The organism is Arthrobacter sp. ISL-30, from assembly GCF_018613855.1.
GTDB lineage: Bacteria > Actinomycetota > Actinomycetes > Actinomycetales > Micrococcaceae > Arthrobacter.
This window is the reverse complement of sequence record NZ_JAGGPK010000009.1, coordinates 1-112,412: the sequence shown is the minus strand read 5'-3', so window position 1 is coordinate 112,412 and position 112,412 is coordinate 1. Positions and strand designations below refer to the sequence as shown.

The 112,412-nt window shown below is 63.5% G+C and carries 109 protein-coding genes, 1 pseudogene and 1 riboswitch; of the genes and pseudogenes, 56 read left to right on the top strand and 54 right to left on the bottom strand.

Features of this window, described 5'->3' with window-relative positions; all coding sequences use genetic code 11:
* The 7 genes from J7E82_RS20505 to J7E82_RS03325 all read left to right on the top strand — a co-directional run.
* On the top strand, positions 1–760 hold a 760-nt coding region (locus J7E82_RS20505), incomplete at its 5' end, for an HNH endonuclease signature motif containing protein (protein WP_251041377.1).
* Between the two features lie 478 nt (positions 761–1,238).
* On the top strand, positions 1,239–2,063 hold the full coding sequence (locus J7E82_RS03350; RefSeq protein WP_214860363.1) for an LssY C-terminal domain-containing protein: 825 nt from the start codon (positions 1,239–1,241) through the stop codon (positions 2,061–2,063).
* 162 nt (positions 2,064–2,225) lie between these two features.
* Positions 2,226–2,747: an OsmC family protein gene (locus tag J7E82_RS03345; RefSeq protein WP_214860362.1), complete on the top strand. Its 522-nt coding sequence runs from the start codon at positions 2,226–2,228 to the stop codon at positions 2,745–2,747.
* 58 nt (positions 2,748–2,805) lie between these two features.
* Entirely contained in the window at positions 2,806–3,102 is a 297-nt protein-coding gene (locus J7E82_RS03340; protein ID WP_214860361.1) for a hypothetical protein, read from the top strand.
* A 291-nt stretch (positions 3,103–3,393) separates the two neighbouring features.
* Positions 3,394–3,540 (top strand): hypothetical protein, encoded by a 147-nt coding sequence (locus tag J7E82_RS03335; RefSeq protein ID WP_214860360.1) that lies wholly within the window; start codon positions 3,394–3,396, stop codon positions 3,538–3,540.
* Between the two features lie 370 nt (positions 3,541–3,910).
* A riboswitch (cyclic di-AMP (ydaO/yuaA leader) is annotated at positions 3,911–4,120 on the top strand.
* A 2-nt stretch (positions 4,121–4,122) separates the two neighbouring features.
* Positions 4,123–4,950 carry a LysM peptidoglycan-binding domain-containing protein gene (locus tag J7E82_RS03330; protein WP_214860359.1) on the top strand — a complete coding sequence of 276 codons (828 nt, stop codon included), beginning with the start codon at positions 4,123–4,125 and terminating at the stop codon, positions 4,948–4,950.
* Between the two features lie 311 nt (positions 4,951–5,261).
* Positions 5,262–5,657, top strand: coding sequence for a cupin domain-containing protein (locus tag J7E82_RS03325; protein WP_214860357.1), 396 nt, complete (start codon positions 5,262–5,264; stop codon positions 5,655–5,657).
* Here J7E82_RS03325 and J7E82_RS03320 read toward each other — a convergent pair.
* Complete coding sequence (locus J7E82_RS03320) at positions 5,616–8,291, bottom strand: Tat pathway signal sequence domain protein (protein ID WP_214860355.1); 2,676 nt, start codon at positions 8,289–8,291, stop codon at positions 5,616–5,618. The genes J7E82_RS03325 and J7E82_RS03320 overlap by 42 nt on opposite strands.
* A 427-nt stretch (positions 8,292–8,718) precedes the next feature.
* Between J7E82_RS03320 and J7E82_RS03315 the strand changes: the two genes are divergently transcribed.
* Complete coding sequence (locus J7E82_RS03315) at positions 8,719–10,719, top strand: rhamnogalacturonan lyase (protein ID WP_285289692.1); 2,001 nt, start codon at positions 8,719–8,721, stop codon at positions 10,717–10,719.
* Between the two features lie 150 nt (positions 10,720–10,869).
* Here J7E82_RS03315 and J7E82_RS03310 read toward each other — a convergent pair whose 3' ends face one another.
* From J7E82_RS03310 to J7E82_RS03275, 9 genes are all read right to left on the bottom strand, one after another.
* Positions 10,870–13,821 carry a discoidin domain-containing protein gene (locus tag J7E82_RS03310; RefSeq protein ID WP_374223581.1) on the bottom strand — a complete coding sequence of 984 codons (2,952 nt, stop codon included), beginning with the start codon at positions 13,819–13,821 and terminating at the stop codon, positions 10,870–10,872.
* Positions 13,822–13,885: 64 nt separating this feature from the next.
* The gene (locus J7E82_RS20500) at positions 13,886–14,431 is read right to left on the bottom strand and encodes a hypothetical protein (RefSeq protein WP_251041374.1); all 546 of its coding nucleotides are present in this window, start codon (positions 14,429–14,431) and stop codon (positions 13,886–13,888) included.
* A gap of 149 nt (positions 14,432–14,580) precedes the next feature.
* On the bottom strand, positions 14,581–16,062 hold the full coding sequence (locus J7E82_RS03305; protein WP_214860351.1) for an aromatic amino acid lyase: 1,482 nt from the start codon (positions 16,060–16,062) through the stop codon (positions 14,581–14,583).
* Between the two features lie 46 nt (positions 16,063–16,108).
* Entirely contained in the window at positions 16,109–17,830 is a 1,722-nt protein-coding gene (locus J7E82_RS03300) for a urocanate hydratase (RefSeq protein ID WP_214860349.1), read from the bottom strand.
* A 30-nt stretch (positions 17,831–17,860) separates the two neighbouring features.
* Positions 17,861–18,772, bottom strand: coding sequence for an ABC transporter substrate-binding protein (locus tag J7E82_RS03295; protein WP_214860347.1), 912 nt, complete (start codon positions 18,770–18,772; stop codon positions 17,861–17,863).
* A gap of 92 nt (positions 18,773–18,864) precedes the next feature.
* On the bottom strand, positions 18,865–19,596 hold the full coding sequence (locus tag J7E82_RS03290; protein WP_308113587.1) for an ABC transporter permease subunit: 732 nt from the start codon (positions 19,594–19,596) through the stop codon (positions 18,865–18,867).
* Positions 19,593–20,243, bottom strand: coding sequence for an ABC transporter permease (locus J7E82_RS03285; RefSeq protein ID WP_214860343.1), 651 nt, complete (start codon positions 20,241–20,243; stop codon positions 19,593–19,595). The genes J7E82_RS03290 and J7E82_RS03285 overlap by 4 nt, the downstream gene beginning before the upstream one ends.
* Positions 20,240–21,346: an ATP-binding cassette domain-containing protein gene (locus J7E82_RS03280; protein ID WP_214860341.1), complete on the bottom strand. Its 1,107-nt coding sequence runs from the start codon at positions 21,344–21,346 to the stop codon at positions 20,240–20,242. The genes J7E82_RS03285 and J7E82_RS03280 overlap by 4 nt, the downstream gene beginning before the upstream one ends.
* Complete coding sequence (locus J7E82_RS03275) at positions 21,343–22,074, bottom strand: IclR family transcriptional regulator (protein WP_214860339.1); 732 nt, start codon at positions 22,072–22,074, stop codon at positions 21,343–21,345. Before J7E82_RS03275 ends, J7E82_RS03280 begins: the two co-directional genes overlap by 4 nt.
* A 214-nt stretch (positions 22,075–22,288) precedes the next feature.
* On the opposite strand from J7E82_RS03275, the gene J7E82_RS03270 reads away from it, so the two are divergent.
* The 3 genes from J7E82_RS03270 to J7E82_RS03260 all read left to right on the top strand — a co-directional run bounded on the left by J7E82_RS03270 (position 22,289) and on the right by J7E82_RS03260 (position 25,178).
* On the top strand, positions 22,289–23,488 hold the full coding sequence (locus J7E82_RS03270; RefSeq protein ID WP_214860337.1) for an allantoate amidohydrolase: 1,200 nt from the start codon (positions 22,289–22,291) through the stop codon (positions 23,486–23,488).
* Positions 23,485–24,831, top strand: coding sequence for a formimidoylglutamate deiminase (locus J7E82_RS03265; RefSeq protein ID WP_214860335.1), 1,347 nt, complete (start codon positions 23,485–23,487; stop codon positions 24,829–24,831). Before J7E82_RS03270 ends, J7E82_RS03265 begins: the two co-directional genes overlap by 4 nt.
* 83 nt (positions 24,832–24,914) lie before the next feature.
* A complete protein-coding gene (locus J7E82_RS03260) occupies positions 24,915–25,178 on the top strand; it encodes a hypothetical protein (protein WP_214860333.1) in 264 nt (87 codons plus the stop codon).
* Positions 25,179–25,235: 57 nt separating this feature from the next.
* On the opposite strand, the gene J7E82_RS03255 is transcribed toward J7E82_RS03260, so the two are convergent.
* Positions 25,236–25,442, bottom strand: coding sequence for an ArsR family transcriptional regulator (locus J7E82_RS03255; protein ID WP_214860517.1), 207 nt, complete (start codon positions 25,440–25,442; stop codon positions 25,236–25,238).
* A 170-nt stretch (positions 25,443–25,612) separates the two neighbouring features.
* Here J7E82_RS03255 and J7E82_RS03250 point away from each other — a divergent pair, with 170 nt between their 5' ends.
* Together J7E82_RS03250 and J7E82_RS03245 are read left to right on the top strand one after the other, a co-directional pair.
* On the top strand, positions 25,613–27,361 hold the full coding sequence (locus J7E82_RS03250) for an ABC transporter ATP-binding protein (RefSeq protein WP_214860332.1): 1,749 nt from the start codon (positions 25,613–25,615) through the stop codon (positions 27,359–27,361).
* Positions 27,358–29,340 carry an ABC transporter ATP-binding protein gene (locus tag J7E82_RS03245; protein ID WP_285289691.1) on the top strand — a complete coding sequence of 661 codons (1,983 nt, stop codon included), beginning with the start codon at positions 27,358–27,360 and terminating at the stop codon, positions 29,338–29,340. The genes J7E82_RS03250 and J7E82_RS03245 overlap by 4 nt, the downstream gene beginning before the upstream one ends.
* An 81-nt stretch (positions 29,341–29,421) precedes the next feature.
* On the opposite strand, the gene J7E82_RS03240 is transcribed toward J7E82_RS03245, so the two are convergent.
* On the bottom strand, positions 29,422–29,637 hold the full coding sequence (locus J7E82_RS03240; protein WP_214860331.1) for a hypothetical protein: 216 nt from the start codon (positions 29,635–29,637) through the stop codon (positions 29,422–29,424).
* 364 nt (positions 29,638–30,001) lie between these two features.
* Here J7E82_RS03240 and J7E82_RS03235 point away from each other — a divergent pair, with 364 nt between their 5' ends.
* Entirely contained in the window at positions 30,002–30,343 is a 342-nt protein-coding gene (locus J7E82_RS03235) for a helix-turn-helix transcriptional regulator (RefSeq protein ID WP_214860330.1), read from the top strand.
* A gap of 18 nt (positions 30,344–30,361) precedes the next feature.
* A complete protein-coding gene (locus J7E82_RS03230; RefSeq protein WP_214860323.1) occupies positions 30,362–30,859 on the top strand; it encodes an SRPBCC domain-containing protein in 498 nt (165 codons plus the stop codon).
* A 115-nt stretch (positions 30,860–30,974) separates the two neighbouring features.
* Here the strand turns inward: J7E82_RS03230 and J7E82_RS03225 are convergent, their stop codons facing one another.
* Positions 30,975–31,823: a matrixin family metalloprotease gene (locus J7E82_RS03225; protein ID WP_214860321.1), complete on the bottom strand. Its 849-nt coding sequence runs from the start codon at positions 31,821–31,823 to the stop codon at positions 30,975–30,977.
* Positions 31,824–32,179: 356 nt separating this feature from the next.
* Between J7E82_RS03225 and J7E82_RS20960 the strand changes: the two genes are divergently transcribed.
* Complete coding sequence (locus J7E82_RS20960; protein WP_214860319.1) at positions 32,180–32,530, top strand: thermonuclease family protein; 351 nt, start codon at positions 32,180–32,182, stop codon at positions 32,528–32,530.
* Positions 32,531–32,638: 108 nt separating this feature from the next.
* Here J7E82_RS20960 and J7E82_RS03215 read toward each other — a convergent pair whose 3' ends face one another.
* Both J7E82_RS03215 and J7E82_RS03210 read right to left on the bottom strand, forming a co-directional pair.
* Positions 32,639–33,031, bottom strand: coding sequence for a GntR family transcriptional regulator (locus J7E82_RS03215; RefSeq protein WP_214860317.1), 393 nt, complete (start codon positions 33,029–33,031; stop codon positions 32,639–32,641).
* A gap of 47 nt (positions 33,032–33,078) precedes the next feature.
* Positions 33,079–33,780: an NADPH-dependent F420 reductase gene (locus J7E82_RS03210; RefSeq protein WP_374223580.1), complete on the bottom strand. Its 702-nt coding sequence runs from the start codon at positions 33,778–33,780 to the stop codon at positions 33,079–33,081.
* Between the two features lie 19 nt (positions 33,781–33,799).
* Between J7E82_RS03210 and J7E82_RS03205 the strand changes: the two genes are divergently transcribed.
* Together J7E82_RS03205 and J7E82_RS03200 are read left to right on the top strand one after the other, a co-directional pair.
* Positions 33,800–34,123 (top strand): putative quinol monooxygenase, encoded by a 324-nt coding sequence (locus tag J7E82_RS03205; RefSeq protein ID WP_214860313.1) that lies wholly within the window; start codon positions 33,800–33,802, stop codon positions 34,121–34,123.
* Between the two features lie 51 nt (positions 34,124–34,174).
* A complete protein-coding gene (locus J7E82_RS03200; RefSeq protein WP_214860311.1) occupies positions 34,175–34,414 on the top strand; it encodes a hypothetical protein in 240 nt (79 codons plus the stop codon).
* A 3-nt stretch (positions 34,415–34,417) separates the two neighbouring features.
* Here the strand turns inward: J7E82_RS03200 and J7E82_RS03195 are convergent, their stop codons facing one another.
* From J7E82_RS03195 to J7E82_RS03175, 5 genes are all read right to left on the bottom strand, one after another.
* Entirely contained in the window at positions 34,418–35,767 is a 1,350-nt protein-coding gene (locus J7E82_RS03195) for an ammonium transporter (RefSeq protein ID WP_214860310.1), read from the bottom strand.
* Positions 35,768–36,056: 289 nt separating this feature from the next.
* A complete protein-coding gene (locus tag J7E82_RS03190) occupies positions 36,057–36,455 on the bottom strand; it encodes a hypothetical protein (RefSeq protein WP_214860302.1) in 399 nt (132 codons plus the stop codon).
* 197 nt (positions 36,456–36,652) lie between these two features.
* On the bottom strand, positions 36,653–36,871 hold the full coding sequence (locus tag J7E82_RS03185) for a hypothetical protein (protein WP_214860300.1): 219 nt from the start codon (positions 36,869–36,871) through the stop codon (positions 36,653–36,655).
* Between the two features lie 125 nt (positions 36,872–36,996).
* On the bottom strand, positions 36,997–38,937 hold the full coding sequence (locus tag J7E82_RS03180; protein WP_214860298.1) for a hypothetical protein: 1,941 nt from the start codon (positions 38,935–38,937) through the stop codon (positions 36,997–36,999).
* A 416-nt stretch (positions 38,938–39,353) separates the two neighbouring features.
* The gene (locus J7E82_RS03175) at positions 39,354–41,534 is read right to left on the bottom strand and encodes a transglycosylase domain-containing protein (protein WP_214860296.1); all 2,181 of its coding nucleotides are present in this window, start codon (positions 41,532–41,534) and stop codon (positions 39,354–39,356) included.
* Positions 41,535–41,673: 139 nt separating this feature from the next.
* Here J7E82_RS03175 and J7E82_RS03170 point away from each other — a divergent pair, with 139 nt between their 5' ends.
* Both J7E82_RS03170 and J7E82_RS03165 read left to right on the top strand, forming a co-directional pair.
* On the top strand, positions 41,674–42,546 hold the full coding sequence (locus J7E82_RS03170) for a hypothetical protein (protein WP_214860294.1): 873 nt from the start codon (positions 41,674–41,676) through the stop codon (positions 42,544–42,546).
* Positions 42,547–42,566: 20 nt separating this feature from the next.
* A complete protein-coding gene (locus tag J7E82_RS03165) occupies positions 42,567–43,295 on the top strand; it encodes a glutamine amidotransferase (RefSeq protein WP_214860292.1) in 729 nt (242 codons plus the stop codon).
* Positions 43,296–43,331: 36 nt separating this feature from the next.
* Here J7E82_RS03165 and J7E82_RS03160 read toward each other — a convergent pair whose 3' ends face one another.
* Both J7E82_RS03160 and J7E82_RS03155 read right to left on the bottom strand, forming a co-directional pair.
* Positions 43,332–43,940 (bottom strand): DUF305 domain-containing protein, encoded by a 609-nt coding sequence (locus J7E82_RS03160; protein ID WP_251041371.1) that lies wholly within the window; start codon positions 43,938–43,940, stop codon positions 43,332–43,334.
* A 68-nt stretch (positions 43,941–44,008) separates the two neighbouring features.
* Entirely contained in the window at positions 44,009–46,147 is a 2,139-nt protein-coding gene (locus J7E82_RS03155) for a copper-translocating P-type ATPase (RefSeq protein WP_214860288.1), read from the bottom strand.
* A gap of 276 nt (positions 46,148–46,423) precedes the next feature.
* Here J7E82_RS03155 and J7E82_RS03150 point away from each other — a divergent pair, with 276 nt between their 5' ends.
* On the top strand, positions 46,424–47,368 hold the full coding sequence (locus J7E82_RS03150) for a hypothetical protein (RefSeq protein ID WP_251041370.1): 945 nt from the start codon (positions 46,424–46,426) through the stop codon (positions 47,366–47,368).
* Between the two features lie 42 nt (positions 47,369–47,410).
* Here J7E82_RS03150 and J7E82_RS03145 read toward each other — a convergent pair whose 3' ends face one another.
* Positions 47,411–47,554, bottom strand: coding sequence for a hypothetical protein (locus J7E82_RS03145; RefSeq protein ID WP_214860287.1), 144 nt, complete (start codon positions 47,552–47,554; stop codon positions 47,411–47,413).
* Positions 47,555–47,867: 313 nt separating this feature from the next.
* Between J7E82_RS03145 and J7E82_RS03140 the strand changes: the two genes are divergently transcribed.
* Positions 47,868–48,143, top strand: a complete 276-nt coding sequence (locus J7E82_RS03140) for a helix-turn-helix domain-containing protein (protein ID WP_251041369.1) — start codon at positions 47,868–47,870, stop codon at positions 48,141–48,143.
* Positions 48,144–48,150: 7 nt separating this feature from the next.
* On the opposite strand, the gene J7E82_RS03135 is transcribed toward J7E82_RS03140, so the two are convergent.
* Entirely contained in the window at positions 48,151–48,624 is a 474-nt protein-coding gene (locus J7E82_RS03135; RefSeq protein ID WP_214860285.1) for a sensor histidine kinase, read from the bottom strand.
* A 179-nt stretch (positions 48,625–48,803) separates the two neighbouring features.
* Between J7E82_RS03135 and J7E82_RS03130 the strand changes: the two genes are divergently transcribed.
* The 3 genes from J7E82_RS03130 to J7E82_RS03120 all read left to right on the top strand — a co-directional run bounded on the left by J7E82_RS03130 (position 48,804) and on the right by J7E82_RS03120 (position 50,585).
* On the top strand, positions 48,804–49,244 hold the full coding sequence (locus tag J7E82_RS03130; protein ID WP_214860283.1) for a helix-turn-helix transcriptional regulator: 441 nt from the start codon (positions 48,804–48,806) through the stop codon (positions 49,242–49,244).
* Between the two features lie 10 nt (positions 49,245–49,254).
* Positions 49,255–49,659 carry a VOC family protein gene (locus J7E82_RS03125; RefSeq protein ID WP_214860281.1) on the top strand — a complete coding sequence of 135 codons (405 nt, stop codon included), beginning with the start codon at positions 49,255–49,257 and terminating at the stop codon, positions 49,657–49,659.
* A 161-nt stretch (positions 49,660–49,820) separates the two neighbouring features.
* Positions 49,821–50,585, top strand: a complete 765-nt coding sequence (locus tag J7E82_RS03120; protein WP_214860279.1) for a GAF and ANTAR domain-containing protein — start codon at positions 49,821–49,823, stop codon at positions 50,583–50,585.
* A gap of 41 nt (positions 50,586–50,626) precedes the next feature.
* Here the strand turns inward: J7E82_RS03120 and J7E82_RS03115 are convergent, their stop codons facing one another.
* Both J7E82_RS03115 and J7E82_RS03110 read right to left on the bottom strand, forming a co-directional pair.
* Positions 50,627–51,067 carry a DapH/DapD/GlmU-related protein gene (locus J7E82_RS03115; protein WP_214860278.1) on the bottom strand — a complete coding sequence of 147 codons (441 nt, stop codon included), beginning with the start codon at positions 51,065–51,067 and terminating at the stop codon, positions 50,627–50,629.
* Positions 51,068–51,269: 202 nt separating this feature from the next.
* Entirely contained in the window at positions 51,270–51,854 is a 585-nt protein-coding gene (locus tag J7E82_RS03110; RefSeq protein ID WP_214860277.1) for an SRPBCC family protein, read from the bottom strand.
* Between the two features lie 189 nt (positions 51,855–52,043).
* On the opposite strand from J7E82_RS03110, the gene J7E82_RS03105 reads away from it, so the two are divergent.
* Positions 52,044–53,021: a phosphotransferase gene (locus tag J7E82_RS03105; protein ID WP_308113583.1), complete on the top strand. Its 978-nt coding sequence runs from the start codon at positions 52,044–52,046 to the stop codon at positions 53,019–53,021.
* Here the strand turns inward: J7E82_RS03105 and J7E82_RS03100 are convergent.
* Entirely contained in the window at positions 52,993–53,979 is a 987-nt protein-coding gene (locus J7E82_RS03100; RefSeq protein WP_214860275.1) for an aldo/keto reductase, read from the bottom strand. The genes J7E82_RS03105 and J7E82_RS03100 overlap by 29 nt on opposite strands.
* 15 nt (positions 53,980–53,994) lie before the next feature.
* Positions 53,995–55,035 (bottom strand): LacI family DNA-binding transcriptional regulator, encoded by a 1,041-nt coding sequence (locus tag J7E82_RS03095; RefSeq protein ID WP_251041367.1) that lies wholly within the window; start codon positions 55,033–55,035, stop codon positions 53,995–53,997.
* 248 nt (positions 55,036–55,283) lie between these two features.
* On the opposite strand from J7E82_RS03095, the gene J7E82_RS03090 reads away from it, so the two are divergent.
* From J7E82_RS03090 to J7E82_RS03055, 8 genes are all read left to right on the top strand, one after another.
* Entirely contained in the window at positions 55,284–56,603 is a 1,320-nt protein-coding gene (locus J7E82_RS03090) for an extracellular solute-binding protein (RefSeq protein WP_214860272.1), read from the top strand.
* A complete protein-coding gene (locus J7E82_RS03085) occupies positions 56,604–57,521 on the top strand; it encodes a carbohydrate ABC transporter permease (RefSeq protein ID WP_214860270.1) in 918 nt (305 codons plus the stop codon). It begins immediately after the preceding gene.
* Complete coding sequence (locus tag J7E82_RS03080; RefSeq protein ID WP_214860268.1) at positions 57,521–58,420, top strand: carbohydrate ABC transporter permease; 900 nt, start codon at positions 57,521–57,523, stop codon at positions 58,418–58,420. Before J7E82_RS03085 ends, J7E82_RS03080 begins: the two co-directional genes overlap by 1 nt.
* A gap of 26 nt (positions 58,421–58,446) precedes the next feature.
* Positions 58,447–59,667, top strand: coding sequence for a Gfo/Idh/MocA family protein (locus J7E82_RS03075; protein WP_214860264.1), 1,221 nt, complete (start codon positions 58,447–58,449; stop codon positions 59,665–59,667).
* A gap of 16 nt (positions 59,668–59,683) precedes the next feature.
* Complete coding sequence (locus tag J7E82_RS03070; protein WP_214860262.1) at positions 59,684–60,385, top strand: ThuA domain-containing protein; 702 nt, start codon at positions 59,684–59,686, stop codon at positions 60,383–60,385.
* Positions 60,370–61,500: a Gfo/Idh/MocA family protein gene (locus J7E82_RS03065; RefSeq protein WP_214860255.1), complete on the top strand. Its 1,131-nt coding sequence runs from the start codon at positions 60,370–60,372 to the stop codon at positions 61,498–61,500. Before J7E82_RS03070 ends, J7E82_RS03065 begins: the two co-directional genes overlap by 16 nt.
* A gap of 86 nt (positions 61,501–61,586) precedes the next feature.
* Positions 61,587–62,855 (top strand): D-arabinono-1,4-lactone oxidase, encoded by a 1,269-nt coding sequence (locus tag J7E82_RS03060; RefSeq protein WP_214860506.1) that lies wholly within the window; start codon positions 61,587–61,589, stop codon positions 62,853–62,855.
* 141 nt (positions 62,856–62,996) lie between these two features.
* Positions 62,997–63,245 carry a hypothetical protein gene (locus tag J7E82_RS03055; protein ID WP_214860253.1) on the top strand — a complete coding sequence of 83 codons (249 nt, stop codon included), beginning with the start codon at positions 62,997–62,999 and terminating at the stop codon, positions 63,243–63,245.
* A 44-nt stretch (positions 63,246–63,289) separates the two neighbouring features.
* Here the strand turns inward: J7E82_RS03055 and J7E82_RS03050 are convergent, their stop codons facing one another.
* The 4 genes and pseudogenes from J7E82_RS03050 to J7E82_RS03035 form a co-directional block, all read right to left on the bottom strand.
* Positions 63,290–63,766: an SRPBCC family protein gene (locus J7E82_RS03050; RefSeq protein ID WP_214860251.1), complete on the bottom strand. Its 477-nt coding sequence runs from the start codon at positions 63,764–63,766 to the stop codon at positions 63,290–63,292.
* Positions 63,753–64,103, bottom strand: a complete 351-nt coding sequence (locus J7E82_RS03045) for a helix-turn-helix transcriptional regulator (RefSeq protein ID WP_214860249.1) — start codon at positions 64,101–64,103, stop codon at positions 63,753–63,755. Before J7E82_RS03045 ends, J7E82_RS03050 begins: the two co-directional genes overlap by 14 nt.
* Before the next feature lie 83 nt (positions 64,104–64,186).
* Positions 64,187–64,684: pseudogene (locus J7E82_RS03040) on the bottom strand (aldehyde dehydrogenase family protein); the annotation flags it as partial.
* A gap of 193 nt (positions 64,685–64,877) precedes the next feature.
* Entirely contained in the window at positions 64,878–66,470 is a 1,593-nt protein-coding gene (locus tag J7E82_RS03035) for an HNH endonuclease signature motif containing protein (protein WP_214860247.1), read from the bottom strand.
* Positions 66,471–66,895: 425 nt separating this feature from the next.
* On the opposite strand from J7E82_RS03035, the gene J7E82_RS03030 reads away from it, so the two are divergent.
* Entirely contained in the window at positions 66,896–67,132 is a 237-nt protein-coding gene (locus tag J7E82_RS03030) for a hypothetical protein (RefSeq protein WP_214860245.1), read from the top strand.
* Between the two features lie 242 nt (positions 67,133–67,374).
* The gene (locus J7E82_RS03025; RefSeq protein ID WP_214860243.1) at positions 67,375–68,874 is read left to right on the top strand and encodes a S8 family serine peptidase; all 1,500 of its coding nucleotides are present in this window, start codon (positions 67,375–67,377) and stop codon (positions 68,872–68,874) included.
* Between the two features lie 82 nt (positions 68,875–68,956).
* On the opposite strand, the gene J7E82_RS03020 is transcribed toward J7E82_RS03025, so the two are convergent.
* Positions 68,957–69,793 (bottom strand): alpha/beta fold hydrolase, encoded by an 837-nt coding sequence (locus tag J7E82_RS03020; RefSeq protein WP_214860241.1) that lies wholly within the window; start codon positions 69,791–69,793, stop codon positions 68,957–68,959.
* A gap of 74 nt (positions 69,794–69,867) precedes the next feature.
* Between J7E82_RS03020 and J7E82_RS03015 the strand changes: the two genes are divergently transcribed.
* Positions 69,868–70,800 carry a threonine/serine dehydratase gene (locus tag J7E82_RS03015; protein ID WP_214860239.1) on the top strand — a complete coding sequence of 311 codons (933 nt, stop codon included), beginning with the start codon at positions 69,868–69,870 and terminating at the stop codon, positions 70,798–70,800.
* A 342-nt stretch (positions 70,801–71,142) separates the two neighbouring features.
* Positions 71,143–71,616: a carboxymuconolactone decarboxylase family protein gene (locus J7E82_RS03010; protein ID WP_214860238.1), complete on the top strand. Its 474-nt coding sequence runs from the start codon at positions 71,143–71,145 to the stop codon at positions 71,614–71,616.
* On the opposite strand, the gene J7E82_RS03005 is transcribed toward J7E82_RS03010, so the two are convergent.
* A complete protein-coding gene (locus J7E82_RS03005) occupies positions 71,613–73,190 on the bottom strand; it encodes an alkaline phosphatase (protein ID WP_214860237.1) in 1,578 nt (525 codons plus the stop codon). The two genes, J7E82_RS03010 and J7E82_RS03005, sit on opposite strands and share 4 nt — an antisense overlap.
* 91 nt (positions 73,191–73,281) lie before the next feature.
* Positions 73,282–74,406, bottom strand: coding sequence for a DNA alkylation repair protein (locus tag J7E82_RS03000; protein WP_214860236.1), 1,125 nt, complete (start codon positions 74,404–74,406; stop codon positions 73,282–73,284).
* A gap of 150 nt (positions 74,407–74,556) precedes the next feature.
* Between J7E82_RS03000 and J7E82_RS02995 the strand changes: the two genes are divergently transcribed.
* The 5 genes from J7E82_RS02995 to J7E82_RS02975 all read left to right on the top strand — a co-directional run bounded on the left by J7E82_RS02995 (position 74,557) and on the right by J7E82_RS02975 (position 77,832).
* Positions 74,557–74,982 (top strand): Hsp20/alpha crystallin family protein, encoded by a 426-nt coding sequence (locus J7E82_RS02995; protein ID WP_214860504.1) that lies wholly within the window; start codon positions 74,557–74,559, stop codon positions 74,980–74,982.
* 93 nt (positions 74,983–75,075) lie between these two features.
* Positions 75,076–75,498: a J domain-containing protein gene (locus J7E82_RS02990; protein ID WP_214860235.1), complete on the top strand. Its 423-nt coding sequence runs from the start codon at positions 75,076–75,078 to the stop codon at positions 75,496–75,498.
* Entirely contained in the window at positions 75,495–75,884 is a 390-nt protein-coding gene (locus J7E82_RS02985; RefSeq protein WP_214860234.1) for a hypothetical protein, read from the top strand. The genes J7E82_RS02990 and J7E82_RS02985 overlap by 4 nt, the downstream gene beginning before the upstream one ends.
* Positions 75,885–75,986: 102 nt before the next feature.
* Positions 75,987–76,889 carry an IS982 family transposase gene (locus J7E82_RS02980; protein ID WP_214860232.1) on the top strand — a complete coding sequence of 301 codons (903 nt, stop codon included), beginning with the start codon at positions 75,987–75,989 and terminating at the stop codon, positions 76,887–76,889.
* 70 nt (positions 76,890–76,959) lie between these two features.
* Positions 76,960–77,832 (top strand): NAD(P)-dependent oxidoreductase, encoded by an 873-nt coding sequence (locus tag J7E82_RS02975; RefSeq protein ID WP_214860230.1) that lies wholly within the window; start codon positions 76,960–76,962, stop codon positions 77,830–77,832.
* A gap of 67 nt (positions 77,833–77,899) precedes the next feature.
* Here the strand turns inward: J7E82_RS02975 and J7E82_RS02970 are convergent, their stop codons facing one another.
* Entirely contained in the window at positions 77,900–78,643 is a 744-nt protein-coding gene (locus tag J7E82_RS02970) for a GAF and ANTAR domain-containing protein (RefSeq protein WP_214860229.1), read from the bottom strand.
* Positions 78,644–78,856: 213 nt separating this feature from the next.
* On the opposite strand from J7E82_RS02970, the gene J7E82_RS02965 reads away from it, so the two are divergent.
* A complete protein-coding gene (locus J7E82_RS02965; RefSeq protein ID WP_214860228.1) occupies positions 78,857–79,087 on the top strand; it encodes a hypothetical protein in 231 nt (76 codons plus the stop codon).
* Positions 79,088–79,100: 13 nt separating this feature from the next.
* On the opposite strand, the gene J7E82_RS02960 is transcribed toward J7E82_RS02965, so the two are convergent.
* From J7E82_RS02960 to J7E82_RS02940, 5 genes are all read right to left on the bottom strand, one after another.
* On the bottom strand, positions 79,101–80,159 hold the full coding sequence (locus J7E82_RS02960) for an App1 family protein (RefSeq protein WP_251041366.1): 1,059 nt from the start codon (positions 80,157–80,159) through the stop codon (positions 79,101–79,103).
* Positions 80,160–80,197: 38 nt separating this feature from the next.
* Positions 80,198–80,929, bottom strand: coding sequence for a DUF72 domain-containing protein (locus J7E82_RS02955; RefSeq protein WP_214860501.1), 732 nt, complete (start codon positions 80,927–80,929; stop codon positions 80,198–80,200).
* Entirely contained in the window at positions 80,926–81,735 is an 810-nt protein-coding gene (locus J7E82_RS02950; RefSeq protein WP_214860226.1) for an SDR family oxidoreductase, read from the bottom strand. Before J7E82_RS02950 ends, J7E82_RS02955 begins: the two co-directional genes overlap by 4 nt.
* A complete protein-coding gene (locus J7E82_RS02945) occupies positions 81,732–81,971 on the bottom strand; it encodes a hypothetical protein (protein WP_214860224.1) in 240 nt (79 codons plus the stop codon). The genes J7E82_RS02950 and J7E82_RS02945 overlap by 4 nt, the downstream gene beginning before the upstream one ends.
* A gap of 110 nt (positions 81,972–82,081) precedes the next feature.
* On the bottom strand, positions 82,082–83,074 hold the full coding sequence (locus tag J7E82_RS02940) for a CHAD domain-containing protein (protein ID WP_214860222.1): 993 nt from the start codon (positions 83,072–83,074) through the stop codon (positions 82,082–82,084).
* A gap of 166 nt (positions 83,075–83,240) precedes the next feature.
* Between J7E82_RS02940 and J7E82_RS20495 the strand changes: the two genes are divergently transcribed.
* Positions 83,241–83,552, top strand: a complete 312-nt coding sequence (locus tag J7E82_RS20495) for a hypothetical protein (RefSeq protein WP_251041365.1) — start codon at positions 83,241–83,243, stop codon at positions 83,550–83,552.
* A 107-nt stretch (positions 83,553–83,659) separates the two neighbouring features.
* On the opposite strand, the gene J7E82_RS02930 is transcribed toward J7E82_RS20495, so the two are convergent.
* The 4 genes from J7E82_RS02930 to J7E82_RS02915 are packed head-to-tail and all read right to left on the bottom strand — an operon-like array spanning position 83,660 to position 88,796.
* On the bottom strand, positions 83,660–84,472 hold the full coding sequence (locus J7E82_RS02930) for a bifunctional allantoicase/(S)-ureidoglycine aminohydrolase (RefSeq protein WP_214860220.1): 813 nt from the start codon (positions 84,470–84,472) through the stop codon (positions 83,660–83,662).
* Between the two features lie 10 nt (positions 84,473–84,482).
* Positions 84,483–85,769, bottom strand: coding sequence for an aldolase (locus tag J7E82_RS02925; RefSeq protein WP_214860219.1), 1,287 nt, complete (start codon positions 85,767–85,769; stop codon positions 84,483–84,485).
* A 3-nt stretch (positions 85,770–85,772) separates the two neighbouring features.
* On the bottom strand, positions 85,773–87,371 hold the full coding sequence (gene aceB, locus J7E82_RS02920; RefSeq protein WP_214860217.1) for a malate synthase A: 1,599 nt from the start codon (positions 87,369–87,371) through the stop codon (positions 85,773–85,775).
* Between the two features lie 27 nt (positions 87,372–87,398).
* A complete protein-coding gene (locus tag J7E82_RS02915) occupies positions 87,399–88,796 on the bottom strand; it encodes an NAD-dependent malic enzyme (protein ID WP_214860215.1) in 1,398 nt (465 codons plus the stop codon).
* A gap of 212 nt (positions 88,797–89,008) precedes the next feature.
* On the opposite strand from J7E82_RS02915, the gene J7E82_RS02910 reads away from it, so the two are divergent.
* Positions 89,009–89,764: an IclR family transcriptional regulator gene (locus tag J7E82_RS02910; RefSeq protein WP_214860213.1), complete on the top strand. Its 756-nt coding sequence runs from the start codon at positions 89,009–89,011 to the stop codon at positions 89,762–89,764.
* Here J7E82_RS02910 and J7E82_RS02905 read toward each other — a convergent pair.
* On the bottom strand, positions 89,761–91,308 hold the full coding sequence (locus tag J7E82_RS02905; protein WP_214860211.1) for an NCS1 family nucleobase:cation symporter-1: 1,548 nt from the start codon (positions 91,306–91,308) through the stop codon (positions 89,761–89,763). The genes J7E82_RS02910 and J7E82_RS02905 overlap by 4 nt on opposite strands.
* 134 nt (positions 91,309–91,442) lie before the next feature.
* A complete protein-coding gene (locus J7E82_RS02900; protein ID WP_214860209.1) occupies positions 91,443–92,267 on the bottom strand; it encodes a MurR/RpiR family transcriptional regulator in 825 nt (274 codons plus the stop codon).
* A 16-nt stretch (positions 92,268–92,283) separates the two neighbouring features.
* Between J7E82_RS02900 and J7E82_RS02895 the strand changes: the two genes are divergently transcribed.
* The gene (locus J7E82_RS02895; RefSeq protein WP_214860202.1) at positions 92,284–92,661 is read left to right on the top strand and encodes an SCO4226 family nickel-binding protein; all 378 of its coding nucleotides are present in this window, start codon (positions 92,284–92,286) and stop codon (positions 92,659–92,661) included.
* Positions 92,662–92,722: 61 nt separating this feature from the next.
* Here the strand turns inward: J7E82_RS02895 and J7E82_RS02890 are convergent, their stop codons facing one another.
* From J7E82_RS02890 to J7E82_RS02880, 3 genes are all read right to left on the bottom strand, one after another.
* The gene (locus J7E82_RS02890) at positions 92,723–94,225 is read right to left on the bottom strand and encodes a nucleobase:cation symporter-2 family protein (protein ID WP_214860200.1); all 1,503 of its coding nucleotides are present in this window, start codon (positions 94,223–94,225) and stop codon (positions 92,723–92,725) included.
* Positions 94,226–94,391: 166 nt separating this feature from the next.
* A complete protein-coding gene (gene pucL / locus J7E82_RS02885; protein ID WP_214860198.1) occupies positions 94,392–95,306 on the bottom strand; it encodes a factor-independent urate hydroxylase in 915 nt (304 codons plus the stop codon).
* Positions 95,307–95,538: 232 nt separating this feature from the next.
* Entirely contained in the window at positions 95,539–96,921 is a 1,383-nt protein-coding gene (locus J7E82_RS02880; protein ID WP_214860196.1) for a cation:dicarboxylate symporter family transporter, read from the bottom strand.
* A gap of 258 nt (positions 96,922–97,179) precedes the next feature.
* On the opposite strand from J7E82_RS02880, the gene J7E82_RS02875 reads away from it, so the two are divergent.
* Positions 97,180–97,356 (top strand): hypothetical protein, encoded by a 177-nt coding sequence (locus J7E82_RS02875; protein WP_214860194.1) that lies wholly within the window; start codon positions 97,180–97,182, stop codon positions 97,354–97,356.
* Positions 97,357–97,376: 20 nt separating this feature from the next.
* Here J7E82_RS02875 and ligD read toward each other — a convergent pair whose 3' ends face one another.
* Complete coding sequence (gene ligD / locus J7E82_RS02870) at positions 97,377–98,621, bottom strand: non-homologous end-joining DNA ligase (RefSeq protein WP_214860192.1); 1,245 nt, start codon at positions 98,619–98,621, stop codon at positions 97,377–97,379.
* Positions 98,622–98,676: 55 nt separating this feature from the next.
* Positions 98,677–100,050 (bottom strand): 8-oxoguanine deaminase, encoded by a 1,374-nt coding sequence (locus tag J7E82_RS02865; protein ID WP_214860190.1) that lies wholly within the window; start codon positions 100,048–100,050, stop codon positions 98,677–98,679.
* Between the two features lie 413 nt (positions 100,051–100,463).
* On the opposite strand from J7E82_RS02865, the gene J7E82_RS02860 reads away from it, so the two are divergent.
* The 5 genes from J7E82_RS02860 to J7E82_RS02840 all read left to right on the top strand — a co-directional run bounded on the left by J7E82_RS02860 (position 100,464) and on the right by J7E82_RS02840 (position 107,841).
* The gene (locus J7E82_RS02860; protein ID WP_214860188.1) at positions 100,464–100,958 is read left to right on the top strand and encodes a nucleoside deaminase; all 495 of its coding nucleotides are present in this window, start codon (positions 100,464–100,466) and stop codon (positions 100,956–100,958) included.
* 15 nt (positions 100,959–100,973) lie between these two features.
* Complete coding sequence (locus tag J7E82_RS02855) at positions 100,974–102,497, top strand: NCS2 family permease (protein ID WP_214860500.1); 1,524 nt, start codon at positions 100,974–100,976, stop codon at positions 102,495–102,497.
* 369 nt (positions 102,498–102,866) lie between these two features.
* Positions 102,867–104,111 carry an XdhC family protein gene (locus tag J7E82_RS02850; protein ID WP_214860186.1) on the top strand — a complete coding sequence of 415 codons (1,245 nt, stop codon included), beginning with the start codon at positions 102,867–102,869 and terminating at the stop codon, positions 104,109–104,111.
* Complete coding sequence (locus tag J7E82_RS02845; protein ID WP_214860184.1) at positions 104,102–105,034, top strand: xanthine dehydrogenase family protein subunit M; 933 nt, start codon at positions 104,102–104,104, stop codon at positions 105,032–105,034. The genes J7E82_RS02850 and J7E82_RS02845 overlap by 10 nt, the downstream gene beginning before the upstream one ends.
* Before the next feature lie 2 nt (positions 105,035–105,036).
* Positions 105,037–107,841, top strand: a complete 2,805-nt coding sequence (locus J7E82_RS02840) for a molybdopterin cofactor-binding domain-containing protein (RefSeq protein ID WP_214860182.1) — start codon at positions 105,037–105,039, stop codon at positions 107,839–107,841.
* A gap of 30 nt (positions 107,842–107,871) precedes the next feature.
* On the opposite strand, the gene J7E82_RS02835 is transcribed toward J7E82_RS02840, so the two are convergent.
* A complete protein-coding gene (locus tag J7E82_RS02835) occupies positions 107,872–108,771 on the bottom strand; it encodes a helix-turn-helix transcriptional regulator (protein ID WP_214860179.1) in 900 nt (299 codons plus the stop codon).
* Between the two features lie 144 nt (positions 108,772–108,915).
* On the opposite strand from J7E82_RS02835, the gene J7E82_RS02830 reads away from it, so the two are divergent.
* Both J7E82_RS02830 and J7E82_RS02825 read left to right on the top strand, forming a co-directional pair.
* Positions 108,916–109,932, top strand: coding sequence for a zinc-dependent alcohol dehydrogenase family protein (locus J7E82_RS02830; protein WP_214860177.1), 1,017 nt, complete (start codon positions 108,916–108,918; stop codon positions 109,930–109,932).
* 29 nt (positions 109,933–109,961) lie between these two features.
* Positions 109,962–111,176, top strand: a complete 1,215-nt coding sequence (locus tag J7E82_RS02825) for a multidrug effflux MFS transporter (protein ID WP_308113576.1) — start codon at positions 109,962–109,964, stop codon at positions 111,174–111,176.
* Here J7E82_RS02825 and nboR read toward each other — a convergent pair.
* Positions 111,154–111,804, bottom strand: a complete 651-nt coding sequence (nboR, locus tag J7E82_RS02820; protein WP_214860168.1) for a nicotine blue oxidoreductase — start codon at positions 111,802–111,804, stop codon at positions 111,154–111,156. The two genes, J7E82_RS02825 and nboR, sit on opposite strands and share 23 nt — an antisense overlap.
* A 186-nt stretch (positions 111,805–111,990) precedes the next feature.
* On the opposite strand from nboR, the gene J7E82_RS02815 reads away from it, so the two are divergent.
* Positions 111,991–112,185 carry a YegP family protein gene (locus tag J7E82_RS02815; protein WP_214860167.1) on the top strand — a complete coding sequence of 65 codons (195 nt, stop codon included), beginning with the start codon at positions 111,991–111,993 and terminating at the stop codon, positions 112,183–112,185.
* Positions 112,186–112,412: the final 227 nt, after the last annotated feature.

Sequence of the window (112,412 nt, the reverse complement as noted above, 5' to 3'; positions counted from 1 at the left end):
AGCGTCGCTGGACCGGCGCACGCGCGCCCAGCGGATGCTTGATGGCATCATCGGCGCCTGCAAGATCGCCCTCTCCAGCGGAACCCTGCCCGCCGCCGGAGGCCTCCGACCACAAATCCTGGTCACCATCGGCTACAAAGAACTCCTCGCTGACCTCAACAACACCACCACCGACGCCAACGGCATGACGGGCACAAGCAAGAGCAACACCTGGACCAGCGGCAGCAGCACATGCGTCAACGACATCGCGAGCATCGATATCAACCGCGCAGGCAGCGGCACCGGGACCAGCGGCATCGCGGGTGCAGGCATCGCGGGCGCCGGCATCAACCGAGCCGGTAGCGGCAGCGGGGTCTTCGCCTTCACCGGTCCCGTGTCGGCCGCGGTGATCCGGAAGATGGCCTGCGACGCCGAACTCCTCCCCGTCGTGATGGGGACCGAAGGCCAGATCCTGGACATCGGGCGGGCCTCCCGGGTCTTCCCGCCGCACATCCGCAAAGCCATCACCGCCCGCGACCTCGGCTGCGCCTTCCCCGGCTGCACCATGCCCGCACCCTGGTGCGAAGCCCACCACATCACCTACTGGTCACACGGCGGAACCACCAGCACCAGCAACGGAACCCTGCTCTGCTCCCACCACCACCTCATCCACAAAGAACACTGGCAAATCCAGGTCCAAAACGACATCCCCTGGTTCATCCCGCCACCCCACATCGACCCCCAACGAAAACCCAGACGAAACCACTACTTCCGGCAATGATGAACCTGGGTGCCGGCATGCTGTCGACTTTTCGACAAGCTCAATCACCGTACGGTTTACCCACTTGGCTCCACCGGCAGCTAGTCACCGCGCCTGCAGTGGACCTGCGCCTGTCCCTGCAAGCATTCAGGTTTCTCCACCTTCGAGGTGAGGGTGACAGACGGCGGGAAGGTGACGACGGCGGGAAGGTGACCTCCGCCGTCGTCGTCTGAACCTTCCCCGGGTTCTTGACTACGACAGCAACCGGTAGGCGGTGGGCCAGTATCCACCCGCAAACGGGGTCCGGCTGCCCAAGCTGCGAATTAGGATAGCTGCAAGCCGCTTGCGGCGGCTGGAAGCAGGGACCGGAAGTCAGGGGGAAGCATTGGAAGCGGCAGGAACACCGGGCCAACCTCCGGCAGAACCGGACGCACAAAAAGTCCCCGAACCCGACCATGCCCGGCCAGCCAGTGCGAAGGCGAGGTGGCGAACCCGCTGGGTGACCGTCGTCGCCGTCGCACAGCGCTTGTTCTATGTGCTGGTCACCATAGCGGTGGGCTGGGCCGTGTACTACTTCCTGCTCGCCCGTCTTGCCAGGGGTCCTGAGCAGGCGTGGGTGTTCCTTCCCGCATGGTTGATTGCCGCTTACGCACTCCTGCCTCGCATCCACAAGATCCTGAGCAGCCTCTACATTCCGGATTACTTCATCGGACGCGCCAGAACTGGTGACGGTGTGCTGGGGGACCCCGTCAACCTCGCCGTCATTGGTCCCGAGGAGGAGTTGCGTGCCGCCATGCTCGCAGCCGGATGGATCGAAGCCGACCCCATTACACCGAAGACGGCCTGGCGCACACTGACCTCCACGCTGCTAGGAAGGAGCTACCCCGAGGCTCCGGTCAGTTCCTTGTATGTCTTTGGAAAAAAGCAGGACATGGCATTCCAGCGGGAAATCGATGGGAATCCGCGCAAGCGCCACCATGTGAGGTTCTGGAAGTGCCCCGACGGTTGGCTGCTCCCAGGCGGGCTTGCCGTGGACTGGGTGGGCGCCGGAACCTACGACAAGAGCGTGGGCCTGTCGCTTTTCACTTTCCAGATCACGCACAAAATTGCTGACGGCACTGACGAGGAGCGCGACTTCATCATCGACACTCTGCGCCGAGCAAAGGCCGTGGAGTCTGTACACATCATCCTGAATTACTCCACCGGCTACCATCATCGAAACGGGGGAGGAGATGCCATCCGCACTGATGGTCATCTCCCCATCATCGACCTCCTCCATCCGGAGCCAGCCGGCGGGCCGGCAAGCCTCGAACTCCCTACCTGAAGCTTTCATCGCCGGAGCCGCGTCGTCTGGCGTTGCCGGTTCCGGCCTCTTGTCTTCAACACGCAAACGCTCCAGCATTGGATCAGCACCGGCAGATTGTCGCGGCCAAACGTGGGCGAGCCTGTCCTTGACGACGGCGCCCACTGAATAAGGAGAGCTCACATGGGTAGCCAACAGGAGATTGCGATCGCCATCGACAAGGCGCGGGACTATTTGGCTGAGCACCCGGATGAAACCCGGTACCAGGATTCGCCAGCTGTAGCCGTCGTCGAGGGGGGACTGCGGGTCCTCGTGACCGGCCCCAGCGGCGAATCTTTTGTCACGGATATGGTGAAGGGGGTGGGCGGGGCCGCCTCAGCGCCCTCGCCGGGCTGGATGTTCCGCGCGGCCAGGGCGTCCTGTGCCGCCACGCTCATCTCCATGCGAGCGGCGGAGAAAGGAATTCCGCTTTCGCGGCTGGAGGTAGTGGTGGAGAGCGAGTCGGATGACCGTGGACTGCTGGGGGTCGACGACGGCGTCCCTTCCGGCCCGTTGTCCACTCGCCTTGTGGTGCGGGTGGCCTCGGAGAACGCCAGCGAGCAGGAGCTCCGGGACATCGCGGAGTGGGGTGTCGAGCACAGCCCCGTTGACGACGCCGTCCGCCGTGCCATCCCGGTTGACGTTGTGGTTGAGACCGGTTCGTGACTCAATCGATGCCTTGCAAGGCTAGGCTCGAAAACCCGTTAGGAAGTACGCTTACTAAATGGGAATCCAGGACGATCCTCATCTAGTGCCCGATCCGCTCTTGGATGCGGATGCCCGCTTGGAAGCCCAAATGGCCAGGGCGCCGCGCATGGCCAAGCGGTATCCCAAGGACCAGCGGCCCCTCGTGCGGATTCGGGATGTTTATGGCCGGGCGATTGCCTATACGCCACGCCAGGTGCTGGTGGAAATTCTTTACCGGCACGGGGGCTACGTACTTCGCTGGGAGCCGTTCGAGCACGTGCATTACATCGCCGGCCGGGACTGGAAGGGGACCACGTTCCCGCCAAGGGACTAGATTCGGGCAACCGCCCCTACCCCTCGCCTAATAAGCAGTCTTACTATTAACGAGCGTCACGGAGCCTTCTGGGGGGATCTTCGGCAGTGGGGCGCCCCCCTTCTTATGGAGTCCCTGAACGCGCGTTCGACGGCGGTCCGCTGGGTCTCAAGCGGGTCGCCGTCGGCCTTTGCATCGAGTGGCGCTGTGTGAGAGGCGCTCCGGGATGACGGGGCATTTCCATTTGCACGAAGGGACTGGATCCATGGGTCCAGTCCCTCACAAGACCGAAAGGCCTATCAGATACTTCCCATGAAGGGGATTAGTGACACCCGAGACATCAACGGCCGTTCCCAGGACTGCAATGGGGCCAACCTTCACGCCAACACCGCAAATTTGCGCTGCTACCTGTGCATGCAGGCTCCGGCTTTCCTCATCATGCGCGTGGTGATCTCCTAGTTCGGTTTCTTCAGATCCCCCAGTCATTCCAAGCTATTACTAAGCATGCTTACGATCAACCAAATTCCCTAGTAATCTCTCTTGTTTTTTATCCTTATCAGGACGACAATGCGCCTGGCGCCCGGAGTCGCCTGACCCCCGCCGTTACCTGACTGCTACATGCGAACAATCGTCAGCGCCGCACTGTACCGACGTCGGGGCACCCAGCAGAGGCGTCCTCCCCTGTAAAACAAGGCGAAGTGCTTACCCTAAACCGCAACCGAGAGTTCAGTGTTACGTTGCGTGTCGTTCTTTTCGTTACCAAACAGTGACAATTTGCAGGAGCAGAAGTTAGCCTCTACCGGTGCCCCTGGTTAGATCGGGGGCATTCCCGCGCAGAATGCCGAGCCCTGCCACTGCCCGGGACCCGTTCGCAATTCTCAGATGGCAGGGACGGGGGAACCAAAGATTCCACGCGGGCCTTTCAAGAAGGTCCTTGGGGTTAAGCCGCTCTGCGCCATCGAGTCATGGTGCTAACCGGCCGGGTGATACTCCCATCCGAACCCGACAGCTCACCCCGCAGGCATGGGAGAGGCAATCACCATGTCACGTAAGTCCATTTCGGCGCGCCATCGTGCCACCCCTGCACGTTCCTTCCTTCAGCAGGCTTTGTCTACTTCTGCTAAAGCCAACGCCGCTGCACTGGGTCGTCCGGCCCTCATTATTGCCGCAGCCTCGGGTCTCGTTTTCGGCGTCGGAACTCCTGCCCACGCCGGCGCCCAGGCCCCAGACAGCTCCGGGGGGACTGTGCAGGCACAGTCCGCCGCGCCCGTCGCTGCTCCCGCTCCTGCGGCAGCGGCTAAAGTCCACACTGTCGTATCGGGAGACACCCTCGGCGCCATCGCCGCACGTTACGGTGTTGGCTTGAATGCCCTCCTATCCACCAACGGCCTGTCGATGACGACGATCATCTACCCGGGCAACCAGATCCAGATCCCAGGCGGGGGAGCGGCAGCACCTGCAGCCTCAGCCCAGCCTGCTTCCACTGTCTACCTGGCCTCGACGGCGATTAAGCCGGCTCCTGCGCCCGCACCCGCACCGGCGCCCGCACCCGCCGCCAGCGGTGTTGGCGGCGCCATTTTGGCTGCAGCCTACTCGCAGATCGGTGCGACCCAGGACTGCACCATCCTGGTGGAGCGCGCGCTGCGTTCCATTGGCAAGAGCGTGGGCGACCTTGGTCCCACCCAGTTCTTCCAGTACGGAACCAGGGTGGCTACCCCGGCACCGGGTGACCTTGTTATTACCTCCGGACACGTCGGCATCTACGCCGGAAACGGACAGGTTGTCAGCAGCGGCATGAACTACGTGAACGAAACCATCGTGCACCCGCTGTCCTGGCTCTCCGGCTACTCCTTCGTTCGGGTGGCTTAGTCCGCACGGACTCGGTGACAGCCAGGCTCCTGAAGAGCTGGACAAGGGGCCGGCTTACTGCCAAGAAGGCAGTAAGCCGGCCCTTCGTCGTCGAAAAATGGTCCGTGAAATTTGCCCATTGACTTCGGGTGCAGTGCGACTACCGTAGAACTACGTCGTCAGCAATGACCTGTTGAACGCGTGCGCGCCGACCCCAGAACGGCACACATAGCGGGCTGTTTACATACCCCGGCCCAGGCCGACATCCCGCCACGCCAGTTGCTTGGTTCCCATGGCCAGGCGCCCGCAGAACAACTCCAAACGGTGTCCCAATGTCCGCAAATTTTGTTAGAGCGTTGGCAGTCAAGTCCTTCGATGTGCCTGATAGGAAGCGGCATCCGGAGAAGGCTGAGGTGGATCTCGTCACGGTGGACGACTTCTCCGTGGCCAGGCTGATCCTTGAACCGGGCTGGCGCTGGTCTGAGTCCGCGAAGCCGATGGAGAAGACGGACACCTGCCAGCACAACCATCTGGGCTACTGCATCTCAGGCACCCTCGAGGTGGAAACCGCCGACGGCGTGCGTTCCACCATCCACGCCAACGACACCTACACCCTCCCGCCAGGGCACGACGAGTGGGTGGTGGGTTCGGAGCCGTTTATAGCCGTCGAATTCCTCGGCGCTGCCTCATTTGGTCGACCCAGTCACGGCCTCCACGCTCGCATATGAATTCAGCCCCAGGTGTTGGTCGATTAGGGCCAGGTTCTGGATGACGGCCAGGCCGAACTGTGACGCATCGTTCGTGGAGACAGTGGGTGCTTCATCCACGGGCACAAGGACCTGCGGCGGCATGATCTTCCGCAATGTGAACGCCGACTCGTGGTTCAGGTGCTGCCCGCCTTCCGCGAAGCTGGCCCAGGCCCGGACCGCTAGCTCATCGTCACCAGTTCGCGCTGCCGCGTAGGCGCTGAGCCGACTGTGGGCCTGCGTCAGGTAGACGCCTGACAGGGGCTGCCCCACCTCGCGGACCTGTTCCTCCTCTGATGCCAGGAAGAGCCGGCAGTACTGTAGCCACGCGCGCTCGAACCCGGGGTCCGGCACCAGGCTGATCAGCTCGCTGCAGATCTCGACCAGCCCAAACACGGCACTAAGGTGCGAGACCCTGATGAGTTCGCGTCCGGCGTCGAACCTTCCGGTGTCCAGGTTGTACAGTGCCTCTCCGGTGAGGAAGCCGTACTTGAGGGCGCCGATGTCCGCCATGGTGCCCAGCAGCCGGTCCCGGGACCGCGGGTTGCCCGTGCGCTCCCAGTCCGTCAGCCAAGTGGCGGCCAGCGAGCCCCAGTCCGTGCCGAGCCCTACTGCCAGGGCGCTACGGTCCGGCCGGTATGTGGCGCTGTCCGGCCTGACTTTTCGCACCGGGTCCAGGCCGAGGAAGTTCCGGTCGCTGTCCACAAGCTCGGTGAGAAGGTCGCCGGTGCGTTCGTCGGCAGTGAGGTAGTAGTAGAACCGGCGATAGGCGGGGTTGCTGATGCGCAACTGTTTGGCGCTGCAGCCCCAGTGCTGCACATTGTGCCGCGATCCCAGGCCGCGCCAAGGACCCAGGTGGTAAACGTCCACCTCGCCTGTGTGTCGGGTCATCGTTTCGGCAAACCGGAAGACGTCCGAACGGCCGGAACGCAGGTACATGTACCAGAGCCAGAGGTCCGGCGAGAGTTCCGAGTTGTCCCAGGCATAGCCGCCGACGTCGTAGCGCCAGGTGTGACGGTCGACGTCGTACGTGTGCATGACGTCGCCGTAATTCCAGAAGCCGTACCAGCGGCGCTGCTCCACCTGACCCGTATAGAAGTGGAATAGGAAGTCCAGCTTGTCTTCCAGTTTCGCCTTTTCCGGCGTGCTGCGATCCACCGGCGCCCAGTCACCGAACAGCTGCACCGAATGCAGGTACTCCGGAGTTGCCTGAAGGAGTGCAGGTTTCGCGGCTTCCGCTGCATCCATGGCGAGGGAGGAAATGTCCGGGGTGGCATCGTAGGCGAACAGGGTGAGCTCGTGGGTTCGGGCGATCCCGTGAGGGTTTCCGAAGCCCGGCTCGTAGTCTTCATAAGTGATCTCCAGGCCTTCCAACTGCTCATCGAAGGTGTCCTGGCCCAGGCCGTCGTGATAAAAGCGAAGGTCCATGGGTTGCGCCTCGGGCGAGTAAAGCCAGGCGGTCATCGAGGCCTGCTCCGTTGCGGCATCACGGATGTCCAGCTGGCCGGGATGGGACTGCCAGAAGTCCCGGATTCCGACGCCGAAACCGCCGCGCAGATCACTGAGCGAACAGAAGCCCGTCGACCGGGTGCCACCGGAAATCCCTACCCACCCGCGATCCCAGCCGGTGCGCTTGCGCAGCTCGAAGCCGTCAGCGGTGAGCTGGGTCAGGGTGTAGTCGTTCCAGGCCGGGACCAAATGAAGGCGCTTGGAAACCAGCTCGCTCCATTCCTCCAGCGGGCGAGTGGGCTGACCTGCGATCTGCGCCTTGCGGACGTCTTCGCCCGGATCACGCCGGAGGCCGGTGAGGCCTCGCACCGCCTCGATCAGGAAACCGCCGTCGGCTCCCGCGATCCGCACATGCCGGTCATGAAGATCGCTCGCCAACGGCACGGTGAACCGCACGCCGAGGCCGGCGAGGAAGTCCTGGTCGGCATCGCCGTCCCAGATGAAGGAGTGGACCATTCGAATGCTCCGCGCACCTGCGTAGAAATAGAGACGAACCGTGAACGGCAGCCAAGCCCGCGGATCCGCCTGTGAGTCGTCCAGACGGTGCTTTCCCTCCAAGCGGACGACGGCGCGAACGGGACCGTTTTGTTCGACTGTTACTGCCGTGACTTCACCGCTGAAGCCTTCACGGGTGATATCTCCGGGGCCCTCCGCGATGCTGTGCTGAAGCAGGCTCACAAGCGTTGCGTCCTTCGCCACCTCAACGCCTCCGCGAGACAGGGAGCGGAACAGGGTTGAACCTGATCGCTCAATGACCATCTCGAGTCGGCCCGTTGAGATTCGAACCTCCGCAGCGGTCTCGGTGACTGAGAGCTCCGCCGGCAGTTTTGGTGGGACGCCTTGATGGGCCGACGCCGAGACGCGGTAGTGCGTGGATGGAGCGTCCGTCACAGGCAGGGCAACTCCCGCCCATTTCAACGAGCCATCCGGCCAGGTCGCCAACGGCCATGCCTGGGAGGGCACGGTCAGGCCGGCATCATTCGATACCGAAATAGCATCGGCGGCTGCCACCGCTCCTCGTGGGAAGGGCATTCCCCAAGTGGTGCCGCCGCTAAGGCGTGCGGGAGGCTCGCCGTCGAGCCATCTGATGAGTGCCGGCTCCGTCATCTTTTCCTCCTCGTTTGGCTGCTCTGCGTCGCTGCGAATTCATCCAACCGCCCAAAAATACACACAAAAAGGAACACAACGGAGTCCGTTGTGGGTACGTTGTGCGGCGGGAAACCGCTTTCTTGGTCAGAAAGCAATCTAATCCGCCTTGCACAAAAGCGCAACTATCACACAAATGCCTTGACAATGCAGCTGACATGGGGCATTGGTAGATTTTGTTCGTTTGCTTGACCTCTGCCTGCAGCGACTGATAGACCTTTTGGGTGTAAACGGTTCATGCTCGTCGAGACCCGGGCCAGTGAATCTTCAAGCCAATCCTGCCCAATTGCCACGGGTGGGATTGGCACTCTCAATGAATCGTTCCAATCGGGAGCAGGTTCAAGTTCAAAGCAAGTTTAGGTTCCATGTGGCGCTCCGCCGCATCGGCATGCATCAAAGGAGATGTTCTTTGAGTTCCTTCACCAAACGAAAAAAGACCCGAGAGTGGTTCCGGACAGGATCAAGAGCAGCGGCTGCTTCACTTGCAGCGGCGGGCATAGCCATGTCCGGAATGTCCTTGGCCCATGCCGAGGTCATACAACCTCCGTTACCTGAGCAGTCGGAAAACGGCCTGCTGAAGCGGCAGATGGAGAAGCTGGACCGGGCGCCCGTCGCTGTCCTCACGGACCAAGGCGTCAGCCTCAGCTGGAGGATGCTGGGCCTGGATCTGGAGGGCGCAAGCTTCCACGTCATCCGCGACGGCGTACAGCTCACCGTGGAACCGATCCGCGACAGCACCACCTACGTCGATCGCACCGGGACTGCATCGTCCAAGTACGTGATTAAGACCGTGGGCAATGGAGTCGGGGAGTTCACCGAAGAGTTCAGCCCAATGGCCCAGAACTACCTTGCCATCAAGCTGGACAAGCCTGCGGACGGCGTAACGCCGGACGGCAAGCCCTACACCTATTCCGCCAACGATGCCAGCGTGGCGGACCTGGACGGCGACGGTAAGTATGAAGTCATCCAGATGTGGAACCCGAGCAACGCCCAGGACAACTCCCGGCCCGGCTACACCGGCAATGTGTATGTGGACGCCTACAAGATGGACGGCACCAAGCTGTGGCGGATCGACCTCGGCCGCAACATCCGCGCCGGAGCCCATTACACCCAGCTGCTGGCCTACGATTTTGACGGCGACGGCAAAGCCGAGGTCTCCATGAAGACCGCGGATGGAACCACGGATGACGCCGGGACCGTGATCGGCGATCCCAACGCTGACCACCGCAATACAGCAGGCTACATTCTGACCGGCCCCGAATTCCTTACGGTCTTCGAAGGAGCCACGGGCAAGATCGTGGACACGGTCAACTACGATCCGCCGCGCGGCTCAGTTTCGGCATGGGGCGATGGCTACGGCAACCGTGTGGACCGCTTCCTGGCGGCAGTGGCCTACCTCGACGGCGAACGTCCCTCCCTGATGTTCAGCCGCGGCTACTACACCCGCACCGTCCTGGTCACCTACGACTTCGTGGAGGGCAAGCTCGTTAAGCGCTGGACCTTCGATTCAGACATCGCGGGCGCAGAATACAAGGGCCAGGGCAACCACAACATGTCCGTGGCGGACGTGGACTCTGACGGCAAGGACGAGTTCGTCTTTGGCTCCATGACCATCGACGACAACGGCAAGCCGCTCTACAACACAAAGCTCGGCCATGGCGACGCGATCCACACCAGCGACCTCGACCCCTCCCGGCCAGGGCTGGAGACTTTTGCCGTGCATGAGAGCATGAGTGCCAGCGGTAACCGCGGTGCCACGTTCCGTGACTCCGCCACAGGGGAGGTTCTCTGGAGCATCCCGGCTGTCCGCGACACCGGCCGGGGTGCTGCCGGCGATATCGATCCGCGCTATGCCGGCGCCGAAGGTTGGGCCGTCGGCGGAACCGCGGCCTGGAACTCCACAGTGGGCCAGATGCGCTCGGCCAAGGGCGAGCTACTCTCCGAGAAGATCCCGGCCGCGAACTTCCTTGCCTGGTGGGACGGTGACCTGCTGCGCGAGATCGTCGACCACGACTTCGACGAGGGGACGCAGACAGGCGTGCCCACCATCGCCAAGTGGAACTGGGAGACCCAGGCCAGCGACAAGCTGCTGATCGCGGAGGATGCCAAGACCAACAACGGCACCAAGGGAAACCCGGCCATCCAGGCGGACATCATGGGCGACTGGCGCGAGGAACTGGTGTGGCCGTCGTCGGACAGCAATGAACTCCGCATCTACACCACCACTGCCCCCACTAAGGTTCGCCTGCGCACCCTGATGCATGACTCCGACTATCGTCTCGGCGTGGCCCGCGAGAACGTCTCCTACAACCAGCCTCCGCACCCGAGCTTCTTCATCGGTGAAGGCATGAAGACTCCGGCGATGCCGAAGATCACCTACACCCGCTAAGCGGACTATCTGGGGTGGTCGAGCCTGTCCAAATCGGGTCCGGACAGGTTCGACCACCGGAAAAGTGCCGCCTCCTCCGAAACGGAGGAGGCGGCACTTTCCTTTTCACGGCCGTGGCCTCGGCCCGACAGCCCTCGGCCCGACGGCGGTTTAACCTTGCGCGGCGAAGTAGCTCACGCATTCCCCTTCACTCTGGAACCCTGGCTCGACGTTCCTGGACCAGCCGTTATCGATGCATTCCTGCTTCCCGGTGACGAAGGAAACCCGGTGTTCTTTCAAAATGCCGTTCGGCGCCGTCACGATGACCACCGCCGTCGGGTTCTCCTCAGTCGCCTGCGCAATGGAAACCTTGGCGTTCGTGTCCAGCGCGTAGCCGGCCAAGGTGGGCACCGCCGTCGACTCTGTCAGTACCTCATACTGTGCGACTCCCGGGGCGAAGCCGACCACGGATTTCTGGTCGACCAGCAGCCGGCCGAGCTCCGCCACGCCGGCATCTGCCAGTTTGGATCCGGAGATGGCAACCTCGGCGACCTTGGTGTACGAGCCCGGATGCGTGAGGGAGATTCGGATGCCGCGGGTGATGACGGGCTCGAAGGTCACCGTAACCGGGGCCGTGGTGGTCAGGCCGGTGATGGTGCCGGCGGATGTGTCCTTCCATGCTCCCGAAGCGTCCCGGTACTGGACTTTCAGGCTCTGGGCCGCCTTCTCAGCCAGGGTTACCTTAACGGAATTCACGGTGTAGTCGCGGGTGAAGGCGTAGTCCAGGCTGTCGCCGTTGCGTCCCCCGCTGACCCAGTTGGACCAGCGAGTGGAGGTGTTTCCGTCGCAGGTGTTCTTGGGGGCGTAGGAGGGCTCGGTGTAGCTGGCTGTGACTGTGGTGGCGGGATCATCCTTGCAGACGTTGCTGCTGGACACCCGGTCCACGACAATCACGGTGAGGACGGCGTCGAGCGCCTTGTCACCTGCGACGCCGGTGGCGGCTTTCCCGCGGACGGTGGCCGTACCGGGGGCCTGAAGCGCCGCGGCATCCAAGGTGCTCCAGTCCCACGTCACGGCGAGGCTGTTCCTGGCCGTGCCGGCCCCGATCTGGCCGGGAACCGCGGCGGGCGCCGCGGCCTGAACGTCGGCGAGGGAGGTACCGACGCCGACAGTCACCGACGCCGGGTCGGTCGCCACATACTTGCCAACGGTCACCACAACTTCTGCATCGGTGAAGGACTGGCCGTAAGGATCGGTGCCTGATCCGTGCAGCGTGACCGTGCCGCGCTTGTTCCAGACGGACGGGTCCACGGCTTCCCACTGAACGGCCACAGGACGTCCCGGACCCTTTTCATAGAGAGGCACCACGGTCTTCGGGAGGGACGGCGCAACTCCGATGGGCGTGCTGAGTTCCGTGGACTTCGCTCCCAGCAGCACCAGGTCCGCGAGGTCCGTGAACGCCCACGCCTGGTGGGCGTTGCTGGTGGCCGTGGTCGTGGAACCGGCCGATGAGGCGAGTGCGACGGCGGTGCCGGCGGCTGTCTGCCCGCCCGATACCTGGAGGGCTATCGCGGCGCCGGCGTTGACCAGGGTCCACTGTTTGCCGTTTTCCGTGGTCACGATCCACTGCGCCGACGGGTTGGTCTTGGCCTCGTCCAGGCTGATCGCGGAAAGGCTCGCGGCGCCTGATTGTGCGCGATTGAGCAGGCCGCCGTTTCCCGTGAGCACCCTGCCGTCCCTATTGGTGAGGACCCAGCGGCGGTCATGGGAGAACTCGTCGTCGGTGTTTACCGCGTTGAAGGTCCACAGCTGGGAAGCAACTACGGCGGCGTTCGCGCCCAATTCCTCGATGCCTGCGGAGGCATCGGCGCGGGCAGTGAGGTACTTGCCGCTGGCCTCGCCGGTCAGGTGGTAGCTGTGGCCGTCGACGACGGGTGCGGCCTCCTCGGCCACGCCACTGACGCCGTCCACCAGGAAGGTGACAACCGAGGCGGGCGGGACCTGCAGCGTGGCCCTCTTGGCCGTACGATCCACGGCAACCGGGGCGCCCTTCACCAAGGCATTCCGCTCGATGTCATCCACCGGGGACTTGGTGGTGACCACCGGGGTGACGGTGGCGCCGTCGGTAATGCTGGCGAACTTGGACAGATCGATGGTGACGGTCTCCGGCGTCGGAGTGTCATTGAAGTGCACCAGCGTGGCTCCCGTGCCATCGGCGCGAAGGGCGCTCGCGGTCTTTGGATCCTCGTTCTGGATGAGGAAATCGCCTGGGCGGATGTAATGCGTGAAGTTCCGCGTGGTGTTGTACTTCTGGTTGGTCAGGACGCGGCACTTGGCGTCGTCGGGGGAGGCGCCGTCGTTGAGCCTGCGGTTGGAGAAGCCTTCCCGGCCGTCGTAGTTACAGTCGAAGTCGACGTAAATGGAGCCCCAGCCCTTGTCGCCCTTTTCCTGCTTGTAGGTGTCTTCCACCGGCTGCCAGAATACCCAGGCGTCCGGTTCCAATTCGCGGAGGTCATTGACCATGCGGCTGGCGATGCCCAGGCCGTTGGTGATGTTGGAGCGGTCCCAACCGCTGGTGGAGTCACCGAGGGCGGGGTTGCCCGGCCAGAAGCCGCCCACTTCGCTCATCCACAGCGGCTTGTTAGCCGACTTGGCCAGGTCCCGGACCCGACGCCGGTCATTGGTGCCGTAGGTGTGGACGTTCAGCTGCCCGACGGCGTCCTTGGCCTCCTGGCTGTAGGCGTTCCAGTTGGTCATGAACTTGCTGGGATCCGTCTCGTCCATGGCCGAGATGATTGCCTCCGTGGAGGTGCCGTCCTTGGCGAGTTCGGCGGCGAGCAGCTTGGTGACCCGGTCTTGGGCCGCCGGGTAGATGAGGGCGCCTTCCTGCTTCTGGGTAAACGAGGTAGGCGGCTTGCCCGTTGCGCTGTCGATCGCCGTGCCCCAATAGCCCGAGTTGGGCTCGTTGAATGGATCGATGGTGTCCACGCTGATGCCGCTTCCCTTTTCGAGAAGCTCGACGGCGTGCTTCATGTAGGCGGCGAACTTCTGTTCGCCCTGGGGCAGCAGGTTCTCGCCCTTGGCGGTGTTGACCTGCCCGGAGACGTAGCCGCTCCTGGTCATGAACCAGGGCGGAGAGTTACTGAAGGCCTCCCAATGGGAGATCTGTTGTTCGGCGGCGAGCCGCTCAACCCACCAACGCTGCGTCTTGTCGGGCGTCGGGGTTGTAGGAAGCAGGATTCTCGGGGTCCCACTGCTCCAGGAACGCCAGCTTGTTCGCCTGCGCGGGATCCACAGAGCCGTCCGGGTTGTAGAGGTTCGAGAGGAGCGGGGTCTCAGCGCTGGATTCGGTGACGGGCTTCCACCAGCCTTCGACGGCGCTTCCATCGTTAAGGTAGTTCGCCACATCGGAGGCGCTGCCGCCGCCCACGTTATAACGGGCGATGTTCAGGTTCAGGCCGTCCTTGCCAAAGACCTTTTGGTAGAGCTCTTCGCGAATACTGTCCGGATAGCCTCCCGTGGCATTCGCGAACCAGACCAGGCTTGTGCCCCAGCCCCTGAACGCCTCGCCCTTGCTGGCCGGGTTGGGAGTGATGGTGACCGGAGTGGGTGCGGTTTCCGCCGCTGCTGCTGTTTCGGTGGCGGTGGGGAAAGCCGCCAGTCCGGCGGCCGCGGTGGCGGCCAGGACGGCCATGGTCGCCGACCTTCGCATTCCGCCCTCAAAGATCGTCATAATGGGCCCTTCATCGTTGGAGAGTTTGCGGGTGATGTGCGGACCAGGCGCGTTACTTCATGCCTGATCTGCTCCCCGACGACGCTATGTGAGCGATTACTCCACGACAACGGATTCGAACAATAAGGAACAGAGTTGATCAAAAGTGATCAGTGCTGGGTGGGTGGTTGAGCTCGAAATCCTGGAAGAAGCGCCATGCCGGTTGCGGTGTCGACATCCTCGCGGAGGTCCCGGTCCTGGACGTCGGCCGGCAGGGAGAGTCCGGCGTCGAAAACCGTGCGGAGCCGCACGCTGCGGAACTCCTCCGATTTCCTGCCCTGCAAGCGAAGAGCCCTTGCGGCGCAGACCAATTCGACGCCGATGACCGTCGCTAGCGCTCGGACTGTGGAATCCAGCGCCGACGTGCCGACGCTCGCAAAACTGGCATCCTCTTCGGCACCGAGCGATAGGACCGCCGTCTGAAGGCTTACCGGCTGCACATTGGCACGAATGCGTCCGACGGCGGCGGCCGCCACGTATTCCAGCATCATGACGCCCGACTGACCTGCGTTGTCAGCGGCCAGGAATCGGTTGAGGCCCGTGTAGGTGGGGTCGCACAGGAGACTGATCCTGCGGAGGATCGTCGCACACGCTGAGCTGAGGGCGAGCTGGAGTGTGTCGACGCGCCGGGCGAGGTTGGTCATTTGGAACAGGCCGTGATGGGCGACGCCGTTGCTGCCGTCCTCAGCGGCCCCGAACACCAGCGGGTTCTCATTGCCCGCCACCAAGAGGCGCTGCAGGAGGAGTTTGAGGGCGTCCAGTTCCTCGACGATGGACCCCAGGACCTGGGGCAGGGTGCGCAGGCAGTACGGGTCCTGGATGCGTGCGGGATCTCCGCTGCCGTCCACGAGTCCGCGCAGCAGCTCCGCCATTCCAGTGACTGCCGGCGAATCCGCAGCACGGCCCACTTCAGGACTGAAGGCCTCGGCATTCCCGGACATCGCGATGAAGGAAAGCGCGCTGATTGAGGTCAGGTTTTCCAGCAGCGTCGACAATTTTTGATGGGCCACAACGGCCTGCGCGATGGTGAGAGCGTTGGAGCTGATGAACGGCAGGGCATCCTCCGTGGCCCACTCGTCCAAGGTCGCCGGGACCTTCTGCCCGTCCATAGTTGGCCGCTCGCCCAACAGGGTAAGAGCGGTACCTGACAGAGCAGGCAGGTCGGCAGTTCCGATCCCGCCGAATTCCCTCACTTCCGGGAGGGCATCGGCGTCGATCATTGCCACTAAAGCTTCAGCCACAGTGGGGTTGATTCCCGAGGAACCGGCGGCGAGCTGGGAGAGCCTGATGATGAGCATGGCCCGAACGGTTTCGCGGTCCAGGGGCCGCCCGGCGTCGACGGCATGGCTCCGCAGCAGGTTGAGACCGTGACTGTCCGCTCCCGCGACCCCTTGTTCCAAGGAGACGGAGCGGTTCGCGCCCACGCCAGTGGAGCGACCATAGACCGGGCGGGTCCGCGCAGTTGCCTGCGCGGACCGCTGCGATGCGGCCATCCGCTCAAGGGCCGACGGCGCCAATCTAACCTGGCTGCCCCCTGCGGCGGCCGCAGCAAGTACAGCCAAGTCCAGCCGGCGTCCGTCGATCTCGATCATGAACTGATCCTTCCTGAAGTTCGGGTGGTTGGGCCTACCGCGAGGGTTATTCGGTCATGGGGATGCGGACGCCGCGTTCTTTGGCGACTTCGATGGCGTGGGGGTAGCCGGCGTCGACGTGGCGGATGACGCCCATGCCGGGGTCGTTGGTGAGGAGGCGTTCGAGTTTCTGCGCGGCGAGGTCGGTGCCGTCGGCTACGGAGACCTGGCCGGCGTGCAGGGACCGGCCGATGCCCACGCCGCCGCCGTGGTGGATCGAGACCCAGGTGGCGCCGGAGGAGGTGTTGAGCAGCGCGTTCAGCAGCGGCCAGTCGGCGATCGCGTCCGAGCCGTCGGCCATGGCTTCGGTTTCCCGGTAGGGGGAGGCCACGGAGCCGGAGTCCAGGTGGTCCCGGCCGATCACGATCGGGGCCTTGACCTTGCCCTCGGCGACGAGCCGGTTGAACAGCAGCCCGGCCTTGGCGCGTTCGCCGTAGCCCAGCCAGCAGATCCTCGCGGGCAGGCCCTCGAACTCGACACGGTCCGCGGCGGCGTCCAGCCATTTGTGCAGGTGGGTGTTCTCCGGGAACAGTTCCTTGATCGCGGCGTCGGTGACCGCGATGTCTTCCGGGTCCCCGGACAGCGCGACCCAGCGGAACGGGCCCAGCCCTTCGCAGAACAGCGGCCGGATGTAGGCCGGCACGAAGCCGGGGAACTCGAACGCCCGGGCGTAGCCGCCCTTGCGGGCCTCATCCCGGATCGAGTTGCCGTAATCGAACACCTCGGCCCCGGCATCCTGGAACTCCACCATCGCCTGGACATGCCTGGCCATCGAGGCCTGGGCCTTCTTGGTGAACCCCTCCGGGTCCGCGGCGGCCTCGGTGTGCCATTCGGCCACGCTGATGCCCTCAGGAAGGTAGGACAACGGATCATGCGCGGAGGTCTGGTCCGTCACCACATCAACCGTGAGCTCCCCGGCCACGTGGCGGGCCAGGATGTCCGGGAACACCTCGGCGGCGTTGCCCACATACCCGACCGACCAGCCGCGGCGCTCCTCCTTGGCCTTGGTCACCTTGGCGATCGCGGCGTCCAGGTCGGTCTCGACCTCGTCCAGGTACCGCTTGCCGGCCCGGCGCCGCAGCCGGCTCTCGTCAACATCGACAATCAGGCACGCCCCGTCGTTCAAGGTGACAGCCAGCGGCTGCGCCCCGCCCATGCCCCCGCACCCGCCGGTCAGCGTCAGCGTCCCGGCCAGCGGGCCCTCAGCGGAACCCTCGGCGGCCGGGGCCGGATGCCGGCCCGTTTCAGTGAGTTTGCGGCCGACGGCGGCGAACGTCTCGTAGGTGCCCTGCAGGATGCCCTGGGTGCCGATGTAGATCCAGGACCCCGCGGTCATCTGCCCGTACATCATCAGGCCCTCGGCCTCCAGCCGGCGGAACTCCGGCCACGTGGCCCAGTCCCCCACCAGGTTGGAGTTGGCCAGCAGCACCCGCGGAGCCCACTCATGCGTGCGAAACACGCCAACCGGCTTGCCCGACTGCACCAGCAGCGTCTCGTCCTTCTCCATGGTTTCCAGCATCCGGGTGATCGCATCAAACGCCGCCCAGGACCGCACCGCACGCCCCGTACCGCCATACACCACCAAATCATCAGGGCGCTCGGCAACCTCCGGATCCAGATTGTTCATCAACATGCGCAACGGCGCCTCGGTCTGCCAGGACTTCGCAGTCAACTCCGTACCCCGGGCAGCCTTGACCGGACGGGCACCAGTAGTGAAATCGGCCTTCAACGTATTGCTCCTCGCTCAGTTCTGTTCGACTCAGGCCAGGTTCTTGGACTTGAGCCAGTCGTTGGCGATGTCCCCGAGGTCTTCAAACTTGGCTGCGCGGCCGTTCATCTCGATCAGGTCCTCGGTAGTCAGGGCTGCGGAAACCTTGTTCAACACGTCCTTGACGTTCTCGGTTGACTTCTTTTGGTTGATCACGGGGACGATGTTTTCGGAGAGGAACAGGTTCTTGTCGTCGTCGAGGGCAACGAGGTCGTTCTCAGCCAGGGCGGGATCGGTGCTGAAGAGGTCTGCAACCTGGACCTGACCTGAAAGGAGGGCGTTCAGCGTAAGGGGGCCTCCGGCGTCGAGCGCTGAGAATTCCTTGAACTCAAGGTTGTAGACCGACTTCAGGCCGGCAACGCCATTCAGGCGGGTCTTCCACTCCGGCGGGCCGCCGAGGACGAGTTCCTTGGCGACGGGCTGGAGGTCGCTGATGGTCTTGAGGTTGTACTTCTCGGCGGTTTCCTTCTTGACGGTCAAAACGTCCTTGTCCTCGGCTTCGGAGGGGGTCAGCATGGTCAGGCCGGAGGGAATCTTGGTGGCCAGGTCCTTGGCGACATCCTCCGAGGAGACAGCCTTGGTTTGCGGGTCAAGGTACTGCAGGAGGGCGCCGCCGTATTCAGGCATAAGGTCGATAGAACCGTCCTTGAGCGCCGGGATGGTGACTTCGCGGCTGCCGATGCTCGGCTTTTCGGTGACCTGGACGCCCTTGGCCTTGAGGGCCTCGGCATAGATCTTTGCGATCAGCTGGCTTTCCGTGAAGTCCGCGGAGCCGACGATGATGCTGTCGCCCGCTGCCGCCTGGGTGTTGTTCGACGTGCTCATCGGGTCGCCGCCGCCGCAGGCGCTAAGGGTTATGGCCGCGACCGCGGCGAGGGTGAAGCCGGTCAGGTACTTTTTCATGTTGGTTGCTTTCTGGGTATGGCCGGCGTTAGGCATGCAGCGGCCAGGTGGGGCGGAACATGGAGGTAAATGTTGGGAATTATCGAAGGGAGTCAGACCGTGACGGGAGTCTTCACGGCGTCGGCGGTAGCCGGCGTCGTAACGCGTGCCTTGACGTCGCGCCGGGTCAATCCTGGTGAGACAACCCTGCGGGTGATAAAGGCGAGCAGCTGGTCGAAGAACAGCGCGAGGAGCGCCACCAGCACGGCGCCGGCAACCATCTGGCTGTAGTCGTTCTGCGCTTTGCCGTCGATCAGGAGACGCCCGAGTCCACCGAGCGAAATGTACGCCGCGATGGTCGCCGTAGAAATGATCTGGAGCAGTGCGCTGCGGACGCCGGACAGCATGAGGGGGAGCGAGCAGGGCAGCTGCACGTCCGTGAGGATCTTCATGGTGCGGAAACCCATGCCTCTGGCGGCGTCGACGGCGGCTGCGTCCACCGCGCGAACGCCGGCGTAGGTGTTGGTCAGGATGGGCGGGACCGCGAGCAGCACCAGGACGATGAGGCTTGGCAGGATGTAGCCCATCTTGGACGGGAAGGCAGGGGAAATCAGCAGCACCAGCAGAATCAGCAGGCCCACGCTCGGTAGCGCGCGAAGGGCGTTGGCCAGGCCTGCGATCATGAAGACGCCTTTGCCTGTCACCCCGATGTAGATGCCCAGCGGCACGGCGATAACGGCCGCGATGCCGAGCGCGATGAGCGAGTACAGCAGGTGTTCGCCGATCAGGGTGGGGATGCCGTCTGCGCCGGTCCAATGCGCGGGGTCGAACAAGTAGTTGATCACGATGCCACCACCTTGGGGGTCCACGGTGTGAGCCACCGATTGAGAAGGATGATCAGTCCGTCAAGGATCATGGCCAGGACCACACAGAGGATGATGCCGGCGATGATCGGCGTGAAGAACCGGAGCTGGAAGCCCTGGGTGAAGAGCGAGCCGAGCTGCGGGATGCCGAGCAGGGCGGCCACGGACACCAGGCTTACATTGGACACTGCCGCTACGCGCAGGCCTGCGCTGATCACGGGGACGCCCACCGGGAGCTCCACCTTCACCAGGCTCTGGTAGCCGCGGTAGCCCATGGCCTTCGCTGCCTGGACGGTTTCTTCGGGCACGGAGTCCAGGGCATCGGCTACCACCCGGACCAGGAGGGCCACGGTGTAGATGGTCAGGGCGGCCACGATGTTGAGGGGGTCCAGGATCTTGGTGCCCAGGACCAGCGGCAACAGCACGAACAGGGCCAGCGAAGGAACGGTGTACAGCAGTCCGGCAGCGCCTACCAGCAGTGGGTAGATCCGCCGGCTGCGGTGTGCCCACCAACCGAGCGGCAGCGCGATCAGCAGCCCCAACACAAGGGGAGCGACGGCCAGCAGGACGTGCCAGCCAAAGAGGAAAACGATGTTGTCGAACTGGCGGCCCAGCCATTCAACGTTCATCGGACCGTCTCCAAGTGGGGTTCTTCCTCGATTGCCTTGACGATGTCAGTGGCCGTGACGGTGCCGATGAGCTCACCGTGTTCATTGACGACGACGCCGCGCCGGCTCGGCGAGGAGAGGGCGGCGTCGAGCAGTTGCCGCATCGTTCCGTTGGACGTTGCGGAGGTGCCGCTGAGGTTCAGGTGCTCCCTCTTGACTTCGCCCCTGATCAGCTCGGTCTGCGCCCAGCCCAGCGGCTTGCGTCCGCCGTCGACAACCAGGACCCAGGCTCCGGAGGCCTTGGCCTGGGCCTCGGCAGCGGAAGCACCCAATTGCACTACCGGCTCCTCAGTGATGGTCACTGTGCCGGCGGCGTTGCTGAAGCCGAGGGAACGGTAGCCACGGTCGCGGCCCACGAAATCGGCCACGAATTCGTCTGCGGGGGAGGTGAGTAGCTCCGACGGCGAAGCCATCTGCGCAAGCTTTCCGCCGACGCGCATGACGGCAACCTGGTCTCCGAGCTTGAGTGCCTCATCGATGTCGTGGGTGACCATGATGATGGTTTTGCCGATTTCGCGCTGCAGCCGCAGGAACTCGTCCTGGAGCTGTGCCCGGACCACGGGGTCGACGGCGCTGAACGGTTCGTCCATGAGCATGAAGGCAGGGTCCGAGGCCAGGGCACGGGCAACTCCCACACGCTGTTGCTGGCCGCCGGAAAGCTGCCACGGGTAGCGCTTGGCAAAGCTGGCGGGAAGCCCCACACGCTCCATCAGTTCAAGGGCCTTCATGCGGGCCTTCTGCCGGCTCTCGCCAAGCAACACCGGCATGGTTGCCACGTTGTCTACGATGGTGCGGTGCGGAAACAGGCCGGCGTGCTGGATGACATAGCCGATCCGGCGGCGGAGCAACGCTGCATCCATGCCGGATGTGGGTTGGTCGTCCAGGTAGATGGTTCCGCTGGTGGGTTCGATGAGGCGGTTGATCATCCGCAGGGACGTGGTCTTGCCGCAGCCGGAGGGACCAACGAGGATGGTCAGCTTCCCTGTGGGGGCTTCGAGGTTCAGCCCGTCGACGGCCACCGTTCCGTCCGGATAGGCCTTACTGACGTTTTCAAACTTGATCATTTATCTTCCATGCTTTCCTGGGGCACTTCATGGTTTTCGGAGGGCTCGGTCAGGATGTTGTTGGCCACCCTCACCAGCTCCTCGCCAAATTTCCGGGCCTTGGCCTCATCCAAGCGATAGCTCGGTGCGACGATGCTCAATGCGGCGACGGTTCGGCCACCGATCACAATGGGTGCAGCGACGGCCGTGATGTCGTCTTCCACCCCGCTCCGCACAATGGCGAAGCCGCGCTCATTCTGTCCTCCGGTCAGCACCTTGCCGGCTGCTGAACCGTCCAGCGGAATGCTCCTGCCCACCCAGCTGGTGTGGCGCACCGAGTGCGTTCCTTCGACGATGGCAATGTAGATGCCGGTGCCGCCGGGACCGGGAATGCTGAGGTAGCAGGACTCGCCCGTGTGGGCGACGAGCCTTTTCATGTGCGGCGTGCACAGTGAAACCAGGGATTCGTGGCTCAACGCGAGAGCTCCCAACTGGATGACACTCGCACCGGGCCGGAAGTTGCCTCCCGGCTCACGGGAAACGAAACCGCTGCCTTCCAAGGTCCTGAGGAGGCGAAGCGCTGTGCTGGCGGACAGGTCCACTACACGTGCTGCGTCGCTCAGGCTGATGGAGCCGTCAGTGCAGACCGCACTGAGCAGGGCGAGGGCCCTTTCGACTGTCCGGGTGGAAGAATCTGCCGCCACTTTCCGACCTGCTTTCAAGTGGTCCGAATCACTATCTCTTGCCACTAAGTAAAAACCAACTTTCAACCTATGGCAAGGGCGGGATGGAAGATGACGCACATTCTTAGCTGATCGGTAACAGGGGAGCATGTCATGAAAACTGGCTGTTTCTACCTCGGTTTCCACCGTGTTAACTGTGTCTTGGGGAGCTTGGGGAGCCTTGTCATGCAATGAAATGTGGTTTTTACTTGGTGGCAGTCGTCATCAATCGGAGGTCCATGTGGAAACCGTCACCCAGCTGCTTCACTCAATCCAGGACGTCGGCAGCGACGTCGTTCGCGGAGGCTATTCCCGTCCCGTCTACTCCACCGCTGAACTGGACCTGAGGAGTTGGTTCATTGACCAGGCACGTCAGCGGGGCCTCGACGTCGAAACCGACCGCAACGGGATCATCTGGGCCTGGTGGGGAAAGCCCCAGGACGGCGCGCTGGTCACGGGAAGCCATCTCGATTCCGTCCCTGGGGGAGGGGCTTTCGATGGTCCCCTTGGCGTCGCTTCCGCACTGGCCGCCGTCGACCTCCTTAAGGCCCGCGGGACTGTTCCCGGGCGTTCCCTGGCAATCACCGTATTTCCCGAGGAGGAAGGTTCCCGTTTCGGTGTGGCCTGCCTGGGATCACGGCTCCTCACCGGCGCCATTGAGGTCAATAAGGCATTGAACCTGCACGACGCCGACGGCAACACCTTTGCCGACGTGGCCCGCTCCAACGGCCTCGACCCCCGCCATGTCGGCCCGGACCAGGAGGCGCTGGCGCGGATCGGGGAGTTCGTGGAATTGCATGTGGAGCAAGGAAAGGGGCTCGGGGCGGACGGCCCGGCCATCGCGGTGGGCAGTTCCATCCTGGGTCACGGCCGATGGAAGCTGAGCATCCACGGTCAGGGCAACCACGCAGGAACCACACTCATGGCTGACCGTGCTGACCCTATGGTTGCTGCCGCCCAGATTATTGTGGCCGTTCGCGACGCCGCCGCTCGGGAGCCGGACGCACGCGCCACCGTGGGCCGCCTGATCCCCGTCCCCGGCGGCACCAATGTCATTGCTTCCCGCGTAGACCTCTGGCTTGATGCCCGCCACCCCGACGACGCCGTAACAGCCCGGCTGATCGAGGCAATCTATGCGGCCGCCCGGGAGATCGCGACGAGGGAAGGATGCTCGGTGTCCCTGACAGAGGAGTCTTACAGCGACACCGTGCATTTTGATCCCGACCTGAGTCGACGGATCAGCGGGATCCTGCCGGGCGCGCCCGTGCTGGCCACCGGTGCCGGCCACGATGCCGGAGTCCTGGCAGGCTACGTGCCTTCCGCCATGCTGTTCGTCCGCAATCCGAGCGGAATCTCGCATTCTCCCGAAGAGTATGTGGCCGATGAGGACGCCGACGCCGGTGCCGTTGCCCTCGCTGACGTCCTGGAGGGCCTGCTGTGAGCGGCATCTGGTGCGAGGCAGCATGGGTAGAGGCCGACGGCATTCCCACGGTCGCCAGCGGAGTGAGGCTGGCCCTTCAGGAAGGACGGATTGTCGGCGTTTCTTCCGGCGTCAGTCCCGAACCGGGCGACGAGATGCTGAATGGTGTTGTTTTCCCCGCAGCCGCCAACGCCCACTCCCATGCCTTCCACCGGATCCTGCGCGGCCGCACCCACGACGGGCGCGGCGACTTCTGGGTGTGGCGGGAGCAGATGTATCGGAGCGCCGGCGAACTGACGCCGGAAAAATACGAAAAGCTGGCCACCGCGGTCTTTGCGGAAATGGTGGTGGCCGGCTTCAGCAGCGTGGCCGAATTCCACTATGTCCACCACCAGCTGGACGGCACGCCTTATCCGGAACCGCATGCGATGGAACTGGCGCTCGCCCGTGCGGCAATGTCCGCCGGCATCAGGCTGACCCTCCTCGACACCCTGTACCTGGCTGGCGGCATCGGGGCGCCCCTCAGCCCGGAACAGGCGAGGTTCGGCGACGCCGACGCGCAGGCCTGGCTGGACAGGCTGAGCTCGCTTCGGGCCGAGATAGCCCGGGCTTTTCCCCCGGAGTTGATCAGTGTGGGAGCAGCGTTGCATTCCGTCCGAGGCGTTCCCGAACCGGATCTCAAAACCGTCGCCGAACAGTTGCCCACGGACATTCCCCTTCATATCCATCTGAGCGAGCAGCCTGCCGAAAACGAGGCCTGCCTTCAGGTGTACGGCGTCACTCCGGCCGCGCTGCTGGAGCGGCACGGCTTGCTGACCCGGCGCCTTTCTGCGGTCCATGCCACGCACCTCACGCCCGACGACATTCGGCTGCTGGGGGAGGCGGAGTCGACGGTGGTGATGTGCCCGAGCACTGAGGCGGACCTCGCCGACGGGATTGGCCCGGCCCGGGCATTGTCCGACGCCGGTGCGACCATTGCGCTGGGCACGGACCAGCACGCCGTGATCGATCCCTGGATCGAGATGCGCACTTTGGAACATGGCGAGCGGCTGGGGTCCGGCCAGCGGGGAAGATTCTCCCCGCTGGAACTGCTGGCCGCTGCGACAACCGGCGCCACCGCTGCCATGGGGACACCGATCCCGCCGGGGGCCCTCCGTCCGGGGGCGGTCTGCGACCTCATGGCCGTCGCCCCGGATTCCGCCCGCACGGCCGGGTCCCTGCCCCAGCAGTTCGCGTTCAGCGCGACGGCAAGCGACGTGACCGCCGTCGTCATTGCAGGTGAACTAGTGGCGTCCGACGGCGTCCACCGGCGCCTTGGGGCGCCGGGCAGCCTTCTCACGAACGCACTGAAAGAGTTTTCCTAGGGTCGGACCCTGGCGTCGAGGAGTGAGATCTCGGCCTTTCATCACGCCAATACGCCGAGATCCCACTTCCTCGCCGTGCCTCAATGTTCGTCGTAGTGGCCTTGGTGCGCGGCGTGGCGATGCCCATCGTGCAGGTAGTCCAGGTGATCGCCGTGCTGGACTGTCTCATGCGTGCAGTCGGGACCGCCGTGTTGGTGCTCCAGCAGGGTGTGCTCAGCGGGGTCGTCATGTTCGTCGTAGTGGCCGTCATGCTCGGCGTGGCGGTGGCCATCATGGAGGTAGTCCAGGTGGTCGCCGTGCTGGACTGTGTCATGGGTACAGTCGGGACCGCCGTGTTGGTGCTCTGAGAGGCTGTGCTCGGCATGAATTTCGTGGGTGGTCATTTCGTCTCCCTGAGGGGCTGATCAGGCAGGAGCCGCGGGCTTGGGCTCCTCCTGCGTGTGGGATATCGCATCGCAGATAACGTGGTGGGTGAGGATCAACGGCCGGGACAATCCGGTGAATGCCACCAGGTTGCTCACCCTCGACGGCCCGCCGGACAGAACACTTAGGATCCGCAAGCGGGAGGGAGCTGGCAGCGCAGAGAACAACTCCCAGGCATTCCGGAGCATGCTGCCATCGACAATCACGTCAAAATTCAAGCACGTATGCCTGCGTCTGGGTAGCAGATCTCACACCTCGGCACGGGCGGGCACGTCCACTTGACAGGGAATCTCCCCTAGTTGCCTCCAGCAACGGGTCGTAAACTGGCCTTCGGATCTTCGCCCGAGTGGGAGTCCTCATGCTTTGGAAGCTGCTCGTCCAATACTTGCGTCCGCACCGGCGGCTGCTGGTCGCCGTCGTGATTTTCCAGCTGGCACAGTCCATCGCTTCGCTCTACCTGCCAACCCTCAACGCCGACATCATCGACGAAGGCGTGGCGAAGGGCGACACCGGCTATATCCTGGGCCTCGGCAGCATCATGCTGATCATCACGCTGGTGCAAATCGCCTGCGCGGTCACAGCCGTGTATTTCGGCGCGAAGGCGGCCATGGGTACAGGCCGGGACCTGCGCGAAGCGATCTTCACGCATGTGGGCGAGTTCTCGGAGCAGGAAGTCACGCGCTTCGGCGCGCCGTCGCTGATCACCCGCTCCACGAATGACGTCCAGCAGGTCCAGCAACTGGTCCTGATGGGCTGCACCATGATGGTCGCCGCCCCCATGCTCAGCATCGGCGGCGTGGTCATGGCCATCCAGCAGGACGTCCAGCTGTCCTGGCTGATTGCGGTCTGCGTCCCCGTGCTGCTGGTCGGCGTCGGGCTGATCGTCACCCGGATGGTGCCCCTGTTCCGCCTGATGCAGACCCGCATTGACGCCGTCAACCGGGTGCTGCGCGAACAGCTCACCGGCATCCGCGTCGTTCGGGCGTTCGTCCGCGAGGATCTGGAAACGGCTAGATTCAGGACGGCGAACGACGACGTCACGGACACCGCGCTGCGCGCCGGACGCCTCATGGCGCTCATGTTCCCGGTGGTCATGCTGGTGCTCAACGGCTCCAGCGTGGCCGTCATCTGGTTCGGCGCCTTCCGCATCCAGGACGGCTCCATGCAGGTGGGCACGCTGATCGCCTTCCTCAGCTACCTCATGCAGATCCTGATGGCGGTCATGATGGCCACGTTCATGGCTGTGATGATCCCGCGCGCTTCCGTGTCCGCCGACCGGATCGGCGAGGTCCTGGAGACTGAATCCAGCGTGCGGCCGCCGTCGCATGCTGTCATGCGGGCCACCGGCAGGGCGAACGGCAGGCGGGGTGAACTGGAATTGCGCGACGTCGGATTCGCCTACCCGGGTGCGGAGCAGCCCGTCCTGAGCGGCATCAGCTTCACGGCGAGGCCGGGGCAAACGACGGCGATCGTCGGCAGCACGGGCTCAGGCAAGACGACCCTGGTGAACCTTCTGCCAAGGCTCTTCGACGCCACAACCGGCTCGGTGAGGATCGACGACGTCGACGTCAGGGAACTCCACCCGGACCTGCTGTGGGGGCACATCGGGCTGGTCCCGCAGAAGCCCTACCTGTTTTCCGGGACAGTGCGCAGCAACCTGCTCTACGGAAAGCCGGACGCCACGGAGGGAGAGCTGTGGCGGGCCCTGGCCACGGCGCAGGCGCGGGACTTCGTGGAGGAAATGGAGGGCGGACTGGATGCGCCCATTTCGCAGGGCGGGACCAACGTCTCGGGCGGCCAACGGCAGCGGCTGGCCATCGCCCGGGCCCTGGTGAAACGGCCCGAGCTCTATATCTTCGACGATTCCTTCTCCTCCCTGGACACGGCAACCGATGCCCGGCTGCGTCGCGCCCTCAAGCGCGACACCGCCGGCGCTACCCTCATCATCATCGCCCAGCGGGTGTCCAGCATCGCCGACGCCGACCAGATCCTGGTGCTTGAGGACGGACGCATCGCAGCCAGCGGCACGCACGACGAGCTGCTGGAGTCCTCCGAGACGTACCAGGAGATCGTGTCATCGCAACTGGCGGCGGAGGAGGCGGTATGAGCGGCAGTGGTCCAGGGACCGCCACAGCGATGAACCGGCCGCCCAGGCCGCCAATGGGACCCGGCCGCGGAGGGCCGTTTGCCGGGATGAACATTCCTGCCGAAAAGGCGACGAACTTCAGCGCTTCCGCCCGGAGGCTGCTGGGCACCCTGCACCCGGAGCGGCTGTGGCTCACGCTGGTGGTCGCGCTCGCCATCGCCAGCGTGGCGCTGAACGTGCTCGGACCAAGGCTCCTGGGCGAAGGCACCAACCTGATCTTCGCCGGCGTCGTATCCCAGGATCTCCCGGCCGGGGCGAGCAAGGCCGACGTGATCGAGCAGCTCCGTGCGTCCGGCGAGACGGCCAGGGCGGACATGCTCAGCGCGATGAACCTGACCCCAGGGCAGGGGATCGACTTCGCCGCACTGTCCTCCGTTCTGCTGTGGGTCCTGGTGCTGTACGTCCTGGCCTCAGCGTTCGGCTGGGCGCAGGCGTACGTGCTCAACGCCGTCGTGCAGCGCACCGTACACCGGCTGCGCGAGCGGATCGAAGCGAAAATCCATCGCCTCCCGCTGCGCTACTTCGACTCCATCCAGCGCGGTGAGCTGCTCAGCCGGGTAACGAACGACGTGGACAACATCTCGCAGAGCCTGCAGCAGTCCATTAGCCAGGTGGTGTCCTCACTGCTGACGGTCATCGGCGTCATCATCATGATGTTCTTCCTCTCGCCCGTGCTTGCCCTGATCACCCTGGTCACTGTGCCGCTGACGCTGGTGACTACCGTGCTGATCGCCAAGCGCTCGCAGAAACTCTTCGTTGCGCAGTGGAAGCACACCGGCGAACTGAACGGCCAGATCGAGGAAACCTACACGGGGCATGCCCTGGTGAAGGTCTTCGGACGCCAGCAGGAAGTGGGCCAGCGCTTCCGGGAGAAGAACGCCGAGCTCTTCAACGCGAGTTTCGGGGCGCAGTTCATCAGCGGCCTCATCATGCCCGCCATGACGTTCATCGGGAACCTCGTTTATGTGGGGATCGCCGTCGTGGGCGGACTGCAGGTGGCCTCCGGGGCGATGCAGCTGGGCGACGTCCAGGCCTTCATCCAGTACTCGCGGCAGTTCACCATGCCGCTGGCCCAGCTGGGATCAATGGCCAACATGCTGCAATCCGGAGTCGCCTCCGCCGAGCGGGTGTTCGCACTCCTGGACACCGAGGAGGAAAGCCCCGAGCCCGAGCCTGCCGAATCTCCCGAAGAGGTGCGGGGGCGGCTGGTGTTCGAGGACATTTCCTTCCGCTACTCGCCGGACAAGCCACTCATTTCGGATTTGAGCCTCGTCGCAGAGCCGGGCCAGACCGTGGCGATTGTGGGTCCCACCGGCGCCGGGAAGACCACGCTCGTGAACCTCATGATGCGCTTCTATGAGCTGGATAAGGGACGGATAACGCTCGACGGCGTTGACGTCGCCTCCATGACGCGGCGGGAGCTGCGCTCGCGGATGGGCATGGTCCTGCAGGATACGTGGCTGTTCGGCGGGACAATCCGGGACAACATCGCCTACGGCCGGCCCGATGCTTCCGAGGAGGAAATCCAGGAGGCGGCGCGCGCCACGTATGTGGACCGGTTCGTGCGTTCCCTCCCGGAGGGCTACGACACAGTGCTCGACGACGAAGGCGGGAACGTCAGCGCGGGGGAGAAACAGCTGCTCACCATCGCCAGGGCATTCCTGTCCCGGCCTTCAGTCCTGATCCTGGATGAGGCGACGAGCTCCGTGGATACCCGGACTGAGGTGCTGGTGCAGAAGGCAATGAGCGCCCTCCGCTCGGATCGGACCAGCTTCGTGATCGCGCACCGGCTCTCCACCATCCGCGACGCCGACCTCATCCTGGTGATGGAATCCGGCCGCATCGTGGAGCAGGGGACGCATGCAGAGTTGCTGGCAGGTGGCGGGGCGTATGCGGCACTGTACGAGGCGCAGTTTGCGGCGCCGGCGGCGGAGGCTTAGCTGCGGAGGCTTAACTGGGGACGAGGCTTAACGACGGACGACGGCGGGAGGAGTGCCTCCCGCCGCCGTCCCCTGCCGTTTCTAGTTCCGGGTAGCTTCCTCGAAGGTCGGAGCCTTCTGGGCCGCGGGATTCAGGCTGACGGTAAAGGTGTTGGGTCCGCTGCAGGTGACCGCGATGCTGCTCTTGGAGGTGTTGTGGCGTGCTGAAAGGTCGTTCACCAGCGCTTCTAGCGTATGGTCCCTGGTGGAGCGGTCCCATAGTTTCAGCGTTACGGAGTCGGCAGTTTCAAACGTCATTGTTCAGTGCTTCCATTCATGAATTCGTGGAGCAGCTTCGCACCGATGCGGAGCCACGGTATGAGCAATCCATGAACGCCTGAGGCCTTGGGCAGCTCGGCGAGCTCACCGGTTTGGCCTCATTGCGTCCACCAGGATGGGTTTTCAGGGTTGCATCGCTGGGAACTCGCGTTCCCAACCTGCCTTTCCATACTGCACATCGCAAATCTGCAGCCACAAGCGGATTGCCGCATTATGGCCAGTGAGTCTCATCACAACCCTGAAGGGGCTGCGTTTAAAGGGTGCGATCTGCATCACGTTGTCCAGGAAAAAGGCCGCGAGCGCCCATTGACTCGTTTAGGCGTCAGGATTATCCTACAACCAAATGGTTGTAGATCAGTTTAGCGATGCCGAGCTTGATCGCCTGTTCCAGGCGCTCGCCGATGCCACCCGCCGGGACATTGTCCATCGGGTGACCGTCGGTGAGTATTCGGTATCGGGTCTTGCGGCCCTCTACGCCATGAGTTTCGCCGCCGTTCAGAAGCACGTGGCGGTATTGGAACGCGCCTTGCTCGTCACGAAGGAGAAGCGCGGAAGGGAGCAGATCGTGCGGGGAAATCATGAAGGGCTCCAGAAAGCCCGGCGTCTGCTCGAAGAGTACGAGGAGATCTGGCGGCAGCGTGCCGATCGGATCGCCGACATTCTGGCTGAAGAAAATTCTGACTGAAGTAGGAAAGGTATTGCCATGACGGTTGTCAGCACGGTCAAGAACCTTGAGGCGCTGAACCTCACCATCGTCCTCGAGTTCGACGCAAACGTTGAGCGCGTGTGGCAGATTTGGGAGGATCCCCGCCAACTCGAGCGCTGGTGGGGTCCGCCCACCTGGCCCGCCACCTTCAAGGAACACGAGTTCAAGCCCGGCGGACGGGCCACCTACTTCATGACGGGGCCTGACGGTGAGAAGAGCAATGGCTGGTGGCGCTTCACTGCCATTGACGCTCCCCACCACCTTGAGTTCGATGATGGCTTCGCCGATGAGGAAGGCGAGCCGACTGGTGACCTCGGTGCCACCCATGCCATCGTCACCCTTGAGCCCATTGGCGACCGGACCCGAATGACGGTTGTGTCCACCTTCGAGTCCGAAGAGCAGTTCGAGCAGATGCTTGAGATGGGTATGGAAGAAGGTATGAAGGAGGCCGCGGGCCAGATCGACTCCATCCTGGCGGAGCCGGCCCGCACCTGAAGGACATTACCGGAATCAAGACTAAGGACGACGACGGCGGGAAGCTCCCGCCGTCGTCGTTCTTTTCGTGCCACTGGTGTTTAGCTTCGGGACCCGGGAGACTGGGACGCTTCTCCTACAGCCGTGGAGCGCACTCGCCGCTACCCAGCAGCGCCAGTCCTGCGCGGTCGCCGTCGCCAAATTCCGTGATGGCATTGCCATGTTCGTACATCAATTGACTGGAATCGTTGACGTGGTCCAGCCCCACTACGTGCGCCAGCTCGTGCATAATCACGGCCCGCACACGGGCAGGACCTCCCGGCGACTCCATGATTTCCGCCAAAGTAGGCGCATCAAGTTTCACCTGGCCGGCGATGAGGACGAGCGGCTGGCCAGGCATTTGGACATAGCCGCTGCCTCCAAGACCAACAACCTCCCCTTTCAGCCCCGGTACTTCCGTCGGGGTAGACCACGTGATCAGGACCGGCGCCCAGCGCTTCCCGTACAGGTCCGGTAGAAAGGGCTCGCGCTCCTCACTGGGAGCTTCCGAGGTGCTTCCATCGTTGACGAACTGCAGCCCGGTGGCTGCAGAGACTTCAGCCACGGCTTGCCGGATCAGTTCATCGCTGCCCGTGGGCGCGTTGTCCGGGCGAACCACGTAGTGGACGGGACGGCAGGGGTCATAGGCTACGAAGGCCTGGTCGGGATCGGGGGAGGGCTGGAGCGCGTACGCTTGCGAACCTGTACTGACTGGCGGCTGGCCGAGAGGCCGGTCGGCGGCTTCGAATCCAGGAGGAGGAACTGTCGCGTTGGGCAGGTAGGGCAGGGCTGCCGGCAGCACGAACCGCTCGAAGAGGGCAGGGGTGAAGTAGAGGCCGACGAGGAGGGCAACGCCGAGGACCAGAGCAACGGGTCTGGGCCATTGCCGACGCCGGTCAGGCTCCCAACTGGCACGAAGAGGAAGTCCGTCAGGATTTCGATGCAACAGTTCCCCCTTGCTGCGCAATCCATCTAACTGATGGACCTTTCCAGCTTAGGGCAGTCTCGCGACTCCAGGGACGCGGAAATGGTAGCGGGACAGGGGTACGGCCTGGGGACCACCGGATCCGCGCATCCTCGCGCTGTTTCTGTGTCCGCTGGACAAACCCGTGTCGCAGGATGCTCTACAAGCCCAGTTGTTATGGAGACGCCGGATGCCCACCCCACAACTGGGGTTGGTTCCGCACCACCACGTCCCGCGGATGTCACGACGCGGCCGCCGGATGCAGCAGGACCATATCATGTTGGTTCCGTTACCGACGGCGACACGATCAGGTTGTAATCGAAGGGAGGTCCACGCCGGTGCGACTCATCGGGATCGACAGTCCCGAGGTGCGGGATCCACGAACGCCCATGGAGTGCTTCGGCAGGGAGGCATCGGCGCGAGCCACCGAGCTGATGGAATCATCGGAAGTCTGGCTCGAGTACGACGACACCCAAGGACGTCGTGACCGCTATAACCGGCTGTTGGCCTACGTGTGGCTTGACGCCTCCACATTAGTGAACGAAGTCCTGGTCAGCGAGGGCTTTGCGTATGAATACACCCACAACGCACCGTACAAATACCGTGATTCATTCCAGGAAGTTGAGCAGTCAGCGAAGAAAGCCGGCCGCGGCCTATGGCAGGACCCAGCCTGTAGCGCCAGACGGTAGGCAAAGGTCTCATGAGGTGACGGCTTTGGACAGCTAGTTTTCAGGAATACTCAGATGCTCGGCGCACTGGCCCTGCGGATCCCGCTGAGGTGTCAGCGTGAAGAGCCACTACATCCTGCCGAGCAGGGGCTTCATGGAGGCTTCCAGCAGTGCATTGCCGCCCATGGACACGATCTCCGCATGCAGGGCCGTATTCCTGAGGGGGGATCTGCTCATTTCCAGGATCAGCCGGACGTCGAACAATTCGTTCACATCCTTGAGGGTGATCTGTTTGACCGTCGCTGCGCGCCGTGGCGAAGTCACCACGAACCCTTCGGCCTCAAGCTGCTGCAGGGCTTCCCGGACGGGTACGCGGGAAACCGCCAGGAACTCGGAAAGCTCCCGTTCCCTCAGACGTGAGCCAGGCGCATACTCACCGGAAATGATCAGTTGGCGGATGCGGGGCCGTGCGCCCTCTGCCTCGGATCTGGCCGGGGGACAAGGAAATGACCTGAGGACCACCGGATCCGGGTGCCCTCAGGCCATTTCTGCGTCCTCAGGCGGGATCCTCAGATGGTCCGCGGAGCCTTCGCCAGGTTCTCTTCGAGCTCCGCCGCGTTCTGGCGGGCGACGTAGGCCGGACGGTCACGCTCCACGCGCCAGCTCTCGGAGAGCGGCCCGATGTTCACGGTGTCGAAGCCGAACTCGTCGTAAAGCTTCGTGACCAGCTCGGCGGCTTCCGGGTAGTCGCTCGCCGTAGCAAGTGCCCGACGGTTGGGCGTGCCCGCAGGGGTTCCATCCGTCGTGATGTGCTTTGCCATGATGTGGTTGAAGCCCTTGGCTACCTTCGAAGTGGACAGGTGCTTCTGCAACAGTCCCGACGTAGTTTCTTCACCCTTGTCAAGGGCCGGGAAGTGGCCGTCCCGCTCCCAGTAGTAGTTGTTCGTGTCGATCACGATCTTTCCCTCAAGCGGCTGGACGGGGACGTCCTCGAGGGCTTTGAGCGGCACCGTAACGACGGCGAAATCACCCGCCGCTGCCGCCTCGGCCGGAGTGGCAGCACGGGTACTCGGACCGAGTTCCGCTACCAGCTCCGCCAGCGTCTCCGGACCGCGGGAGTTGCTGATCACTACGTCATAGCCCAACTGCACTGCCTTGCGTGCAACCTGGCTTCCAATATGTCCTGCACCAATGATTCCGATTGTTGTCATGTTCGGCCCAACAGCATCTGCGGCACAGTTATTTCTGAAGTTACGCCGCGAGACGCGCATGCTGGTTTAGCGTGGGTCCATGACCTTTGCGAATGTGGGAACCCTCGGCACCAAGCCCGGCCAGCGTGACGCGCTGGTATCCATCCTGCTCCGGCCCTCGCCTGGGCTTCGGGATGCGGGCTGCCTGCTCTATGAAGTGGGCATCAACGACGACGAACCGGACGCAGTATTCATATGCGAACTCTGGGAGTCGCACGAAGCACACCAGGCGTCACTGCAGCTGTCTGAAGTACAGGCAGCCATCCAGGAGGCCAGGCCACTCCTGTCCGGCGAAATGGGAGCAACCCGGTTCACGGTCCTCGGCTCTCCCCTTCAGAACGTTGCGGACAGGCGTCGCCACTAACCATCAGGGCACCATCACGGCCAAAAGTTCACAGCCAGGAAGGGAAGCGCCATGACAGACCCCAGCCACACTCCTGCGGACGCGGGCAACCGCGGTGCCGGCGATCAGGACACCACCGACCAGGACCAGCCCACCCCTGAGACCGGCAAGGCCAGCAACATCCGGGAGGAAAAGCAGACGCATGCCGCCGGGACGGTTCCGGCTGCCTACGTTGGCAGCGGCGATCCGGATGCTGAACGCAAACCCGAGGATGCTGTGGACGAAACCGGCCAGCGGGGCGAGCAGAAGTAGGGCTTACGCGAAGCTGTCTTCCTTCTCGCGCGCCAGTACCTTCTCGCGCGCGGGTTCGACGGCGGTTACCGCAGGTTCGACGGCGGTCACAGCAGGGTGCGCACCAAGGTGTGGAGTGAACCGACCGTCGCTGATGCCCTCGAAATGGTAGGCGGTTTCGGCGTGCTCCGAACGGTCCACGCCCGCCACCTCGTCTTCATGACTGACGCGGAAACCAATGGTCTTGTGGATTGCCACGCCAATCAGGGCAGTACCGAGCCCGGATACGACCACGGCCACCACGACGCCCACTGTCTGGGCAAGCAGCTGCTGAAGCCCGCCGCCATAGAAAAGCCCACCGCCTGCGCCGTCCACCGGCAAGGCAATGAAACCAAGGGCCAGCGTGCCGATGAGGCCGCCGCCTAAGTGCACGCCAACGACGTCGAGCGAGTCATCGAAGTTGAACTTCTGCTTCAGGTCGACGAACACAGCGCAGGCGGCACCCGCCACCAGGCCGAGGCCAGCGGCGGCGAGCGGACTGATGTTCGCACACGACGGCGTAATGGCCACCAAGCCGGCGACCGCACCGGAAGCTGCTCCCAGGGAAGTGGGATGCCCGTGGCGGATCTTTTCAGTCACCAGCCAGCTCAGCATCGCGGCGGCGGGGGTTACGAGGGTGTTGACCCAGATAAGCCCGGCCTGTTCCGCCGTCGTCGCCGCCCCGGCGTTAAAGCCGAACCAGCCAAACCATAGGATTCCGGCGCCGAGCATGATGAAGGGTACGTTGTGCGGGCGGTGGGCCGGGTCCTTGCCAAAGCCGTGCCGGTTGCCAAGGATGAGGACCAGGACAAGCGCGGCGGTTCCGGAAGCGATTTCGACGACGGTGCCGCCGGCGAAGTCAATGACCTGCCCGAAGAGTGCGGTCAGGGCCCCGTCGGCGCTAAGCAGGCCGCCACCCCAAACCATGTACGCCAGCGGACAGTAGACCAGGGTCACCCAGGCCGGAACAAAGGCAGCCCAGGCCGTAAATTTGGCGCGGTCGGCGATGGCACCGCTGATGAGGGCCACGGTGATGATGGCGAAGGTCGCGGCATAGCCTGCCTTGATGAGGTCGGTGCCGGCAACTCCCGCCAGTCGGAAATTGGCGAAGGGATTGCCGAACAGGCCGAGCACGCCCTCACCGCCGGTCATCGAGTAGCCCCACAGAACCCACACAACGCCGACGATTCCCGCGGACGCGAAGCTCATCATGACCATGTTGAGTGCCGCTTTTGCCCGAGTCATGCCTCCATAGAAGAGGCCGAGCCCCGGAGTCATGAGCAGTACGAGCGCGGCCGAAACCATTACCCAGACGTTTCCCGCAGTGAGTTCCACTGGGTGTCCCTTCTCAACAAATTTGCCTTACCGGGGCATATTTGCCTCGGCCCCCAGTCCGCGATCAATATTTCTGGACCTGTGTTTCCGGCAATGGAGTGTTAAGTTGCGGGGAAGTTACAGAAAGCGGCCGCCTATGAAGCGCTGGTGACGGTCATGTTTCGTAGATGTTAACGGGATCTTTTTCGGAGCCATCCTGCAGAATCTTTGCAAGCACGATTACCTTACGAAAGAAGGGAAAGCAGGGGTCGTCCGCAAGAGGGCGAGGTGAGTTTCCGTCAGGCGGAATTCAGGCGGCGGCGGGCGCGGGGGTCAGCCGCGGACCGAGTACTCCGCGAGCCCATTTAAGAAGCTTGGTGCCTTTGCCCGTCCACCAGTTGTCCTCGTCCTTTGCATGGTGCCAGCGGAAGATGAGCATGACCATGACGAAGACTCCGAAGGTGACGTCCGACCACACCATCGATGCTGCATCGACCAGCACATTTACGGCAGTGGCGAGGATCGATGGCAACGCCAGCGTCCTGAACGCTGTGGCCGCAACGTACCTGCGATGGGAGCGCGGCACCGAGAGGGCGCGCACCATGTCAAAACACAGGCAGACAACAACCAGGATCTGGCCGAGGGCCTGGAGGGTGAGGCCAGGCAATGATCCGCCGAAGCCTGCCAGGTGGGCGAGTCCGGAGTTCATGGCCGCGCTCCCAGCCCGTACACAACCTTGATACCTTCGAAAGCTCTTGTTTGTTTCATGGCCTGGTCTGCTTCCCTGAACCTTTTTGCGGTCACCCGGGCCCCGTGGAATGCCCGGGGAGGGCTTAGGCAGAGCTTGCCGCAGCACCATCAAGGGTCGCGGAGGATTTTGCTCAATTTCCGATCAGGTTATGGCCCTTAGCCCCTGCTTGGTACACGGACTATATCCAGTTCGCCAAGGTCCAGCAGTTTGCGACCACCTGTTTGGGCGTCCCTGATCCAAAACAGGCCCATGTCCGGCAGTACATTGGTGACGCGTCCGCGGTGGAATAGCCGGTTGCGGTGCCACGCTTCAATTTCGTCGCCCACCAAAAGTTCCCTGCAATTGCGGACAACGTGCTCTTCGATGAGGGCCATGATCCCGTTCCTTCCGGTAACCTTCCGGGCGCGCCTGCGCCTATGGAATCAGCTTGGACAGCAAAGGTTGCGCACGTGTTTCGGCCTGATAATTTCTTCGTGTCGCAGCCGGGCTTCTCCTCTGCCTACGGATTCCTGAAGATCCAGAGACCGCTGTCGCGATCGCTGCCGAGGATGTACGTCATGCCGTCCTCCCCGACAAACGTCTCCACGCCCCAGAAGTCGTTGCCTTCAGGGTCAAGATAGCCGCCCACCTCTTCAAGTTGGCAGGTGCTCTTGTTTGTGGGGTCAGCGCACCGGATCTGGATTGCACGTAATCCTCCTGAGTAGTACGACAGGTAGGCCAGAGAAGCTTGTTGCGGGTCGACCGCCACCTCGTGAACACTCAGGTCTCCTACGCCGAAGGCGGATCCGGGGTCGTGGGCTTCGGGGATGGCATAGGTGTCCAGCTCCTGCATGCTCCCTGGGTCGAAGAGATGCACATATCCCCAGCCGTCGAATGTGGATCCGACGTCGATCCGTGCCCCTACCGTCCCAATGGTGAGGTTTTCGGGGTAGGTCGCGGAAGCCTGGTCATAAGGCTGCAGATCGAAAAGCTTGTGGAAAGCGTCGTGGGTGGTGCAGATTGCCACGATCTCGTCGACGAAAGCACCCGAACCGCAGAAGGCGGTATCTGCCTCGGTGGCTGGTAGGTGTCGCTGAAGGAACAGCACAGCGTCCCAGCCAGCCAGCACGGCCTCGTGCGCCTTTTCGCCAGGAAAGCAGGCTTCCTCAGTCGCGCTTGGGTCACCCACCGGTCCCCGCTGCAAGGCGAGGATGGTCTCGTCTCCTGGCTGGAGCGTTTCGAGGTATCCGTCAACCTGTTCCGGGCGTGGCAAGGGTGCCGAGTTCGGGCATCCATAGCCGCCATAGACCACAGGACCATCGAGTGTCAGATCCTCGAGGATGGCTGGAGCGTGACCTCCTGAGACGATGGTTGAGGGATATTCACCCTGGAAGTTCCCGCTTGTGATCCGAAGAGCATCAGTCCTATAGGGGTCGAAGTCCTCGTCAGTTCCAATGAAGAACTTGTTGTCAATGGTGAACTCCGCTTGGTGGGCGTTGCCTTCGGGTGTCAGTGAGACCCCGAGCGATTCCCGAAGTTCGGGATCCGCGACGGCAAAGTCTGTGTCGCCCAGGAACTGCGCATTGGCGGGATTTGTGACGTCGAGTAGCACGTAGCCGCCGTCCCAATAGGACAGGAGCATGATGAAGCGGCCATCGATTTCCTTGACCACCATGTCGTGGAGGAACGACTCGGTCAGGCCAAGATCTTCCTGATTGACATTGAAGTCGTTGAGGTCATACTCCGCGACGAGGCGGGGCCGCTGCGGGTTCGTGATGTCGAGTATGTCTACGTCCGGGAATTCGGCGTTGTCCGTCAGCACCACATAGGCGCTGTCTCCGGCGTCCCAGGCGAAAGCGCTATGGATTTCATTGGCGTCCCTGTCGCCTGGTGCCCGGTCGCCGAAATTCTCGGACAGCTTCTTGGGCTGGAGGGGGTCGGTAACGTCCCACAGCGACACGCCGCCCTTGCCGTTCTTTCCACAAAGTTCGTTGTTCACAACAAGCATGTCACCGCTAAAACCGGGTGTGGTGACCTCGATGACCTGCATACCTTCGCCCGGGCGGGTGTCCTGATGGGAGGGGATGAAGCCCACCTGCTTTGCCGAAGTTCCGGCTCCGGCGGTGTCGTTTTCAACGGATGAGATGTCGACGACGTAGACTCCGGCATCCGGGCTTGTCATGCCGCCCGTTTCGGGGCCCGCGCAGTCAGGCTCGCCCCAGTTGGCGAGGAATGCGGTGTTACCGTCCGGGGAAACGGTGACGTCTGCAATTAAGTCGGGCGTATCTGTGAGATCCAAAACGCCAAGGGACTGAATCTTTCCCCATGCACCCTCCCCGAGCAGATGCCCCTCATCCTTGCCGTGCTGGCCGTCGGGGTGGGCGGCCACAGATGTTATTCCGAATGTAGAGAGGGCCAGGGTGCTTACAGCGGCAGTAATGATAATTCCAGGACGCAGCATATTTGCCTCCAGTGAGAATGCAATGATGGCCCAAAGATTAGACCCATGGGCCGATGCTGTCTAGGAATGAAAGCAGATAATCCACTGTGGTTCTGGTTTTTGCAAAATTAAGTGGCTAATGCCGCTCAGTTACCGTTATGCCCGTCCTGCAGGCCCGGCATAGGTTTGCCGCATGTCGTAGATAAACCAAGGTCCTTGTGTTCTCATAGCGTGTTCTAGCAGGCTTGGCTTGATTTTGACTTCAATTGACAAAGAAGCTCAGGTGTTGTGACTAATGTAGAAAAAGCATGCCATTTTGTGCCTGAAATGGATAAAGACGCTGCAATTTGCTGCGTTTAGCTTCGACAGCGATGAAAGACCAGTCCAGCGGACGGCAGAGTGGCTGTGCCCCGCCCCCTACGTTGTCCTCCACGTCCTCAGTTGCCCGGCGGTGCCGGCGTTGGCGGCGGCGGGTTCTGCCGCATTGACGGCGGCGGGCCAGGGAACGGGGCGGTGGGATACAGCGGGGCCACCTGCGTCATGTAGTTTGCCCACTGGGGACCGGCGATCATGTAGCCGTCCAGGGTCTTGTAGAACTTTCCATTAATGGTGACGTTCTGGCCCGCGCGCTTCTGGCCCTCCAGTGCATCCCCGAAGAAGGAAGCGGTGGAGAGCCCTGTGGTGTAGCCCACCAGCCAGGTTGCGCCGTTGTTGTTGGAGGTACCGGTCTTGGCAGCGACGGGGAACTTGTCATGCGTCTTCGGTTCGATGTAGACGCCTGATCCTTTCTTCAGGACATCCTGAAGCACGGAGTTTACCCCTCGGGCGACGTTCGGCTTGACCGCCTCGCGGCAGGACGTTGTCTGTGCAGGCAGCTTCCTGCCGTTCGCGTCGATCACCTCGGTGATGGCGATAGGCGCACAGTACTTGCCGTCATTGGCAAAGGTTGCGAAGGCGTTGGCCATCACCAGGGGAGCGACGCCGATGGCGCCCAGGATGTTGCCCAACTGGTGCATGTTCACGGGCGCATTGTCCAAGCCACTGTGGAGGCCGACGGCGTCCACCATTCGCTGAATGCCACAGAAGTCCAGCTGGGCAGCAGTCGCGAACGTGGCCGTGTTGATGGAGTTGTACAGCCCGTAGTCGATCGGCATCTTGCGGTAATAGCCCTCGTCATTGTTCTTCAGGTCTTCGGCTGCTCCAAGCCCCGTGTTCATCTCCGCGGTGTTGTAGGCGCCCAGGACCTTGCCACAGCTGGACCTCCAGGGGAAATTCAGCGGATAGGTCCTGCGGGACGCATCCACCTCGCCGTTGATCGGCTTGCCCTCGTTGAGCCACGCCGCAAACGTGAAGGGCTTCATAGTGGAACCGGGCTGGAAGCCCCCGGCCCCGTTGAGGTCAAGCCCATGGATGTCCTTGGAGTCCACGTTGAAGTTCAGCTGGGTATCGAACTTGCCGGGCTCGGGAAGGAACACAGTGTTCTGCGCCATGGCGAGGATCTTGCCTGTACCAGGCTGGATGGTTGCCAGGGCAGCGCCCCACCTGTCGGGATTGGCCCCGGCTGAGGCGTCAACCTGTGCCTGGGCTGCTTCCTGGAGCCGGCTGTCCAGCGTCGTGGTGATTGTCAGTCCGCCCCGATACAACCTTTGCTCGCGTTCCCTCGTATCAGAGCCGTAAAGGGGATCGTTGAGGATCAGGTGCGAGATGTAGTCGCAGAAGTAGACGGCCATCTGCGCGCCGGCGCAGCCTTGCTTGGACGGGTTGACCTTCAGCTCGATCGGGGTGGCGACGGCGGCGTCATGCTCCGCCTGGGTGATCTTGCCCTGGCTGAGCATGTCGTCCAGCACCTGGTTGCGGCGTTTGATTGAGTTGTCCGCATTGAAGACGGGGTCATAGAAGCTGGGGCTGTTCACCATCCCTGCCAACAGCGCCGCCTGGGGCAGTGTCAGTTCCTTGGCGGTGGTACTGAAGTAGTGCCTGGCCGCTGCCTCGATGCCATAGGCATCCCGGTTAAAGAAGACGATGTTGAGGTAGCCCTCAAGGATCTGGTCCTTTGTGAATCTCTTCTCCAACTCCAAGGCGAGCTTCATTTCCCGCAGCTTGTCACCAATAGTCTTCTGGCCGCTGAGGACAATCTCCTCCTCCCTGCCGGACGTTAAGCGGGATTCGTTCAGGACGTTGGTGACGTACTGCTGGGTCAGCGTCGATGCGCCCTGCCTCTCTCCCTCTGTCAGGTTGGTGGTAAGGGCGCGAAGGACGCCCTGGGGGTCCACGCCTTTATGCTCATAGAAGCGGTTGTCCTCAACGGCAATAACCGCGTCCTTCGCGAATTGCGAGATCTGGTCAAGGGGGACCCTGACGCGATTCTCCGCGAAGAACGTCGCAATGGGCTTACCGTCGCCGCTCAGGACTTTGGTGGATTGCGCGGGAGTGTCCACCACCAGCTCAGTGGGCAGGCTGTTGAAGTAAGAAATGGTATTGCTCATGGTGACGCCCGTGGCCGCAACTCCGGGGACCACCAGGCTGGCGGCCAAAATGCCACACAAGACACTCACAAAGAAGAATCCGAGGATCCTGCCTAAGGCCCCGGACAAACCAAACTTTGGCCCGTTTTTCATCGCCTTAAATTCCGGCTAGAAGTTCTAGACGTGCCCCCAGCTTACGCCGGAAACCGCCGCCCTCCGCACCTTGCCAGCGGCACGAAAGACCTTACTCTTTTAATCATAAGCAGGCTTTCCATCCAAAGGAGTGGTTCTGGTGAGGAATGTCCCCATAGTCGTTTTGGCAGCCGCGACAGCCCTGGCTTTGGCATCGTGCACGGGGGGAGGAGGGGCCGGGCAAAGCCCGTCGCCCACCGGCGGTACCACTACCACCACCGCGGCCCAGGACAGGGTCTACACCGAAGACGAACTGCGCGAGCTGGTCTCGGGTATGACCGACGGGGACGGCAACGAACTCAAGCTTTACTCAAAGGACCAGGTGGATCAGGGGAGCCGCATCGCGGGAATTTTGATGAATTCCGCCACGGTCAACCCGGAGGAGTGCAAATCGATCGCGACTGCAGGGCTACTCGACACCGTCGAAAACGGTGAGGTAGCCGTCGCCATTTCCGAGAGCCAGGAACCGAGGACCCTTTCCGCGCAGTCGGGACGCGAAGGCCCTGACGCCGTCGGCCTTATTGAAGACGTGCGCGGAAAGCTAGGCCAATGCGACAGGTTCACGGTTCAGGTTGCCGGCCAGACACACGATGTCACCACTGAGGAACTGCAGGCGCGGACCGACGGCGAGGAGACGTTTGCAACAGTAAGCACTCGCGGCGAGGGCACTGATGACATGCTGATGCAGGTTTCCGCGGCTCAGGGCCGACTCCTGGTCGTGGCCACCAAGAACGGCGCGGACCTGGGCGATTCCGACCGGAACGAACTGGAAGAGCTTGTGGACAAAGTGCTGGCAAAGGCCAACGACGGCGCCACCGGCACGGCGACGAGGACAGCAACCAGCAGCCCCACCCGCACCGGTACTTCGACCAGCACAGTGACCGCTTCGCCAACGGCATCGCCCAGGGCCACCGTGACAGAAACCGTGACCGTGGCGCCGACTGCCACGGCAACAGCTACGACAACGCCTTAATCCTGGGGCACACTTAGCCTGTGAAGCCGTTCCTGCTGCTGGCCTCGCGGGCTGAGGACGCTGCCGCCGACGACGAATACCGCGCCTACCTGCGGTATTGCGGCCTCGAGCCGGATCAGCTGAGACGGATCCGGCTCGAGGCCGCACCCTTGCCCGAGCTCGAACTGGAGGACTATTCGGGCATCATCGTGGGCGGCAGCCCCTACACTTCCAGCGATCCTCCTGAACAAAAGAGCGCTTCCCAGGTGCGGGTGGAGGACGAGCTCGCCGGGCTCCTGGACAGGATTGTGGCGGCGGACTTCCCGTTCTTTGGCGCCTGCTATGGGGTCGGAACGCTGGGACGTCACCAGGGCGCCGTCGTCGACCGGACCTATGGCGAGGACGTTGGAGGAGTGGAAATCCGCCTCACCCCCGACGGCGAACGCGACCCCCTCCTGCGCGGACTGCCCTCACGCTTCACGGCCTTCGTTGGGCATAAGGAGGCCTGCACGGTCCTGCCCTCACACGCGGTCCTGCTTGGAACGTCTGACAAGTGCCCGGTCCAGATGTTCCGGATCAGGAAGAACCTCTACGCCACACAGTTCCATCCGGAACTCGACGCCGATGGCCTCGCCACACGGATCGACATCTACCGCCACGCCGGCTACTTTCCGCCGGGCTCCGCAGAGGAGCTCCTTGCATCTGCCAGGCAGCAGACCGTTACCCAACCTATGAAGCTCCTGAGAAACTTCGTCGAGGTGTATGGTTAGCCCGGGCGAACGTAAGAGAGGGCAGGAGACTGATCGTCAGAGGCTTCCCAGGAGGGTTCGCATTTCCTGGATTTCGGCTTCCTGGGCGGTCACGATGTCCTTGCTGAGCTTGACGGCATCGGGGTGCTTACCTTCGGCCATCTCCGTCTTCGCCATCACGATTGCGCCCTCATGATGGGCGATCATCTGGGTGAGGAAGAGCCTGGCGGCTTCGGTACCTTGGGCGGCGTCGAGCTTCGCCAGGTCCTCTTCACTCATCATTCCTGCCATGCCGTGGCCGCCCGAGGCCATGTGCGTTGGCTCGTTCCAGCTCTTGAGCCAGCCCGTCATTTGCTCGATCTCCGGCGCCTGGGCGCCCTTGATCCTGGTGGCAAGCGAGGCGACAGCGGCAGGGATGTCCTGCTTCTTGAGGACGATATCGCTCATTTCCACTGCCTGGGCGTGGTGCGGGATCATCATCTGTGCGAACATCGTGTCCGCCGCATTGTGATCGGCTGCCGCGGGAGGAGCGCTGTTTGAATGCCCCATGTTGCCATGGTCCAGCGTTCCGCTGCCGGAGCCGGAGCCGGGGCCGGGGGCGCAGCCCGAGAGGGCAATAACGGCCGCGACGGCGGCGGTGGATAGGGCCAGAAGCTTCTTGTTCATCAAAATCATTTCCTTCAAATCTATTGGTGCTCGTCCAAAACTGACCCCAAGCCGGCTGGCGTGTCCTGTCACCGAACCTGTGCCGGATTGAGCCGCAGCCTTCGCAGCAGCTGGGCGTTGAGCGCCACCACGATGGTGGAGGCTGACATCAACACCGCACCGGCGGCGGGGGACAGCACGAGCCCCGCAAAGGCGAGGACTCCGGCGGCGAGCGGAATGGCGAGGATGTTGTAGCCCGTGGCCCAGGCAAGGTTCTGCCACATCTTCCGGTAGCTCGCCCTCGACAGGTCCACCATTGACAGGACGGCCCGTGGGTCGTTGCCGGCGAGGACCACGCCTGCCGATTCCACGGCAACGTCCGTTCCCGCGCCAATGGCGATGCCCACTTCGGCCCTCGCCAGTGCCGGAGAGTCGTTGACGCCGTCCCCGACCATGGCTACCTTCAGCCCGCGTTGCTGAAGTTCGGCGACTTTCTCGTCCTTGTCCGCAGGAAGGACTTCGGCGAAGACTTCGTCGATGTCCAATTCAGTCGCCACAGCCTGGGCTACCTGCCTGGCGTCGCCGGTAACCATCGCTACCTTGATGCCACGGCGTTGCAGTGCCGAGACAGCGTCGCGCGATTCGGGACGGATCGCATCCTCCAGGCTGACAGCCCCGACTACCCGGCCGTCGTCGACGACGTGAAGCACCGCCGCGCCCCGGTCCCGCCAAGTCCGGGTGGACTCGGCCAGGGGGGCCGGTTCCTCTGCCCCCAGCTCGCGCAGTAGCGCAGGCCCGCCCACTTGGACAGTCCTGCCCTCCACGGTGGCCCTGACGCCGCGTCCGGTAAATGAGTTGAAGCCGGAAGCTGTGGGAATATCCACGCCCTGCCGCCGCGCGGCTTGAACGATCGCGCGGGCTACGGGGTGCTCGCTGTCGGCTTCCACGGCTGCCGCAAGGGCCAGCAGGCCTTCCCGCTTCACGCCGTCGACGGCGGCCACCTCCTTGAGCTCCGGCTCGCCCTTGGTCAGGGTGCCGGTCTTATCAAAGAGGACGACGTCGACTGTGCGCATGCGTTCCAATGCCATCCGATTCTTGATCAATACGCCTGCCCGGGCAGCCTGTTCCGTGGAGATTGCAATCACCAGTGGGATGGCAAGGCCCAACGCATGGGGGCAGGCGATGACCAGGACGGTGACGGTGCGGGTCACGGCGTCGGGGGTGTTGCCAAGGAGGGTCCAGGCGAGGAAGGTGATGATGCCGGCGGCCGCGGCAAAGTAGAAGAGGAAGGCTGCAGCCCGGTCAGCCAGGGCCTGCGCCTTGGAGGAGGAGGCCTGGGCCTCGGCGACCAGCCGCTGGATACCGGCCAGTGCGGTGTTATCCCCGACGGCGGTGACCTCCACCCTGACGGTGTTGTCAATTGCCACAGTTCCGGCGATGACGGAATCTCCTACTGAACGCGCAACGGTCTTGGACTCGCCGGTGATCATGGATTCATCGAACTCGGCTTGGCCCTCAACAATCCTGCCGTCTGCCGGCATCCGTGCCCCTGAGCGGACGAGGACTACGTCTCCGGTCCGGAGCTCGGCGAGGCTGACGGTTTCGGTCCCTGTGGGCGTGATCCGCTCTGCTTCGTCCGGCAGCAGTGCAGCAAGCGCATCCAGCGCTCCCTGCGCGGAGCCGAGGGCACGCATTTCGATCCAATGGCCCAGGAGCATGATGGCCACCAGCAGGGCAAGCTCCCACCAGAAGTCCAGGGCGAAGCCCCCGATGCCAAGGCTGGTGACCCAGGAGGCCACAAAAGCCACACTGATTGCCATGCCGATCAACAGCATCATTCCCGGCTTGCGCTCCCTGAGTTCCCTCACTCCTCCAACAAGGAACGGCTGGCCCCCATAAACGAAGATCACCGTGCCAAGGACAGGGGGGATCCAAGTGGAACCAGGAAATTCCGGCGGCGCGTAGCCGAGGAGATGGCCGAACATCGGGCTGAAATAGACCACCGGAACGGAGAGCGCCAGGGTGAGCCAGAACCTGTTCTTGAACATTGCCGTGCTGTGCCCCGCATGCTGGCCATGCGCGTGAACTACGTGCTCATCCGAAAGGGCCCGTGGAGGAGGGCCGTGTTGGGCACCGTGGTGGGCAGCCGCGCTGATAGCTTCCACGGGGACGGTCTGGACGTGTCCGGTGTGCCCGTGGTGATGTCCGTGGGATTCATTTCCATTCATGTCAGTTCCTTACGCCAAAAAGGGATTTCGGACTGTTGGGGTTGAACGGCCGTGGAAGCAGATGCACGCACCTGCCGGGACGAACCACTTCACTGACAACACTCTGGAATATACCCCCAGGGGGTATAGAGGTCAAGGTTGTCCCAAGAGATCCTCCTGGCACCGCTTACCCCTAGTCCTCCTTGCTCCTGATGCCTAAACTGGCAGGACCATATGCGGAGCTCTCCCGCATATTGCGGACTGCTCACGCGTACCCAGCACACGCAAGGAAGCATCATGCGCCGCAAAACCCAGACTGCAGCAAAGCCGTTCCGCCGTGCGGCTTTAGGGTTCTTCGCCCTTATGGCACTACTAGCTCCCGCGTCCTTCGCGGCCGCGAATCCGCCGATTGAAGACTCTGTGATCGTCCTCGAGGGGGCAACATCCGCCGAAGGCATCGCCGCCGGCGAGGGAACGACTTTCTACGCCGGAGATCTCGCGCTGGGCGATATCTACCGTGGAGACGTCAGCAAAGGTACGGCGAGCCTCTTCTTCGATGTACCAGAGGGCCGGGCGGCCGTCGGCATGCACGCCGATCTCCGTCATGAGCTGTTGTTCGTAGCCGGAGGAGCCACCGGGCAGGGCTACGTCTATGAAACGGACGAACCCGAAACGGAAGCTGTGTATCAGCTGACAAACCTGGCGAATTCATTCATCAACGACGTCACCGTGACCACGGAAGGCGCGTGGTTCACCAACTCCGGACACCCTGAGCTCTACTTTGTGCCCGTTGGCAAGGACGGGGAGCCGGGCAGCGTCGAGACCCTCGCGTTGAGCGGTCCAGCCGCCCAAATAGCCGGTGCCTTCAACCTCAACGGCATCGCGGTTGCAGCCGACGGCGAGACTCTCATCGTGGCGCATTCCGGGCTCGGCGCACTCTTTACCGTGGATCCGCGAACCGGGGCCAGCGCGATGATCGAAGGTGTCAGCGTTCCGAACGTTGACGGCATCGTGGTCGAGGGCAACGAGGTGTGGGCCGTGCAGAACTTCATAAACCAAGTAAGCCGAATTCAACTCACGGACGGGCTGGGGTCCGGAGCGGTAGTGGACGTCATCACGAGTGATCATTTCGCAACGCCGACGACGGCCGCCCTGTTCGACAACACCCTCGCCGTGGTCAACGCAAAGTTCGCCACCCTCCCCCAAACGCAATTCGAGGTGGTCCTGGTCAGCGCACGGTAAGCACCTAACTAGCGCAGGCTCCAATCCCGGCGCCGGCTCCCTTTAGTCGTTGACGAGCTGGAGCGTTCCGGCAGCACTGAGCTTGCCGGCGAACTCGATGGCGGCATCACTGAGGTCGGCCTCGGCTACTTTGCGGGTGCCGTCGACGTCGCAGCTTTGCTGCAGGGGCGTCTTGTGCCCCCTCATCGATCCTTGCGGACACTGCCGCGAGGCGTAAGAACGCACTTTGAAGTGCCTGGGGCACTTCAAAGTGCCCTGGTTAAGGAGTCAAGGTCCGTTTCGGCATTTCCGGTCCGGGGATTATGCTGTGCCGGACCGGCCGCAACGCCTGGCAGGTTAATTGCATAAGGAATGTATTGGGGGGAAATGACTCTCACGGCTGAAGAAAAACGTCAGGAAGCACAACAGCTCTACAACGCAGCCTTGGATCTCTGCCCGGCCCGGCAGCTGACTTGAGGCAATCAGCAGCAAATGGGTCACATTGGTGATGCTCGCCCTCATGGATGGCACTCAACGACACAGCGATCTTCGCAGGAGGATTCCCGGAGCAAGCCAGAAGATGCTCACGTCCACTCTTCGCTCGCTTGAGCGTGACGGCCTGGTGTCCCGTCACGTCACTGTGTCCGTGCCTGTCCGAACGGATTACGAACTGACTCCCCGTGGCCGCTCTCTGCTCCTAGTCATCTTTGAGATGAAGGAATGGGCCGAGGACCACATGGACGACGTCGCCGCATCACGGCTGGAATTCGATCGCCATCGGCTCGCGGTGGGTTAGAAGCCAGCTAGTCCAGCGGAAGGGTCACAGTAACCTCGGTGCCATGGCCGGGGCTGGAATCGATCGCCACCGTGCCGCCTGCCTTGCGGGCGGCGACGGACATCAACTGCAGCCCGTGGCCCTGCTGCTCTGACGCTGGTGCGATGTGGCTGTCAAAGCCGTCGCCGTTGTCCTTAACCGTAAGACGGATCCCGTGATAAACAGCGGCGAGCCGGACAGTGATGTCTGAGGCGTGGGCATACTTGTACGAGTTACTGAGGGCTTCTTGTGCGGCCTGGTAGAGCAGGGCGGCGCACCGGGCAGGAATTTCGATGCCATGATGTGGAGTTTCCCAGTGGACGATGGTTCCCTCGCGACGCAGGGGGGCGGTCAGTCTGTCAATGCAGCCGGCGAGCCCCAAGGCGTAGAAATCAACGGGGTGCTTATCGGTGATGACGCCGTGGATGGGGGCGACTTCGTCCAGCGCTGGTGCTTCTTTCATGGCCTTTCCTGCTTCCTTAAAGCTGCAGTTGTTGCTGGTCTGTGGGGGTGGCTGGGGGTCCCGGCCCACGTTCGCTTGCAACAATCGTGATCCTGCCGTATCAAGGCTCCAGCCTGATTTTCCTCAAGTTCCGATCAGTTTTCCGTCAGGATTTTTTGGGCCGGTGGTACCCTCGTGCCATGACCCCGGAAGAGCTTGCGAACCTCGCCCATCTGCGCAGGGCCCGGGACCTGATCGACAGGGAATATGCCCGTCCGTTGAATGTTCCTGCCATGGCACGGCATGCCCTCATGTCACCGGCACATTTCTCGCGGCAGTTCCGGGCAGCCTATGGTGAGACGCCCTACAGCTACCTGATGACTCGCAGGATCGAGCGGGCGATGGCATTGCTCCGGGCGGGCATGAGTGTGACGGACGCCTGCATGGAAGTGGGCGCAACGTCGCTCGGCTCGTTCAGTACGCGGTTCACAGAACTCGTGGGGGAGACCCCCAGCGCGTATCGTTCCCGGGAGCATAGTGCCGTGGCGGCCATGCCCGCTTGTGTGGCCAAAGTCCGCACGCGGCCAACGCGCTACGTGATAAGCAGGATTGAAGAAGCCGTTTTAACCACAGCGGACTAGCGTATTTCCCATGACAATCTCACTCCAGTACTGCAACATCACCGTCAACGATCTCGAGGAGTCGCTCGCGTTCTACCGCGACGCCCTTGGACTCGAAGTCCACAATGATGTCGCCCAAGGCGGCTTCCGGTGGGTCACCCTTGGCAGCCCGGATCAGCCGGGCCTTGAGATCGTATTGTCAGAGCCGCACGCCGGCCGTTCCCAGGCCGACGGCGACTCCCTCCAGCAATTGCTCACTAAAGGTGTTCTGCCGATCATCGTGTTCCGCACGGATGACCTCGACGCGCTTTTTGAGAAAGTGCGGGCCTCCGGAGCGGAAGTGCTGCAGGAACCCATGGTTCAGCCTTGGGGGCCGAGGGACTGTGCTTTCCGCGACCCCTCCGGCAACATGGTGCGAATCAACCAGGAAGCCTAGGCGCCTGGCCTTCACACTCCGTGCAGTACTTTTGGCCCGCATTCCGATTGCAATACGGCGGCGATCCGTGCACTCTTCTGGCCGATGCCCTCAAGAGGGACGTAGGCTTTTCCCATAGGTTCTGCAGTGAGCCGGCACGTCACGAAATTTAGGCGTGGGGCATGGCCGAGAGTATGGCACCAAATCTTCGGCATGAGCTGACTTCCGCCATCCCGGCCTTCGGCTTGGATGGCACGGAAGTCGATGCCTTTTTCAAGGCTGCCATGGACGAGCTGATGCAGGACATCGTGGGCGAAAGCACGGGACTGAGCTGGGCGATTTCCGTGCTTTGGGGGGACAACGTCAGCACGTGGACGGCATCAGGCCATGAAACGGCTGAAGTCGATGGACTGCAGCATTCTTTCGAAGATGGTCCCGCCCTCGCAGCTATTCGCCAGCATGAATTCGTTCAGGTGGCCGACACAAGGCTGGAACGACGCTGGCCTGGTTACGCGAGCGCCATTGTGGGACACGGAGTGTCTTCGTTGCTCGCCGTTCCGCTGGATCCGGCGGGCCCTATCAACGCCGCCATTACCCTGTACGCGCCGCAGCCTCACGCCTTTACCAGCGACGACATCCTGAAGGCGCAGGACTACGCACGTCAGATCGTGCGGGCCCTTCGCCTCGCCATACAGCTGTCCCGCAAGAGGGAAGCCAAGACCGGGCTCGTCTTGGCCCGTCGATCCCGCGCCCTTCTGGGACTGGCCTTGCGCACGCTGATGCGCGAATACGGGCTCAGCCACGCCGATGCGCTTCAATACCTTCGGAACACCGCAAGGAGCAGTTCGCTGGGTCTTCAGCAGGCGGCCAGGGAGTTCGTTTCTGCCGGTTCCATGAGGGCCGTCCCGGGCAACAGGGAAAGCCCGTCAACCGGGAAAAGCGCATAAAAATGCCCCTGCCTGACTGGAGTATTAGGCGGCTTGGAGTATTAGGCGGCCAGCCGTGACCGCTCACCACGTGGCGAAGCCTTTTGCGCTGCCTTGGGGCCGACAGCCTCTACCAGTTCGCCATCGGGAACCACGGTGTCACCGCGCAAGCGGATGCCTTCCCCTACACGTGCGCCCGCTCCGATTCGTGAATGGCTGCCGATATGAGCCCGCCTGCCCACTATGGCATCCTGGCCCACATACACTCCGTTGCCGATAAAGGCGTGGTCGCCAATGCGCGCCTTGCGATCGATCCAGCCGCCAGCGCCAATCTTGCAGCCTGGGCCGACATGTGCGCCGGCCTCCACATACGTGGTTGAACCAATGAATGAAGTCTCGTCCACTTCGGCGCCCGGACCAATCAGGCCGCCACCGTTGGGATGCCGGAGGTACTTGGTGACCTTTCCGGCGTCGTCTTCAACAAATTCAATCTTCCTGCTCATACTTCCTGTCCGCATAGTCCTGTCCTCGCGGGGTCTCGATTGCTGGATGAAGACCCGCTATGAGGATTAACGCTTTGGAAGCGGTATACATTCCGATGAATGGAGAGATAAATGGAAAATGGCCGGGGATCCGGTGGTTGATCTTGCGGAGCCTGTTTCAACAAGGATCAACCACCGAAACTTATCCGATTTCCGGCCTTGCCTACATCGGTTCGTTCGGGCCGCCCGTAGGTCCGGTCGTGCCGCCCATAGGGCCGGTTGTGCCCGTCGTCCCTGTTGTGCCTGTTGTGCCGGTTGTGCCGCTTGTGCCGCCCAACGTCGATCCGGTTGCGCCAGTGTCAGTTACTGTGCCGCGCCATGCACCGGTCTCGGTTCCCCGGGACTCGATGAAGTGCTTGAACTTGCGCATGTCGGACTTCACTTGCATGTTGTCGATGTTCAGGGCCGCGCCCGCTTTTTCGGCGAACGTCTCCGGCGCCCATTCGAAATGGACTGCCACCTTGGTGTGGTTCATATCCAAAGGTGTGAACGTGACCACGCCTGCATGGGACTTGCCGTCGACGCTGCGCCAGGCAATTCGCTCATCGGGCCTCTGCTCGACGATCTCCGTGTCGAATTCGCGCTCCACTCCGCCGATATGGGTCTTCCAGTGGTTGGTGGTGTCGGTCAGTTGTCTGACTGAATCAACGCCGGACATGAACTCCGGAAACGTCTCGAACTGCGTCCATTGGTCATAGGCAGTGTGCACGGGTACGTCAACATCGATGGTTTCTTCGACGGTCTCCATTTGCTTCCTCCAATCAGTAAGCCGGGGGCACTCCCCATGGATTTGGATTTGGGCTGTGGGCCTTCTCTTGATTGGTGCCCCCACATGAAACACTAAGCCTGCTGATTATATGTGTCTAGGGGCCCCTGACTCTTTGGGAAGGAGTCTGCCGGAGCGTGCCAACCGTTTGTCTATCGATGTAGATGGATAATGGTCCGCATGCAACCTGAGTGGAGCCCGCGGATCACCTGGTGTGACTTGCCCGCGAATGTGAGGACCGGGATTGAGCAAATTCTTGGCGGACCGGTAACCGAGGCGATAGGTCAACCAGGCGGATTTTCGCCGGGCACAGCGGACCGCGTCCGCACGTCCACCGGCCGCGCAGCCTTCGTCAAGGCAGTGAGTCCTGCCCTTAACGGTCACGCTCCAGGCATACATCGGAAAGAAGCAGCGATCTCAGCTTCGTTGCCCCTTACAGTGCCGGCGCCGTCATTGCTGGGGGTTTTCGACGACGGGGCCTGGGTGGCTCTGGTCCTCAGCGACGTGGAGGGGCGGCACCCGCATATTCCGTGGCGGCTCGAGGAAATCACCTTGGTACTGGACGCCCTGCTCAACCTGTCACAGACCCCCATCCCTCCCGGCCTCAGGCACTTGCCCAGACTTGAAGACGAGCTGGTCGATGCCTTCCAAGGCTGGACACGCATCAGGGGGCATCTGCCACCGGAATGCGATCCATGGGTGCTCAGGAATCTCGGCGTCCTGGAACAACTTGCGGATTCCGGGCTGAAGGAGCTGTCCGGTGAGTCGCTGGTGCACACCGATGTCCGGGCCGACAACATCCTCATCACGCGCGACAATGGGGCCGTGCTGGTGGACTGGCCGTGGGCATCCATCGGTTCGGGATGGATCGATGGCCTGACGGTCCTGATCAACGTGCGCGTGTTCGACCCCCATTTCGATGTGGACTCGATCCTCCAGTCGCACGACGTCTTCGCTTCAGCCACTGCCCCAGGCGTCGATGCCGTACTGGCGGGACTCGCAGCATATTTCATCGACGCCGCCAGGCAGCCGCCTCCGCCGGGCCTGCCCACTCTCCGGGAGTTCCAACAGCGACAAGGCGAGGCGGTGATTCACTGGCTCCGCCGAAGGCCCTCTTTCCCTACCAGCGCGGGTGGATCGCCTCTCTGAAATACCGGTCGTAGAGCGCCGAAACGCCCTCGTTGAAGCGGTCGTCGATGTGGGGCACTACATCAGCCGCGGCAGCATTGGACTTCGCCTGCTCCACATTCCGGGCGCCGGGGATCACTGTACCCACACCGTCCTGTGCCGCAATCCAGGCGATAGCCGCCTGGGACGGCGTCACGGCGTCGGGAATCAGTTGTTCGAAGTCCTGGACCGCCTTCAGCCCCTCTTCGAAGTCCACTCCGGAGAAGGTTTCGCCGACGTCGAATGACTCACCGGAGCGGTTGTAGTTGCGATGGTCGTTCTCCGCGAACCGGGTATGGGTTGAGTACTTTCCGGACAGGAGGCCCGAGGCGAGCGGCACCCTGGCGATGATGCCTACCCCCGCCTCCTTCGCCGACGGCAATACTTCATCCAGCGGCTTGAGCCGGAAGGCGTTCAGGATGATCTGCACCGACGCCGTTCCTTGGTGCTTCATGGCTTCCAGTGCTTCATCCGTACGCTCCACGCTCACGCCATAGTTCTTGATAGCACCCTCACTCACCAGCGTGTCCAGTGCGTCATAGACCTCTGCCCTGCTGTACACCTCCGACGGAGGGCAATGAAGCTGCACGAGATCCAGGCAGTCGATGCGCAGGTTCCGTCGCGACCGGTCTACCCACTGGCGGAAGTTGGCCAGGTTGTAGTGTTCCGGCCGCTGTTCCAGCCTGCGGCCCATTTTGGTGGCCACGGTGACGTCCACCCCGGGGTTGTCCGCGAGGAAGGAGCCGATGACCTGCTCACTGCGGCCGTCGCCATAGACGTCTGCTGTATCGAAGAAGTTCACTCCGGCCTCTACGGAAGCAGCCAGGATAGCCGTTGCTTCCGCAAGGTCCACGTTGCCCCAGTCCGCGCCAAGCTGCCACGTTCCCAGCCCGACCACAGACACACTCCGCCCGGTCTTGCCAAGTATTCGCTGTTCCATACTTCTCCTAAACCGTTAGTTTGCTTTGGGAATCGTAGTTGATTCCCTGACTACGAGTTGCGTTGCGAGTTCCACGCGTTGGGAATCCAATTGCTCTCCGCGTACCTGGCGCAGCAGCGTCCGCAGGGCGGCACGTCCCATCTCCTGAAGCGGCTGTGCCACGGAGGTCAGGGGCGGGATGGCTTCCGCAGCCTGGTACGTACCGTCGAACCCCACGAGGCTGAGGTCATCCGGAATTCGAAGCCCGTTCCTGCGGGCCTCCGCCATGACGCCCAGGGCAATGCTGTCATTCCCGGCGAAGATCGCGGTGGGCGGCTCCTTCAGGGCCAGGAGCTCCTTCAACCCGGAGACGCCATCCTCGGTGCGGAAATGACCCATGCGGACGTAGCCCGGCTCCACCTCCAGTCCGCGTGCCATGAGCGCCGCCATGTAGCCATGGAGTCGCGCCTGGTTGCATTCGGCCGTCTCGGGTCCGCCCAGGAAGGCGATCCGCCGATGACCCAGCTCTATGAGATGTTCGGCGGCGGCTTTTCCCCCCGCCCAGTTGGTTGCCCCAACGCTCACGACGTCGGCCGGCGGCGGGTTGAAGGGGTCGATTACGACGACGGGAATCCGGCGACGGCGGAAGGCGCTCAGTTGGGCCCCGCCGAATGCGGAGGTCACGACGATCATGCCCCCGCGGCCCTCGTCTACCATCCGCTGTGCGCGCTGTTCGGGGGTCGACTGGTTCAATGGCATCACCGCAGTGATGCTGACCATCACCTCCACGCCCAAGTCGCCAGCCGCGTGGAGTATGCCATTGAGGATTTCCACAGAGTAGGTCGAGTCAAGCGCGTCAAAGACAACCTCGACGACGGTAGTTCCGTCCGCCGTCGTCCTCCGTTGGAGCGGCGAGCGGTAGCCCGCGTCCTCCAGTACCGCGAGGACCCGTGCCCGGGTGTCGGCGGAAACGTCGGCCCGACCATTGATCACTTTGGACACAGTGGGCGGGGAGACGCCTGCCCGTTCTGCCACTACGGCGAGCGTGGGCTTGGCAGGCAGCGATGAGCTGGACAAAGTTTCCCCTGATCTTTCGAAAGTTTTCGTTACGGCTATCGTGCCTTTGTTGCAGACTCTGGTCAAGAGCCACATAGTAAACGTCCTGAACTTTTTACCTCAAACCCCTTGACCGTGATGTAGCTCACCGATACGTTTGCTACAGGCATCGAAACTTCTTCGAAATGTTTCGAAGACTGGGAACGCGATCGCGATCCCATCCCAGCAGCCGGACCCAATGGTGATCCCAGTGGACGAACGGAAGTTACATGAAGATAGGAAAATTGCGGGCGGCTGCGTTTGCAGTCACGGCGGCTGCCCTCAGCGTCAGCCTTTCGGCTTGTGGATCGGCCGGTCCCGCTGGTTCGGCAACCACCGGAGATTCCCCTACTATGTGGGGCCTTACCGGAGGCGGACAGCAGGTCCTGCAGCAAACAGTCGACAGCTGGAACAAGGCCCACCCGGACGAGGCGATCAAACTGGATTTCTTCGCTAACGACGCCTACAAGACCAAGGTCCGCACCGCCGTCGGTGCCGGGCAGGGTCCCACCTTCATTTACGGCTGGGGTGGAGGTGTCCTGAAGTCCTATGTGGACGCGGGACAGGTCGAGGACCTGTCCGGCTTCCTGAAGGAAAACCCCGAGGTTAAGGATCGCTACCTGCCGTCGGTGCTGAAGAGCGGCGAACTTGACGGCAAGACTTACGCGCTTCCTAACAACAACGTCCAGCCCGTAGTGCTCTATTACAACAAAGACGTCTTCGACAAGGTCGGAGCCCGGCCGCCCAAGACGTGGGACGAACTCATGGCCCTGGTGCCTAAATTCAAGGCAGCGGGAATCGCTCCCTTCTCACTGGGCGGGCAGTCCAAATGGCCGGACCTGATGTGGCTTGAGTACCTGGTGGAACGTATTGGCGGCCCGGACGTTTTCGCCAACATCGCGGCGAACAAGCCCAACGCCTGGTCCGATCCCGCCGTGGCGGAAGCCTTGGCCAGGATCCAGGAGCTCGTGGACGCCGGTGGCTTTATCAACGGATTCTCGTCAATCGCCGCCGACAGCAACGCCGACCAGGCACTGCTCTACACGGGCAAGGCCGCGATGGTCCTCCAAGGTGGCTGGATCTATCAGGGAATGAAGAAGGACGCCCCCGACTTCGTCAAGAACGGCAAGCTTGGCTACACCAACTTCCCGACGGTCGAGGGTGGCAAGGGTGACCCCGCCAACGTCGTGGGCAACCCCTCGAACTTCTGGTCAATTTCCTCCAAGGCCACTGAGGGGCAGAAGAAGGCGGCCCTGGACTACGTCAAGTCCGGTATGTTCACTGAGGAAAACACCCAGGCCCTGATTGACTCAGGTGCCGTGCCCGTGGTCAACGGCATCGAGTCCAAGCTGGCCGCCTCCCCGGACAAGGACTTCCTCAGCTTCGTCTACGGCATGGCCAAGGATGCCCCCAGCTTCACCCTCTCCTGGGACCAGGCACTGAGCCCTGCGCAGGGAGACGCCATGCTGGCCAACCTGGACCAGATCTTCCTGAAGAAGATGACGCCTGAGCAATTCATCAGCACCATGAACGCCACGATCGGCAAGTAAGTGGCTCTGACAACAAGCACTTCCCGACGTGTCCGCAGCAGGCAGCTTGTTGGAAGCGGCCCGTCCGCCTGGCTTGCCGCTCCGGCCCTGGCCTTCTTCCTGCTCTTCGCCGTCATCCCGCTGATCGGCGTTGTGGTCCTCAGCTTTACCTCCTGGGACGGCTTGGGCGAGATCAGGTTCGACGCCGTTTCCAGCTGGGCCAGGGTCTTGACTGACCCGGTAACCGGCAACGCCCTGGTGGTGACGGCGAAGATCATGTTCTTCTCGTTCATTGTGCAGGCCCCGATAAGCCTGCTGCTGGGCGTCTTCACTGCGGCCGGCCAGAAGTACCGCGCGGCGCTGGCTGTGCTGTACTTCGTCCCGCTCCTGCTCTCTTCGGCCGCCGTCGCTATTGCCTTCAAGGCCCTTTTGGACCCGAACTTCGGCTTGGGCCCGGGGCTGGGACTGCCGGCACTTGCGCAGGACTGGCTGGGCAATTCGGACCTGGTGCTGTTCGTCGTGGTGTTCGTGATCGCCTGGCAGTTCGTGCCGTTCCACACGCTCATTTACCAGGGCGGCGTGCGCCAGATTCCGGCGTCGTTCTATGAAGCGGCGCAGATCGACGGCGCTGGCCGGATCCAGCAGTTCGTCAACATCACCCTGCCGCAGCTGAAGTACACCGTCATCACGTCGTCCACGCTCATGGTGGTGGGTTCCCTGGCGTACTTCGACCTGATCTTCGTGCTCACCGCGGGCGGCCCGGGCTATGCCACCCGACTGCTCCCGCTGCACATGTACCTCACCGGTTTCAAGGCCAACGACATGGGTGCCGCCAGCGCCCTGGGCGTGATCCTCGTGGTGATCGGCCTCGGTCTGGCGCTGCTCCTGCAGCGGTTGGGCGGCAAGAACCGGAATGCCAGCCAATTGGAAGGTGCCTGATGGCCTCCACAACACAGCTCCCGGTACCGGCCCCGGCCCAGGCGCGTGAGCCGCAGCCCCGTTTGCGCTCCAGGAGCAGCGGACGACGGCGGCCCAACCTCCTGGGAGGCCTGGGCGGCTGGCTCTGGCTGGCCATCATCATCCTGCCCGTTTACTACGTGGTGATCACCAGCCTGAAGAACCAGGCGGGCTTCTTCACCAGCAATCCCATGCTGCCGCCCACCGAGCCCACGCTGGATAACTACCAGCTGGTGCTGCAGAACGACTTCGCCAGGTACTTCATCAACAGCCTGGTTGTGACGGTGGGAAGTGTGGTGCCCGGACTCCTGGTGTCCTTCATGGCCGCCTATGCGATCGTCCGCGGCAAGGGCCGTTTCCTCAGCTGGACGAACAATCTCTTCCTGCTGGGGCTGGCGATCCCGCTGCACGCCACCATCATCCCGATCTACTGGATGATCACCCGGGCACATATGTACGACACACTTCTGGCGCTGATCCTGCCGTCGATCGCGTTCTCGATCCCGATCTCGGTGCTGATCCTCTCCAACTTCCTGCGTGACGTTCCCAACGAACTCTTCGAATCCATGCGCCTGGACGGGTGCTCCGACTGGGCCATGATGTGGCGCCTGGCGCTGCCGATGACCAAGCCCGCGGTGGTCACAGTAGGCATCTACAACGAGCTGCACGTCTGGAACGGCTTCCTGTTCCCGCTGATCCTGACGCAGAGCCCGGCCACGCGGGTCCTGCCGCTCTCGCTGTGGACCTTCCAGGGCGAGTTCAGCGTCAACATCCCGGCAGTGCTGGCCTCCGTTGTCCTGGCCACCTTGCCGCTCCTGGTGATCTACGTCGTCGCACGCCGCCAGCTGCTCAGCGGCCTCACCGCCGGCTTCAGCAAATAGAGCTCCAACCAACCGAAAGGACCCCGATGACTGAACCCAACGCGCTCCGATCAAGGCCACTCCGCGTGGGCATGGTGGGCTACGCCTTCATGGGCGCCGCCCACTCCCACGCGTGGCGGACCGCGCCGCGCTTCTTCGACCTTCCGCTGCAGCCGCAGCTTGCCGCCGTCGCCGGCCGGAACCCCGAAGGCGTGGCGGCGGCAGCGGACAAGCTGGGCTGGCAATCCGCCGAGACCGACTGGCGCCGGCTGATCGAGCGTGATGACGTCGACCTGATCGATATCTGCACTCCCGGAAACACCCACGCCGAGATCGCCGTCGCCGCCCTCGAAGCCGGAAAGCACGTGCTGTGCGAGAAACCGCTGGCGAATTCCGTGGAAGAAGCCGAGCGGATGACCGCGGCCGCGGATGCCGCGGCAGCCCGGGGCGTCTTCTCCCTGTGCGGCTTCAGTTACCGGCGCACCCCTGCGCTGGCCCTGGCTAAGCGGATGGTCGACGACGGACGGCTCGGGGAGATCCGCCACGTCCGGGCCCAGTATCTGCAGGACTGGTTGAGCGACGCGAACGCACCGCTCACCTGGCGGCTGGAGAAGGAGAAGTCCGGCTCAGGTTCCCTTGGCGACATTGGCGCGCACAGTATCGACGCAGCGCAATGGATCTTGGGACGGAACATCACCGGAGTCTCGGCACTCCTTGAGACGTTCGTCAAGGAACGCCCCGTAGGCGGGGACTTCGTGGGTCTCGGCGGACACGGTGCAACCGGCGAGGACGTCCAAAAGGGTCCCGTCACCGTGGACGACGCCGCGATCTTCAGCGCCCGCTTCGAGGGAAGCACGTCGGACGGCGGTGCCTCCGGCCCGATCGGCGTCTTGGAAGCCACGCGCTTCGCGCTGGGCCGCAAGAACGCGATGCGACTCGAGCTCAACGGCACCAAGGGCTCACTGGCTTTCGACTTCGAGGACATGAACTCGCTGTCCCTTTATGAGGCTTCGGACGAGCCCGACGCCGGATTCCGCCGCATCTTCGTCACCGAACCGGAGCACCCCTACACGGGGAACTGGTGGCCCACGGGCCACGGCCTGGGCTATGAGCACCTCTTTACGCACCAGGTAGTGGATCTCGTCAACGCCATCGCCGAGGGGAGGCCGCCGTCGCCGTCCTTCGCGGATGCGCTCCAGGTCCAAAAGGTCCTGGCCGCAGTGGAGGCCAGCGACGCAGACGACAGCCGCTGGCAAAAAGTTTCATAGAGGGGGAAGGAACCCAATGGCAAGCGAAAACAAGACAGCCCTGGTGGTGCGTGGCGGCTGGGACGGACACCAGCCCGTTGAAGCCACCGATCTGTTCATTCCTTATCTGAAGGGCAACGGCTACGACGTCCGGGTGGAGGAATCACCCAAGATCTACGCCGATGTGGACTACATGGCCGGCGTCGACCTGATCGTGCAATGCATGACCATGTCCACCATCGAGGGGGACGAGTTCGAGGGGCTCCGCACCGCCGTCGAGAACGGCACCGGCCTTGCCGGCTGGCACGGCGGCATTGCGGACTCCTACCGCAACACCTCGGACTACCTGCACCTTATTGGCGGCCAGTTCGCTTGCCATCCCGGCAAGCACCCGGACGAGCGCACGGGCGAGCAGTCGGACAACTATGTGCCCTACACCGTGAACACGCTCCCTGCCGCGGCCGAACACCCGATCACGGCGGGAATCAGCGACTTCGACCTGGTCACGGAGCAGTACTGGGTCCTCGCCGACGACTACATCGACGTCCTGGCCACCACCAGGCAGAAGGTCCGTGAATGGGATCCGTGGCACCGCGAAGTGACGTCACCGGCAATCTGGACGCGGCAATGGGGCAAAGGAAAGATCTTCGTCTGCACGCCGGGACATCGGGTGGAAATCCTGCAGGACGCGAATGTCCGCACAATCATTGAAAGGGGCCTGCTGTGGGCAAGCCGTTAGACGCAGCCAAGCCAATAAGAGTAGGAATCGTTGGCTGCGGCGCCATTATCGCCCAGTACCTGGCGAACTTCCGGCGCCTGGAGGAAATCAATCTCGTAGCCGTCGCTGACCTCGATCCCGCACGGGCACAGGCCGTCGCAGACGCCTACGACGGCGCGCGGGCGCTCGCCGTCGACGACCTCCTGGCCGCGAACGACGTCGACCTCGTCCTGAACCTGACCATTCCCGCGGCGCACGCCGAGATCGCCCTCAAGGCCATCGCCGCCGGCAAGGCCGTTTATGGGGAGAAGCCGTTCGCGGCAACCACCGCTGAAGCACGACAGGTTCTCGACGCGGCGCGGGAGGCCGGCGTCGTAGTGGGCTGTGCCCCGGACACCGTGCTGGGTACGGGCATCCAGACGGCCCGGAAGGCGATCGACGACGGCCTGATCGGCGTGCCCGTCTCGGCCACGGCCACTATGGTGACGCCCGGGCACGAGCGCTGGCACCCCAACCCGGACTTCTATTACCAGCCCGGCGGCGGTCCCCTGCTGGACATGGGACCGTACTACGTTTCGGCGCTGGTGACGCTGCTGGGTCCAGTCGTCTCCGTGGTGGGGGCGGCAAGCCACACTCGCCCGGAGCGGACTATCGGCTCGGGGCCGCGCGCGGGGGAGTCGGTCCCGGTCGCCATCGACACACACGTCACGGGGGTGCTGGTGCACGCTTCCGGGGCGCTGTCGACGCTGGTGATGAGTTTCGACGCCGTGAGGACAAAGAGCGCCAACATCGAGATCCACGGTGAGCTGGGGTCCCTGGCAGTTCCGGACCCGAACCATTTCGACGGCGACGTGGAGCTGTTCAGGCTTGACGGCGACGCCTGGGAAACGCTTCCGGTCTCCGCAGGGTACATCGAGTCAGGCCGGGGATTCGGCATCGCGGACCTTGCCCGAACCCCCGAGGGGAGTGAACCCCGTGCCGGCGGAGCGCTTGCCTTCCACGTGCTGGACGTCATGGAATCAGTGCTGGAGTCCGCCGCGAGCGGGACCGCCGTCGCTATTACCAGCAGCGCGGAGCGGCCCGGCCCAGTAGAACTGACGGCTATTTCGGCACAGGAAGTGGGAGCCACGGCATGAAGGACAGGATCATGGAGAATCGAGCCATGACTAATGACACGGCCACGAGCCAGGCGACGAAGATTCAGGCGATGAAGAGCCAGGCGATGAAGAACTGGGCAGGCAACCTGGATTATGCGGCGTCCTCGGTCCACAGCCCTTCAACGGTAGAGGAACTCGCAGAAATCGTGGCCTCTTCCGACGAGGTGAAGGCTCTGGGTTCACGGCATTGCTTCAACCGCATCGCCGACACCCAAGGTACGCACATCGTTGTTTCGGGTCTCGACGGCAAACCCGAGCTCGACGTCGACCGCGGAATCGTGCGGGTTCCCGGCGGAAACAGCTACGGCGAGCTCGCGGTCTACCTGCAGTCGAACGGGTATGCGCTACACAACATGGCGTCCCTTCCGCACATCTCCGTGGCCGGTGCCGTGCAGACCGGAACGCACGGGTCCGGCGTCGGGAATCCGGCGCTGTCCTCGGCAGTGAAGGCGATCGAGCTGGTGCGCGCCTCCGGAGAAATCGAGCGGCTCGAAGCGGGGGACGGCGCCGGCGGGGACGAATTCCTCGGCTCCGTGGTGGGGCTCGGTGCCCTGGGCATCGTCACCAGCCTGGACCTCGCCGTCCAGCCGACCTTCGACATCCGGCAACAGGTCTTCGAAGGACTGCCCTGGGATACCCTCCTGGAAAACTTCGACGCCGCCGCCTCCAGCGCCTATAGCGTCAGTTTCTTCACGGACTACTACGGGGACACGATCGGACAGGTCTGGCGAAAGGCCCTGGCTTCCGAAGGCCGGTACCTTCCGAAGCCAGTGGCCGAGGAGTTTTTCGGCGCGCCTGCTGCCACCCGGCCCCGGCACCCACTGCCGGAAATGTCGGGGGAGAACTGCACTGAGCAGCTGGATGTTCCTGGACCTTGGCTGGACCGGCTTCCGCACTTCCGCCACGAGTTCACGCCGAGCAACGGCGACGAGCTGCAGAGCGAATACCTGCTTCCTAGGGAGCATGCGGCGGCCGCCCTGGCTGAGATGCGGAGCATGGCGGACAAGCTGGTGCCGCTTCTGTACGTCTCCGAAATCCGTACAGTGGCCGCCGACGACTTCTGGCTGAGCCCCAGCTACCGGCAGGACAGCGTAGCGATCCACCTGACGTGGAAACCGCGCCAGCCGGAGGTGGAAGCGGTGCTGCCCGAAATCGAGGAGCGCCTGGCTCCGTTCGGGGCCCGGCCGCACTGGGGCAAGCTGTTCGACGCCGATGCAGGCTCCCTGGAGCAGCTGTACCCGAGCTTCGCGGACTTCCGCTCCCTCGTGGAAAAGCACGATCCGCAAGGTAAGTTCCGGAACGCCTACCTGGAGCGGGTGATCTTCGGCGGCTGAGCTTCGGGGGAGGGAAGCCAGCTATGGCGAAAAACCATCAGCCGGTCCTAGAATCACCTTTGGACGCGGCCGGACGAGGCACCCCCGGATACGTCGTATTGGGGCCCTGACAAAGTCAGTGGTGCCATGAAGGACGCGACGATGGTAAACATTCCGGGGCTCATCAATTCACTGCTTCCCCAGGACCTCGACCGGCTACAGCAGCAGGGTCCGGACCAAGTGCTGGATCTGGCCATGGTGGAGGCCATAGATCGGGCGGCCGGAGGTCCCGGGGAGGGCCGTGGCTACTACGTGGTGAAGGGGAGCCTCGAGCCCCGGGAGCTTCGCAACTACTACCTTCGTGAAGACGTAGCCGCGGCCCTGTTCACCCCAGGACCGGATACCGACTAGGGCGGGCGGGTGCGGACAGTCACAGCCTGGTCAGCCAGCCCTGATCAGCCAGCCTGTTCGGCCAATCGGGCGAGCTGTTCTATGACGGTGCCCCAGCCGTCATAGAAGCCCATCTCCTCATGAAGCTTCCGGTCTGCCACGTTCCGGTGCATTACCTGCGCGGAATACTCCGTGCCTTGCGGGTGGTCCTTGAAAGTGATGACGGCGGTTATGAAGGGATTTTCCGCCGGCCGCCAGCCGCCCACCAAGGCAGTGGTGTAGGCAATGCGTTCCTGTTCATCGCAAGCAAGGATGCAGCCGTTGATGTGGGGAACGAAATCGCCTCCATCCTCGCTGAGGATGGTCACAAAGGAGCCTCCGGGGCGAAGCTCCATGTCTACGACTTTGCAGCGCGCCGGCGCCGGGACAAACCACTGCTCGAACTTGGCGGGATCGGTCCAGGCGCTCCACACCTCGCTTCTGGGGGCTTTGATGATGCGCGAGATCGTAAGGTCAAGATCGGACTGCTCATGCTGGTTCATTGGAATTCTCCTTTTCCTGATGGGCCGTGACGAACTGCTCTAGCCTGTCCGTGCGTTCTTCCCAGACGGCACGTTGTTGCTCAAGCCAGGCTTCCATCGCCGTGAACGCCTGCTTCTCCCGCACACATGTGCGGACGCGGCCAGTTTTGCGCGTCCGAATCCAGCCTGTGTTTTCCAGCAGGTGGATGTGCTTCATAAAGGAGGGCAGCGCCATGTCGAAAGGTTCAGCCAGTTCGCTGATGCTTGCCGGCCCGTGTCCCAGCCTCTCTAGGACGGCCCGGCGGGTGGGGTCTGCGAGGGCGTGGAAGACGCCGTCGAGTGGTGGATACTGAGCCATAAGGCAAAGTATCACTCCCAGTTACTTAGCGCAATGGCTAAGTAATGTCCGGCTGCCTGGACGAGTGAACCTGGCTGGCGAAGCTAGCCGTTGACGATCAGCGGGACGCCAAGGTGTTTGATGCCTTCGACGCCGAACCCGAGGCCGTAGCCGGATTGCTTGTTGCCGCCGAAGGGGATGCGGGGATCGACCGCGCCGTGTTTGTTGATCCAGACGGTGCCGGCCTGGAGACGGGCGGCGACTTCGCGCGCGGCGCTGAGGTCGGGGGACCAGACTGAAGCGCCGAGTCCGACGTCGAGACCGTTGGCCATGCTGATGGCGTCGTCGATGGTGCTGTAACGGATGATGGGCAGGGCCGGGCCGAACTGCTCTTCCGTGACGAGCGGATTGTCGTTGTCGATGTCCGCAATGAGGGTGGTGGGGTAGAAGTTGCCGGGCTGTTGTGATTCGGGGTTGCCGCCGAGCAGGACGCGAGCGCCGGAGTCCTTCGCGGCGTCGACCAAGCCGGCGTCGTACATGTCGTCGTGCACGTCGAGGCGTTTGAGGGCGGCGCAGGTCTGGCCGGTGTTGATGAACGCGCCCCCACTTCGAGTAGGCAGGGCGGGCCGGAGCCTCGCAGTTTCACCTTCAGTGTGTTCCCGGAAGAGAGGGAGAGTCTTGTGTCTTCGCGAACAGGCCTTGATTCGAAGCGAACAAGTCCCCGCGCATCGCCAGCCTGCTGGCCTCGCCAGTGTGCCGACGTACCCGTCGTGGTTCCTTTCGAAGTAGCTGAGGTCAGAACGGGGGAGGCTTGGGCGCTGGCCTGGGTGAGAGGTCGGGTGGCTTGGGTGAGAGGTCCGGTGGCCTGGGTGAGAGGTGCGGCAGTGTGTGTGGGTGATTGCCTAGGTCCGCTGGTTCGGTGGTGTATGTGCGGCCAAGGGGTGATTGCCAGGTGAGGTCACCGGTGGGGGTCGCATGGGTGTAGGTCCAGGCCCCGATGGATTTGAGCGCGTGATGCTTGCGGCAGAGCAGTGCCAGGTTGCCGGGGTCCGTTGGTCCGCCGTCCTGCCACTCGGTGGTGTGATCGGTTTCGCACCCCATGGACGGGTGGGTGCAGCCGGGGAAGCGGCAGGTCCGGTCGCGGTGGGACAAGTACAGGCGCAGGGCTTTCGATGGTCGGTAGGCACTGCGGCCGACGCCGAGGGCCTGGCCGGTTGTGTGGTCCGTGAAGAGCCGATGCCATGTAGGCGCGAGGGCTGCCAGGCGCCGGGCCGTGCTGGCATCGATGGGGCCGTAGCCTTCGAGTTCCGCCATGCTTGGCGTTTGGGTGCCTTCCCCGGCGAAAGCTCGGGTGCCTTCGGCGGCATCGAGGGCGAGCCTGACTGGAATGGTTACCACGACCTCGGCGAGAAATGGTTCCGCTCCAGGCTCGTCAGAACCGCCCAGGAGGCGCTGCACCAGCGCATCGGCGCGGAGCTCGGACAGCGTGAGTGGCTCGGGAGCCGGGTGGGGCTCGGGAGCCGGGTGGGGGTCGGGAGCCGGGTGGGGGTCGGGGGTCGGGTGGGGGTCGGGGGTCGGGTGGGGGTCGGGGGCCGGGTGGAGTTCGGGTAGAAGTTTGAGCTGCGCTGCCCGTGCCTTAGCCGTTCGCGCATCGCGATCCAGTCCGTTGAAGATGGCCAGCCCGGCCTCGGCGGGAAGGAAGGCGCTAAGCGTGCACATGCCGTCCGGTTCCGGGGTGAACCACACACCACGCTCGCGCCCGGCGGCAGCCTTGCGGGCCTGGAGGCTATCGGGATGGAGGCACTCGCGCATCCGGCGCAGGCAGCTGCGAAACTCGGCGGGCGTGCGGCGTCGACCTTCCCGGGTCCGGGCACGTTGCAGGGCCATGCGGGAGAATCTTTCGGCGTGTCCGGCCGGGAGGGTACGGGCCTGATCGAGCATGACCCGGGCGTGTGCGTGGGAGATCTGGCCTTCCTCAAGGGCATCGAGGACCTCCCACTGGGACCCGGCCAGGTCCGCGGCGTCGTGCAGCGATCGAGCGGCCGTGGCTTCCGAAAGGGCACAGGCGGTGGCGACTTCGGTCACGGCAAGCGCATGGGCCTCGTCTCCGCCGAACCGTAACGGCTGGGCCTCGCGCCGCTTCAGGGTCTCCTCGCCCATCGTTTCTTCGACCCGGGCCAGGGCACGCAGTTTCATGGCGGTCGCCCATCCGATCAGGCGCTCCGCCGCCTCGACTATCTCAAGCGCGCCATCGCCGGTGAGGAAAGACACCAGCGGAAAGCTCACGGTACCGACCAGCAGCGAACCGGCCTGGTCCGCGAAGTTCACAGCCGGAACCCACGCATCGTCATCGGCCACGAACGCCTCGACAGCCCATCTCTCATCCATCTCTCATCCCCCTTCCCCGGACGCTTTCAGCCTACGGGGAGGGTCCGACAAAATAGCCACGTTCTCGGCATGGGCATCGAGCAGGGTGGGCCACTCAGAGAAGCAAGTCTCCGCGATGAGACGGACGACACACCACCATTTTGCTTGCGCGCCCGCCTCCCATGGGCCACACTGGTGATGGATCCGCCGGAACATCGAATAACGATCAGCTTCCCGGTCCACCCCGTCGGACATAATGCGCCGACCCCCGCCCAGCCAGAGAATGCCGGGCCACCACGAAACACCCTCCCCGCGTCAAAGACGTTCCTGGCAGCGAGCCCTCTCGGCCGCCAAGGCGCCGCACCCGGGACGCAAATTTCTCCTCCTCCAAGTTTCCAACCCGCCAGATCTCCAACCTCCTTCGCATCGAGAAAAGAGAGAGCACCATGATTAAGCGCCATTCCGATTTCCTGCTGGAAGTCACAGGACAAGATGTCCGTACGATCGAGACCGACCTGAACGCCGCCGTCGATATTGCCCTTACTTTTGCCATGAAGCAGCGCCGCCACGGCGTCCTCGTCACGCAGAACCACTACACCTCGTACACCGTCGCCGTCACCGGAGAAGTCCCCTACGGAGAAACCCGCGAACGCCGCGAGTGGTCAATGCAAACAGCGGGTTGAGCCCGCCTGGTGGTTGAGCCTGCGCGGTGGTCGAGACTGTCTGAACCAGGGACAGGCTCGACCACCGGCAACCTCAAGGAACGCGCAGTTTTAGCCAAGGATCAGGGAAAGTTCCGCCGTTGGTCTGCCTGCGAACCTACTCTTTGAGTAGCTCGATTTCGCCCGCCGGCCCTTGACCGGCATCGACTAAGGAACCTGAAATTCGCAACTCCCAGCTTCTCCGCCCCGCGTTGATCACCCTGATGTCCGCGGTTGTCCTCACCTCCACCTCGGTTGCCGCCAACGCGGCCCCTCCCGCCGTCGGCCCCTCACAGGATCCTGCATCAGCAAACGGCCGCTACCTCGTCCAGTACGCTCCGGGAACTGATGTTGCCGCAGAGGCGAAAGCTCTCCGCTCCCAGGGAATCGGCGTTGGACGGACTTTCGCTGCGGCCGTGAAGGGTGCGGTCGTGAACGCCACTCCCGCCCAGGCCGCTGCGCTGAAGCGCTCGGCGCGAGTAACCGCCGTCGAACCTGACGCACCTGTAACCATTTCCGAAACCCAGCAGCAGGCGCCCTGGGGACTGGACCGGATCGACCAGCGTTCGCTGCCGCTGTCCGGCACATACACCTCGGCCTCCTACGGGGCCGGCGTCAGCACCTACATCGTGGACACCGGTGTTCTGGCTTCCCACACCGACTTCGGCGGACGCGTGGCGGCCGGTTGGACCGCCGTCGCCGACGGGCGTGGTTCCGGCGACTGCAACGGCCATGGAACGCATGTGGCCGGGACCGTCGCCGGCAAGACCTACGGCGTAGCCAAGGCCGCCACGGTCATTCCCGTCCGCGTCCTGAACTGCAACGGCTCCGGTTACAACTCCGACGTCATCGCAGGGCTGGACTGGATCGCTTCAAACCACGCTGCCGGAGCTCCCGCCGTCGTGAATATGAGCCTCGGCGGCTCGGCCAGCTCGATGGTGGACTCGGCGCTGCAGGGCGTCATCAACGACGGCGTGACTGCGGTGGTTGCCGCCGGCAACTCCGCCGTCGATGCTTGCGGCACGTCACCTGCCAGGGTTCCGCAAGCCCTGACCATTGCGGCAAGCGACTCGGCGGACCGGCAGGCTTCCTTCTCGAACTTCGGCAGTTGCGTGGACCTCTACGCCCCCGGTGTCGCCATCACCTCTACCTGGTACACCTCGACGACGGCCAGCGCCTCCATGAGCGGAACGTCCATGGCCTCCCCGCATGCCGCGGGTGCGGCGGCGGTCCTCCTCTCCAAGAGTCCCGGCCTGACCCCGGCGCAAGTTGCGTCGACTCTTACGTCCGCCGCAACCGCAGGAGCCGTCACGGCTACGAGCGCCAGCACGCCGAACAAGCTGCTGTTCTCCGATCCCGCCTCTGCTCCGGCTCCCGCTCCTACGCCACCGGCGGATGCGGCACCAGTGGTGACCACCCGGACCCCCAGCGACGGGGCAACGGGAGTCCGGCGTGGCTCCAACATCACCGCCACTTTCAGCGAGGCCGTCCAGGGCGTCGGTTCAGGAACCTTCACCCTGAAGAACACCGCAACCGGAGCCACCGTAACTGCCACTGTTACCCGCAACGGCACCACTAATCAGTGGATCCTCAACCCGAAGTACAGCCTGTCGAGCAAGACCAAGTACACGGCCATCCTCACAGGCGGCGCCGCGGGCATACGTGACCTGGCCGGGAACAGCCTGGCTACCACGAGCTGGAGCTTCACGACGGGCGCGTTCTAGGTTCGACGGGAAAGGGCCAAAAGCCACCCGGCGCCCTCATTGGGGGGAGCGCCGGGTGGCTTTTGCTTGCCTAAACGAACGGCTACTTCTTCAGGAAAGCGAGCAGTGCCTCGTTCACCTCTGCGCCGTGCGTCCACAACAGTCCATGCGGGGCGCCGTCGATCTCGACGTACTCCGCGGCGGGCAGCGCCTTGGTGAATTCCCGACCCGTCGCGTCGATGGGCAGGATGTTGTCAGCGGTGCCGTGCACGATCAGGGCGGGAACGTCGATCTTGGGGATATCGGCACGGAAGTCCGTGAGCCATGTGGGCTGCGCAGCCACGGAAGCGAAGGCACCCGAGTTGGCCGCGAGGTTCCAGCTGGCCTGCAGCGCTTCCTCGCTGAGCCTGGGCGTGCCCAGGAAGGTGTCGGTGTTGTAGAAGTTCTTGAAAAACTCGGTGAAGAAGGCGTAGCGATCCGCTGTGACTGCCTCGGTCAAGCCGTCAAACACTGACTGCGGAACTCCTGTGGGGTTGTCGTCTGTCTGCAGCAGGAAAGGTTCCAGAGAGCCGAGGAAGCCGGCCTTCGCCACTCGCGCCGAACCGTAGGTCGAGAGGTAGCGGGCTACTTCTCCGGTGCCCATTGAGAAGCCGACGAGGACGGCGTCGTTCAGGTTGAGGGCCTCCATGAGGGTGTTGAGGTCCGCCGCGAAGGTGTCGTACTCGTAACCGGTGGTCGGCTTGCTGGATTTGCCGAAGCCGCGGCGATCGTAGGTGATGACGCGGTAGCCGGCCTCGAGGAGCGCGGCCGTCTGCTTCTCCCACGAGGAGCCGTCCAGCGGATAACCATGGATGAGCACCACTGCCTGGCCCGTTCCATGGTCCTCGTAGTAGAGCTCGACATCAGTGCTGTTTTCCTGTCCAGCGGTGATATATGCCATGCGGGCGGTCCCCTTCGTTGCGGTTACAGTGAACGATCCTTAACGCTGCCAACACTATAAGGAAGGATGGGCAGATGATTACTCGTACCGACGTCGACGAAGCTTGCGCCCGGATCGGAGGGCGAATCCGCCGTACGCCACTGATCCGCGCCGATGCCGAATCCTTCCCAGGGGACGTCCGGCTCAAATGCGAGTTCATGCAGCGCACCGGGACCTTCAAGGCCCGCGGCGCGTTCAACCGGCTGTTGGCATGCCGCGAACGCGGTGAACTGAGGAACGACGTCGGCATCGTAGTCGCGTCCGGAGGAAACGCCGGCCTGGCGAACGCCTACGCTGCAGCGCACCTTGGCGTCCCCGCGACTGTGTTCGTGCCCGAGTCGGCGCCGGCAGTGAAGGTCAAGAAACTGTGGGCTGTGGGCGCCACCGTGGTCCAGCGCGGCATCGAATACGCCGAGGCCTACGACGCCGCCCTTGCCTACGCGGCCGACACAGGGGCCGTGGTCTGCCACGCCTACGACCAGCCTGAGATTGCCGCCGGGGCAGGAACGGTGGGATCGGAACTACTGGAGCAACTGGGCTCGGTGGACACGATCCTTGTGGCAGTTGGCGGAGGCGGCCTGATGGGCGGAATTGCGGCCGCCGTCGAAGGCGCGGCACAGGTGGTGGGCGTCGAGCCGATCCTGGCACCCACCCTCCACGCCGCACTGGCCGCCGGTGAGCCGGTCGACGTCGGAGTGGCAGGCGTGGCGGCGGACTCCCTCGGTGCGAGGCGGATCGGCAGGATAGGTTTCGACGTCGCTGTGAGGACCGGCGTCGAAAGCCTCCTGGTGTCCGACGACGATATTGTCGCCGCGCGCTCGCAGCTGTGGCAGGAGTACCGCATGGTGGTGGAGCACGGCGCGGCCGCCGCTTATGCGGCCCTGCTTTCGGGAGCCTATGTCCCGGCCGCTGACGAGCGCGTCGCGGTCATCCTCTGCGGGGCGAACACGGATCCTGCAACGCTTTAGGGGACCAGCTCAACCATCGGAGATGGGGTCAACTACCGGTCAAACGAAGCGGCGGCGGATTCGCCGACGTCGGCAGCCGGCGACGTCGGCGGGAGACCCACTGGGGCAGATGCCTTCCAGGTGGATCAGGTTTGGGCGCCAGTGCCAGCAGTGTGGTGCCTTTTCGCGGAGTCGCATCAGTTCCCTGCCTCCCATTGGGTTGCGCCTCGGGATAAGGATGCGCCCCCGCGATCAGGATTCCCCTGCATATTCGGTCAAGCTCTGCTCAATTTCGCTCCATCCGTATGTTGGGACAGAATCTGTTGGAGAAGGGGGCCGCCGTCCCTCCGGGAAAGGACCGAAATGAACGCCAACCTGGCCAGCCAGTCCCTCTATCTCGACAAGGCGAACCCGGACATTTGGAAGGCCCTCAACGCGGTCCAGCTAAAAGTGCGTGAAGCGACGGATGCCGCAGGCCTCAGCAAGGACGTCCTGGAGTTGGCCAAGGTCCGGATTTCCCAACTCAACGGTTGCGCCTACTGCCTTGACCTCCATGGCCGACTAGCGGTTGAGGCTGGGGTCTCCGCCCGGAAGCTCCACGTGCTCGCCGCCTGGCGGGAAGCGGAGATCTACTCGGAACTTGAGCAGGCCGCCCTCGTGGTGGCCGAAGCCGTTACAAACCTCCCGGACGAGGACGAACGCCAGGCAGCCCTTATGGGAGCCCGCAACATCCTGACCGAGGAGCAGTACTCCGCCCTGTGCTGGTCGGCGGCTGTGATGAACGCCTTCAACCGAATCTCCATCATCAGCGGCCACCCCGTCCGGGACGAGGACTAAACCAGCCCCGGAACACTGTCCTGGATGTGGAAGGTCGCCTTGGTGCTGACGGGCGAACCTTCTGTGGTGACGTAGTCCAGGACCCGGAAGTCCGCCTTCATGGCGTCCTTGGTGATCGTGGTTCGAACATAGCCGCGCTGGTCGTTGTAGAACTTCAGGTGCGGGTTCCAGGCCATGGTGGGGTCCGACGTCGAACCTGTGCCGTTGCCGTTGGAGGTGATGGAGCTGCAGACCAACTCCGAACCGACTACGGGGGCGTCCGGGTTCTTGTAGTCCACCTTGACGTCGCTGGCCCAGTGCCTGTGGACATCACCGGTGAGGACGACGGCGTTGCGAACCTTGGCGTCAACCCAACCCTGCGTGATACGGCGACGGGACGATGCGTAGCCGTCCCAGCCATCCATCGACACATCGTCGACGTCGAGGGCCTGGGCACGGTCGCGCTCGGCGAAGAAGACCTGCTGGCCCAGGATGTCCCAGCGTGCGCTGGAGTTCCCGAAGCCGTCCAGGAGCCACTGCTCCTGTTCCACGCCGGTAATCGTGCGGTTCTCGGCCAGTCGTTCGGTGACGTTCTTCCGCCAGCCGTCGCCCGCCAGCTGGTCATCCCGGTACTGGCGCGTGTCCATCATGTGGAAGTTGGCCAGCTGGCCCCACTGCAGCCTGCGGTAGATCTTCATGTCCGAGCCGCTGGGCAGCGACGACGGGCGGAGGGGCATGTTCTCGTAGTAGGCCTTGAAGGCGGCAGCACGGCGCTGGCGGAAACGCACGGCGGTGTCGTTCATCTGCGCGGGGTCGCTGTTCTCCGGGATCTCGTCCGCCCAGTTGTTGTCCACTTCGTGGTCGTCCCAGACCACCAGCCACGGCGCGATCGCGTGCGCGGCCTGGAGATCGACGTCGGACTTGTACTGGGCGTGGCGCTGCCGGTAGTTTTCCAGCGTCACGGTCTCGGGGCCGTCGTGGTCGCGGACGTTGCCGCCGCCGATGACGTAGGAGTCCTTCTTATATTCGTATTGGTAGTCACCAAGGTGAAGGACCAGGTCCGGATGATCCTCGGCGAGCCGCTTGTAGGCAGTGAAGAAACCGTGCTCGTACTGGGCGCAGCTGGCGAAGGACATGGCCAGGGCTGAGGGGATCTCGTGGAGGGCGGGGCTTGTGAGGGTACGGCCGACCGGGCTGATGTGGCGTCCGCTGCGGAAGCGGTAGAAGTATTCACGTCCAGCCTTGAGGCCACGCAGTTCCACGTGGACGGAGTGGGCGTTCTCGAGCTGTGCCTGCTCGACCCCGCGGGCCACCACCCTGGTCATGAGCGCGTCCTCGGCCACCTCCCACTCAACCGGAACACTTCGCGACGGCATGCCGCCCAGTCCGTTGTCCGCCAGGGGGTCAACGGCGAGTCGCGTCCAAATGACAAAGCCATCCGGCCACGGCTCGCCCGAAGCAATGCCAGGGGTAAAAGGGTCGGCGCGGAGGGCGTCCTGGGTAGTAGCGGTAGCAGCGACGGCGGTGGCCGGAACTGCGGCGACCAGTCCGGCACCGAGGCCGGCAGTGAGCAGGGACCTGCGTGAAATGTTCATGCCCAACAAGCTATGCGGCGGGTTTTGACAACGATGGAAACCCTCATGAATGTCCGCTTAACTGCTGGTCACGTCTTGAGTTCGAGGCCGTTCAGGCTTCCACGGTAAATTCGGTCCAGGCATGCCGCTCCCCGTTAACCTGCAGTTCCAGCGCATGGACGCCGGGGTAGTGGACGCGCGTGGTCATAGGCCGGAAGGCATGCCGCTTGGCGAGTAGCCGGGTTTCGCCGGGTTCCAGGGTCAAGGCCGCGAGCTTGAAGACCTTCTCCGCATGGAGCCCGCTGGCCTTGACGTAGTGGATGACGTAGTCGACGGCGAGTCGCGCCGGCGCCGCGCTGCTGTTGGAAATCTCGAACTCGAAGGCAAGGTCAGAGGGCATCATCACCACGTCCCGGTCCAGGCGCGGTGCGCTGACTGCTACGGCCGCGGGGGCGAACCCCAGTACCGCGAGGGCACCGGGATGCGCCTTCTTGATGAGGGTTCGTAATCCCTGCCGAACGACCCAAGGTGTGTTCGCGTCCGGTTCGGCCAGCCAGGCCGCCGCTGTTGCAACCACCAGGTCCGGGGCGTGGCGGGCGATGTCATTGAGATGGTTGGCCACGCAACGCCGGACGTATTCATGGGAGTCCCGATACAAGGCATGCAGGATGGGCAGTGTGGCCTCGGGCTGCTTGAGCAGCTTCGGAACGCGCACTGCCCAGGGAAGGTAAGGCCGGGTGCCTTCGCTGGCCAGTCTTCTTACATGTTCATTGGGATGGGTGGTCCATTCCAGGATCCGTGCCAAAGCCCGGTCCGGATCAACTGACAGGAGCCGCCGTATGGCGAACTCGCCGGTCAGTCGCGGAGTCAGCTCGGACAGGAGTCGCAGGCAATCGTCGAAGTCATCCATGTTGCTGGCCTTGATGTTGCCAGCTTTGAGTGCAAGGGTTACTGCCGCTTCCGACACCGGCCACAGCATCCAACCCGTGAAGGCCTCCTGCCCGAGGGCGGCGCGGAAGATGCGTGCCGCCGTCGGATATTCAGCCGCCTGGGCCGCCAGGAGGTCTTCGAGCAGGGCATCGCTGACCAGGTCCGTTCGGCCCCGGAGGTTAAGGGAATCCAGTCCTTCAATGCTCGCTTCCAGCCTAGTCCATGAGGAGCCCGGACTTGCGGCTGCAAGCGCATCCCGAAGGCGGACGACGGCGGCCTTGTCGATCAGTTCGTTCATGGCACCCATGCTGCAAGAGTATCTTCCAAAAAATTTTCGCCTTGGATCTTGCACACACCTAGCGCGGGTGTTATAAAAAATCTGTACCCGCCAAGACAGATAAGTAGAGCGGGGCGCCATAAGGTATAGCTAAATCACATGCTGAAGGAGTGGGAAATGATGTTGATGCGTACGGACCCGTTCCGGGAACTTGACCGGCTCACCCAGCAGGTCTTCGGAACCACTGCCCGTCCCGCGGCCATGCCGATGGATGCCTGGCAGGAGGACGGTCAGTTCGTAGTCGCTTTCGACCTCCCCGGTGTCGATATCGACTCCGTCGACCTCAACGTTGAGCGTAACGTCCTCACAGTCCGTGCCGAACGGAAGGACCCGACCGGCGGCGACGTCGAGTACATCGCGTCCGAGAGGCCGCGCGGGGTCTTCAGCCGCCAGCTGATCCTGGGCGACACCCTGGATACGGATAACGTCAAGGCAAGCTATGACCTTGGCGTCCTGACGCTCCGTATTCCAGTTGCCGAACAGGCGAAGCCGCGCAAGATCGAAATCGAGAACAAGCAGAGCCAGCTCCACGAGATTTCAAGCTAGGCTCCACGACCTGGGCGGTTCCGGCGGACAGCCGGAAACCGCCTAGTGCCGCCATCCTTCGGGATACAACAGCAACAGCCGGGAGTATTGGAGATGAGCAGCACCAACCCGGACCACTACGAAACGCTAAATGTGTCGCAATCCGCCAGCCAGCGAGACATCGCCAAGGCGTACAGGGCACTCATGCGCACCCACCACCCCGACGTCGACACCGGAGCCACAGTGGACACGGGTGAGCTGCTCCGCATCATGCAGGCCTTCGCGGTCCTTCGGGACCCGACATCCAGGGCGGCCTACGACGATTCGCTGCTCCTCACCAAGGTGCGCCCACGGCAGGATGTCCCCGCTCCACGGGCTGCGCCCCGGCCTGCGCCTCGGACTCAGCAGGTTCCGCGGAATGTTCCTGTCCGCCGCGTGCGCTCCGAAGATCCCCCACTGCGCGTCTCCCCGGTTCACTGGGAAAGCGGACCGTGGGCCGGATACAACAACCGCCGGAAAGAAAGGCCAAATCCATGAACGATTGGCGCCGTTACGATTCCCACCTTTTCCCCGCATTCCATGAACGGTTCGAGGAGCGCTGGGGCGAAGGCACGGCCCCTTTCCTTGACCCCGAGGCCCATGAACAACCCCTCCCGCGCGCCCAGTGGGTCAACCCTGTGACCGGCGCCGCCCTGGCAGTGGTTCCAATCTGGAGTGAGGATGACCAGCAGCACAGATCCTTCGGGGTGTTCTATCTCCCGCCGGGCGGGGACATCTGGGTACTCCGTCCCGGCTACACAGGTTACCTCGAACCGACTGACGGCGACTCCGATCCCTTGCTCGCCTTGCGCAACGACGCATTCAAGAAGGCAGTGGCCCACGCCAAAGACTTTCTCTTCGGCCCCGACCGTCCGCTTACCTAACCTCCTCATGCGCGCCTAGATGAGTAAGTCCTATTGCTCTGCGCGGCGTGGGTGCTTTTAAAGTAGGTTTTAAAGTAGGTCGGAGAGTGTTAAGCCGGGTTTGTGAACACTCAACTAAACACTCTCCTGACCACACTTTATGTCTTTCTCACCGACCATGTCCTGCCCGATCTGGGCGTGTCCCGGGATCGGAGGCCGGGACGCAAGCCGGTCCTGACGGATGCAGAGCTGCTTTGTTTGCTCGTCGCCCAGCAATTGCTCGGATTCTCTTCGGAAACCCGGTGGATCCGCTACGCACGCGCCCATCTGCGCCCTATGTTCCCCGGAATCCCGGGCCAGTCAGGCTATAACAAACGTATCCGGGCGGCCGGGCCACTCATCGCCGCCGTGATCACCGCGCTGGCCCGCGACACCCCGTCATGGCACGAAGTTCTGCGTCTGGTCGACTCCACCCCGGTGCCCTGCGGCACGTCGCGGGAAACCGTGAACCGCTCCGACCTGGCCGGGCACGCCGGCTACGGCTACTGCGCTTCACACTCACGCTACTTCTGGGGCTTCCGGCTGTATCTGCTCAGCACGCCCGAGGGCATGCCCATCATCTGGGGCCTTGCCAACCCGAAGATCGGCGAACGCGAAGTCACCCAGGCCCTGCTCACGAACGACCACCATCTGGTGCGGGCAGGACAGGTCATCCTCGGCGACAAAGGCTTCGCCGGCCAGGACTTTGAAGCGTTCATCACCGAGGACCTGGGCGCTACCTTGCTACGCCCGGACCGGAAAGACGAGAAACCGCGTTTCGGGAAACTCGGACGGATCCGGCAATGGATCGAATCCGTCTTCGACAGCCTCAAAGGCCAGCTATCCCTGGAACAACACGGCGGCAGGACACTGCCCGGAGTCTACGCCCGCGTCGGAGCCCGCCTGCTCGCCCTCGCCTCCGACATATGGCACAACTGGCACACCAACGCACCCCGCAAACGCTCACTGATCGCCTACGACCACTAACAACCCCAGAATCAATGGGAATTAATCATCTAGGGTGGAGGCAACGCCCGATGGAGCAGAGGAGCCCTGAATGAGGATCGCAGTCACCGGTGGAAGTGGAAAGCTCGGAAGGAACGTGTTGCGGCGGCTGGCCGCTGATGGCCATGACGTCCTTAATCTGGACAGGGCGGGGGAGCGCACCCGCGGCTTTGTACAGGTAGATCTGCGGAACTATGGCCAGGTGCTGGACGTGATCCTGGGACTGGACGACCGGCACCAGGGCTTCGACGCGATCGTGCACCTCGGGGCGATTCCCGCTCCCGGTCTGGCGCCGGATGCCGCTACGTTCGAAAACAACATGCTTTCCACCTACAACGTGTTCCAGTCCGCCCGGAAGGCGGGCATCAAGAGGGTGGTTTACGCCTCCAGTGAGACGGTGCTGGGGCTGCCGTTCGACGTCGACCCTCCCTACATCCCCGTCGACGAGGAGTATCCGGCCCGGCCGGAAAGCACCTACTCGCTGGTGAAGCACCTCGAGGAACAGATGGCCCGTGAGCTGACACGCTGGGATCCGGATTTGAGCATTGTGGGATTGCGCTTCTCCAATGTGATGGACCCGGAGGACTATGAGGCCTTTCCGTCCTTCGACGCCGATGCCCGGCTGCGGAAATGGAACCTCTGGAGCTACATCGACGGCCGGGACGGCGCCAAGGCGGTGGCTTTGGCATTGGAGAAGGGAATACCGGGGTTCGAGGCCTTCATCATCGCCAATGACGACACCGTGATGAGCCGCTCCAGCGCGAGCCTTGCCGCGGAAGTCTTCCCGAACGTGCGCGTGACCAAGGAGCTGGGAGAGCACGAAACCATGCTCTCCATCGACAAGGCGAAAAGGCTCCTCGGCTTCGCCCCGGAACACAGCTGGCGAAACTACCATTCGAACCGGACGACGCCGACTGAGGACTGAGGCTCGCGCCCGGGCTACCCGCCCGCCCGGGCTACCCGCCCGCGACTCTGGCCCCTCCGACTGCGCTTTACATTTCGAAGTGCGTCTTCAGGGGCCCTTGTCCAAGAGACTCAACAATCGCCGTCGCCACACCGTGCAGTTTGATGTTGCGGGAACTGGAGGCGGCCTTCAGGATCTCGAACGCTTCGCTTTGGGTGCAGCGGTTCTGCGCCATGATGATTCCCACCGCCACGTCGATCACCGTTCGCGATTCCAGGGTTGCCCTCAGGTCCTCGGCCGCGTCGCTGAAGTGCGCGAATCGCACCGCGAGGCGCAGCGCCATTGAGGTCTGCCGCACGAAGTCCTCGGCCAGTTCGATCACTCGTGGTTCGAACCTGCCCGGACGGTGGGAGTAGAAATTCAGGGCGGCCCGGGTGTCCCCCTCGAGCTTCAGGGGAACGGCGAGGATGGACCTTACCCCACGCCCAAGGACCGACTCGGTGAACTTCGGCCACCTGTCATGGTCCGCCAGATCGGGGATGTGGATAGTGCTCTGCTCCCGGCAAGCTGTCATGCAGGGGCCGTCACCGAAGGTGTACTGGATCTCGTCCATTGCCTGCGCCTCGGCGCTGCTGCTGGCAACAGTGGCTGCTTTCCGACGCCTCAGAAGCGTAACTCCGCACAGGACTTCGTCGCGGGGTTCGGAGAGGCTGCGTGCGGACACGCTGGCGAGCTCATGAAGGAATTGCTCGACGTCGGAGCTGTTCAGTACCAGTTCCTGGAGGTACTCGCTGATTGACGCTGCAGGGGGTGCGGTCGACTCGCTGGCCACGATTGTTGATGCCGTTTCGTTTGGGTCAAATCGAACCGACCAACGCAACACCCGCGCCCAAGGGCAGGGTGTGGGTAGCAGAAAGCCGGGTCGAAAAACTATCCAACGGCCTTCTGCTAAACCGTACCGGGAAATTATATACATCCTGTGAGCGAGGATTAGTGCCACCGAGCGCTACTAGCCGAAAGGGAGCCGGACGGTAACAATTAAGGCATGGTCAGCTATTCAGCGGTTGAACGGGCGTCCAGTAAAGATCCGCACGACTGGGGCAGGGCCATGGCGAAAGCGATGACCAGGCTGCTCGATGCCGCGCGACTTGACGGACAGCATTTCGAACACGAGTTCCTCTTTGGGGAGGACCTCCACATGCGCATCGAAGAGAACGGCGACGGCGCCGTCGTGAGCGTCACCTGGCATCCTGAATCGCAGGGTTTCGCGCCTTAGAGCACTTGAAGTTCTAGAGAACTTGGAGTTCAGTTAGTCTTTTGGCGATGCCGGCGCCGTCAGGAGAGTAAATCCACGGCACTGCGGACCCCGTGTGATCCGCATTTTCGGAATGCCCTCCAGCCAGTACCGCCTCTCCCACCGATAGTTGGCGGATCGCGATGGCCTTCACATGGTCCGCGTACTCCTGGGCGAACCCTGAGTAGATTTCTTCATCGTGCTGCCCGTTGTCTCCGATAAGGAGCCAGCGCATGTCCGGAAATTCCTTCGCGAGGCGTTCCAGGTTCCGGTGCTTGTGTTCGCGGCCGCTGCGGAACCAGCGGTCATGCGTCAGGCCCCAGTCCGTCAGCAGCAGCGTTCCCGAGGGGTACATGTTGCGGTTGAGGAAGCGGGCCAGGGTGGGTGCTGCATTCCACGGCCCCGTGGACAAGTAGATGATGGGGGCATCCGGGTGCCGCACTTTGAGCCGATCAAGCAGCACTGCCATGCCGGGCGTGGCCATGCGCGCGCGCTCGTTGAGGACGAAGGTGTTCCACAGGGCCAGGAAGGGACGCGGGAGCGCGGTCACCATGACGGTGTCGTCAATATCGGAGACAATTCCGAAGTCGGTCCCGGGCGCCACCACGAAGATTGAGGCTTCTGCAGGCTCGGTTCCCTGTGCACGGATTTTGGCCGTGTGCCAGCCCGGGGAGAGCCGGACTTCCACCACTGCATCGATTAGTCCGCCGCGATCAGCCCTGACGTGGCTAATGACGCCATCCACCTCGAGCTCCACCTCAACGTGCTGGATAGGGACGCTCGTGAACGCCCGCCACCCGCGGACATTCTGGTTCCCGGTCAACGCTACGCGTTCGGCATGGCTTCCCGGGGCCGGTTTCTTGGCCAGCACAATGCGGCCCAGGACCCTGACCCACTCAGTTGAGCCGTAGCCCTGGTAGGCGACAGTCTGTGGCTGGAAGTGCCATCTCCGCGCAAGTTTGGAGCGCACTTTGGTCACGGCATCTGACAGCCGGTGCGCAGCCTGAAACAGGGGGTTGTCCGGCAACGACGATGCTCTCGGCTGCGTATCCATGACTCCACTCTGCCATAAGGCCGGGAAGGCCCGCCGCATCATTCGTCCCCCAGGAATCGTCGAAGCGTGGCGGCGTTCCGCACGGCGTTCCCGCCGCCGTCGTTGTTGAAATAGACGTAGACGTCCTTGCCGTCCACCTGCCATTCCCGGATCCGCTCCGCCCACCATCCGAGGTCGCGATCAGAGTAGGAGCCAGCATAGAGGTGCTGGTGATCCGGCCCGTGCATCCGTACATACACAAAGGATGCCGTGGCCCGAAGGATGCATGGCAGGTTTGCCCCGCTCATGATGCAGTACGCCGCTTCATGCCGCTCGAGGAGTGAATAGACATCCGCATGGTCCCAGCTCTCATGGCGGAACTCCACGGCAACCCGGATCCAGTCGGGCAGTTGCGCCAGGAAGTAGTCGAGCCTCGCGTCGTCCCGTGCGAGGTCAGGCGGAAGCTGAGCGAGGAGGACGGCCCTTTTGTCCCCCAACTCATGCCAGCAACGGGAAATCCTGTCGATCCAGACGTCCGGATCGTACAGCTTCTTTCCATGGGTCAGGCCCCTCGGCGCCTTGACGCTCATGGCGAAACCAATCGGCAGGCGTTCCCGCCAGCGCGCGAAAGCTGTGTCCCGCGGCCAGCGGTAGAAGCTGGCGTTCAGCTCAACCGTGTGGAACCGCGAGGCATACACGTCGAGCCGCCGCTGGGAGGGAAGCCCCGGTTCGTAGAGAACTCCCTCCCAGTGGTCATAACTCCAGCCTGACGTCCCGATGTAGGTATTCAGCCTTCGCGCCACTCATGTCCGGTAATGTGCGAACCTGCCTGGGGTCCCATCTGAAGCATGCCCCCGTCCACTGCCCAGGAAGCACCATTGACGTAGCTTGCAGCCGGTGAGGCGAGGAACGAAATCACCGCGGCGATCTCGCGTGCATCACCCGGCCTGCCGAGCGGGATCCCTGGCCGGTCCTTGGTTCGCGGGTCCTCGTCCGTTTGGCCCGTCATGGGAGTGGCGATTTCTCCCGGAGCCACGGAATTGGAGGTAATTCCGTACTCAGCAAGCTCCAGGGCGAGGGTCTTGATGAGCCCGCCGAGGCCGTGCTTGGACGCGTCGTACGCCGACGACCCCACTCGCGGCTGCGTTTCGTGGACGCTGGTTACGGCAATGATTCGGCCTCCTCGACCTGCTTCGACCATCCGCTTGGCGGCTGCCTGGATGCACACGAATGCCCCGTTGAGGTTCGTGTCCAGAGTCTGGTTCCAGGTCGCAAGATCGAGGTCAAGGAACTTCGTCGACTCGCCCGTGCCGGCGTTATTGACGAAAACGTCCACGCCTCCCAGTTCTTCGGCCAGGGAATCAATCGCAGTGGCGCAGCCTGGGATGTCCGTTGTGTCCAGTTGGCGGACGACGGCGTTGCGGCCAACACTGCGGACTTCCTCGGCCGTCGCCTCAGCACCTTCCTTGTCCGAGTGCCACGTTATGCCGATATCCAGCCCGGATTTAGCCAGTTCGACGGCGGTGGCGCGGCCGATGCCGGAATCGGAACCTGTGACAATCGCAGTCCTGGGAGAGAAATCGTTCAGGGCGCTCATAGTGTCTGCTCCATTCCCGGAGCGTCCGCGATGTCCCCCTTGGCCCAGGTGACAGTTACACTGACTCCGCCGTCGTCGTCGCGGTCGACTTCCGTGACAATCTCGGACTCGGGCGCGCCCATCTCGCGGAGTTGGTTTTGGTAGCTAGTAACGAGTTCGGAGAGACTGGCCTCCGTCCACTCGTCCGGCCTCATCCTCGTGGAGATCTCAACGGGCTCAGGCTGGTACAGGGTCATGGCAATTCCTTTGATAGGGGCCGGAACACAAGTCCACGCTAGGAGTCATCCGTGGCGGCGCGCAAGGGATTTAGTCAGGTCACTTACTTTTGCCTGTCCTAAACCTGTCCCTAAAGATGCGGCGACAATTCCTTGGCGCGGAACTTCTTCCAGGCCTTTAGGAAATCGGCCTCGGTCTCCTGTGCCGCTGCTTCTTCCCTGGCATGCAGCCGGCCATAGCTGAAGCCGTTCTCGCCACTGCGGGATGCCGTTGACCCCTGGTTGACAAGGAGTTGGCGGACCACCACCGAGTCCTGATGCATGCCCAGGATCTTCTGCAGGCGGTGCGCGCCCTTCTCGAGGCGTTTTGCTTTCTTGCGCCCAGCTTTGTTGCCCGGAGCTTGCCCCACAATTTCAGCTGCGTAGCGCAGGCGCTTTGCTGCCTTCCGGATCTCATGAAGGGCCACATCCTTGGCCCGGCTGTGCGCGTGTTCGGACTGTGTCTCGGGCATGTCCTCGCCGTTCGCCAGTCGCTCCCATTCTTCAAACTTGCGCTGCAGCCGCCTGCTTTCCTTGCGCAGGAGTTTCCCTGTTCCCTTGGGCGCCGGCTGTGAAGCGTTCCCGTCGGCAGGGGGACTGGCAAGGAACTCTTCCAAATCGGCCAGGAGTGCCGGGTACCGCTCGCTGTGGAGCGCCTCCTCGATGGAACGGCGACCCGAGGAATACCTCTCTTCAAAGCCTTCATTAAGCCGCTGGGATGCGTGGCCCATCACCAATCCCATGGGTTCGGATTCGAGCAGGGTCCTAACGCGCTCATGAGCCACCTGGACGTCCCTGAATTCGCCCAGGGTGCTCCCGAGCCACTTCAGTTCCTCACGCAAAAGGGCCACTGTGTCGGCGTCGAAGTATTTCTTTGAAGTCGCCAGCGCGGAGCGCAGCCGGCGTGCTGCGAGCCTCATCTGGTGGACGGCTTCGGGATCTTCCGCCAGGACAATCGTTGCGTGCTCTCGCAACGTGGCCAATTGCCCGGTCAGATACCTCAGTACCAGGCCGGCGGCCGTTCCGTCCAGCGAAATTTCCTGCGAAGTGCTCTGCGGGGGTGAAGTTTCCGCTATGGAGACCATGGTCAAACTTTACGTCCGTTTTTGGGGCTTGTGAAAGAGGTGGAAAGCGCTGGACTAACGGACTATCTCCGGTACTGCCGCAAACCGCCACGGGTTTCCCTGAATCGATAAGTAAGTATACTTATTATCTACACCCGCGGAGGTGCGGGAGTGAGGAGACACCGAAATGGCTGGAACCTTCGAGCTCGTTGATGCCCCTGAGGGTGGCTACAGGGTGAGGATGTTGGATGGCACCGGGAACCTGATGGCGGTATCCGTGACCTTCCCGACCAAAAGGGCGGCCGTCCAAGGGGTGGCAATGGCTCGCGAAATCGCCGGAACCGGATTGATCCGCGACGTTAGCCACGACCGGCGCGACGAACCTCTTCGGCAGACCACCTTTGCTGTTCCCCACGGACATGCCTGGAGCACCTCGGTGAGGGGTACCGCGATGCGCCAGCACAAGCATCTTCATGCGCCGACGCCGCAGAGTGCCTAGCCGTACTGCGGGGGAAGGCGCGAACACGAACTCGCCGGAAACGCACGAAATCGCCGGAAGTTTCCAGCGAGCTGGAAGCGCTTCCGGCGATTTCGGCGATTTACGACTTAGGTCAGGCGGATCTGCCGGTTGACGTCCTTGTACAGCAGGTAGCGGAACTTGCCCGGTCCGCCGGCGTAGCAGGCCTGCGGGCAGAAGGCACGAAGCCACATGAAGTCGCCGGCTTCCACCTCCACCCAATCGTCATTGAGCCGGTAGACGGCCTTGCCTTCGAGCACAAAGAGCCCGTGCTCCATGACGTGCGTCTCGGCGAACGGGATCGAAGCCCCGGGCTGGAACGTCACGATGTTTACGTGCATGTCGTGGGCGAGGTCGTCCGGGTCCACGAAGCGGGTGGTGGCCCAGGCGCCGTTGGTTCCCGGCATCGGGCGCGGCTCCACGTCCTGGTCCCGGGTCACGAAGGACTTGGCCTCGTGTCCCTGCAGCGGTTCATAGGCCTTGCGGATCCACTGGAAGCTCGCGATATCGCTGGAGTCGTTCTTCACGGACCAGTCGGCACCAGCCGCGAGGTAGGCGTAGCCGCCTTCCTCCAGGTGGTGGAGCTCGCCGTCGAGGGCCAGGTCCAGGGATCCCTTGGTCAGGAAGATGACGCCTTCGACGCCGGCCTCAGGCTCGGGCTTCCTGGAGCCGCCGCCGGGACCTACCTCGACGATGAGCTGGGAGAACGTGGTGGCGAAACCGGCGATGGGCCGGGCGATGATCCAGGAGCGGGTGTTGTCCCAGCCTGGCAGTTTGGACGTGACGATGTCCCGCAGCACGCCCTTGGGAATGACCGTGTAAGCCTCCTTGACCACGGCGCGGTCCGTGAGGAGCTGGGTCTGCGGCGGGAGCCCGCCCTCCGGGTAGAAATAGTTGCTCATGGGTTGCTCCTTAGCCTTGTGAATCGGTGGTATGTGCATGTGCCAGCCGCGGGTGCGCCAGCGCGGTGAGTTGGGGGAGTCCGACGCCGGCGAGGGCCCGCACTTCTTCGTCGCCGACTGCTCCACACTGGACGCCGCGCAGTATGAAGCCTGCCAGGGCCCGTGCTGTAGCAGGCTCGTCCATCACCCCGCCCTCGGTCTTCTCCACATAGTCGCGCAGCCTGGAAGCGGCGGCGGGAAGGCCTTCGCGATAAAACGCGTAGCTGGCGGCGAAGCGGCTAGCCAGCTGCGCCGGATGCAGGTCCCAGCCCTGGTAGTAGCCGCGTTCCAGGGAGCGCCGAACCAGCCGGCCATGAAGCTTCCAGGCGTTTTCCACATTTTCACCCACTGGGATGATATTCGTGGAGCCGTCTGAAAGGCGGATGCCGGTACCGGCAACGGCCAACTGCATGACCTCCTTGGCGAAGTCGGCCACGGGATGTTCCATGGACTGGTACTCGGCCGAGATCTGCAGCGAAGCGCTGTAGTCGTAGGTGCCATAGTGCAGGGCGCTGATGCGCCCGGGCACAACGTGCGCAAGCCTGGCCACGGGGGACGTTCCCTCCGGTCCGAGGATCAGCTGTGGTGTTTCCACCTGCACCTCGAAGCGCAGGCGTCCATGCGGCAGGCCGTGGACTTCCTCCAGCCGTGATACTGCATAGTCCATGGCCTGGACCTGCGCCACCGTGCTGACTTTGGGCAGCGTAAGCACCAGTCCGGCGGGCAGTTCCCCCGCCGAGGCCAGGGTGGAAATAAACAGGTCCAGCGTCTTCAGGCCGCGTACCCGCGTGGGGGCCTCGAAACACTTGAAGCGGATGCCGATATACGGGGGTGCCGTCCCGGCGGCGACGGCCTCGGTTACAAGGCGGGCGGCAGCCACGGCGTCGGCGTCTTCTGCCTCGTCCCCGCGGTCGCCATAGCCGTCCTCGAAGTCCAGTCGCAAGTCCTCAATGGGTTCGTTCACCAGCTTCGCGGCCACCCGGGTGGCGACGGCTGCCCGGAGGGCCAGGGACTGGCCCAGCAACGCACCGAGCCGTTCGAAACCGCCGTGGGCCTCCGCCGTCGCGACAGCCTGGGCGCCCCACTCCGCCGCCAACGACGGCGTGAAGCGGTCCGCCGGCACGTAGACGGTGTGAATGGGCTGGCGGGAGCCGTCGTCGCCGGGGTAGTGCAGTTCGAGCAGGCGGTCTGTGTCGGCCAGTTGCCTGTCGATCCGGTCAAAGTCGGCCGCATTCAATGCCTGCCCGGGTACTGCCACGGCTCAGCCCACCAGTTCGTAGGCGGGGGTGGTGAGGAAGTCCGTGTAGTCCTCGGAGAGGCAGATGTCCGCGATCAGCCTGCTGGCCGGATCGTAGTACTTGGCGAAGGCTTCGTCGCCCACTTCGGTACGCAGGCGCTCTGTCTCCTCGCGCAGGATTCGCTCTACGAGTTCCGGGGTGACCGTGTTGCCGGTGTCGGCCAGGACCACCTTGTTGCGGATCTGCTGCCAGACCTGCGAACGGGAGATTTCCGCCGTCGCGGCGTCCTCCATGAGGTTGTGGATTGCCACGGCACCGTTCCCGGACAGCCAGACGGCGGTATAGGCGACGGCGACGTACAGGTTCAGGCGCAGCCCACCCTCGGTGACCTGCCCATCCGCGGAGGCAACGTCGATCAGCTGCTCGGCCGTGACGTTCACCTCGGGCCGCTGCTTGTCCAGCTGGTTCGGACGGTCTCCGAGCACTGAATCGAAGACCTCCTGGCACGTGGAGACGAGGTCCGGGTGGGCCACCCAGGAACCGTCGAAGCCGTCGTTCGCCTCGCGGGTCTTGTCCGCGCGGACCTTTTCGAATGCTGCGGCAGTGACTTCGGGGTGCCTGCGGTTGGGGATGACGGCTGCCATGCCGCCCATGGCGAAGGCGCCGCGCTTGTGGCAGGTCTTCACGAGCAGCTCGGTGTAGGCGCGCATGAACGGAGCGGTCATGGCCACAGAAGCCCGGTCCGGCAGGACGAATTCCTCGCCGGCATCACGGAAGTACTTGATGATGCTGAAGAGGTAGTCCCAGCGGCCGGCGTTCAGGCCGGAGGCGTGGTCGCGCAGTTCGTAGAGGAACTCGTCCATTTCGAATGCGGCCGGGATGGTCTCTATGAGCATCGTGGCACGGATGCTGCCCTGCGGGATGCCGAGGTAGTCCTGAGCGAAGACGAAGACGTCGTTCCAGAGGCGTGCCTCGAGGTGGCTCTCCATCTTCGGCAGGTAGTAGTAGGGGCCGTGCCCGTTGAGCAGCAACTGCTTGGCGATGTGGAAGAAGTGCAGCCCGAAGTCCACCAGCGCGCCGACGGTGGGTTCGCCGTCGAGCAGCAGGTGCCGTTCGGTCATGTGCCAGCCGCGGGGGCGGGCTACGACGACGGCGAGCGGGGCGTCCGTGCGGAGCCGGTACTCCTTACCTTCGGGCGAGGTGTAGGAGAGGGTGCCCTGGGCGGCGTCGCGCAGGTTGAGGATAGCGTCGATGACATTGGCCCACGTGGGGGTACTGGCATCCTCAAGGTCGGCCAGCCAGACCTTGGCACCCGAGTTCAGGGCATTGATGGCCATCTTGGCAGGGGAAGCAGGGCCGGTCATCTCAACGCGGCGATCCCGCAGGGCCGGGGGAGCCTCCGCGACCTTCCAGTCGCCGTCCCGGATGTCCTTGGTCTCCGGAAGGAAGTCCAGGCGTCCGGTGCGGGCCACCTCCTCACGCTTGGCGACTCTCGCCTTGAGCAGCTCGTTCCGGGTGCCGGCGAAGCGATTGTGCAGTTCCTCCACGAAGGCCAGCGCCTTGGGGGTCAGGATCTCTTCCGCCCGTTCGATCGGCCGGTGGTCTGTGACTGTAAGAGCCATGGTGGTCCTTTCCTAGGGGCGCTGGTGTTAAAGGGCGTTACGGGCTGCGTTTGCTGCGTTTGCCACCGCGGTGGCTACGTCGGCGGCAACGTGGGGATCGAAGACGCTGGGGATGATGTAGCTGGCATTAAGCTCATCGTCTGCCACGCGCTTGGCAATGGCCTCTGCCGCGGCCACCAGCATGTCCGGGGTGATGTCCGAGGCACCGGCGTCCAGCAGGCCGCGGAAGAATCCAGGGAAGGCCAGGACATTGTTGATCTGGTTGGGGAAGTCGCTGCGCCCCGTAGCCACCACTGCCGCATGCTTCGACGCTACCACCGGGTCGATTTCCGGGGTGGGGTTTGCCATGGCGAAGACGATCGCCTTCTCTGCCATGGAAGCCACCTGCTCCTCGCCGATCACGTGCGGGGCGCTGACGCCGATGAAGACGTCGGCACCGGCCAGGGCCTCGTGGAGCGTGCCGGAGAAGCCGGCCTCGTTGGTGTTCGCGGCGATCCAGGAGCGGTGTTCGTCGTCGTACTTTTCGCCCGAGTGGATAGCGCCTGAACGGCCGGCGGCGATGATGTGCCGCGCGCCCTGGGCCTTGAGCAGTTGGATGATGGCCGAACCTGCGGCGCCGACGCCGGACACCACGATCCTGACCTCGGAGAGCTTCTTGTCCACGACGCGCAGGGCGTTGACCAGGGCGGCGAGGGTGACGATGGCTGTGCCGTGCTGGTCGTCATGGAAGACGGGGATGTCCAGTTCTTCGCGAAGGCGGTTTTCGATCTCAAAGCAGCGCGGAGCGGCGATGTCCTCAAGGTTTACGCCGCCATAGACCGGGGCGAGGGCCTTGACGATGCTGATGATCTCCTCGGTGTCCTGCGTATCCAGGCAGACGGGCCAGGCGTCAACGTTGGCGAACTGCTTGAACAGGGCGGCCTTGCCTTCCATGACGGGAAGGGCGGCGGCGGGGCCGATGTTGCCAAGGCCGAGCACGGCGGAGCCGTCCGTGACGACGGCGATCGTGTTGCGCTTTACGGTCAGGTTGCGGGCAGCGGCCGGGTCCTCTGCGATGGCGAGGCAGACACGCGCGACGCCGGGGGTGTAGGCGCGGGAGAGATCGTCGCGGTTGCGCAGGGCAACCTTGGGGACCACCTCGAGCTTGCCGCCCAGGTGCATGAGGAAGGTGCGGTCCGAGACGTGCTGGACGGTGACGCCGTCGAGGGCGTTGAGGGCATCCTTGATGCGTTCTGCGTGGGCTTCGTCCGTCGTGTTGCAGGTGACGTCCACAACGAGGGTGTCGTGGTGGGATTCGCTGACGTCGAGGGCTGTGACGGCCGCGCCTTCGGCTGCTACGGCGGCTGCGAGCTCACTGGTCGCGGTGAAGCTCGACGGCGCCGCGACGCGCAGGGTGATCGAATTTCCGGGGCTCGGGTTCGCCATTGAATTTCCTCCTGGTACAGGCCTTGCGGAACCGTTCGAGAACCCGTTCCCGGGCCGCCGGTTCATGTGATCTTTTCGTATTATGGATATTATTATCTGCAGCATGGAAATACAAGCCCAATCCCGCCTGGGTGCTGTATCTTGGTGTTCTAAGCACTCTTTTCACGATGCGGATAAGAGTTGTCGGATTCCGAGCCATAGGAGACAACGGAATGGCAGAAAAAGCCTCGGGTGGCGTGCAGTCAGTAGAGCGCGTCTTCGAACTGCTGGAGCTGATCACCGACGCCGGCGGGGACGTCACGCTTAGCGAGCTCTCCTCGTCCACCGACCTGCCGCTTCCCACGATCCACCGGCTGCTGCGTACCCTGGTGTCCCTCGGCTACATCCGACAGCTGCCCAACCGGCGCTACGCCTTGGGGCCGCGGCTGATCCGCCTGGGCGAAGGCGCCAACCAGCAGCTCGGTGCCCTGGCGCGCCCGCAACTGAAGTCGCTCGTGGACCGCCTGGGCGAGACGTCCAATATGGCCGTCCTCGATTCGGACATGGTGATCTACGTGGCCCAGGTGCCGTCCCTGCATTCCATGCGGATGTTCACCGAGGTGGGCCGTCGCGCCCATACCCACGCAACCGGCGTCGGGAAAGCCATCCTGGCCCAGCTGGACGATGACGTGGTTCGTGGCATCATCTCCCGCGCCGGGATGCCGACGCCCACGGCCAAGAGCATTGGCGACATCGACGACCTCCTCGCCGACCTCAAGCTCATCCGCGAACGGGGCTACTCCATTGACGAGGAGGAGCAGGAAATCGGCGTCCGCTGCTTCGCCATGGCTGTCCCCAACGCCCCGACGCCGACGGCGATCTCCGTCTCCGGCCCCGTCTCCCGCGTGGACCAGCCGTTCGCGGACCGGGCCGTGCCGCTCCTGCGCGAAGCGGCCCAGACGATCTCTTCGGAGCTCAACCGGAACTAATCCATTCGGATCATTGGGTTGCGCTTTTCGAGGTTCCGAAAAATCACCAGGCCCAGCGCGCAGCCAAGGAACCAGCTGTAGTTCCCGATCCACGTGGCATCGATGGCGGTGGCTCCGGTGTCCAGCAGCAGCTTCGGCAGGATGACCGAGGCGATTGAAACGCCGCCACTGATCGCTACGGCCTTCACGGCGTTCGGGTTGTAGCCGTTCTTGAACCAGTACCTGCCCTTGGGATCCATGGTGTACATGTCATCCACCCAGACCTTTTGACGGCTCACCAGGTAGTAGCCGGCGATCAGGACACCGAACAAGGGGCCGATGAGTGCTCCGAGCACGCCCAGCGTGTAGTGGATGGCGGTGGCGTTGCTGTACCAGTTCCACGGCAGCAGGATCACGGAACCGACGGCGGCAATCATGCCTCCCGCGCGCCAGCTGATCTTGTGCGGTGCGACGTTCGAGAAGTCGAAGGCGGGGGAGATGAAGTTGGCCACGATGTTGATGCCCACAGTCGCCGTGACGAACGTCAGGCCGCCCAGCAGGATGGCGAACGGAGTGTCGATGCGCTCCACAGTGTGGATGGGATCGGTGATGAGTTCCCCGAAGACCGGAACTGTTGCCGACGCAGTAATCACAGTCAGCACGGAGAAGAAGAGGAAGTTGACCGGAAGCCCCAGGAGGTTGCCCTTCTTTACCGCCTTGAACGACTTGCCGTAACGGGCAAAGTCGCCGAAGTTGAGCATCGGGCCGGAGAAGTACGACACCACGATTGCGATGGCGGACAGCATGACCGGGATGGATGCCCAGAAGCCGAGAGGTTCGCCGGCCGAGAGATCCAGGCTGATGTTTTCCCAGCCCGCTTGGGAGACCAGGTAGATGGCCAAGACGATCATGACGACATAGACGGCGGGCCCGGCGAAGTCGATGAACTTCCGGATGGTCTCCATGCCGTTCCAGAACAACGCGGCCTGGGCAACCCAGAGGATCGCGTAGGAGATCCAGCCAAGGGCGGAGAGCCCCAGGAAGGAGTAGTCCGTCACCAGGACTTCGGTGCCTGGGATGAATTTCAGGAAGATGATGTTGAGCGATTCCGCTGCGAGGAAGGTCTGCACGCCGTACCAGGCAATAGCGATGAGTCCGCGGATGATGGCAGGGATGTTGGCGCCCTTGATGCCGAAAATTGCGCGGTTGATGACGGGATAGGGGACACCGGTCTTCTGGCTGGGCTTGGCCACCAGGTTCGTGAAGACCTGGACGATCACGATACCGATGAGTAGCGAGAGGAGCACTTGCCAGCTGGCGATTCCCAGTGCGAAGAGGCTGCCGGCTGTGACGTAGCCGCCCACGCTATGAACGTCCGACATCCAGAAGGCGAAGATGTTGTAGGAACTCCAGCCCTGCTTCTTCAGCGGAGCAAGGTCCTCGTTCGAGAGCCGGTGATCGTGTCCGGGCTTGACGACGCCGGCGCCGACTGGGAGGCCGGCGGCCTCGGCAGCGTCGTGGAGGCCGGCGGCCTCTACGACTTGTACGGCCTGGGTTTCTTCCATGCGTGTTCCTCGGTGTAGGTGGGGTCCGCGGCAGAACCCTGCCGTTTCATATCACCCATTACATGGAACAGATGTTTCAACACCGTTTCGCCGACGCTAAGGTTCCTTTACGGTTCGCGAGGCTGCGCCACTTGTCAGCGCTTCTCTATTTCTCCGATGTCGTCGTAGAGCCCGGTCACTTCGCTGACACGCTTCCGGCCATCCCGGCCCCGCTCCATAATCACTCCGTTCGCCAAGGCGCTCGCAAGGCTCATTGCGGCCGCATAACTGTCGAATGCCCCGCTGCCATCAACGGGGCATTCGATCCAGGTGGCCGCTTCTCCAGCAAGCCAGCGGGCGCTTGAATCACCAATCAGGATGGTGTGCGCGCCGGTCTTCGCGGCTGCCTTCAACACCTGCCGGAAGCCCTCCGGCCGACGGCGGAAGCCGAGCAGCACGATGACGTCGCCGCGGCCAATCCCTGCGAGTTCCTCGCCTACGCTTTGGCCCGGCTGCGGGGCCAGGGTGACAGCGCCGCGGCACTGTAGGAGTTGTTGCCGCAGGTGAAGCGCCACCGGAAAGCTGTTGCGAAAGCCGATCAGGGCTACGGTGCGCGCCCCGGCGACGGTACGAGCAATTGCTGCCAGCTGTTCGTCGTCGAGGTTTTCGAAGAGCCGGTTCAGGTTCTGCTGTTCGACGGCGGCGTGGAGCGCCAGGCCGCCGGTGGCCTCGCTGGTGCCCAGGGGCACGCCGCTGGAGCGCAGGGCGCGAGTGTGTTCCTTGACCTCCTGGAAATCCGAAAAGCCGAGCCTGCGGAAGAGCCTGCTCATTGTCGCTTTGGACACGCCACTGAGTTCGGCGAGTTCCGCGGCGTTATAGACGGCGAGATCCCCGAGATGGTCAAGCAGGGTATCGGCGGCCTTCTGCTCCTGTGGGCCAAGCTGCGAGTAGTGCTGTTCGATCCGCTCGTCGATCCTCATGAAACAACCGTCTCACATGGCGCTGACCGGATGCCTTGCCAGGGATCTGATGGATAGTGAGACTCACCCCGACTCATTGACCCACGACTGGGGCGGGCGTACCATCAGCGCATCCACAGGAAGATATCCCATCGGGGGTGCCATCATGGCTACTTTTATGGACGTTCATCACCACATGAAAGGTATTACAGCCGAGGATCTACGGGCCGCCCACAAGGCCGACCTGGACATCCAGGACGATGAAAAGGTTGATTTCAAGAATGCCTGGGCGGATCCGGAATCCGGCTTGGTCTACTGCCTGTCGGAGGCTCCGTCGGCGGACGCGGTACTGCGCATTCACGAACGGGCCGGCCATCCCGCCGACGAAATCCATCCGGTTCCGCTGATTGTCTAAAACAGCCGCCTGCATAAGAACCCCGGCACCTTTTGGTGCCGGGGTTCTTGCAACTCAGGGCTTAGTGGTGCCCTGCCGGTTTGTCCGACGCCTGGACAGCGACTTCCTTGCCGTCGGCGTCGATGAGCTTTCCATCCTCGAAGCGGTCGCCATTGGCCAGGCAGGCGATGTCCTCCTCTCGGACCACGCGTCCGGTTCCGGCGACGAACACCGATTGATTGTCGGAGTTTCCGGCCTTCAAATGGTTGAACAGCAGGTTGAGCACGATCGCCATGACCGCCGCCGAGCTGATTCCCGAGTGGAAAATGGTGGAGAACCAGGACGGGAACTGGTCATAGAACTTCGGGGCTGCAATAGGGATCATGCCGAAGCCGATCGAGGCGGCCACGATGATGAGGTTCATGTTGTTGCGATACTCCACTTTGGCCAGCGTCCTGATGCCGCTGGCGGCAACAGTTCCAAAGAGTACGACGCCGGCACCGCCCAGTACGGGGGTGGGAACGGCAGCGACAACACGGCCTAGGATCGGCAGGAGACCCAGGATCACCAGGATCAGGCCGCCGGCACTGACCACGAAGCGGCTCTTGACGCCCGTGATGGCCACGAGGCCGACGTTCTGGGCGAAGGCGCTCTGGGTGAAGGAGTTGAACAGGGGAGATACCGCGCTGGAGAGCATGTCGGCGCGCAGGCCATTGCCGATGCGCTTGGAGTCAACCTTGGTGCCTACGATCTCGCCCACAGCAATGATGTCCGCTGACGTCTCTGTCAGCGTCACGATGATGACGATCAACATGGAAATGATGGCTGCGACCTCAAAGGTGGGTGCGCCGAAAGCGAAGGGGGTGGGGAAGGCGACAATTTCGCCCTGGCCCACCTTGGAGAAGTCGGCCATGCCCGTGAACACAGCGATGAGGGTGCCGATGACCATGGCCAGGAGGATGGACAGCCTCGAGATGGCGGCGTTGCCGAGCTTGCTCAGGAGCAGGACCACAGCCATGGTGGCGGCGGCCAGGCCAATGTTGGCGATGCTGCCGTAGTTGGGGGCTTTGCTGTTGCCGCCCATGGCCCAGTTGGCGGCCACCGGCATGAGCGTCAGGCCGATGGTGGTGATGACGGTCCCGGTAACTACCGGTGGAAAGAACTTGATGATCTTGGAGAAGAGCGGGGTGATTGCCAGGCCAATCAGTGAGGCTACGATCACCGAGCCGAACACGGCCCGGATGCCTCCGCCGCCATTGACGATCGCAACCATGGTGGAGACGCCGGCAAAGGAGACGCCCTGGACCAGGGGCAGTTGGGAGCCGAAGAACGGAATGCCGACCGTCTGCAAAATCGTGGCGAGGCCGCCGACGAACAAACAGGCTGCGATCAGCAGGCCGATGTCCTGTGACGACATCCCGGCGGCCGCGCCGATGATGAGCGGCGGCGCAATGATGCCGCCGTACATGGTGAGCACGTGTTGGAAACCGTAGGCGAACGTGCTTCCGATGGAGAGGCGCTGGTCCTCCGGGCGGGCCTGTACAGTGCGGGCAGGCGCGATGCGGGAATTCTTCTTGCTGTTCATGGCAGACTTTCCTGGTTCATGGCAGACGCCTTCGTCTGGCTAACAATGTCTGGCTAACAATGTGGGGAATCCGGCCCAACTGACTCCCAGTTGTTGTCGTTATGACGCTCCATAACGACGTTTACTGCGAGTCAGTTGGGCGGGAATGGGCGGGAACCGTGAGGGCTTAGCAGAAGCCGGCGATGCCGCTCCAGGCTGCCGGGGCCGCCGTCGTCTTCTCCCGCTGGACCGTGGCCTCGATCAGGCCGTAGGGGCGGTCCGCCGCGTAGAAGACCTCGTTGGGGTTGTCCAGGCCGAATGGCGTGAGGTCCACCAGGAAGTGGTGCTTGTTGGGCATGGAGAATTTGATCTCGTCCACTTCGGCGTGAGCCGCCAGGACCTTCTTGCCCATGTCGAACAGGGTCTGCTGCAGGGCGTGGGAGTAGTTCTCCGTGAAGCCCTCGAGCAGGAGGCCCTTGATGTCCTCATATGCCTTGTTGAAATCAGTTCCCGCGAGGTCCAGCCCGGGGGTGTAGCGCCAGCGGGCCGAGACATCGGTGGCAAGGATGCGATCCGTGGTCTCGGGGAGCGTGGTGTATTTGTCCTTCGGGTATCCGACGAATCCGGACTGGGTGGTCTTCAGGACGGTCAGGTCCTTTAGCCCGGAGATCACATGGGTGATGGCGCCCTCACGGACGACGACGGCGGTGCGGACTTCCTGGCCGTTGCGGACGAAGCTGTGGTCATGCGAGGCGCCGTGTGCCTGGATGCGGTCCCAGGCGTACGACTCTGCCTCCCAGCGCCCGCCGGTCACCCAGTCGAAGCTGGAGGTGAAGTGTTCGCTGAGGCGGAGCAGGAACGCTTCGGGGGAGCCGATGCCGTCGCGGGCGAAGGCATAGATGGTGTTCTTCTGCGTGTCCGTTGCGACGACGTGCGCGTTGTCGCCCTGCAGGTGGGCTGCTTCAAAGTCGCCCCGGAGCTGCGAGGTGACGTTCAGGTCTTCGATCTGGTGGCGTTCGGTGTCCCTGGTGACTTTGACGACGCGAACTTCCGCCTTGCCGTACTGGTTGTCGCCCAGAATGATGTTGTTACTCATGGTCATTCCCAACTTCCGTGATGTGGACTGGTGGTGCCGACCCAACAAAAAAGAGCCGGCATCCATTGATGCCAGCTCATTACGACCCTGCCTGCTGCTCCCAGGTTACGTGACCTGCGCCACGAATTGATGAAAGAGTAGCCCACAGTGCCGGGGGCTGTACACGCCTTTTTGAAGATCGTTATGAACCGACGGATTGTGACCGGCCGGCAGCTGGAACGCTGCCGGCCGGCTCTGGTTAGCGCACAGCGGCTCCGGCAGGCAGGGCATCCGCCTTGTCTGCGTCATCGACAACGTCAGCTGAAGGATCGTCGACGGCGGGCTGCTCGCCGCGGAACGCCCGGAGCATCGCTTCGCGATCGAACTGGCCTTCCCACTTGGCGACGACGAAAGTGGCCACGCAGTTCCCGAGGAGATTGACGACGACGCGCATCGAATCCATGATGCGGTCGGCGCCCAGCAGGAGTGCGACTCCCGCGACCGGGAAGATGCCCAGGGCTGCCGACGTGGCGGACAGTGCAAGGAACGCCGAGCCCGGAACCCCTGCCATGCCCTTGGAGGTGAGCATGAGGATGCCGAGGGCCGCGAGCTGCTGGCCGAGGTCCAGGTGGTGGCCGAAGGCCTGGGCGAGGAACAGCAGGGAGATGGACAGGTAGATTGCGGCGCCGTCAAGGTTGAAGGAATAGCCGGTGGGAACGACGAGTCCCGTGGTGGAGCGCGAACAGCCGGCATTGTTCAGTTTGGTCATGATGCGGGGCATGACCGATTCCGTGGAGGCAGTTCCCAGGGCCAGCAGGAATTCTTCGCGGGTGTATTTGATGAACTGCCATAGGGGTACACGGGCGATACTCCAGGCCACGAGGAAGAGCAGTGCGATGAACACGATGGCTGCGCCGTAGCAGGCCGCGATGAGCACGGCGTAGGTTCCGAGTGATCCCAGCCCGTACTGCCCGATGATGAAGGCCATGGCTCCAAAGGCGCCGATGGGTGCCACTCGCATGACCCACGCCATGATCTTGAAGAACACTTCCAGGACCGTGTCCAGGAGGTTCAGGACGGGGACGCACCGTTCGCGGCCGATGACTACTATCGCCGAGCCGAAGAACACCGAGAAGCAGAGGACCTGGAGGAGGCTGTTGTTGGCAAACGCCCCGACGACACTGGTGGGGATCACTCCGAGCAGGAACTGGCCAACGTCCTTGGGCGGAGCGGTGCTTGTCTTGGCATTGAGGGCGTCCTGACTAAGCGAGTTGGGGTCGATGTTCAGGCCGCTGCCCGGCTGGACGAAGTTGCCGACAACCAGGCCGAAGGCCAGGGCGAAGAGAGTGGCGGCTGTGAAGTAGATCAGGGCCTTCACCCCAACGCGTCCCACGGCCTTGACGTCGCCGACCGCGGCGATGCCGGTGACGATAACCAGGAAGATCAAGGGCGCGATGATCATCTTGATGAGCTGGATGAACCCGTCACCAAACGGGCGGAGGGCGGATCCAACGGCGGGCCAGAAGTGGCCGATGAGGACGCCGGCGATCACTGCGAGCGTGAGTTGGAAGAAAAGCGAGGCGTAAAAGGGGCGCTTGCGAACGGCTGCCGGCTCTGCTGCAGCAATCGTGTCGAACTTCATGGGGAAACCAATCGTCGGGCGGCCCAGGGGCCGCGGCGCACGTTGAGGGGACCCTATCCACGGTAGGCACGGCATGTTTCAGGGATGAAACAAATGGATTACTTTTGCTGTCCATCCGAAACAAGCGTTTCAAGACCTGCCCTAGGAAGTGTTGACGGGTTGAAGGACTGCGTTCTAGACTTTTCATATAACAAAAAGAATTTTCCGGATTATGGAAACCATCAGACTGCGAAAATAACCGAAACGGAGGAGGAACAGATGGACTCGAAGGACAAGAACAACGTCGCGGAATTCCCGGCGCCTGGCCAGGAGCTGTACCTGCCGTTTGGCGCGACGGACCCTGACTTCTACATTCCGGCCGACTGTGACCGCAAGGCCCGCGGGTTCTCCCGCTGGCTGCGCGCGCTCCCGGTCTTCGGCCGGCAGCGCCCTTAGGCTCAGGACCCAGCGTAGGCTCAGGACCCAGCGCGCCCCGGCCACTCCTTGCCGGCCCATGGGTCGTAGTCTGCGATGAGCTCCTCCTGCGGCGGACGCTCCGCTTCGGGGACGTGCTGAAGGTTCACCCGCACCCTGTACCAGAGCGAGCTCGACCCCCGCATTCCGTCGACGAGCACATCGGCTGGGTGCAGGGACGGGACGACGTCCGCATGCCGGGACTTCCACTCGTCGAGGGCGGCGAGCGCCTCAGGCTTGGTCTTGGTGCGGGCCACCTCAATGAGCGGCATCACCGACTGCCGGCGGCCAGAGCCGTCGCCGCCACGTGGCGGCTTCTCGGCTGGGCCGAGCTCGGCAGCCAGGGCGAGAAGCCCGTTAAGTGTGCCCACCGCGTCATCGATGCCGGCGTGGGAGTCGCCCACGTCTGCGAAGCGCTCGAGCACCGTGGGCACCGTGAATTGTTCCGGCCGGGTGGAGCGGACCTCATCCCATGTGAGCGGCGTCGAGACTCGGGCATCGGGCAGGGGCCGGACCGAGTACGCCGACGCCACAGTGCGGTCCTTCGCGTTCTGGTTGAAGTCGACGAACACACTCTCGCCGCGCTCCTCCTTCCACCATCGCGCGGTGGCGAGACCGGGAGCACGGTTTTCAACCTCCCGGGCGAGGGTCTCGGCGGCAAGCCGCACGTCGCGGTACGACCATTGCGGCGCGATGCGCACCAGAATGTGGAGTCCCCGCGACCCGCTCGTCTTCGGCCAGCCCACGAGTCCCACGTCGTCGAGCACCTCTTGCGCGACATACGCGACGTCGACGATCTGGGACCAGTCGACCCCCGGCATCGGATCGAGGTCGACGCGGAGCTCGTCGGGGTGCTCGAGGTCCTCGGCGCGCACCGGGTGCGGGTTGAGGTCGAGGCATCCAAGATTCACGACCCACGCCAGGCCCGCGGCATCCCGGATGACGGCCTCCTCCGCCGACGTCCCGGATGCATAGTGCAGCGTCGTCGTGTCGATGAAGGCGGGGTGGTTCTCGGGCACGCGCTTCTGGAAGAACGGCTCCGCGTCGATGCCCTTCGGAAAGCGCTTGAGCACCATGGGTCGGCCGCCAGCGCCGCGCAGCGCGCCATCCGCGACGGCCAGGTAGTAGCGCACCAGGTCGAGCTTCGTCAGCCCGGGCTCGGGAAACACCACCTTGTCCGGGCTCGAGATACTAACCTCGATGCCGCCAATGTTGAGGATCTCTGCCGGGGTCTTCGACGGGTTCATTCCGCCACGCTAGCAACGATCGGTTGTCGCAGGGAACCATCGCGGGCGGAGGGGACTACCCGCTGATCAGTTTCCTAGCCGCGGCCGAATGTTCCGCCACCAGCCCTGCGACATCGAGGCCTGGAATGGCGCCGTTGATCACCCGCCAGGTGCCACCGACCATCACCCGATCAGCGCGGTCGGCCCCGCATAGGAGCAGGGCGGCGAGGGGGTCGTGGCTGCCGGAAAAGCGCAGGTCATCCAGCGTGAACATGGCAAGGTCCGCCTGCATGCCCGGCGCCAGTTGGCCGATGTCCGGCCTGCCGAGGACGGTCGCTGAGCCTCGCGTGGCCCAGCCCAGCGCCCGCTCCACCGGGACATCCGCCCCATAGCGCAGCCGTTGCAGGTACAGCGCCTGCCGTGCCTCGAGGATCATGTTCGAAGCATCGTTCGACGCCGAGCCGTCCACCCCGAGGCCCACAGGAACTCCCGAGTCCTCAAGTTCCAGCACGCGTGCCGTTCCGGACGCGAGCCGCATGTTCGACGTCGGGCAGTGCGCGACGCCGGTTCCCGCGGCTCCCAGCCTGGAAATCTCCTCGCTGGTGAAGTGGATGCCATGGCCGAGCCAGGTTCGGTTGCCAAGCCAGCCGACGCTCTCGAGATAGTCGACGGTGCGCATGCCAAACATCTCCCGGCAGAAGTCCTCCTCGTCCATGGTCTCGGCGAGATGTGTGTGCAGCCGGACGTTGAGGCGCTCAGCGAGTGCTGCGCTTTCCACCATGATTTCCTTGGTTACGGAAAATGGTGAGCACGGGGCCAGGGCGACCTGGATGACGGCGCCTTCACCGGCGTCGTGGTACTTGCGGATCAGCCGTTCGCTGTCCGCCAGGATGACATCGGGCGACTGGACCGTGGACTGGGGCGGCAGCCCGCCGTCGTCCTTGCCCAGCGTCATGGACCCACGCGTCAACGTTGCCCTCATCCCCAGCTCCCGCACGACGGCCACCTCGATGTCAATGGCCTCGTCCATGCCGGCAGGGAAGACGTAGTGGTGGTCGGCTGCTGTAGTGCACCCCGAAAGCAAGAGCTCGGCGAGGGCTACCTTGGCCGCGAGTTCCAGGCTGGAGGGCGTCAGGCGCGCCCATACCGGATAAAGGCGCTCGAGCCAGGGGAAGAGGGGTGTGTTGGCCACGGGACCCCAGGCCCGGGTGAGGGTCTGGTAGAAGTGGTGGTGCGTGTTGATCAGGCCCGGAAGCAGGACGTGGGCGGAGGCATCGAAGTTCTCGTTGCATGGCGCTGATGGCTGCCCTCCCGCAGGAATGAGCTCCACGATTTTGCCCTCGCTGATCACGATGCCACCGCGGGCATCGAGCGCATTGGCAGTAAACACCGCGAGGGGATTCCTGATCCAAAGGCGGGAGGCTGGCGATGTGTTTGGTATCCGGGACATAGGGGTCCTTGTCTGGTTGGCGGTTTGCTAGTTTCGCTAGCCAGCTCAGTTAGGCCCTGTCTGCTGATCCAGGTGTGGCCCCAGCGTAGGGGGCGACCAGGGCACCGTCAATCCGCCTCAAGCAACGCCGGGTCACTTCCGGCCCATAAATGGCCCTCGAATGGGCTCCAAATGACCCCGCGTTGGTTGGTAATCTCACATGATGAAAACTTTTTTCCGGAAGACTATGGCGCTGGTCACAAAGCCGGTGCTAATCTCTAACTGCCAAAGGCGGGCACCCGGACTTCGGGAAGCTATCTACCAGGCGCAACTTAACCTTCATCGCAAATGCTGAAGCCTGGTAACCAAGCACTGGAGCAGTCCCGTCCGTTTGTGCCTAGGTCACTCGGCTTCCCAGCAAAGGGAGTCGCAACATGAGTACCACCGTCACGGCCGAACAATTCCTGGCCCGATCCATACAGCTGGCAACAGCAAACGTCCTGAACAGCGGCGGTCCGTTTGGCGCCGTCGTAGTCACCGCCGACGGGCAGGCTTTCGAGGGCGTCAACCGCGTCACCGCGAGCAACGACCCCACGGCCCACGCCGAAGTTACCGCAATCCGCACCGCATGCAGCGAACTGGGAACGTTCGACCTCAGCGGGGCAACGCTCTACACCAGCTGCGAGCCCTGCCCCATGTGCCTGGCTTCGGCCCTGTGGGCACGCATCGACCGCGTTGTCTTCGCCGCTGACCGCCACGACGCCGCTTCCGTCGGCTTCGACGACGCCGTCTTCTACGACTACTTCGAGAATGACCAGCGGGACGCGCTCATGCCTGTCGCCAAGCTGGAACTGGGCGACCCCAGGGCTCCGGGAATCCTCGAGCCATTCAACACATGGAACACCCTCGATTCCAGGATCGACTACTAGGGCCAGGTGGCTGAAATGACAATGCTGGACAACAACGCTGAGCAGCAGCCCACTGCCGTCCGGACCGCCAACGCGAACCGGACCGCCCCTGGCAACCGGCCACCGGCGTCGGGCTCTTTCCTGGACAATTTCTTCCAGATCACCAAGCGGGGATCGACGCTGGCCCGCGAGTTCCGCGGTGGCCTGGTCACCTTCTTCACGATGGCCTACATCGTGATCCTCAACCCGCTCATCCTCGGCGGCTTCGCTGCCGATAACGCTCCGACTGACGTCGCTGGTGGATGGTTGTCCGCGGCCCAGGTGGGGGCGGTTACCGGGCTCACCGCAGGCGTCATGACCATCCTGTTCGGCCTGGTGGCGAACCTGCCGTTCGGGCTGGCCGCAGGGCTGGGCATCAACTCCTTCCTCGCGGTGGCCGTGATCCAGGAAGTCACCTGGGCCGAGGCCATGGGCCTGGTGGTCATCAACGGCATCCTGATCGTCCTCTTCGGCGTCACCGGTGCGCGGACCGCGATCTTCCGGGCTGTCCCCAAGGAGCTCAAGGCTGCCATCACGGTGGGCATCGGCCTGTTCATTGCCTTCATCGGCTTCGTCGACTCTGGATTTGTCCGCGGCACCCAGGGCGGCCCGCCTGTGCAGCTCGGCACCGACGGTTCCATTACCTCCATCCCCACCCTTGTCTTCATCGCCGGACTGCTGGTCATGGGCATCCTCGTGGCACGCAGGGTCCAGGGTGGCCTGCTGATCGGCATTGTTGCAACCACAGTCCTCGCCGCCGTCGTCGAGGCCGTGCTGCACATAGGACCAGGCGGGCCGAACAACCCCGGCGGCTGGCACCTGAACACCCCGGTTCTCTCCGGCCAACTGGTATCGGCACCGGACCTCGGGCTCGTGGGCCAGTTCGACCTCTTCGGCTCCTTCGCCAGGATCGGCGGGCTCGCAGCGACCATGCTGGTCTTCACCTTGGTGTTCACCAACTTCTTCGACGCAATGGGCACCATGACCGGACTGGCCAAGAGCGCGGGAGTTGCCCACAAGGACGGGACGTTTCCCCGGCTGAAGTCGGCATTCATCGTCGAGGGCCTCGGGGCGGTGGCCGGCGGTGCGACGTCCGGCTCCTCCAACACCGTGTACATCGACTCCGCCGCCGGTATCGGCGAAGGCGCCCGCACCGGCCTGGCCTCGGTGGTCACGGGAGTGCTCTTCCTGGGCTCGATGTTCCTGACGCCACTCACCTCGGTGGTTCCGCTTGAAGTAGCTGCGGCGGCCCTGGTGGTAGTCGGTGCCATGATGATGGCGCAGATCCGGGAGATCAAATTCACCAAGTTCTCCGTGGCGCTGCCGGCGTTCCTGACCATCGTGACCATGCCGCTGACCTACTCCATCGCCAACGGCATCGGCGTCGGGTTCATCACCTGGGCGATCATCGGCGCCGCCTCCGGCAAGGCAAAGAAGGTGCACCCGCTCATGTGGGTGGTGACCGTTGGGTTCATCATCTACTTCGCCCGCGGCCCCATCAACGCGCTCATGGGCGCCTGACCGCGGCCGGTCCACAGCGGCCGGTCTCCCGGACCGGCCCTTCTGCCGGCGGTCCTGCCAAGTCACCGCATTGAATAGGCGTTCGCCGTTGTACACCGGCCCGCCGGTCCTGTTGGGGGACCGGCGGCGGCCGACGACGGCGGGCGGCGGGGCGTGGCGGAGCCGCCACCGGGAGCAGCGTCTCCCAGGGACTGGGGCGGGAAGGTGAAGTCCCGCCCCGGTCCCACCAACACCAAAACCCACTTCGCGGTGAACTGCAATCATCGCGTAACCCCAGCACCTCCAAGGAATGAGAATATTGGGCAAGAACGTGCATCGCCCCGGTCGGGGCATCCCGGCCAGGACCTCAGGGACAGGGGGACTGTCGCCATGTTGGATTTGATGTCTGCGCTGGACAGCTGGCGTCCTGCGGTTTCGGGGCAACGCTGTGCCGTGGCTACCATCGTCGCCACCGGCGGCTCGGTGCCGCGTCCGCTCGGTACGTCCATGCTCGTGTCCGAGTACGGCGAGGTACTGGGCAGCCTCTCCGGCGGCTGCGTCGAGGGAGCCGTGGTAGAGGCGGCCCTCCAGTCCCTGCGCGATGGCGGGAGTCGGCGCGAGCAGTTCGGCTACAGTGCCGAGGACGCGTTCGCCGTCGGACTTACGTGTGGAGGCGAGCTGGACGTCCACATCCAGCCCATTGGTGCCGACGACGGTCACCTGAACCCTGCGATGCTGGACCGGCTCCGGAACCATGGCGCCACGGATGCTGTCGCCCTGATCCGGAGGATGGACGCCGTACGGGGCGGCGCAATCGTCGTCGCGGATCCCGCCCGCTTCCGGGCCAGCGAGTCGCCGGAGCTTGCCGCGATCCTCGACGGCGATCCGCGCCTGTTGCGGTCAGCTGCGCCGCAGCTCGAATCGCTATTGCGCGGCGGGCGCGCCGGGCTAATTCGCCTGGCTCCTGTCGAGGGATGCGCTCCCGGAAGCGGGCCGGCCATCGAGCCCATGACAACCCCGGAACCCATTTCATTGTTCGTCGAGAGCAGGCTTCCGCCGGCCCGGATGATTGTTTTTGGTGCCAACGATTTCGGGGCCGCACTCATCCCTGCCGGTAAGCTTCTGGGCTACCGGGTGACGATGTGCGACGCCCGCCCGGCCTTTGCCGGCCAGGGCCGCTTCACAACTGCAGATGAAGTCGTCATGGCCTGGCCTCACCGTTACCTGGCAGCCGAGGCCTCCGAAGGGCGCCTGGACGCGAGAACAGTCGTCTGCATTCTCACCCATGACCCCAAGTTCGATGTTCCTTTGCTGGAAACTGCCCTTGGCCTGGACCTGGCTTTTGTGGGCGCGATGGGATCCCGGCGCAGCCACCGCCAGCGGATCGAATCCCTGCTGGCCGGCGGCATGGCTCCGAAGGCCCTGACCCGGCTGCATTCGCCGATCGGCCTTGACCTGGGCGCCGTCACGCCTGCGGAGGTTGCCGTTTCCATCACCGCCGAAATCATCTCCTCGAGGAGTGGAGCGTCGCTGAAGCCGTTGAAAGAGGGAAAGGGACCAATCCACCGCCCGGAACCCGAAGCGAGCCCGTCCTTTCAGACCACCCAGTCCCTTCAGGAGGGCCCATGGACATGAACACCATTGAGGCCGTAGTGCCCACGACCGATCCCGCAGACTGGCGCGAGGGGGACGCGTGGCTGGCCGGGGGCACCATGCTGTTTTCCTACGGCAGTGCAGTGCTCAAACGGCTGCTGGATCTCGGCTCCGCAGGATGGCCGGCCATCAAAGTGGGGCCCGAAGGGATCGAGCTGGCCGCAACCGCCACCATTGCCGAGTTGTACGCCCTGCCGGACCAGCCGGTTGTTCGGGAGTATGCGGTCAAGGAGTATGGGTGGCCCGGCCTTGACCTTGTCCGGCCCTGCTGCGACTCCTTCGTGGCGTCCTTCAAAGTCTGGAACATGTCCACCGTGGGCGGCAACCTCTGCACCTCCCTCCCGGCAGGACCCATGATTTCGCTCTGCGCTGGACTGGATGGCACCGCAACCATCCTGGGCCCCGGCGGCTCCAGCCGGACCGTTCCTGTAGCCGAGTTCGTGGTCGGGGACGGACGCAACGTCCTGGCCCCCGGGGAACTCCTGCGGAGCATCCACCTTCCCGCCTCGGCGCTGGCTTCGAAGGCCGCGTTTCGCCGCCTGTCACTGAGCAACCTCGGACGCTCCGGCGTGCTGCTGATCGGCAGGCTGGGAGGCCCAAACGCTGGTGAGAAAGCCCTGGTGCTCACCATCACTGCCGCCACCCGGCGTCCGGTCCAACTCCGATTCACGGCTGGAGACCTCCCGGACGCGTCGCAACTGGCCGCCGCAATCGACGACGCCGTCCCCGAAGCCCTCTACCACGACGACATCCACGGCCTGCCGGAATGGCGCCGCGACATGACGTACCGCCTCGCGGAGGAGATCCGCGCCGAACTGCTCGATCCGCCGAACGAAGGCGGAGCCGAGGCCGCTGTATCGGGCGATTTCTGGCCCCCGCAGCGCCCGGCACGAAAGGAAGCCTAAGCATGGCCATCGAAATCAACGGCACACCAGCCTCGGCCGCGCCGCTGCCCGGACAGTGCCTCAGGACCTTCCTCCGCGAACAGGGCAACCTCGGCGTCAAGAAGGGCTGCGACGGCGGCGACTGCGGCGCTTGCACGGTACATGTGGACGGCAAGCCGGTGCACAGCTGCATCTATCCGGCCTTCCGCGCCGAGGGCAAGTCGGTCACCACTGTGGAAGGCCTCGCGGACGGCGACGTGCTGCATCCCGTACAGCAGCAGTTCCTGGACAATCAGGGGTTCCAGTGCGGCTTCTGCACCGCGGGTATGGTCATGACGGCTGCCAGCTTCGACGACGAGCAGCGCGCCAACCTTCCCCGGAACCTCAAAGGCAACCTGTGCCGCTGCACGGGGTATCGGGCTATCGGGGATGCCGTCTGCGGCAACCACAGTGAGACGAATCAACCGCCGGCGAAGCAGCAGCCAGGGCAGTTGGGCGACGACGTACCCGCGCCCGCAGGACGCGCAATCGTCACCGGCAAAGCACGCTACACACTCGATGTCCCCTCGGAACAGCTGCCCGGGCTGCTGCACATGAAGCTACTGCGCTCGCCGCATGCCCACGCGAAGATCCTCTCCATCGACACCACCGAGGCACTCAAGGTGCCGGGCGTCGTCGCCGTCTTCACGCACAAAGACGCCCCCAGGCAGCTGTTCTCCACTGCCCAGCATGAGCTCTATACGGACGACCCCGACGACACCCGCATCCTGGATGATGTGGTGAGGTTTATCGGGCAGCGGGTAGCCGCCGTCGTTGCCGAAAGCGTGGCCGCCGCGGAGGCGGGGACGCGGGCCATCGCCGTCGAGTATGAGGTGCTTGAGGCAGTGTTCACCCCGCAGGAGGCCATGCTTCCCGGCGCCCCCGCCCTGCACGGCGACAAAGACGCCGAAACCGCCCGGATCTCACGACCTGACCGGAACGTAGTGGCCGAACTGCATTCGGAACTGGGCGACGTCGAGGCCGGCTTTGCCCGGGCGGACTTCATCCACGAGCACACATACCGGACGCAAAGGGTGCAGCATGTCGCCCTGGAGACCCACGCGTCCATCGCCTGGATCGACGACGACGAGCGGCTGCAGGTCCGCACGTCCAGCCAGGTTCCCTTCCTGGTCCGCCGGACTCTTTGCCGGCTCTTTGACCTGCCCGAAGACCGGGTCCGGGTAGTGGCGGGGCGTGTCGGCGGAGGTTTCGGCAGCAAGCAGGAGGTGCTCACGGAAGACATCGCGGCGCTCGCGGCCCTCAAGCTGCGACGCCCCGTCCAGCTCGAATTCACTCGGACTGAGCAGTTCACCTCAACCACCACGAGGCACCCGTTCACTATCAAGCTCAAGGCCGGAGCCACCAGGGACGGGTTCCTGACGGCGCTCCAGCTGGACGTCATCACCAACACGGGGGCCTACGGCAACCATGCGCCCGGGGTAATGTTCCATGGCTGCGGTGAATCGCTGGCCGTCTACAAGTGCGACAACAAGAAAGTCGACGCCCACTCCGTCTACACCAATACCGTGCCGGCCGGCGCTTTCCGAGGCTACGGCCTGAGCCAGATGATCTTTGCCATCGAATCCGGCATGGATGAGCTGGCTGTCGGAATCGGGATGGACCCAATGGAATTCCGGCTCCGGAACATGGTGCGTGAAGGGGACGAGATGCTGTCCACGAGCCCAGTGCCGGAAGAAGACGTGTTCTATGGCAGCTATGGCCTGGACCAGTGCGTGAAACTGGTCGCTGATGCCCTGGACCGCGGCCGCGAACGGTATCGCGAGGCGGGTCTTGACGACGCCGGCCCGGACTGGGTAGTCGGCCAAGGCACTGCGCTGTCCATGATCGATACGGTGCCGCCCCGCGGACACTTCGCACACAGCCGCATGGAGGTCCTGCCGGACGGTACGTTCGCCGTCGACGTCGGAACGGCCGAATTCGGCAACGGCACCACCACGGTGCACGCCCAGCTCGCGGCGACGGCGTTGTCCACCTCGGCCTCCAAGGTGCTGGTCCGCCAGTCCGACACGGACCTCGTGGAACACGACACCGGGGCGTTCGGTTCCTCCGGAACGGTGGTGGCGGGCAAGGCCACGCTGGCGGCGGCCGAAGAGTTGGCGATTCGAATCAGGTCATTTGCAGCCGGCATCCTCCAGACCAACGTGGCGAGCTGCGTCCTTGAAGACGGAGCAGTGGAATCACGGGGCACCCGCAAGACCCTGACGGAACTATTTGAGGCAGCGCAGGAAGCCGGCATCGAACTGGCGGCGGAAGGCCGTTGGGGCGGGACGCCGCGGTCCGTGGCATTCAACGTCCACGGCTTCCGTGTGGCAGTCAATACAGGAACCGGCGAGCTGCGAATCCTGCAAAGCGTCCAGGCGGCGGATGCCGGCGTTGTGGTCAATCCGCGGCAGTGCCGCGGCCAGATTGAAGGCGGGATCGCCCAGGCTATTGGCGCCGCCCTCTATGAGGAGGTCCACGTGGACGACGCCGGGCGGGTCACCACGGACATCCTGCGGCAGTACCACATCCCCACGTTCGCGGACGTTCCGCGCAGCGAGGTTTACTTCGCCGAAACCAGCGACGACATGGGACCGCTCGGCGCGAAGTCCATGAGCGAAAGTCCTTTCAACCCGGTGGCCCCCGCTTTGGCGAATGCCATCCGGAACGCGACAGGCATACGGTTCGGGGAACTGCCGATCTCCCGGGACAAGATCTACCTGGCCATCCGGAACACGCAGGCCAAGGATCATTCCCTGGCAGGCAGCGGATCAGGAACGCGGGGCTAAACCTGACGGCCCTGGTTAAGGGCTGAGGGTTCAGGACCGGCCGGCGTCCTGCTGTTGGGTTGCCTCGGCCAGGTCTTCGATTCGTTCAGTGGCGGCCCAGCTGGCGAGCAGGCGCAGGCGTTCATCCGATGCCGAGCCGGGGACGGCCGGGTAGACCGTGAGGGTGAAGCCGGGGTCTTCGGCGAGCTCCATGGATTCGTAGGCGAGTTCAAGTTCCCCTACGACAGGGTGACGGAAGACTTTGGTCCCGGTGTAGTGGCGCCGGACGTTGTGGGCCGCCCAGCGGGTACGGAATTCCTCGCTGCGCATGGACAGTTCTCCGACGAGGTCGGCCAGGCGTTTATCGAAGGGATTGCGCCCGCTCTGGGTCCGCAGGATCGCCACGTTGGTGTTGGCCGCCAGATCCCAATTGGGATAGAAGTCATGGGCCCTGGGATCGAGGAAGATGAACCGGGAGTGGTTGGCTGGCCGAGCCGGTCCGCGGTACAACTCCGAGTAAAGGGCATAGCCGAGTTGGTTGGCCGCAACGACGTCCATGTGGTGGTTTCCGATAATTGCCGGCGAACCGGTAATCGAGTCAAGCATGAACTGCAGGCTCGGGCGGACAGTCCCGCTTTGGAGGGGACCGCGCCTGGTCCTGCTTGAAGGGCTGGCTGCACGGGCAAGGTTGTAGAGATGGTCGCGTTCGGCCTCGTCGAGCTTCAACGCCCTGGCAATGGCGTCAAGGACGCTTTCGGAGGTTCCGGCAAGGTTCCCGCGCTCGAGTTTCGTGTAGTAGTCCACGCTGACGCCGGCGAGCATTGCTACTTCTTCGCGGCGCAGGCCTGGGACCCGGCGGCGTCCGCCGAAGAGCGCCAGTCCGGCCATCTCGGGGGTGATTTTGGCGCGCCTGGAGGCAAGGAACTCGCGCACTTCCGTCCGGTTATCCATCCATTCACGCTACATCTCAGTGCCTCACCTTAGGGAGGTACTGCCAGAACCCGGATAAGCAGGGCCCTCCCTGGCAAAGACGTTTCCCTGTTGGATTGAACGTGAACCCGAACCAACCCCCTGACCCTCTGAAGGGAGCCCGCGATGCGCGGAGTTGTCATGCACGCCCCCGGTGACGTCCGAGTCCAGGAACTGGACGCACCCCTAATTCTCAAACCAACAGATGCGATCATCCGGCTGGTCGCGAGCTGCGTCTGCGGCTCGGACCTGTGGCCATACCGAGGAGCCGATGCGGTGGACAGCCCAAGGCCGATGGGCCACGAGTACGCCGGCACTGTCGTAGAAATCGGCAACGATGTGAAGACCATCAAACCGGGCGACTTTGTGGTGGGATCCTTCTTCGCCTCCGACAACACCTGCGAGATCTGCCGATCCGGCTACCAGAGCTCCTGCATCCACCGGGAAGGACCACAGGGCGCACAGGCTGAGCTCCTTCGGGTTCCACTCGCAGACGGTACGCTCGTCGCCACGCCGGGCACCCTGCCCGAGGACCTCATCCCGAGCCTGCTGGCCGCCTCGGACGTGCTCGGCACCGGCTGGTTCGGCGCCATTGCCGCCCAAGCCGGCCCTGGCAAGACGGTAGCGGTAGTCGGGGACGGCGCCGTCGGGCTCCTCGCCGTCCTCGCCGCAAAGCAGCTTGGTGCCGAGAAAATCATCGCAATGAGCCGCCACGACGCCCGCCAGAAACTCGCCCTCGAATTCGGCGCCACCGACATCATTACCGAACGCGGAGATGACGGCGTAGCCAAGGTCAAGGAGCTCACCGGAGGGCTTGGCGCACACTCGGTCATTGAGGCTGTCGGTACCCAGGAATCGATGATGCAGGCCATCCGCGCTACCCGCCCCGGCGGACACGTCGGGTACGTCGGCGTCGCCCTTGACGTCGAGCTTCCCGGGCTGGAGATGTTCTTCTCCCACGTCCACCTGCACGGCGGGCCGGCCCCTGTCCGCCAGTACCTGCCCGAACTCATCGACCTCATCTGGACCCGCAAGATCAACCCAGGCAAGGTCTTCGATCTCGAACTTCCGCTGGAAGAAGCCGCCAAGGCCTACGCGGCCATGGACGAACGGCGGGCCATCAAAGTCCTCCTGACGCCCTGAGAATCCTGAAGCCTAAGAACGGAGCCAGCGTGACCGCCGTCGATAGCCCGATTACCCCACGCGAACAGGCTGTCGGCCGCCCGCTGGCGGTTGTGCTCGGCCTCCTGACCATCTTCGGTCCCATTTCCATGGACCTCTACCTGCCCGTCCTGCCTGCCCTGACAGCAGAGCTTCAAAGCTCGACGTCTGCGGCGCAACTGACGATCACGGCATGCCTGCTCGGCCTGGCCATAGGCCAAGTCGTGGCCGGCCCCCTCTCCGACCGCCTAGGCCGCCGATTGCCACTGATCATCGGTGTCATCGCCTACACCCTCACGTCAGTCCTGTGCGCCGTGAGCCCGACGATCGAAACGCTCATCGCAGCAAGGTTCGTCCAAGGGCTCGCCGGGGCCGTCGGCATCGTCATTGCGCAGGCTGCAGGGCGGGACGTGTACTCCGGCGGCAAGCTGCTTCGCTATTACGGCCGCCTGACTGTTCTTGGCGGACTTGCCGCAATCATCGGCCCAGTCATCGGTGGCCAGCTCGCAGCTGTCACCGACTGGCGCGGAGTCTTCCTGTTCCTCGCCGCCGTCGGAGTCGGCATCCTCGTGGCATCCCTGCTGATCTTCAAGGAAACGCTGCCCGCACAACGGCGCATCACCGGCGGGCTCTCGCACACCCTGCACGACTTCCGCCGACTCCTTGCTGACCGGGTGTTTGTTGGAGCTATGCTCATCACCGGCTTCACGTACTCCGCGATCTTCGCCTACCTCAGCGGGGCAACGTATATCCTCCAGGGCATGTACGGGCTCTCACCGCAGGGGTACTCGTTCGCCTTCGGCCTGAACTCCCTGGGCTTTATGGTCTGTGGGTTCGTCGCAGGGCGCCTGTCCGAACGATGGTCCCAAAAGGGAGCCCTCGCCGTCGGCCTTGCCATGACCGTCTTCGGAGCGCTCGGCCTGCTGGCAACGGCACTCCTGCACCTGCCCCTGGTAGCCATCATCCTGTCCCTGCTCGCCATGGTCAGCGGTGTGGCCGTGACCAGTCCGCCGGCAACGTCCTTGGCGCTCAAGGAGTATCCAGACATTGCCGGCACGGCCTCTTCACTTCTCGGGCTGGCCAGGTTCGCCTTTGGTGGCCTCGCCGCACCCCTGGTCGGCATCGCCGGCGCCGACAACCCGGTACCGTTTGGCATCATCGCTTTCGCCTCCGCGGCAGCAGCGGCTCTCTGCATAGGACTCGTCAAGAAGCGCCCAGCTGTCTAAGGTCCCCCTGCCCAGGTTCCCCCTCCTTGAGGAGGTGCAGTTCAGAGGGCGTGTCGACGTCGGCGTCCCCTGGCAGAGCGCCCGGGAAGGATGGGCAGTCCACGAGGTCAATCAGCTCAGGGTGCTCTTCAAGGAAGCGGCGTGCGCCTGTGTCGCCTTCGGCGGTCATCGCCGCCTCTGCGGCCAGGCGACCATCGAAGAGTACTGGGTGCCCTCGCCGCACCGCGCCGTCGGGTCGTGAATAGGCTGCTGCGGTGATCCGGCCGGGCCTGTGGGCGCTGATGATTCTCCGAACAGCTTCCGCCGTGAGGCCAGGCTGGTCGACGAGGGCGACCAGGACGTCGCTTCCGGCTGCCGCCTCAACCCCGGCACTGAACGAACTTGCCATTCCGGAGGCCCACTCCGGGTTTTCGATGACCCGGTGGGCGTGAAGATCCGTGGAGCTCAGAACCCTCTCCGCCTCCGCTCCAATGACCACCTCAACCTCCTTACAACCGCCGTCGAGCAGCGTATCCGCCAGGACCTCCACCAGGGTACGGCCGCGGAAGGGAAGGAGCGCTTTGGGACCCAGTCCCAAGCGGATTCCGGCTCCCGCAGCAAGCAGCACGCCGATGGTTGAGGTGGTCATGAAAACACCTTAAAGGGAGGTAAACGCTTGCATCGAAAATTGGTAGCGCGAACACGACTTTTCCTCGAAGCTACTGGTCAGTAGGACTATTCCCCGTTGAGGGGGTGAGCATAGTCTAGTGAGACTCCGAGTCTCATTCATTCAAAAAGTGTGCGCGAAGGCGCGCCCACGAGGAAGGAAGGTCACTTGTCGGGCGTTTTCGAAATTTCGATGGCGGGGGAAGGGTCGTTCAGGTTCCGGCTGAAGGCCGACGACGGCACCGTAGTTGCCGTCTCCCCAAAGTTTCCGGATATCAAGGCCGTCGTTGCGGGGATCAACGCGGTCAGGGAAAGCGCCGCTACCGGTTTTGTGGTTGACCGGCGAACGGTGGCAGCAAACTAATCCTGGGGAGCCTGAGTCCAGATAATCGACCGACAACTGGGGTGAAGGGCGATTATCTGGACCCAAACTTCTCAGGCTGGGCGCTGCGGGGCGTTGGGGGTCGGCAGCACCCGCCGGCGGCTACGAGTCGCCGCCGGCACTTCCCGTAGTTCCAGCATTGACGTCGAGCAGCTTGTAGCGATCCATGGCGTACGACGGCGTCCCCTCATCGACTTCGCCGCGGCGGG

Bases quoted from the DNA above. Each gene is read 5' to 3' on its own strand.
- J7E82_RS03115 (WP_214860278.1), bottom strand. From the start codon at position 51,067: ATGAGCAGGAAGATTGAATTTGTTGAAGACGACGCCGGAAAGGTCACC.
- J7E82_RS03345 (WP_214860362.1), top strand. From the start codon at position 2,226: ATGGGTAGCCAACAGGAGATTGCGATCGCCATCGACAAGGCGCGGGAC.
- J7E82_RS03020 (WP_214860241.1), bottom strand. From the start codon at position 69,793: ATGGCATATATCACCGCTGGACAGGAAAACAGCACTGATGTCGAGCTC.
- J7E82_RS03210 (WP_374223580.1), bottom strand. From the start codon at position 33,780: ATGCGCGTCTCGCGGCGTAACTTCAGAAATAACTGTGCCGCAGATGCT.
- J7E82_RS03240 (WP_214860331.1), bottom strand. From the start codon at position 29,637: ATGACGTTTGAAACTGCCGACTCCGTAACGCTGAAACTATGGGACCGC.
- J7E82_RS02985 (WP_214860234.1), top strand. From the start codon at position 75,495: ATGAACGATTGGCGCCGTTACGATTCCCACCTTTTCCCCGCATTCCAT.
- J7E82_RS02835 (WP_214860179.1), bottom strand. From the start codon at position 108,771: ATGGATAACCGGACGGAAGTGCGCGAGTTCCTTGCCTCCAGGCGCGCC.
- J7E82_RS03320 (WP_214860355.1), bottom strand. From the start codon at position 8,291: ATGACGGAGCCGGCACTCATCAGATGGCTCGACGGCGAGCCTCCCGCA.
- J7E82_RS02945 (WP_214860224.1), bottom strand. From the start codon at position 81,971: ATGACCCTGTACCAGCCTGAGCCCGTTGAGATCTCCACGAGGATGAGG.
- J7E82_RS02850 (WP_214860186.1), top strand. From the start codon at position 102,867: ATGTTGGATTTGATGTCTGCGCTGGACAGCTGGCGTCCTGCGGTTTCG.
- J7E82_RS03175 (WP_214860296.1), bottom strand. From the start codon at position 41,534: ATGAAAAACGGGCCAAAGTTTGGTTTGTCCGGGGCCTTAGGCAGGATC.
- J7E82_RS02995 (WP_214860504.1), top strand. From the start codon at position 74,557: ATGTTGATGCGTACGGACCCGTTCCGGGAACTTGACCGGCTCACCCAG.
- J7E82_RS03090 (WP_214860272.1), top strand. From the start codon at position 55,284: ATGAAGATAGGAAAATTGCGGGCGGCTGCGTTTGCAGTCACGGCGGCT.
- J7E82_RS02960 (WP_251041366.1), bottom strand. From the start codon at position 80,159: ATGGATACGCAGCCGAGAGCATCGTCGTTGCCGGACAACCCCCTGTTT.
- J7E82_RS03130 (WP_214860283.1), top strand. From the start codon at position 48,804: ATGACCCCGGAAGAGCTTGCGAACCTCGCCCATCTGCGCAGGGCCCGG.
- J7E82_RS03150 (WP_251041370.1), top strand. From the start codon at position 46,424: ATGCGCCGCAAAACCCAGACTGCAGCAAAGCCGTTCCGCCGTGCGGCT.
- J7E82_RS03245 (WP_285289691.1), top strand. From the start codon at position 27,358: ATGAGCGGCAGTGGTCCAGGGACCGCCACAGCGATGAACCGGCCGCCC.
- J7E82_RS03075 (WP_214860264.1), top strand. From the start codon at position 58,447: ATGACTGAACCCAACGCGCTCCGATCAAGGCCACTCCGCGTGGGCATG.
- J7E82_RS02830 (WP_214860177.1), top strand. From the start codon at position 108,916: ATGCGCGGAGTTGTCATGCACGCCCCCGGTGACGTCCGAGTCCAGGAA.
- J7E82_RS03030 (WP_214860245.1), top strand. From the start codon at position 66,896: ATGATTAAGCGCCATTCCGATTTCCTGCTGGAAGTCACAGGACAAGAT.
- J7E82_RS03285 (WP_214860343.1), bottom strand. From the start codon at position 20,243: ATGAACGTTGAATGGCTGGGCCGCCAGTTCGACAACATCGTTTTCCTC.
- J7E82_RS03060 (WP_214860506.1), top strand. From the start codon at position 61,587: ATGAAGAACTGGGCAGGCAACCTGGATTATGCGGCGTCCTCGGTCCAC.
- J7E82_RS02965 (WP_214860228.1), top strand. From the start codon at position 78,857: ATGGTCAGCTATTCAGCGGTTGAACGGGCGTCCAGTAAAGATCCGCAC.
- J7E82_RS03305 (WP_214860351.1), bottom strand. From the start codon at position 16,062: ATGATCGAGATCGACGGACGCCGGCTGGACTTGGCTGTACTTGCTGCG.
- J7E82_RS03035 (WP_214860247.1), bottom strand. From the start codon at position 66,470: ATGGATGAGAGATGGGCTGTCGAGGCGTTCGTGGCCGATGACGATGCG.
- J7E82_RS02840 (WP_214860182.1), top strand. From the start codon at position 105,037: ATGGCCATCGAAATCAACGGCACACCAGCCTCGGCCGCGCCGCTGCCC.
- pucL (WP_214860198.1), bottom strand. From the start codon at position 95,306: ATGACCATGAGTAACAACATCATTCTGGGCGACAACCAGTACGGCAAG.
- J7E82_RS03025 (WP_214860243.1), top strand. From the start codon at position 67,375: ATGTCCGCGGTTGTCCTCACCTCCACCTCGGTTGCCGCCAACGCGGCC.
- J7E82_RS03230 (WP_214860323.1), top strand. From the start codon at position 30,362: ATGACGGTTGTCAGCACGGTCAAGAACCTTGAGGCGCTGAACCTCACC.
- J7E82_RS03255 (WP_214860517.1), bottom strand. From the start codon at position 25,442: ATGCTCCGGAATGCCTGGGAGTTGTTCTCTGCGCTGCCAGCTCCCTCC.
- J7E82_RS03140 (WP_251041369.1), top strand. From the start codon at position 47,868: ATGGATGGCACTCAACGACACAGCGATCTTCGCAGGAGGATTCCCGGA.
- J7E82_RS03015 (WP_214860239.1), top strand. From the start codon at position 69,868: ATGATTACTCGTACCGACGTCGACGAAGCTTGCGCCCGGATCGGAGGG.
- J7E82_RS03080 (WP_214860268.1), top strand. From the start codon at position 57,521: ATGGCCTCCACAACACAGCTCCCGGTACCGGCCCCGGCCCAGGCGCGT.
- J7E82_RS03330 (WP_214860359.1), top strand. From the start codon at position 4,123: ATGTCACGTAAGTCCATTTCGGCGCGCCATCGTGCCACCCCTGCACGT.
- J7E82_RS02950 (WP_214860226.1), bottom strand. From the start codon at position 81,735: ATGAGCGCCCTGAACGATTTCTCTCCCAGGACTGCGATTGTCACAGGT.
- J7E82_RS03235 (WP_214860330.1), top strand. From the start codon at position 30,002: ATGGTTGTAGATCAGTTTAGCGATGCCGAGCTTGATCGCCTGTTCCAG.
- J7E82_RS02880 (WP_214860196.1), bottom strand. From the start codon at position 96,921: ATGAAGTTCGACACGATTGCTGCAGCAGAGCCGGCAGCCGTTCGCAAG.
- J7E82_RS03325 (WP_214860357.1), top strand. From the start codon at position 5,262: ATGTCCGCAAATTTTGTTAGAGCGTTGGCAGTCAAGTCCTTCGATGTG.
- aceB (WP_214860217.1), bottom strand. From the start codon at position 87,371: ATGGCTCTTACAGTCACAGACCACCGGCCGATCGAACGGGCGGAAGAG.
- J7E82_RS03050 (WP_214860251.1), bottom strand. From the start codon at position 63,766: ATGAACCAGCATGAGCAGTCCGATCTTGACCTTACGATCTCGCGCATC.
- J7E82_RS02975 (WP_214860230.1), top strand. From the start codon at position 76,960: ATGAGGATCGCAGTCACCGGTGGAAGTGGAAAGCTCGGAAGGAACGTG.
- J7E82_RS02895 (WP_214860202.1), top strand. From the start codon at position 92,284: ATGGCGCTGACCGGATGCCTTGCCAGGGATCTGATGGATAGTGAGACT.
- J7E82_RS03120 (WP_214860279.1), top strand. From the start codon at position 49,821: ATGGCCGAGAGTATGGCACCAAATCTTCGGCATGAGCTGACTTCCGCC.
- J7E82_RS03110 (WP_214860277.1), bottom strand. From the start codon at position 51,854: ATGGAGACCGTCGAAGAAACCATCGATGTTGACGTACCCGTGCACACT.
- J7E82_RS03160 (WP_251041371.1), bottom strand. From the start codon at position 43,940: ATGAACAAGAAGCTTCTGGCCCTATCCACCGCCGCCGTCGCGGCCGTT.
- J7E82_RS02905 (WP_214860211.1), bottom strand. From the start codon at position 91,308: ATGGAAGAAACCCAGGCCGTACAAGTCGTAGAGGCCGCCGGCCTCCAC.
- J7E82_RS03205 (WP_214860313.1), top strand. From the start codon at position 33,800: ATGACCTTTGCGAATGTGGGAACCCTCGGCACCAAGCCCGGCCAGCGT.
- J7E82_RS02940 (WP_214860222.1), bottom strand. From the start codon at position 83,074: ATGGTCTCCATAGCGGAAACTTCACCCCCGCAGAGCACTTCGCAGGAA.
- J7E82_RS02900 (WP_214860209.1), bottom strand. From the start codon at position 92,267: ATGAGGATCGACGAGCGGATCGAACAGCACTACTCGCAGCTTGGCCCA.
- J7E82_RS03005 (WP_214860237.1), bottom strand. From the start codon at position 73,190: ATGAACATTTCACGCAGGTCCCTGCTCACTGCCGGCCTCGGTGCCGGA.
- J7E82_RS03250 (WP_214860332.1), top strand. From the start codon at position 25,613: ATGCTTTGGAAGCTGCTCGTCCAATACTTGCGTCCGCACCGGCGGCTG.
- J7E82_RS03315 (WP_285289692.1), top strand. From the start codon at position 8,719: ATGCATCAAAGGAGATGTTCTTTGAGTTCCTTCACCAAACGAAAAAAG.
- J7E82_RS03055 (WP_214860253.1), top strand. From the start codon at position 62,997: ATGGTAAACATTCCGGGGCTCATCAATTCACTGCTTCCCCAGGACCTC.
- nboR (WP_214860168.1), bottom strand. From the start codon at position 111,804: ATGACCACCTCAACCATCGGCGTGCTGCTTGCTGCGGGAGCCGGAATC.
- J7E82_RS03190 (WP_214860302.1), bottom strand. From the start codon at position 36,455: ATGAACTCCGGACTCGCCCACCTGGCAGGCTTCGGCGGATCATTGCCT.
- J7E82_RS02930 (WP_214860220.1), bottom strand. From the start codon at position 84,472: ATGAGCAACTATTTCTACCCGGAGGGCGGGCTCCCGCCGCAGACCCAG.
- J7E82_RS02875 (WP_214860194.1), top strand. From the start codon at position 97,180: ATGGACTCGAAGGACAAGAACAACGTCGCGGAATTCCCGGCGCCTGGC.
- J7E82_RS02865 (WP_214860190.1), bottom strand. From the start codon at position 100,050: ATGTCCCGGATACCAAACACATCGCCAGCCTCCCGCCTTTGGATCAGG.
- J7E82_RS02890 (WP_214860200.1), bottom strand. From the start codon at position 94,225: ATGAACAGCAAGAAGAATTCCCGCATCGCGCCTGCCCGCACTGTACAG.
- J7E82_RS03105 (WP_308113583.1), top strand. From the start codon at position 52,044: ATGGTCCGCATGCAACCTGAGTGGAGCCCGCGGATCACCTGGTGTGAC.
- J7E82_RS03185 (WP_214860300.1), bottom strand. From the start codon at position 36,871: ATGGCCCTCATCGAAGAGCACGTTGTCCGCAATTGCAGGGAACTTTTG.
- J7E82_RS03045 (WP_214860249.1), bottom strand. From the start codon at position 64,103: ATGGCTCAGTATCCACCACTCGACGGCGTCTTCCACGCCCTCGCAGAC.
- J7E82_RS03335 (WP_214860360.1), top strand. From the start codon at position 3,394: ATGAAGGGGATTAGTGACACCCGAGACATCAACGGCCGTTCCCAGGAC.
- J7E82_RS03100 (WP_214860275.1), bottom strand. From the start codon at position 53,979: ATGGAACAGCGAATACTTGGCAAGACCGGGCGGAGTGTGTCTGTGGTC.
- J7E82_RS03135 (WP_214860285.1), bottom strand. From the start codon at position 48,624: ATGAAAGAAGCACCAGCGCTGGACGAAGTCGCCCCCATCCACGGCGTC.
- J7E82_RS03280 (WP_214860341.1), bottom strand. From the start codon at position 21,346: ATGATCAAGTTTGAAAACGTCAGTAAGGCCTATCCGGACGGAACGGTG.
- J7E82_RS03000 (WP_214860236.1), bottom strand. From the start codon at position 74,406: ATGGGTGCCATGAACGAACTGATCGACAAGGCCGCCGTCGTCCGCCTT.
- J7E82_RS02845 (WP_214860184.1), top strand. From the start codon at position 104,102: ATGGACATGAACACCATTGAGGCCGTAGTGCCCACGACCGATCCCGCA.
- J7E82_RS02860 (WP_214860188.1), top strand. From the start codon at position 100,464: ATGAGTACCACCGTCACGGCCGAACAATTCCTGGCCCGATCCATACAG.
- J7E82_RS20495 (WP_251041365.1), top strand. From the start codon at position 83,241: ATGGCTGGAACCTTCGAGCTCGTTGATGCCCCTGAGGGTGGCTACAGG.
- J7E82_RS03070 (WP_214860262.1), top strand. From the start codon at position 59,684: ATGGCAAGCGAAAACAAGACAGCCCTGGTGGTGCGTGGCGGCTGGGAC.
- J7E82_RS03010 (WP_214860238.1), top strand. From the start codon at position 71,143: ATGAACGCCAACCTGGCCAGCCAGTCCCTCTATCTCGACAAGGCGAAC.
- J7E82_RS02910 (WP_214860213.1), top strand. From the start codon at position 89,009: ATGGCAGAAAAAGCCTCGGGTGGCGTGCAGTCAGTAGAGCGCGTCTTC.
- J7E82_RS03310 (WP_374223581.1), bottom strand. From the start codon at position 13,821: ATGACCAGGAGCGGCTACGTCTCCGGGCAGGTCAACACCGCCAAGGGC.
- J7E82_RS03340 (WP_214860361.1), top strand. From the start codon at position 2,806: ATGGGAATCCAGGACGATCCTCATCTAGTGCCCGATCCGCTCTTGGAT.
- J7E82_RS03295 (WP_214860347.1), bottom strand. From the start codon at position 18,772: ATGAAAAAGTACCTGACCGGCTTCACCCTCGCCGCGGTCGCGGCCATA.
- J7E82_RS03125 (WP_214860281.1), top strand. From the start codon at position 49,255: ATGACAATCTCACTCCAGTACTGCAACATCACCGTCAACGATCTCGAG.
- J7E82_RS03180 (WP_214860298.1), bottom strand. From the start codon at position 38,937: ATGCTGCGTCCTGGAATTATCATTACTGCCGCTGTAAGCACCCTGGCC.
- J7E82_RS02990 (WP_214860235.1), top strand. From the start codon at position 75,076: ATGAGCAGCACCAACCCGGACCACTACGAAACGCTAAATGTGTCGCAA.
- ligD (WP_214860192.1), bottom strand. From the start codon at position 98,621: ATGAACCCGTCGAAGACCCCGGCAGAGATCCTCAACATTGGCGGCATC.
- J7E82_RS03260 (WP_214860333.1), top strand. From the start codon at position 24,915: ATGTTCGTCGTAGTGGCCTTGGTGCGCGGCGTGGCGATGCCCATCGTG.
- J7E82_RS20500 (WP_251041374.1), bottom strand. From the start codon at position 14,431: ATGACGATCTTTGAGGGCGGAATGCGAAGGTCGGCGACCATGGCCGTC.
- J7E82_RS03200 (WP_214860311.1), top strand. From the start codon at position 34,175: ATGACAGACCCCAGCCACACTCCTGCGGACGCGGGCAACCGCGGTGCC.
- J7E82_RS02915 (WP_214860215.1), bottom strand. From the start codon at position 88,796: ATGGCGAACCCGAGCCCCGGAAATTCGATCACCCTGCGCGTCGCGGCG.
- J7E82_RS03155 (WP_214860288.1), bottom strand. From the start codon at position 46,147: ATGAATGGAAATGAATCCCACGGACATCACCACGGGCACACCGGACAC.
- J7E82_RS03145 (WP_214860287.1), bottom strand. From the start codon at position 47,554: ATGAGGGGGCACAAGACGCCCCTGCAGCAAAGCTGCGACGTCGACGGC.
- J7E82_RS02855 (WP_214860500.1), top strand. From the start codon at position 100,974: ATGACAATGCTGGACAACAACGCTGAGCAGCAGCCCACTGCCGTCCGG.